Source organism: Bacteroides sp. AR20, assembly GCF_964250605.1.
In the GTDB taxonomy this organism is placed as follows: Bacteria; Bacteroidota; Bacteroidia; order Bacteroidales; family Bacteroidaceae; genus Bacteroides; species Bacteroides uniformis.
On sequence record NZ_CAXUGK010000016.1, the window covers coordinates 1 to 101,699 of the forward strand.

The following is a 101,699-nucleotide window of genomic DNA, read 5'->3' on the forward strand; positions in this document are numbered from 1 at the left end:
CTTTTCAGAAAGCGGATGCAAAGGTAAGAACTTTAAAGCATATCTTCCAAATATTTTCGGAAGTTTTTTTTATTTTTTCTTTTTCCTGTATTTTCAAATCCTTTAAACAAGGATAAGAAAAGCAAAACAAGAAAAGTTCTTTTTCTTTGCGAGTCGGACTGCAAAGATAAGGAGAATTATTAATAAGTTCCAAATGTTTTTCGAAAAATATTTTTATCTCTTTTTATTTCTCTGTGTCACCTTCCACACTTCTGTTTCAGTATTTCAATCTTACCACTTTCCTTCTCTTGGAAAGCGGGTGCAAAGGTATAGGATTTAACAATACAAGCCAAACATATCTATCATTTTTTTTAATAAAAATGAAACTTTTTTGTAACTTACTGATTCATAAATGCATTTCGCATGAACAATTTTGAAGAAAGGAAAAAGAGAGAAAATAACTATACATTATATATATACGTGCGCGCGAAGAGCACGAAGAAAGAGAATAAAAACATTTTATAAGCATGCCGGATTGGGTGGTGGCGGTTCTGTCAGTATAGTCGCCGCATCAAAGCAGGGACATTGTTTCACCCACTCTTCCGGCTCTATCTCCCCGTTATGGTTCAGGTCGGGGCTCAGGTCGCGGTGACCGCAAAGCCGGGAACCGGGATAATCCTTCAGCAGCAGCAACACAAGCACATGCAGGGAGTGCTTTTGGAAAAGGGTGCGTGTATCGGCAGGGCGACCGCACTCGTCAAGACCGCCTTCGTAACAGACACCGATGCTACCTGCATTCCAACCCCGGACATGGGCACCAGGCAGGGACAAGGGACGCAGGGACTTGATGTCACCGTTCTTGCGGATATAAAAATGATAACCTGCGCCGGAGAAGCCCCGGCGCAGGTGGTCTGTCGTCAAGTCGTGCTCCGTATAGCAGCGGTCGCAGCGGGTGGCGGAACAATGGACGACGATAAGATTGATGAATCTCATGAGAATTAAAAATTAGAAATTAAAAATTAAAAGTGAAGGAAACCCGCTACACTGTCATGGCATGGGCGCTCAGGGCACCAATAAGCGCGGAGGCTACAGCGATTATCACTTTCAGAATCTTATCCCAAACAGATGATTTTGTACTCATAAAATTAAGGATTAATAGTTAAGAATTAATGGTTAAGGATTAGTGATTAAGGATTAAGGGCTAATGATTAATGGTTAATCATTAGGGATTGATTAGCGATAAGCGATTTGCTTGTGTTCATTAACCATTAATCACTAACCCTTAATCATTCCTTCTTTATCCCAGCGGATTTTCGCCCTGGTCGCCGTCGTCGCCGGAGCCGCCTCCGGAACCACCGCCTTGATTGCCGCCGCCGGAGCCGCCCTCCTCGGGCTTGTCGAGCACAAAGCCCACATTCGCCGGGCTGCGGGTCACGGCGGTACTGCCGTTCACCAGCTTCAGCTCCTTGTCGGGGATAAAGCGGATATTCACCTTCGAGATATTGCGCACCGTACATTTGTCCGAGGCCTCCATGCCGGGACAGCGGAACGTCATGTGGAAAGTGCCCAGCTGGTTCAGCTTCACCTTGTCGCCATTGGCAAGGTTGCCTTGAATCTCCTCCACCAGGGCTTCGATGACGTGCTTCACGTCGCCCTTCGTCATGGCACAGTTTTTCTGAATGGAGGCGGCAAGGACATCGATGTCCACGGTGCCGCAGGTCTTGGGTTTCTGACGGAGATAGTACAACATGGGCGAAGCCGGGTTGCTCACGATTTTACGGCGCTGGAAGCGCTCTACAATTACATCCATAAATTTAAAAAGTTAAGGTTTAAGTTAAGAAAAATGAGTTATAAGAGAGAAGTGGGTAAGGGAAGGGATAGGGCGCCCGAATCAATGATTATTCCTTTTCTTAAGCACATTACAAAGATACAACATTAAGAAGCGGAAGTCAAGTGTTTTGCCATTTTTTTTACTACAAAAAACACGGAGACACAGAGTTTTTCAAGCAATAAGAAAAATCTCCGTGTCTTTGTGTCCCTGTATTCTATAAATTTCCATCCATCACTTTGCATTCCTCGTCAGCCACTCCAATGGTGGTATGTAGTCCACCAGTTTTGTCATGCTTTGGTTATGATGGAAATAGACTTCACCGGTTTTGCCATTACGGTGCTTGGCTATGATGACGATGCCCAGGCCATCGGTGGGATAAGTACTCTTCTTATCGACGGTCTTGCCGTAGAGGGCAGGGCGGCAAAGCAGCATTACCATATCCGCATCCTGCTCTATGGCGCCGCTCTCGCGCAGGTTGCTCAAGGTGGGGCGATGGTCTATGGTACCGTCGCTCGCCCGGTTCAGCTGGCTCAGCAGCAGTACGGGGATATCCAGCTCCTTGGCCAGCAGCTTTGCCTTGCGGCTTGCCTGCGCCACTTCCTGCTCGCGGTTACGGTTTTTCTGGTCACTCCTCATGTCACATAGTTGCAGATAGTCCACAATCACCATGTCACAGCGATTCTTGCTCTTCAGCAGGCGGGCGGAAGAACGCACGCGGTCCATGCTCGTCATCGGATGGTCGTCTATCAGTATGGGCAACCGCGACAACTCGGCAGACGCCTCATGCACCTGCCTCACCTCGCCGGGGGTGAGCTGGCCGCTGCGCAGGTGTTGCGGGTCTACCTCCTCCGTAGCTGCAAGCAGCCAGCGGTCGCCCAGGCGCTCGCCTTGCATTTCGAGGCTGAAGACCACCACATGACGCCCCGCCATGGCAGCGGCACGGGCCAGGTGGAGGGCAAAGGCGGTCTTCCCCACCGACGGACGGGCAGCAAGGATGTTCAAGTCGCCGCGCTGCCAGCCCGCCGTAACGTGGTCCAGAGCGTCAAAACCCGTAGGGATACCCGTAATACCGTTGCATCCGTGCTCCATACGCTGCTCCACCTCGGCCAGCGTGTCGTCCATCAGCCGGTCTATGGAGCGAAGGTGGTCGGCTACGCCGCTCTCGTCCTCCAGCCCCTCCAGCAGTCGATGGGCTTCCACCAGAATGTCGTCAATATCCATCGACTCGTCGGCACTGAACGCCAGCAGTTGCTGGAATCCCGTACGCATGATACGCCGCGTGTGCAATTGCCTAAGGATGAGCGCATGATACTCCAGATGAGCACTGGAGCTGACCTTCGAGCTGATGCGTAACAGTTCGTAAGGCCCGCCCACGGCATCGAGTTTGCCACGGGCTGCCAGTTCGTTCTTCAGCGTGATGGTATCTATGGACTTCGCGCTGCGATACATCGATTGCAGGGCGGCAAAAATTTCCAGATTCTTCTCCTCGTAGAACATCTCAGGACGAAGTTTGTCCGCCACCAGAGGCATGGCAGCGCGCTCTATCATGCAGGCACCGATGACAGCTTCTTCGAGGTCACTGTCGTGGGAAAAAGTAGTTTCAGTCATCATATTCATTTTCAAAAGATTTGTCCGCCAGATAGGTGGCGGCTTGTTTACAATATTTTTGGTTGTTCAGATGGTCGTAATATTCGTCGATGTTGTCCAGTGCCCGCTGTTTCTCGCCTGCCGTCAATTTTTTCCATTCGCGACGGGCCCGGCCGATGTTTACCTTGGGATGCTCGGTGATGTCATGAAACTTTTCCCAGAAGATGCAGAAGTCCTCTCCCACCCCAGCCACCGGCGCTGCCTTCTTCTTCCGCGGGGCTGCTTTAGGACGGGCATTGCCAGTAAGGAAATCATAATCGGGGATACGGATGTGCATCACGTAGGGGTTGGCCACCCGCTCCACGATGCCGGCGTCGAACATCTTGTTGAAGAAGTAGCGCGTACGGTTGCGAGGCCACCCCAATATCTCCATCCAGCGAGCCAGGGAAAGTACGGACTCGCCACGTACACAGTCGAAAAGGTGTCCCCTGACGTTGCAGGTCACCGTGCTGTAGTTGACGTGTGTCAGCACAAAGACAAAGGCTTCGAAGGCATCGGCGGCTTTCTCTCCGGTTTTCATATTCATTTGTTCCTCAAACAAGGCTTTGGGGAAGAGGAGATAGCCTTTCTTCAGCATCTCCGTTGTCATGGGTCTCATTTCTTTTTCCATTTTTGTCTATTCTTAATTCGATAATGCGACAAAGGTAAGGGACCAGCCAGGGGGATACAAATAAGCAGTTAGAATCGGCTAAAAATTAATGAAATACATAAGGTGGCGAGAGAGGGTTTCACCTCATCCTCCACCACCCTATATAATAATATACTAAAATAATCAGAATGTATTAGAAATACATTCTCTATTTCGCATATTTTTTAGAGACCAGAAGATACGGATTTTTCACGGCCATATCCTTCACGTGGTCGGGCATCCCCCAGTAGCTCAGGAGGATGCCTATCTGTACGGGGGTGAGGTGGGCAGTCCTGGCGGTATAGCCCTGGTCCGTCAGATCCTTCAGCAGGCAAGCGTGTTCCGCAATGGAACGGCGCAGGGCCTTTACGGCCGAGCAGGCATACGCGTAGTTTGGGTAATAGGCCACTGCCACATCTGCAATGCGATGGCATCCCTCGAGCAGCCATTCAAAACTTTGTTCTTTTATCATTTTGCATATATTTATTAATAAAACATGTTGCAAAGTTAGAATGGGAGGGAAAACTGGGAAAGTTCGAGTGGCAATAAGAAAACTTGCTCAAGAAAAATGAATGTGTCAAAACGGTTGATGACACACCCTCACTGTCTTATTGATAAAAGCAACACTTTCATACTATAATAGGGAAGCACACATTTTGCGTATTTCATGTAACTTATCGGTCAGCGATTTTTCTTTAAGAGAGACAGCCATATTATATCTCGCCTGCCTATTAACGAGGAGTTCCGCACTAATCCCTAAGGCTGCTTCTACCATAAGAGCGAAGTCACTGGTTACATCTCCCTCTCCCTCTTGAAGTACCCCAGCACCGTGGCCGGTGTGAGACAGCAGCGTTCTACGCTTTTCAGGCGGCTCTGAAAAGTATATCGGGAGCATAGCACAAGGCAGAACCAAGTATAGTTCAAGCTACGGTGCAAGCGGTGCTGAAGGTGGTCGAAAAAACGGGAAACACGGGCAAAGAAGCTAGCGATACGCTCGCGGGGGACAAAACGGGAAGGCTGTGCGGCAGCATTACGGGAGCGCTTGGCGGTACGTTCCATCTGTGCAAGGGTATACTCCAGTTGCTCGATGTCATTGCGGGTGTTCTCCATGGTTTGTTCCAATTTCTCGCGTCGTGCCTGCTGCTTGGTATATCGTTCTTTTCTGTCAGCGATTCGATTTTTGAGGTCTTCTGCGGTGAGGTTTATTCCTTTGTTCTGGATTGATTTCATTATAAACGTCTGTTTTATAGTTGTTTGTCTGTATATAAGTTCACGAAAACACATCATCCGTCTGCACCGAATGCATAATGCATAAAGGGCAAACGGATGATATATCAGGAGCAAATGTACGATGAATATTGCAGATAAAGTTCTTAATGACCATTAAGTCTTGTTATAAAACATGATATTATCTACTGCAAATTTGGAGATTATCAGAAAACACGTACCTTTGCAATGTGTTTTTCATAGTATTAGATTTAAGGTTAACAAAAGATTGGCTGTCTGGGATAGATAGCCTTTTTTTTATGCCCGCACCATTCGATTCATCCAATTAGTATCAATTCACTTTATACAACTTTTTAACCCACCAAAAGTGTTTTTAAACCCCAAAAGTTGTAGATTATAAATACTATGTTTATATTTGCAACATGAAAAAAGCGCTCGAGAAAATGTAGTATCTACAACTCGTCTGTGAAGTAGGTGGCGGTTGTGATATAGACAGCGTTCATAAGACAAACAAGCAAGCAATCTATAACAATAAAAATATGAAAGTTAGACTTATGACGAAAGTTAGTGCTGCAACCCTCATTTCAGCAATTGCCTGCAGCATATTCACGGGATGTACCGAAAAAGACCTATACAATCCCGAACGTGGAAAAACAGAACTAAAGCCGGAGAGCGAATACTTTGACTTTGCAACAACAGCCCAGGTAGCTTTTGACGTGAATTATGGAAAAATCGCAGGAGGCGCATTAATAGAGGTGTTTACAGAAGACCCCATCACCTATCAGACAAACAACCTCTACTCCATCAACGGCGAAGCGGTTTTTAAAATCTTTGCAGATGCAGACGGACGCTTCACCGGCAACGTAGAACTGCCCAAAGCGACAGAAAAGGTATATATCATCTCACAAAGTTGGGGAGCCCCCATGTATGTGGAAGCAGATGTGGAAAATGGCAAAGTGGTGGTAGATATGACCGAAAATAATGCCAACACCCGCTCAACTGCCATGACACGTGCAAAATCCAACCTGACTATCGACCTAAAGGATAGGAAGGAACGGGTATACTCCATCGTTGGATGGGGACAATCTCACGGTGAGATTATTGATAATAATGACATTGTAACTACGGGAAATTTCAATGACGGAACTTTAAAGCAGTTACAACACACACTGTGGAAAGGTTATGACAGCAAACCCAGCAATCTGGACAACAGAGCTTTGGTGAGCGATACAAAGCATGTGAACACCACCATTGCCCAAGCATATATCAACAACCAGGGACAACACGTAACGATTACCGATGCAGAACTGTATCTGACCTTCCTGACCGAACGTGCCGGTTACCTGACTTCCATCGGCTATTATTACTACAAGACCAATGAAATTCCCAACAGCCCTGACAAGGTAGACAAATTCATTATCATTCCCAATGCATCCATTGCAGGAGACGACCCGTATACCGGATGGTCTGGAAGTGGTAACAAATATTCCCGATATGACGCTCCCATACAGAAGAATACAAAAATACAACTTCTGTATCAGGACGAAAACGGTAATGTCTCCACCAAATTCCCGGCAGGATATACCATAGGATATTTCATCATCCCCAATGGATATACCCCCAATAAAGGTATCGACTACTCTATAAATTATATATATTCCAATAAAGAATGGAACAAGATATATGCAGGCCAACAAGCTCGCTTTATCTCCCTCTCCACCAGCAACGGCACGGTAGTCTACGGAGTAGAAGATGGCGATGATACCAGCTACGAAGACATACTGTTCTGTATCGATGCCAACCCCAATGAAGCCATTCAAGACCCGGACCGTCCGGTCATAGACCCGGAAGAGCCTACGGTGACGAGCTCCGAAACAACCTACCGCACGTATGCCTACGAAGACATCTGGCCCAATGGCGGTGACTATGACTTGAACGACGTGATTATCGAACACAAACGGGCCATTTCATTCAACAGCAACAATTATGTGCTGAAGGTGGAAGACACCTTTGTACCCGTACAGCAAAGTGGTGCCGCCACATACTCCAACGCATTTGCCGTGCAATATGTGGCCAGCCAGCGAGGCAGCATAGAACTGCCTGCCGGAGCAGTCGATGAAACAGAGACCTCTTCTGTCATCCTATTCCCCGATGCAAAGTCTGTGCAGGGCAACGAATTTACCGTAACCCGTACATTTGCAGACAACACATTGCCTAAGAAGAATCTGGAGAGCGACTTGAACCCGTTCATCATTGCCCAGTATACAGCCGGAGCCGACAACCGGACAGAAGTGCATCTGCCCAAGAAGAAAGCGACCGGTAAAGCCAACGCAAAGCAAATCGGAGCCGAAGACGATGCCTACTACATCAACAAGGACGGCAAATATCCATTCGCCATCATGCTGCCGGCCACAACCGGCACGGAAGGCCCCATCCGGTTCACTCCGGCAAAGGAAACCGTACGCATCGACCTGGAGTATCCCGATTTCGCCAAATGGGTAGAGTCCAATGGTGCCACCAATAATGACTGGTATCTCTACTACCAGTCGTCCAAAGAGTGAAATCCTACGACATTCCTTAAAGAAGAGCCGCGCAATAGTTGCATTTGCGCGGCTTTTTCATGCATGACCATTACCGTTATGAAATTATTTTTTCTACATTTGCATCCGCTAAAAGGAAACAAAACCGCATCAGGCTGAAAAAAACATGAGGAATACATCACCCGCCGCACCTACCATCCGCTTCCGCCGCTGGAGCAGAAAAGCCTACGCTGCATTTGCCAGCATAGGACGGTGTGTCACCATCGGTTGCCTGCGCAAAAGCGTGGCAGACAGCTCTCTGTCCAAACAGAAGACTGCGGGAACCGCCGGACATGCCGGATGCGGGGAAGAGAGTACCTGGAAAGGAGAAACGGAAGGAAGGGAAACCGACACCGGCATTCCGCTGGGTAGCAGCAGCGTCCTGACAAGTATCCTCACGGAGCCGGGAACGAACCGGCACATTCTTTTTGAAACACAATTCATCCGCCCCTGCGGGAATACGGGCGGACAAGACACATATAGCCTGAAACAAAAGAGAACAAGAGGTACGGATTACCGGAAGCCATGCAGCAGAATGACGAGCTGCACCGCCCCGGCAATCCGTACCTCTGTCTTTATCCATGAACATAACCCAAGAAAGATATGACCCTACAGAAATTAAAGGAACAAGTGCTGCGCGGCAGCCACATCAGTAAGGAAGAAGCCGAATGGCTGGCTGTGCAACCCGACAAGGAAGCGCTATACGAAGCTGCCCACGAGATAACCCGGGCCCGAGCCTCGGAGGAGTTCGACATGTGCTCCATCATTAATGCCAAGTCCGGACGATGCCCGGAAAACTGCAAGTGGTGTGCACAGTCGTCGCACTACAAAACCCAGGCAGACGTGTACGACCTGGTGGACAAAGAAGAATGCCTGCGGCATGCCCGGCATAATGAAGCCCAGGGCGTGGCACGTTTCTCGCTGGTGACCAGTGGACGGAAGCCCTCCTCCAGAAACATGGAGAAACTGTGCGAAGCCGCCCGGCACATGCGCCGGCACTCGTCCATCCAGTTGTGCGCATCACTGGGACTGCTCAACGAAGACGAAATGCGGGCACTGCACGACGCAGGCATCACCCGCTATCACTGCAACCTGGAGACAGCCCCCTCCTACTTTCCCCAACTGTGCAGCACGCACACGCAGGAAGAGAAGCTGCGCACCCTGCAAGCCGCCCGCAACGTAGGCATGGACATCTGCAGCGGCGGCATCATCGGTATGGGCGAGAGCATGGAGCAACGCATCGAATTCGCCTTCACACTGCGCGAGCTGGAAGTACAGTCCATCCCCATCAACCTCCTGAGCCCCATCCCCGGCACACCGCTGGAACGGCAGGCGCCACTCAGCGAGGAGGAAATACTGACCACCATCGCCCTCTTCCGCTTCATCAACCCGACAGCTTTCCTCCGCTTTGCCGGAGGACGCTCGCAACTGAGCAAGGAGGCCGTGAAGCAAGCGCTGCACATCGGCATCAACTCCGCCATCGTGGGCGACCTGCTGACAACGCTCGGCTCGAAAGTGTCGGAAGACAAGGTGCTGATAGAAGATGCCGGATACCGGTTCTGCGGCTCGCAGTTCGACAGAGAGCACCTATGGCACCCCTATACCTCCACCACCAACCCGCTACCGGTGTACAAGGTGAAGCATGCCGAAGGCGCCACCATCACCCTGGAAAGCGGAGAAACACTCGTAGAGGGAATGTCGTCGTGGTGGTGCGCCGTCCACGGGTACAACCACCCTACACTGAACCGGGCGGCAGAGGAACAGCTGGGCAAGATGTCGCATGTGATGTTCGGAGGGCTGACACACGACCCTGCCATTGAACTGGGCCAGTTGCTGCTACCGCTCGTCCCGCCGTCCATGCAGAAGATATTCTATGCCGACTCGGGCTCGGTGGCAGTAGAGGTGGCCTTGAAAATGGCCGTGCAGTACTGGTATGGCAAGGGAAAGGCGAAGAAGAACAATTTTGTGACTATCCGTTCGGGCTATCACGGGGATACATGGAATGCCATGTCTGTCTGCGACCCGGTGACGGGCATGCATTCGCTGTTCGGGGCATCATTGCCGATGCGCTATTTCGTGCCGCAGCCGCGCTCGCGCTTCCACGGCGAATGGGATGAACGGGATACGGTGGAACTGCGGAAACTGGTAGAGGAGCATCACGAGGAACTGGCAGCGCTTATCCTCGAACCTGTGGTGCAGGGCGCTGGCGGCATGTGGTTCTACCACCCCCAGTACCTGCGCGAAGCGGCACAGATATGCAAGGAACATGGCCTGCTGCTGATATTCGATGAGATAGCCACGGGCTTCGGACGGACGGGAAAACTCTTTGCCTGGGAGCATGCGGGTGTAGAACCGGACATCATGTGCATAGGAAAGGCCATAACGGGCGGATACATGACGCTGTCCGCCGTACTGACGACGAATGAAGTGGCGGATACCATCTCCAACCATACGCCGGAGGTGTTTATGCACGGACCCACCTTTATGGGAAACCCACTGGCATGCGCCGTAGCGTGCGCTTCGGTGAAGCTGCTGACCTCGCCCGAATACGACTGGCAAGGCAAGGTGACTCGCATCAGCCGGCAACTGCAAGAAGAGCTTGAACCGGCACGCCGATTACCGCAAGTGACGGATGTACGTGTGCTGGGAGCCATCGGGGTGATTGAGACAAAAGAACCCGTAGACATGGCGTGGATGCAAAAACGCTTCGTTGAGGAGGGAATCTGGGTACGCCCGTTCGGAAGATTGGTATACCTGATGCCTCCGTTCATTATAGAGCCGGAACAGCTGAGGAAGCTGACGGGGGGATTGATGAAAATTATAAGAATGTGCTAATATGCTAATGTGCCAATTGGCTGCGCAATGTTTACGCTGCGCTATCACGCCGCAGGTCATTGGCATATTAGCACATTGGCACATTAGCACATTAAAACCACATTGGCACATTTTAAAAGAATTATGAATGCAATAGAATATATGCAGCAAGAGCTGCAAACATTGAAAGAACACAGCAACCTGCGCCGCCTGCCGCAACTGACACACGAGGGACGCACGGTTATAGCCGATGGCCGGCATATGCTGAACCTTTCGTCCAACGACTACCTGGGCCTGGCTGCCGACCGCCAGCTAAAGGAAGAATTCCTGCAGACACTGACACCGGACACCTTCCTGCCGACTTCCTCCTCCTCCCGCCTGCTGACGGGGAACTTCGGGATTTACGAAGAACTGGAGACGGAACTCGCCACACTTTTCGGCACAGAGACAGCACTGGTGCTCAATAGCGGCTATCATGCCAATATGGGGATTCTGCCCGCCGTGAGCGATGCACAAACCCTAATACTGGCAGACAAGCTGGTGCATGCCAGCATCATCGACGGCATCCGCCTATCCACCGCACGCTGCATCCGCTTCCGCCACAACGACCTGGTGCAACTGGAACGCCTGCTGGAACAACACCATGCAACATTCCGGCAATTGATTATCGTCACAGAAAGCATCTTCAGCATGGACGGTGACCAAGCCGACCTCACGGCATTGGTGCGTTTGAAAAAAAGATACTCCAACGTACTGCTCTATGTGGACGAAGCCCATGCATTCGGCGTAAGGGGACTGCGCGGCCTGGGCTGCGCCGAAGAAACCGGATGTATCCGGGATATAGATTTCCTCGTGGGCACCTTCGGCAAGGCGGCTGTGTCTGCCGGCGCATACATCGCCTGTTGCCGGACGATACGCGAGTATCTCGTCAACCGGATGCGAACCCTCATCTTCACCACGGCATTGCCTCCGACAAGTATTGCCTGGACACTGTTTATCGTGCGGAAACTTGCCGGAATGCAGGACCGCCGCGAGCATCTGGCAAGAATCAGCCGGACGCTGCGCGAAGCATTACAAGCCAAGGGGTACGGATGCCCTAGCGCAAGCCATATCGTCCCCTTGATTATCGGCCCCAGTGCCGACACTGTGCTGTGCGCAGAGTTGCTGCAGAGGCATGGGTTCTATGCACTGCCGGTACGCCCGCCCACAGTGCCCGAAAGGACATCACGCATCCGCTTTTCGCTGACGGCAGACATACGGGAAGATGAGATTGGAGAACTGATACCCCTTATTCCCCTAAAGGAAGAGAGGAATACTAACGCTATACGATTCTAAAAACAGATGAAACAAAGTTACATTATACACGAGCATCATCCCCGGCTATTGCTGTTCTTTGCCGGCTGGGGAGCCGATGAGACGCCTTTCAAAATGTATCGTCCGGCAGCCAGCGACTTCATGGTGTGCTATGACTACCGCACACTGGATTTTGACGCCTCCGGACTGGAAGAATACCGCGAAATCAACCTCATCGGCTGGTCTATGGGGGTATGGGCGGCTTCGCAGACCGTGCCACAGCTCTCATCGCCAGGTACGTCCGGCGAAGGTATCCATATGGCAAACAGCATCGCCATCAACGGAACGCCCTACCCCATAGACCAGCATATGGGCATTCCACCCGCCATCTACCACGGGACATTGGACGGACTGACTGGGGCTTCACTGCACAAATTCCTCCGCCGCATGTGCGCCAACGGAGCAGCCTTCAAAGCTTTCCTGGAAATCACCCCCCGCCGTCCGCTGGAAGAGTTGAGAGATGAGTTGACGGAGATTGAGAAGATGTACCACACACTGCCTGCTGCCACCTTCCATTGGCAGCAGGCAGTAACGGGAGGCAACGACCGCATCATTCCACCAGCCAACCAGCTGCAAGCCTGGGAAATACTCGGCACCCCCGTACTGCAAACGGAGGATACCCACTACCAGGAAGAGTTATTCAGACATTACCTGCAAGACCTATGGACAAGCCACTGAACCCGATGGACAAACAACTGATAGCCGCCCGCTTTGCCAAAGCCCGGAATACCTATACCCGGGAGGCCCGCGTGCAGCAACAAGTCGCCGAGAAGATGATGCAGCTCATAAAGGAACCATACACACGTTTCCGCCGTGTCGTAGAGTTTGGCTGCGGAACGGGAAGCTACTCACGTATCCTCCTCCACACCTTGCAACCGGAAGCTCTGCTGCTGAACGACTTGTGCCGGGAAATGGAGGAGTGCGTCAAGGAACTTTGCGACGGCACTACCGTGCAGTTCGTCCCCGGTGATGCCGAAGCCATCGACTTCCCCGGAGAAACCGACCTGATAACCTCGTGCTCCACCCTGCAATGGTTCAACGACCCAGGTGCTTTCTTCACCCGCTGCCACCAAGCACTGGTGGCAGACGGCCTGCTTGCCTTCAGCACCTTCGGCGCCACAAACATGCACGAAATACGCCAACTGACTGGGCACGGGCTGGACTATCTCTCCGTTGAGGAGCTGCAAGCCCTGCTGTCTCCCGGTTTCGATATTCTTCATGCCGAAGAAGAGGTGATATCCTTGCCCTTCCCCACTCCCCAGGCAGTGCTGAAGCATCTGAAGCAAACCGGAGTCACGGGTACGGAAAAAAGGATGTGGACGCGTAGTCGCCTGCAATCCTTCTGCAAAGAATACACAACCCGGTTCAGTGATGCCGCAGGCAACGTAAGCCTGACCTATCACCCTATTTATATCATCGCACGAAAAAAAACAAAATAATGGAAACAAAAAACATCTACTTCATCAGCGGCATTGATACAGATGCCGGAAAAAGCTATTGCACCGCCTGGTACGCCCGTGAGCTTATGCAACGCGGCCTGCGCGTCATCACCCAAAAATTCATCCAGACCGGCAACACCGGTCATTCCGAGGACATCGACCTGCACCGCCGCCTCACCGGAACCGGCTACCTGCCGGAAGACAAAGAGGGGCTGACCATGCCCGAGATATTCTCCTATCCCTGCTCTCCCCACCTCGCCGCCCGCATAGACAAGCGCCCGATAGACTTCGGAAAAATAGAGCGTGCCACCAGGGAACTTTCCCATCGCTATGATACCGTGCTCGTAGAAGGCGCCGGCGGTCTGATGGTTCCCCTTACCGAAGATTTCCTGACGATAGACTACATTGCGGAGAAGCAGTACCCGCTTATCTTTGTCACCTCCGGAAAGCTGGGCAGCATCAACCACACCCTGCTGAGCTTCGAAGCCATCAAGAACCGGGACATCGCGCTCGATACGGTACTCTACAACCTCTATCCCACGGTAGAGGACAAGACTATCCAGGAAGACACGATGAAATACATCAAGCAGTATTTGTCCAAGCACTTTCCCGGAACAAAGTTTGAGGTAGTGCCGGAAATTGTGTAAATTTGCAGCACATAAACGTCCTACTGCACATGGAAGCATTTACATTAGATTCAACTGAAATTATCGTACTCGCTACGGCGGGTGGTCTGTTCCTTATTCAAATTATCTACTACCTCTGTCTCTACAACCGTATTCATGCGCGCAGCCGTGCCGTGAAGCAGGGAGACACGCACTTCACCCAGGAACTGCCCCCCATATCCGTCATCATCTGCGCCCGCGAGGAATCCGAGAATCTGCACCGCAACCTGGGCGCCGTGCTGGAGCAGGACTATCCCCAATTTGAAGTCATCGTCATTAACGACGGCAACACCGATGAGAGCGAGGATTACCTGACCATCCTCGAGGAGAAATATCCCCATCTCTACCACAGCTTCGTACCCGATTCCTCCCGTTACATCAGCCGCAAGAAGCTGGCCGTAACGCTTGGAATCAAGGCCAGCAAATATGACTGGCTGGTGTTCACCAATGCCAACTGCATGCCCCAAAGCAACCAATGGCTGCGACTGATGGCACGCAACTTCACATCACGTACCCAAGTGGTGCTGGGATACAGCGGCTACGAACGCGGCAAAGGCTGGCTGCACAAACGGGCGGCATTCGACAATCTGTTCACTTCCATGCGCTATCTGGGATTTGCCCTGGCAGGCAGCCCCTACATGGGCATCGGGCGTAACCTGGCCTACCGGAAGGAACTCTTCTACCAACAGAAAGGATTCTCCGCACACCTCAACCTGCAACGGGGAGACGACGATTTGTTCATCAACCACGTGGCTACCCCGGAGAACACGCGGGTAGAAACGGATGCCAATGCCATTGTGCGCATGCAGCCGCTTCTGCGTACCAAGGACTGGAAAGAAGAGAAAATAGGCTACGCCTCCACAGCACGGCTGTATCATGGAATGCAACGCTGGCTGGCCGGTTTTGAGACCCTGACCCGCCTGGCATTCCACGCATCCTGGATAGCCGCGATGGTCATCGGCATTCTGCACTTCCACTGGCTGGCAGCAGGCGTCGCTTTTCTTTTGTTCCTGTTCCGTTTCACCATGCAGGCAGTCATTGTCAACAAGACTGCCCACGACCTGGAAGAACAGCGCAGATATTACTTCACACTACCGGCTTTCGACCTATTGCAGCCGATACAGTCTTTACGTTGGAAATGGTACTGTCTGTTCCGCAAGAAAAGCGGTTTTCTGAGAAAGTGATTCTCTTATTCGTAACGGATGGAAGTTGCCGGATGGATGCGTGTAATCAGGAATGATGGGCCCAGCAACATCAGGACCGAAGCCAGCAATGTGCCGGCATTCAGCAGCAGGAACAGCCAGATATTGAAAGATACCGGAACAGTAGCCATGTAATAGGTTTCAGGGTCGAGCTTGAACAAGCCGGACCAGCGCTGCACGAAATAGAACGCAAGGCCGATTATGTTCCCCCAAAGCATGCCTTTCCCAATGAGGAAGACCGAAAACCAAAGGAAGACTTTACGGATGGTAAAGTTATTGGCTCCCAAAGACTTCAGCACGCCTATCATGGAGGTACGCTCTATGATGATAATCAGCAGGCCGGATACCATGGTGAACCCCGCCACTCCAATCATCAGAATGAGAATGACCCAGATGTTGACATCCAAGATGCCCAGCCAGGCAAAGATTTGGGGATTGAGCTGCTCTACATTGCGGACGCAATACTCGGCACCATAGCGGTCGGGATTCTCGTCCGTATCGACAGCTATCTCATAGGTGGTTTCTTCCAGCTTGTCATAATCGCGTATTTCCAGCTCCACACCGCTCACCTGGTCCGGCTCCCAGTTGTTCAGGCGATTCACCAAATAGAGGTCGGTAAGCAGGAATAGGTTGTCGTATTCGGAGAAGTTGGTTTGGTAGATACCTACAATCTTCAGGCGGCGGGCACGCACATCGTCCTGGATGAAGTAGGTGTCTATCTTGTCACCGAGTTTCAATTGCAGCTTGTTGGCAAGAGACTTTGAGATGACTACGCGGTTGGACGAAGCAGAATCGCTGAATTGCGGAAACTCCCCCTCCAGCAGATGGCGGTGGAAGAAGGTGCTATCATACTCCTGCCCCACACCTTTCAGCACCATTCCCTGAAAGGCATCGGCGGTCTTTATCATCCCCGGCTTGGTGGAGTAGCGTTGTACATGCTTCACTTCGGGATAATCGGAAAGCGCAGCCATCATGCTGTCGCCCACCACCACCGGGCGCGTCTCATAAGAGCGTGCAGCATCCAGGTTGCCTATCTGGATATGGGCACCGAAACCCACGATTTTATCCCTTACCTCGCTCTTGAAGCCAACAATGACGGACACGGCAATAATCATCACCGCCAGTCCGAGAGCAATACCCACCATGGCAATAAGGACAGCCGGACGGGAAACTTGCTTGCCCGGCTCCGAGTTGCGATAAATGCGCAACGCTATAAAGCGAGATAAGTTCATGGGCCATTATTTTTTAGGCGCAGATTACACGGAAGATTTGAAACAAACGTCTTTATCTTAAGTTTTCCGTGTAATCCGCGTAATCCGCGCCTAATGAATTATTTCATTTTATTCGGTTCGTCCCGGATAGGCTTCCAATGCTTTTTGCAATACAAACAAGGCGCGGTTCAAGTCATCTTTCTTCAGTACGTATGCGATACGCACTTCGTTGCGACCGGAACCCGGCGTAGTATAGAATCCGGAGGCAGGCGCCATGAACACCGTCTGTCCCTCGTACTCGAACTCCGACAGACACCAGGCACAGAACTTGTCCGAATCATCTACCGGAAGCTTTGCCACCGTATAGAAGGCTCCCATCGGGATGGGCGAATATACGCCCGGTATACGGTTCAATCCGTCAATCAAGCATTTACGGCGTTCTACATATTCATCGTATGTGTCGCGCAGATAATCCTCATCGGCATCCAGCGATGCTTCTGCGGCAATCTGGCCAATCAACGGAGGACTGAGACGCGCCTGGCAGAACTTCATGACAGCATCCCGGATTTCCTTGTTCTTCGTTATCAGGGCACCGATGCGGATGCCGCACTCCGAATAGCGCTTGGACACGGAATCAATCAGCACCACATTGTTCTCAATGCCCTCCAGATGGCAGGCAGAGATATAGGGAGAACCCGTATAAATAAATTCACGGTACACCTCGTCCGAGAAGAGGAACAAATCGTACTTCTTCACAAGGTCGCGAATCTGGTTCATTTCACGGCGTGTATAGAGGTAACCCGTAGGATTGTTGGGATTGCAAATCAAAATAGCACGCGTGCGCTCGTTAATCAACTCCTCGAACTTCTCTACCTTGGGCAACGAGAAACCCTCTTCGATGGTCGTGGCAATGGTGCGTATCTTGGCTCCGGCAGAGATGGCAAACGCCATATAATTGGCATAGGCCGGCTCGGGAACAATGATTTCATCCCCCGGATTGAGGCAAGCCAGGAAAGAGAACAACACCGCCTCCGAGCCGCCGGAAGTGATGATGATGTCGTCTGCAGTCAGATTGATATTGTACTTTGCATAGTAACCCACCAACTTCTCTCGGTAACTGCGATATCCCGCACTGGGACTGTATTCCAGAACTTTCCGGTCGATGTTCCGTATCGCTTCAATCGCGACTTCCGGAGTAGGCAGGTCGGGTTGACCGATGTTCAGGTGAAATACATGTATACCCCTCTGCTTGGCAGCATCTGCCAGAGGAGCCAGTTTTCTGATAGGAGATGCGGGCATCTCCATTCCGCGAATAGATATTGTTGGCATGAGGTTTATTTACTATTTGACGATTTATGATTTACTATTTAATAGAGTATTTATAGGTGATATTGCTATCACTTTATCATTAAAGTTGCAAATGTAGCGAATTATTTGAAACCAAAAGGAAGGCAAGACCATAAAAACTTTAAAAAACTTATCTATCGTAAAAACTCTATGATATGTAAACAGAAACTTGTATCTTTGAAAAAGCAAACGAGCCAAGTAGAATCAATTGTAAATAGTAAATAGTCAAATAGTAAATAACACCATGGTCATCAACCTTATAACTTTTGCTTCCATACTGCATAAACAAGCATCAGTCCGTAGCTCCCACGAAGTGATATTGACTGAATTGGAAAAATACTTTACCGTCAACTTCATTGATTACAAAGACATAGACAAGTTATCACCCGATGACTTCAGTATTATATTCATTGCCACCGGAGGTGTGGAACGGCTGGTAATCCAGCATTTCGAATCCCTTCCCCGCCCCGCCATCCTCTTGGCAGACGGCATGCAGAACTCACTGGCCGCCGCTCTCGAAATATCTTCCTGGCTGCGCGGCCGGGGAATGAAAAGCGAGATTCTTCACGGAGAGCTCCCCGAGACCATCAAGCGTATTTTTGTCCTGCACAGCAATTTCGTGGCACAACGCAGCCTTTTCGGCATGCGCATCGGCGTAATGGGCACTCCGTCCAGCTGGCTCGTTGCCAGCAATGTGGATTATCTGCTTGCCAAACGCCGCTGGGGTATCGAGTACACAGACGTCTCATTGGACCGCATTTATGAATACTACGGACAGATAACGGACGACGAGGTGGGCGAAGCATGCGCCGGACTGGCAGGAAAAGCGCTTGCCTGCCGAGAGGCAAGCCCCGAAGACATGATAAAAGCCATGCGGCTGTATCGAGCCATCAAGAGGATTGTAGAGGAAGAGCGACTGAGCGCCATTACCCTCAGCTGCTTCCGCCTGATAGACCAAACGGGAACCACCGGCTGCCTTGCCCTTGCCTTGCTGAACGACGAAGGAATCATTGCCGGATGTGAAGGCGATTTGCAATCCGTCTTCACCATGCTGGCCGTAAAAGTGCTGACGGGGAAAAACTCCTTCATGGCCAATCCTTCCATGATAAATGCCCGTACCAATGAAATCATATTGGCACACTGCACCATCGGCATCGCACAAACGGAGCAGTTCATCATACGCAACCATTTTGAGACGGAAAGCGGCATCGGTATTCAGGGAATCCTGCCGACGGGAGATGTAACCATCGTAAAATGCGGAAGCGAAAGCCTGGACGAATATTACTTGAGCACCGGCACGCTTGTTGAGAATACAAACTACATCAATATGTGCCGCACCCAAGTGCGGATAAAAATGAACTCCCCTGCCGACTATTTCCTCAAGACACCGCTGGGCAACCACCACATCATGCTGTATGGCAATTACGAGGATATATTGGAAGAGTTCCTGCAAGCCAATGCCTGCAAACGGATTGAATGATTACTCGTTCGCATCCGGTATCACCACCTCGAAACGCGTTCCTTTTCCCAACTCTGAGGAGACCGAGATAGAACCATGCAGGCGGTCTACGATGGTCTGGCAAATGCTCAGCCCCAAACCGGCGCCCTGCGTAAAGCTGTCTTCTTTGTAAAAGCGTTCGAAGATATGTTTCTGGGCGTCTTCAGAGATACCGCTTCCCGTGTCTTCGACAAAGATGGTGGTATATCCTTCCCGGTTCGTGACATAGCCGAAGGTGATGCTGCCCGTTACCGTGAATTTCTTGGCATTGTTTATCAAGTTGTTCACGACCTGCTTCAAGCGGACGGAATCGGTGATGACCAATTTGTCTTCCCCTTCCGGAATCTCTATACGCAGCTCTACATCCCGAGGCATACTCAGACGCTGGGATTCATGGACCTCCTGCATGATAAACGCCAGGTTGAATGCTCCGAACTTAAAGTCCATCGTGCCCGATTCTATGCGCGAGAGGTCCAGAATATCGTTTATCAACGCCAGCAGCAATGTACAGTTGATGTTGATTGTTTCGACGAACTGCTTTACCTCTTCCGGAGAAAAAGCGTCCAAATCCTTCAACAAATCCGAGAAGCCGACAATGGCATTCAAAGGGGTGCGTATCTCATGGCTCATATTGGCAAGAAACGCAGATTTGAGCTTGTCGGCCTGCAAGGCACGGTCACGTGCGGCAATCAAGGCCTCTTCCGTATCCTTGTAACGCTGGATGCTCTGGCATACTCCCAATACCATGTATGGGGTATCAACCGTCAGTCCGTCATAAGCGGTACTGCGGAACTCCCACCATTCATAGCTCCCATCCGCACTCTTCAACCGGAAACTCATCCGTGAATTGATTTCATTGCCCAACAGAATGGCATCAAAATTCCTGCGCGTATGCAGCAAGTCTTCCGGATGTATAAGGGTGTCCATCTCATCACGTGCCAGCAAGTCCGTATCATCGGTATACCCGAAACGGCGCAGCAATCCACCCGGGAAATGGAAACGGTTCATATGCATGTTGTACTGCCACGGATAAATGGAGCTTTCCTCCACCGCCATATTGAAGAAGCGTCTCTGCATCTCTTCTTCGGAGATATTGCGGCATACAATCGCCATTCCCGTCATCTTTTCATTGGCAAAGATAGGTACTACCTCGCCGGAAACGGGGAAATACGTTCCCTGATGGTTTTCCTGCATGAAGGCTTTCTCCGGAATAGAAATAGGTCTCTTTCCGGTACGTACTTTCTTCAACAAGTCCTGCAGGATGTTTTCTCCATTCATGTAAATCCTGAAAATGGAGCCGGCCATCTGCCCTTCATAGAAACGGGACGTATAGGTTTCGGAAGAAAGTCCCAACATCTGTAACAACGGACGGTTGACAAAATGGATGCGCAGGTCGGTATCATACGTAATCAAGCCGTCGCGAATGGAACAGAAGATATTGTCGAACTCGTCGCGCTGCTCCACCAGGCGGTGCTGTATCAACAAGCGGGTCTGGGCATGTATGCGCTTACGCGACTCCCTGCGGTTGGCACGGAAAAGCCAGGCAACCAGCAGCACCAATGCCCCGACAATCAGCGAATAGAACAGAATGAACCAGACACGGTAACGCTCCATCAACGGTATATTCAAAATGATGCCCTTGCTCTCCGCACGGTTCGTGTCCACACGGAAAAACTGCAACTGTTTGTAATCGAACAGCAACTTGCCCCCAAAGTCCTTTACTTCCAATGAGGCGGGTGACTTGCCCTTCAAAATACTTGCAGCCTGCCGGCCGGCAGCAAAAGCATCCTCTCCGGGAACGGCATCATACACACACAGAACACCGTTCGTCATAGCCAGGTTCTGGCTGGTAAACACGGGGGCCTTCAACTTCAAGGAAAGAAAGGGAATCCATTTGGGAGCAATGACAATATGCTTGTAGGCATTGTAGTCATAGCAAATGGAAGTGATGATAGAGTTCAAGGACTTGGCCTGCACATTCAGCACTTTCAACTCATGCTCCGGATAGTTGCTCTTTATGCGTTCCCAGGATTCCTCCACAGCCTTAACCCCTTTAAGGCTCAGGAAACTGCTGTCGGACAGACAGACCAACTCCCTGCGGGAAGGAAACATGCGGACAGCCGCATCCAGCAAGACATCGAAATCCGTTTTCGAAACATAGCCGGAGACGTTGGGCATTCTTTCAAAGACTCTCTCATCCGGGTATTTGATACCCGAAACCACTACCGGTATCTGATAAGGCAGGGAATCACCGCAATGGGTCAATGTGAAGAAAGCCTCATCGCTGGAGGTCACAATCAAGTCCGTTTTCCGTTGCCTGGCACGCTCGCAGATGCGGCGCATGATGAAGCACTCGGAAGCGAAAGACCAGTAATCGGCATTCAGATATTCAGTAGTGATATTGGCTTTAACTCCCCCCTTGTCCAGTCCGTTCTCCAAATTTTCTGTCAGAAGGCTGTGCCAAGGAGTATTTTTTGTATAGGACTGTATGAAAAGTACATTGTACGTACGTTCCGTAGCCGAAAGTGTTCCCGACATCAACCACAACAAGCCTGCAAACAATGGAAAGAAAAGGCGTTTCATCATAATATAGATTTTGTATACTCAACGCAAAACTCTTATTCGTCACGCAAATATACAAGTTATATTGAGAATGAGCACAGATTATTCAAAAAAAACTCACTCATCGTGCAATGCTTCGGCAGGCTGTACCTTCATGGCCCGTGAAGCCGGATACCAGATTCCTGCAATCACCATCAATGCCATCAATATCCAGACAATAGAAACGCATATGACAAATCTCCCCCAAGTGGCATCCGTGGCTTCCGTAAAAGTGACATCTGCCATAACCATATTGATACATATCATCAAAGCGGGGATGGAAGCAAGTGCCAACAGCAGCAACCCTTCACCCAGCAATTGCCAGCGTATTCTTCCGCGGCTGCTGCCCATGGCCATGCGCAAAGCAATCTCGCTGCGGCGATGGCGGGTACGGAACCAAAAAGTTCCCATCAGCCCGATGAATACATTGAAAACAAAGAATATCACAATGAGCCTTGCGCTGCGGATATACGGGGTGATTCCTTCGGCAGCATCCCGCTCTATCTTCTGGTCCTTATAGCTCTGTATGTCGAAAAGATAGAATGGAGCGACCTGCAGCTGCGACATCATATCCTGATAAAAACGAGCTGCAAAATTATCCGTATCCGCCTCCGGACGTATCCGTAGGGAGATGAACGGGAGGTACTGGTCCTCATAGAACCAACCGGGGAAAGGAGTCAGGACAAAAGGTCCGTAACGGGCATAGTCATCCGTCTTCTGCAAGGCACAGACTGCAGAGACACGGTAACGGAGACCTCCGCTGTAATAATCCAGAAACTCGCGGCCCACCGCCCCGGCACTTGTCTGAAAAAGACTGTCTGCCAAATCACGGGTCACCACGGCAGGCAGAGGACTGGCAGTGGAATTCCAATCCGAGACATTCCCCTGCAACAGCGGAATGCGCATGACGTCGAAATATTCGGGAGACACATAGCGCACTGTAGTCTCGACAACATGCACGCTGTCCGTCGTATACCCCTGGTAAACACGCCCGCGGGTATAAGTATCGGTACCCAGCCACGTGGCAGCACTTTCCACTGCAGGATATTGCCTGATACGCCGGAGCACTTCCTCCATCGGCTTGAACCAGAAGGTCTGCAGGCTGTCTTCCGACGTGCACGGCACTATCTGTGTGGGATTGCAGGAAATCCTTATCTTATAGACATGCTCCAAATCATACCCCTTAGGCTGCCGTTCTGCATGGGCAAAGCCATAGAGTACATCCACACAATACCACATCAATGTAAATACAATCAACAGCTCGGCAAACAGCCAGCCGTTACTGCGGCGCTGGTTCCATATCTGGTGTAAAATAGAATGTATCATACTCGTTACTGTTTTAATTGGGATTCGTTTATCCGCTCATTCTCCGCCAAGAACCTCGGCTATAGGGCGACGGGTGGCATGCCAGGCAGGAATAAACACAGAAAGCAGGTTGAACAACAGACACACCACCAATACAGCCACGAAAACCGCAGGACGGAGGAAGAGCCAGACGCTTACATCAAAATTCGTTCCGGGAGCACCATCGCCAAGCATCCAGTCCTTACCCAGCCATAGGAATATGCACGAAAAGAGAAAACCGAGCAATGCGCCGGCAAATGCCAAGGCCAGGTTCTCGCGGAGCAACTGCACCATCAAGGTAGAACGGCTGGCGCCGTATGCTTTCCTTACCGCAAGCTCAGCCATGCGACGGGACATTTGCGAAGATATAAGTCCGCTGACATTGATAGCGGGCACAATAAGCAATATCAAACCCAGGATGATGCAGGTTACGGCAGGACTCATCGTGTCATTACGGAAGAACTGCCGTTCCGTATAGGTGCTGAGGTCGGGAAGCTCCAGTTCATATTCGACCAGTATCTCGTTGAAGCGGGCAAGCGACTGTTCTATCTGCCGCTTGAGTTCCTCTCTGCCGACACCGGGCTTGACAAGGGCCACAGCCTCGAAATCTCCCCGTAGCCCTTCACTGCCCAGACCGGAATCCCGGGTGGAATAAGGCATCCACAACTCTCCATAGGCAAATGTGAACAGAGAGCTCACATCCTTGGTGACCCCGACAATGCGCTTAGGGCGAAAGTTGACAAAATAATTTTTGCCAATGGCTGCTTCGGCAGACCCGAAAGCTTCGCGAGCAAGCTGTTCGCCTATAACCACGACATCCCGGCAAGCATCGAACTCTTCGGTACTGAAAAGACGGCCCGCCACAAGAGGGATATCGTAGACACGCCAATAGTTCAAATCCACCTGACGAACCGTACGGCGCATTCCCCGCACGGGCGAATCCCCACAGTATCTAAGATAGGTAGGTCCCAGATAGGTGACAAGTTCCGCACCCGGAAGTTCTGCGAAAATAGCGTTGACAGCCCGATAAGACATGCCCGTATTGGAATTGCTGTGGTCGGACTTGCGGTAAGAGTATCCATAAGAGGAATATACCATACTACTGCGGCGCGACTCGGGAGCTAAGTCAGCCGTCTGGATGTCATACACCATGTAAATGACCATGACAAAGGTGATGCTCACTGCCGTACCGATGACGGAAACAGCACTGAAAAAGGGATTCTGGCGGATAAGAGCTAAAATTTGTTTCATAGCTTTCTATTCATCGTGCAATGCTTCGGCAGGCTGCACCTTCATCGCCTTGCGGGCGGGAATACCTATACCGATGACAATCATTAGGGCAATCAGCACAAAGCTGATGGCGGCACATAGCAGCAGGCGGTCCCACTCCAACGTCGTACCGTTCCTCCAGGAGTTCAACTCCAGGTGTGCAAGATTATAATCGATGAGCAATGCAACGGGGGTGACAATTGCCAACAACAATATCCCTTCACTAAGCAGCCGGCTGAAGATGGCACGGTCTGTCGCTCCATGCGCTTTGTGCAGTGCTATCTCCGAACGGCGTTGCTGCGTACGGAACCAGAATGTTCCGAGCAAGCCGAGGAAAATGTTCAGCAGCAGGAATCCCATACCCATCACATAGTTACGGATGTCATTGGTCCATGCCTGCTGGTAGTTGCGACGAATATCCTTGAAAGAACGTATCTCCGAAATGAAGATATTGCCTATGCGGAACTGGCTCTCACTGTCTGCCTTCAGCCTCTCAATGAAGTCATTGTCCTGCCCTTCACGGACGCGGACACAAAGTTCGAGACCGATATAGTAGAAACTCTGCTTCACCATCATGGAATATGAGCTTCGCGCCTGGTCATAATCGTGATAGCGTACATTTTGCAGTGCAGCACCCAGCCGGTAGGTCTTCGTAGTATCACCAAAAAGATAGAACCGCTGGCCTACGAGATCTGTCATCCGGCAGTCGTATTTCCGGTAGAGGTTATCCGAAGCCATAAACTCCCCGCGCTCCAACATTTCAGCCAATTGTTCGGGTGTCTCGCCACGCGTGCCCCGATAGCGGAATACACGGGGAAAGTCCGGTGTCACTAACCTGCGGATGGTCCAACCGGGAGAACGCAAAGTGTCATAGCTTACTTCAGCGCCTGAATTGCTTCCGTTGTAAGGATACGAATTCTGCGAAAGGCTGACCGCTTCTATCTCCGGCCGACGACGCAGACGCTCCAACAACTCGGCTATGTCATCGTGGGTCTGCTGAGAGGTATGCCCGGCTATGTAGTCGGGACTTTTGGGTGTCAGTTCCCCCAACTCTATAAGGTAGCAGTGCTCTATATTAAAGCCTCTCGGCTCCAGATAGGTGGCGGCGCGCGTGTAGAGATAGTCTACCACGTACCACATCACTACACTCACTACCAATAACTCCAACACCAACCATAGGTTTGAGAGCCATTCATTCTTTATCTGTGTAAGAAGTTTCTTAGTCATTTTCTTCAATGATTAATGTTTTGTGATGGAGTTATTTATGCAAACGTCCGCCCAATGCATTTACAATCCCTATTCTTGATGCACGCCATGCGGGAATACCGGAACTTAGTAAGTTCAGCACAAAGCAGAACAACAACGCCCAGCCAAAGGTGGAGCCATGCAGCAATATGCTTGCATCCACTGCCGGAGGACTCAGCGTCTGGCTGAATTCCTGCGCAAACAGCAGTGTATTTCCCAAATAAGCGAATGCTACACTCAGCAACAATCCCATCACCCCTGCCAGCAATGTCACCACCAGATTTTCTGCAATGATTTGCCCCATCAGTTCCAGTCTCGTTGAACCGAATGCCCGGCGCACACCAATCTCTGCCACACGCTGGCGCAGACGGCTCTGCGTCATCGAGCTGAGGTTGATGGCAGGAACAATCAGTAGAATGATGAAGATAATGAGACGCTGCCTGCGTGCCTGGTCCACGTCCGGTTCGATGTTGGCAGCCATTCCTGCGGCATTTTTCTCCTGGTCATAAGGACGGTTACGGTAAATCAACGAATAACCATTCTCGCCAATTACAGTGTCGTACTCCTGACGGCGGCGTTCCGTCTCCTCACGAATAGCGGGAAAATCATCACGGCTTTTCGCCAGAATGGTAACGCTCATCATCCCCATATGCTCATCACTCCATGTGCTTTTCGTTATCTCAGTAGAAGTATAGGGCACCCATACCTGCGCATAGGCAGTGTTGGCCAAAGTAGAAACATCCTTCACTACACCGGACACTGTATAAGGAGCATGGTTCAAAAGGAATTCGCGACCAACAGCCTCCGTTGTCTGGAATAACCTGCGCGCTACACTTTCCGTAATTACCGCTACGGGTAGTCCGGCATCGAATGTAGCCTGGTCATAAGGTTTCCCGGCAACAAAAGAGAAATCAAACACACGCCAGAAAGTATCATCTGTCTGCAACAGGTCGATACCCGTTGCAGGTTGTCCCGGCAGATTCACGGGGGTAGAAATGACCATACAGGTATAAATCGTTACTGCTTCGGGGGTCTTCAGCGATTTGAAGCACTCAAGCGCAGTCTTTATCCCCATCGGTCCGTTGGAACTGTTTCCCTCTCCCCAGCTTTTGTTGGTGATGCTCATATAATGCACATGTAGAAAGCGGTCGCGGTTGCTCTCCGGAGCAAACGGAGCTACCTTCACCTGCTGCATCATCACCACCAGCATGATGAGGAAGATGGCAAGTGCCGTACCGGCTATGCTGACGGCACTAATCATCGGTTGCTGCCGCAACTGTGCCCAGGCTTGTGTGAAGTATTGCTTTATCATATTGATATTTACGATTAGACGATTTACTATTTACGATTGGTGTTACCGCTACTCAACGGCCCACCTTCAGGTTACATGTATTCACTCCGCCTATGCCTCCTTTAGAAATGTCAGCATGCCCGGCAGTTCCGCTCAAAGTGACGTCACCCACACCACTCATTCTGGCAGTCAAATAATCGCAGACTACATGAATATCGGCGCTACCTACTCCGCGTAAAGTAACTTTCAGCTCGTCACACGTCAAATCGGATACATTCACTTCACCCACTCCCTTTACCTCAAATGACACTTCATCCAGTTTCAAGGGCTTCTCACAATTGAATTCCCCTACACCGGTAAACTCCACCTTCTTCAAATCAGGAGCCGAAATCCAAATGGTCACGCCATCTTTCTGATTTCTCATGCTCTTGTTTTTCCTATCCTTGAAGCCTATCAGCAGACAGCCGTCCTTCACTGTGGTTTCTGTATTCTTCACGTGCTTCTCCTTACCTTCAATCTTGAAAGAATAAGTGTCACTCTGTGTAAAATAAATTGTTCCCACAGACGTTATCTCAATGGACGAAAAGGCATCCACTTTGCGCACTTCACTCACTTTGGTATCTTGTGCATAAACACTCAGCATACCTACAAATGTCAATATCAATGCAATGATAATACCTACTATATTAGTTTTCATTTTTCTTCTTTTTTATTGTTAATCCTCTATTGTTTTTCATACTACTCTTCATGCAACGCCTCTGCCGGCTCAATCTTCATAGCCTGCCGTGCCGGAAACCATATTCCAATCACTACCATCAGAGCTATCAGTAACCAAGCCCCTAGAGAACCTGCAAGGAAGCGTATCACACTCCACTCTATCGGCCAAGTGGATATGAGAGAGGTACGTCCTATAGTAAATTCCGCCATCCCCACATTGTAGCATACAACCATGGCAGGCAATGTCACTAACGCCAATAACAGTAACCCCTCACCTATCAGTAAACGAAACACACCGCCACGCGTACTGCCCATCGCCATCCGTAGAGCTATCTCCGAACGGCGGCGGCGAGTACGGAACCAGAAGGTGCCTATTAACCCCAAAAATACATTCACCAGCAGGAAGAGCACCACCACAGCCTGACTGTTCACCTTATCCGTATCGCCATTCATCACCTCGAACTGCAACTGTTGTTCAGTATAGGGAGCGGCATCTGCCACAAACGCATTGTCCGTGTCCAGTTTAGGCGCTATTTCGCGCAGAAACTTCTCCCGATAATCCGGTCCGTCGGCAGCAGGCTTCACGCGGAAAACAATCTGCGACCAATTGTCGGCAAACTCTGCCTTAATCATATTCTCTCCCAAATGATAAAAGAACCAAGGTTCCTCAACTCCATAACGATAGGAACGGAAAGCACCGGTCTTCCCCATCTGCTTGATGATTGTAACAGAATCACCATTACCTAACGGCGTAGTCTGCGAAAACTCCGGCATTTTCTTACGAAAACGTTCAAAAGCGGCATTACTCAGTGTCACATTGTTCCATCCTGCGGGAGTGTCCCGGAACGGGTGACGCGGGTCCTCACTTATCCGGAAAACATCCATATATCCTCCAGTCGTATAAATACAGCGTCCTTGCACCCAGGAAGTATCTTGCACAACCAACGCATTGTAACTATTACTGCCACTCATCGGAAGGCTCCAATAACAAAGGGCAGCTGCCTCTACGGAAGGCTCTTGTTCCAATTTCGCCAATATACCCAGATATTTATCGGCATCAGTCAGACTCGTATCCCGACTTTCTCCACCTACAACGGTGGATAATTTATAGACATGTTCAATATTATAACCCAGCGGACGGTAGAAAGTATATTTCATGCATCCCAGTGAGTCACAGAGGAACCACATCACGATGAATACCAAGAACAATTCAGCCAATACCCAGCCGTTACTGCTGAAGCGTGCCTTTATCATACGTAAGTTATGTATCGTAAATTTCATATCAAGTACCTCCTTCTATTTATCATTCAAAGAATCTACAATAGTGCGCCGTGCCGCTATCCATGCAGGCAGTGCCGCACTCAACAGATTGATGACCACACAGAAAACAAATGCCAGCAGGAATACCCACGGACTAAACAGCGCCTCCATGTTCAAGCTGAACTCGCCCGACGTACCCACATTCTGATTATTGGTGAACAGCCACATACGCATGGCATATACTGCCAAATAACTGAAAAGCAGTCCCACTACTCCACCCAGTAATGTCAACATCAGATTTTCGTTCAGTATCTGCCGCACAAGCACACTTTTCGTTCCTCCAAAAGCCTTACGTACACCTAATTCAGTAATACGTTGCTGCATGCGGCTGTTACTCAAGCCACACAGATTGAGTGACGGTACCAACAAAATGATAAATAAAGCTACGGCATATTGAAGATAAAGCATTGTCAAGTCTGGCCCTACATTAGCCCATACGTGGTTGACGTGCGCCACGATATTGTCCGGCTGTTCCATGATGTCTATCTGTTTATTACCCAATCCGGCATTAACACGTTCCACCTGCTTGGCAATGCCCTCCCGGATGGCAGGAAAGTCATCGGATGTACGTGCCAATACAGCAATCTGCATGCCTCCCAAATAACTGTGGACTCCGGTAATTTTCAGTTCGTCGGCACTGTACATACCCCATACTTGTGCATATGCATCCTTAGCAGTGACGGAAACATCTTTCACCACTCCCACGATACGCGCAAGTTCCCGGTTCAGCAGGAATTCCTGTCCCACTACATCTGTACTTCCATACAGTTTCCGCGCTACAGACGCACAAACTACTACAGCCTTGCTTTCTCCAGCACGGTCGGCTTCGCTGAAGCCGCGTCCGGCAAGAAACTGCATGCTGAACACTTTCCAGAAGTCGGGATCTGTCCGCATAGCATCCACTTTCACCCGATTGTTACCGTCAGTCAACGAAGCCAACGACAAACCGGCTGGGGAAAATGCCGTACAGTATTCCACTTCGGGCACCGGCTGCACGCATTCTTTCATAAATGCCGCCGAAGGATTACTCCAATTATTATTGCCGTCCTTTTCCTTGTCGTATACGTGCATAGCGGAAAAGTAAAGACACCGACTGCGGTTCACTTCCGGTTCCAAGTCAGCATATTTCGTCTGCCAAGTAATCACAATAGCCATAATCATGGTGATAGCAAAGGCCGTACCCAATATGGAAATCGTACTTAGCAGCGGATTCTGCTTCAAGATTGTAAAAGCTTGTCTTACGGTTTGCATTTCATTTATTGATAGTTGATAATTAATAGTTGACAGTTGGCTGTTAAGCAGTAATTATTCCACCTGACGTCCGTCGAAGAAGCGGACGGTACGTGAGGTCTGTTTGGCCTGCTCTTCATTGTGGGTCACCATCACGATGGTACGTCCGTCTTCCTTGTTCAGTTGATGCAACAGTTCCATGACTTCGGCACCCATCTTGGAGTCCAGGTTACCGGTGGGCTCATCGGCGAGGATTATCTCCGGGTTGCCGATAATGGCACGGGCAATGGCTACACGCTGGCACTGACCGCCGGAAAGCTGTGTAGGCATGTGACGCATGCGGTGGCTCAAACCGACCTTCTTCAATACCTCTTCCGCCAGATGACGGCGTTCCTTGGCAGACACCTTTCTATACAGCAAAGGCAGCTCCACATTATCCAGCACATTCAGCGAATTAATCAGATGGAAAGACTGGAACACAAAACCCAGCTTCTGGTTACGGAAAGCAGCCAGCTCCTTGTCCTTCATGCCGTCCACTTTCGTACCGGCTATTTCGATGGTACCGCTGGTGGGTGCATCCAATAAACCCATAATGTTCAGCAACGTAGATTTTCCGCAACCGGAAGGTCCCATGATACTGAGAAATTCTCCCTTGTTCACTTCGAGGTTTACATTTTCCAATGCCACGGTTTCAATCTCGTTTGTACGATAAATCTTGTTGATGCCAGTTAACTTAATCATAATGGTAAGTATTTAATTGTTATTATTCTGTTCCGTTTCTATTCCGCACAATTTCTGTTTCAAGAGGTCAAAAGTTGTGCCAAAACCGTTTATTATTGATTATCTGCTATTTATACATGCAGTAAGGTGTCCGAAAATGAACACCTTGTCCGTTTTCATCTATTCGTCACGCAGAGCTTCCGTAGGTGGAATGCGGCTGATGTTGCGCGCTGGGATATAGATTCCCACCAACACTACCACCAGCAGTATCAGAAAGATGACGAGCGACACGAGCAGATAATGCGAGGTGAAATCCGACACCCAATAGCTCTCTGTACTCTCCACCCAATTCTGTCCTTTGGCCAGCCCTTCTTTCAGTGCATATTGCAAATAAAGCAGAAAACCAGTCAGTGAAGCGACCACGGTCAATACCGTGCCTTCGCCCATCAGCAGGCGGACAATGTCACTACGTGTAGCTCCGAACGACAGCATCACTCCCACTTCCTCGCGCCTCGTACGTGTCTGCAACCAGAAGGTACCGATGACACCCAGGCAAAGATTCACCAGGAAGAAAGCCGCCATCGCCAGATTACGGCGGTAAATCGGTGTGGAATTGCTGGCTTCGCTCTCCGTTATAATCTGCTCATAGGAACGGACACTGCGAGCAAACAGATTGCCCCGCCTCATCTCCTTCACCATCCAAGGACGGAAATCGTGCAGAAAACGCTCCATGCTGACACCCTCTTTGAGACGTACCAGGATATGGGCACTTTCAGGGATATAACTTGTATCGATGGTAAGCATCGGCATAAATGCAACGGGGACGGGACGCCACTCGCTATACATCTTCATGGCTCCTATCGTACCGACAACCGGCATGTACAAGGTATCTCCATGGTCTCTGCTTATACAGCGTTTGCCATGCGCGTCTTTGGTATGGAACAACTGTTCGGCAGCATTCTCCGTCAGTACAATGTCATTCGGGGCATAGGCGTAGTCGGACAGCTGTCCGGGTGTCCGCCCCTTACCGGAACGGAAACCATACGTATCGAAAAAGTTCGTATGAGGCAAAAATTGTATCATCATAATAGATAAGGGAATCGTATCCCCTTCGGCAAACAATTGACTATTCGAACTTCCCGAAGAATTGGGATAACAGAATCCCAGCACGGGAGTGGCCGATTCCACACCGTCAAAGTCCTTGACATAACGCACCAAATTATAATAGTTGTCCACCAACGTAGCAGAGTCCTGCGCTTCGGCATCGTATCCCGGTGCCTGGGGCTGCAATGCGCCCAATGAAATGAGGCAAAGCCGCTCCGCATCATAGCCCAACGGGATATTACGATCGTGCGTGACCACAATCACCGGGTCCAATACAACCCAACTGATGATACTCACCAATATCAATTCGGCCAACAACCATCCGTTCTTGCGGCGGCGCGCCCAAAGATTCTTCCATATTAACTTAAACATACCAACCTCCCGTGTCTTATCGTTTTTCATTCAGTGAGTTCACAATCGGTTTCCGCAAGGAATACCACGCCGGTATAAGGGCCGACAACAGATTCAGCACGACGCACAGCGCCAATGCGGCGAGAAAAACCAGCGGAGCAAACAGCATTTCACCCGATACGCGGACATCCACCCCTTCGGGTACCATATTCGGCCAACTGTCGAATACCGTAAATATCCACTCGCGTCCCACGTAAAGTGCCAGCCATGCCAGCAGCAAGCCCAATGCTCCGCCCAGTGCGGTCAGCAGCAGGTTTTCCCACATCACTTGTGAAAGCAGTATCTTACGTCCGGCTCCAAACGATTTCCGCACGCCCATCTCTGCCAGACGTCCCTCCATACGGCTCGATATCATGCCGCTCAGATTCAGGGCAGGCACCAACAGCAATACGAGCAGGACAAGCAGAAAGTGGCGCACTGTGGCCCAAAGGTCAAACTCCATACTTGCATAAGTCTTGAAGACACTCAACAGATGGAAGGTGGGCTGCTCCCAGAAATCTACTTTCCATTCATCGGGATGCATAAGATTCTCCTTGCGGCAGATTTCCTTTATCTCAGCCCGCAGAGCATCTCCCTGCTTACTGTCCTGCACCAGAAAGGTAGCACTGAAAGCTCCCAGATAGGGAAGGTCGTACTTGGGAGTGCTGTAATCGGGCGACACCGTATAAGGTATATAAAGCTGTGCATAGGATTTAGAGGTGAGGTAACTGGCACTGCGCACCACCCCACAAACCCGATAGTCGATATAGTTCAGGCTGAACGAGCGTCCTACTACCTCTTCCGTCGTACCGAACAAGCGGCGTGCCAAATCATCGGTAATGACAGCAGTGGAAATGCCACTTGCCAGGTCGGATGCCGTGAATGGACTACCTTCCAGGAATTGGAAAGAATATATCTTGAAAAAAGCAGGGTCTGTCAACTTTACCATAACCGGAAAATCACCGCTGCGGTCGGCAGGCTGTATATAACTGTTTTCCGACAAATCATTATGCAGCTCGGCCGAAACGACAAGGGCATTCTCTACGGGATAGAACCAGTCTTGCAGTGCCTTGTAGGAAACAGCCCATTGCATGGTCCTGGTATTGTTGCCGCTTCCCTGCGTGAATTTTGAATTGCTGAGGTAAAGCGTATTCATGCGGTTTGCCTCTGGATAGACGGGCGCAATCTTCACATAATACACCACCGCCATAATCATTGTCATGGCAATGGCCAGCCCCGTACCCACAATGTAGAGCATGCTGAACAGTTTATTCTGCTTCAACAGCTCCCAGGCTTGTTTCAAGTAAACCTTTATCATTTTAGCTTCAACTTATTCTTGTTCTTATAGTTACTCATATCGCTCACCACCACTTCATCACCCGGTTGCAAGCCACTGACCACTTCTACAAACTCAAAGTTGGAATCGCCCAGCTGCACCTTGCGCTTTACAATTTCCTTGTCGGAATTGCGTACAAAAAGTTCATACTCCCCACGTCCCACATAATAGCTGGCATTGGCTATGCGCATCACGTCTTCCTTCACTGCATTCATCACATAGACGTCGGTTTTCAGACCGGAACGCAGTCGGCGGTTGTTGTCCTCATTCAACTGCACGGTAAAGGAGATGACGCCATTCTTTGAAAGCGGAGTAACACTGCTTACGGAACCTTCCAGCTTTTCGCTGCCAATCTTCACAATGGCCTTGCCGCCGGCAGCCACACGGTCACCGTAAGTATCGGCAATCTCGCCTTCCACCTTGAAGTGACTCAAGTCGGAGATGACGGCAATCTGTGAGCCTTCGGGAACCTGGGCACCAATCTGATTGTTGATATAAGTAAGGATGGCCTTCCGGGGCGAACGCACCTGCGCATCGTCGAGCGTACGTTTGGTTTCGGCCAGTGTCTTCTGGAACATGCTGAAATCCAGTTCCTGCACTTGGTATTCTGCAGCCAGCACTTCCTTCTCGTTGGCATACTGCTGCTGTAATTGCTCGTATTCCAGTTGTGCTACGTTGTAGCTCAGTTCGGCTTGGCGCACTTTGTCGGTGGTGCCGGAACCGAGGCTATCGAGGTACTGCTCGTTACGCAGTTCCACCTTCATGCGGTCCAGCTTCATGGCGGAGACTTTGATTTTCATCTGAAGGTCGGTCAGCTTGGTCTGGTTGTCGAGTTTCAGCTGTTTCAGCTTGTAGCTGCGCATCTGCTCTTCATCCAGCATCTTTTTGTAGTCGGTTTCGGCGCTCTGCAAGTCCAGTTTCAGGATGGGGGTACCTACATCCACGCTGTCGCCACCTTTTCTGTACACTTCCAAAATGCGGGTATTGATGGGCGAGTTAATGATTTCCTCGAATGCCGGGACCACCTTGCCGGAGGCGCTGACGCTGACTTCAATCGTACCTTTGCCCACTTGGGAGAAAACAAGGTCTTTCTCCTTCACTCCCGTACGCATCAATGAAATGAGTACACTGACCACTACGATACCTGCCACGCCGATAGTACCGTAGCGGATGATTTTCTTATTGCGTTCTTTATTACGCACTTCTTTCGGAATTTCTCTATCCATATCTTTAAATTTTATCGTTTGCGAACATAACGCTTAATATATACTAAATCCATGCCAAAATCATAAACCCCTGAAAGTAAGCGAAAAAAGAAAAAAGAAGGGTGTCCGTTTTCGGACACCCTGTACATTTTCGGATAGCTTCTTTATCTTAATCTCAATCTGTCGCCAATCTCCGGCACGTATTCCGCATCCTTGCGATTCATCTTATAAAGGTTCTTCAGACGAATGCCGTACTTTTGGGAAATGGAGTGCATGGAATCGCCATCCTTCACTATGTAAACGGTATGGGGTTTGGCGGCCTTCTTGCGCTTTTCTTTCAAGTAAATAATGTCTCCCGCCTCCAGTGTATATTCTTTATGGAGGTCGTTGTATTTCACCAGCTTCTTCCAGCTGATGTCAAACTCCTTGCCCAACACCTGGAAGGTGTCTCCGTCGCGTGCCACTACATAAGCTATATCGTTGGCAATGTACACCTGATGCGGATTGGCCAGCCAAGGCTTCTTTTTCAGTTCCTTCTCCCAGCTGCGGGCATCGCGCTTGCTCATGCCACGGCTGTCGTACTTATACAGTTCATAATCCTCGATAATGGTTATCAGTCGGTTGGCATACGACGGGTCGGTAGCATAGCCAGCCTTCTTCAAGCCGCGCGCCCAACCCTTATAGTCCGTAATCTTCAGTTTGAAAAGAAAAGCATAACGTGCTCCCCTTTTCAAGAAATCGGAATGGTCTTCATAAGAGTCTTTCGGATTGCGATAAGCGCGGAAACATTCATTGCGGGCATCGTCATCATGCCTCACTGTCCGTCCGCGCCAGTTGCCTCCGCACTTGATGCCGAAGTGGTTGTTGCTCTTGCGCGCCAGCGCGCTGTATCCGGCACCGCTCTCCAACAGCCCTTGGGCCAGCGTGATGCTGGCAGGTATCTTATGACGCTGCATCTGCTCCACGGCAAGGGGGGCATACTGTTTGATATACTCATTGTAGCGGGCATTCCGGCGTTGTGCCTGCACTGTTGTAATGGAAATAAAAAGAAATGCTATGATAGCAGTCAGTCTGAAAATCCGTTTCATGCTTAAAATGTTGAGTTCTGCACAAAAGTCCGTAAAAGAATTGAAATAACCAATCTCTTTTCTATCTTTGTAACATTAATTACAATATAACCCTTTGCCTTATGAAAGAATTAAATATCGAAATCGCCGTCAAGATATACGACTATGAAGAACTGGATGCCGCCGACCGCGAACTGATGGATGCCGCCCGCGAGGCTACCAACCGCAGCTATGCCCCTTACTCCCACTTCTCGGTAGGAGCTGCGGCCAGACTGGCAAACGGTATTGTAGTGACCGGCACCAACCAGGAAAACGCCGCCTATCCTTCCGGGCTGTGTGCAGAACGTACCACCCTATTCTATGCCAACTCCCAACATCCCGACCAGGCGGTAACCACCCTCGCCATTGCCGCACGCAACGAGCACAACGAATTCCTGGAGTCTCCCATCCCTCCCTGCGGCGCCTGCCGGCAAGTGATGCTCGAAACGGAGAAGCGCTTCAAGCATCCCATGAGGGTGTTGCTATATGGCAAAAAGGGAATCTACGAGCTGAAGAATGTGGGAGAATTACTGCCACTCTCGTTCGATGCTTCGGCCATGAAGTAACAGTACCAATAAAGTATTAACATCGTGTCTGCAGGAAGTTAATTTCTTGCAAACACGATATTAACTTCTTGACGACACGATATTAATATCGCAAAAAACCTTTGTTATTCAGTGGAAATCATTACCTTTGCACCCACTAACCAATTAATTCCACCGATGAGAATATCCGACTAAAGACAACACGTTTCGGTAAACATCACTATCAACATGCTTTTTCAGACTGAACGCTGAGCATCACCTATATAGATGTTTAGCCAATGCTGTGTTTGTCCGTACCCCTCCCCTTCGAGAATTTCAATTTCGGGGAATGCTTGCATCTCCCCTATCATTCTTACTTCTAAAAACACAGTAGAAACTTATGAGCTTTATCATTAAAGACCTTAGCTATATCCATGCAGATAAGGAAATCTTGTTTTCACACCTCCACTTGAGTATCAACTCCGAAGATAAAATAGCCCTGACCGGAAATAACGGTTGCGGCAAGTCTACCCTCATGCGCATTTTGGCAGGAGACTTGTCACCAAGTTCGGGAACGGTGCTACGCCCCGAACATCTGTACTACGTGCCCCAGCACTTCGGACAATACGACCGGCAGACAATAGCACAAGCTTTGGGAATCAGCCACAAGCTATCTGCCCTGCATGCCATCCTAAGCGGTGACGCTACCGAAAAGCACTTCAATACGCTCAATGATGACTGGAACGTGGAAGAACGCGCCCAGGCTTCTCTCGACAGCTGGGGACTGGACGGTATCACACTCTCCCGTCCGATGGAAGGACTTAGCGGCGGCGAAAAGACCCGCATCTTCCTGGCAGGCATGGAGTTGCACAACCCAACAGCCATCCTGCTGGACGAACCGACCAACTATCTGGACGCGGATGGACGGGAACGTCTGTATAACTTGATACGACGGACATCGGCTACCGTGCTCGTCATCAGTCACGACCGCACGCTACTGAATCAGTTGCCTGCCATCTGCGAACTCTCCTCCCAGGGATTGACGTATTACAGCGGAAACTACGACTTCTACAAAAAACAGAAGACCCTGCAACAAAACGCCCTCACCCAACAACTAGAAGAGAAGCAGAAAGCCCTGCGCCTTGTACGCAAAGTGGCACGCGAAGTAGAAGAACGGAAGGCCAAACAGAATGTGCGGGGAGAAAAAAACTCCATTAAAAAGGGGATTCCCCGCATCATGATGGGAGCACTGAAAAACAATGCGGAAAACAGCAGTAGCAGACTCAGCAGCATACATGCGGAGAAAGCGGAAAAGCTGCAGACGGAAATGGCAGGCATCAAAAGTTTACTGTCGCAGACGGACAAGCTGAAAACAGACTTCAACACCTCCCATCTGCATACGGGCAAGATTCTGATTACGGCAAGGAACGTCAACTTCCATTATCCCGACCATACAGCCTCCCCCGCAGAAACACCCCACACGGAGACGGCTGCAAAGAGTCTCTGGGCTTCTCCCCTCACCTTCCAGCTAAGAAGCGGCGACCGCCTCAGCCTGAAAGGAAAAAACGGCAGTGGAAAAACAACCCTGCTGAAACTCATCATGGGCGAATTGCACCCCACCGACGGAGTGATGGAGCGTGCCGGCTTCACCTCCGTCTATCTGGACCAAGAATACTCCCTCGTCCGTAATGAGCGCAGCGTACTCCAACAAGCAGAAGCTTTCAACCACCGCCACCTGCCGGAACATGAAGTGAAAACCATCCTCAACCGTTACCTCTTTCCCCGCGACGTGTGGAACAAGCCGTGCGGCAAACTGAGTGGCGGCGAAAAGATGCGCCTCTCCTTCTGCTGCCTGATGATTGCCGACAATACCCCGGATATGTTCATTCTGGACGAACCCACCAACAATCTGGACATCGAGAGTATAGAAATAATAACGGCAACGATACGCGACTACGCCGGCACCGTAATTGCCATCAGCCACGACCGGGAGTTTCTGAAAGACACCGGCATCGAACGGGAGATACTTTTGGAATGAATCAGTAATTTAGGTAACAACAACCGTAATTTGTATACTGCCATTCTCATAAAACCTGCCTATTTTTGCAGCACGTAATCATTTACTAACTAACGAACAACGAATATGAGCAAAAAAGTATTAATCCTCTCCTCCAGTCCCCGCAGGAATGGAAACTCCGACCTCTTGTGCAACGAATTCATGCGCGGTGCCGCAGAAGCCGGACATCAAGTAGAAAAGATTTTCCTGAAAGACAAGCACATCAACTACTGCACGGGATGTAGCGTATGCAGCATGTACGGCAAACCCTGCCCACAAAAGGACGATGCCGCCGAAGTGGTGGAAAAGATGATTGCCGCCGACGTCATCGTCATGGCAACCCCCGTCTACTTCTACACCATGAGCGCGCAGATGAAGACACTGATTGACCGTTGTTGCGCACGCTACCTTGAAATAAAGGACAAGGAGTTCTACTTCATCATCGCCGCCGCCGAAGAAAGTGTCCCCATGATGGAGCGTACCATCGATGGTTTCCGTGGCTTCCTCGACTGCCTGGAAGAGCCCAAAGAATGCGGCACCATTTATGGCGTGGGTGCCTGGAAGGTGGGCGAGATAAACGACAAGCCTTCCATGCACGAAGCCTACGAGATGGGAAAAAAGGTATAAAGAACGAATACTAACCGCTATACAATACATTTATGCTACGTACCATCAGACTGACCCTTGCCGTCATCTTCTTCGCACTCATCACGCTGTTGTTCCTCGACTTCACGGGAACACTGCATGCCTGGTTCGGATGGATGGCGAAAATACAATTCCTGCCGGCCGTGCTGGCACTGAACATCGGTGTAGTGCTGTTTCTTGCAGTGCTGACCTTGGTATTCGGACGCATCTACTGCTCCGTCATCTGCCCGTTGGGAGTATTCCAGGACATTGTTTCCTGGCTCTCCGCCAAACGGAAGAAGAACCGTTTCCGCTACTCGCCTGCACTGAAATGGCTACGCTATGGTGTGCTGGGAGTATTCGTACTTGCCATTATCGGCGGACTGAACTCTTTTGTCGTGCTGCTGGCCCCTTACAGCTCATACGGGCGCATCGTTTCCAGCCTTTTCTCCCCACTCTACCAGTGGGCAAACAACGGACTGGCCTACCTGGCCGAACGTGCTGACAGCTATGCCTTCTATGAAACGGATGTATGGATGAAGAGTCTCCCTACCCTGCTGATTGCCACGGTCACTCTGGTGGTCCTCATCGTGCTGGCATGGCGAGGTGGACGTACCTATTGCAACACCATCTGTCCGGTAGGTACAGTGCTTGGCTTCCTCTCGAAGTATTCCTTGCTGAAACCGGTGATTGACACAAAGAAGTGCAACAGTTGCGGACTTTGTGCCCGCAACTGCAAGGCATCGTGCATCAACATCAAGGCACACGAAATAGATTACAGTCGTTGCGTGGCATGTATGGACTGTATCAACAAGTGCAGGAAAGGTGCCATCACTTACACACGCCGCAAGCCGGCCTCCGCTGCTGTCTCCCAGGAAACCTCCGTGGCACCGGAGCAGGTAAACGACGCCCGCCGCGCATTTCTCTCTACAACTGCCGTGTTTGCTGCTACGGCAGCCCTCAAGGCGCAGGAGAAGAAAGTGGACGGTGGACTGGCTGTCATCGAGGACAAAAAAATCCCCGAGCGCGCCACTCCCATCACTCCTCCGGGCTCACTGAGCGCCCGCCACTTTGCACAACACTGCACAGCCTGCCAGCTCTGCGTATCGGTATGCCCCAACCAAGTGCTCCGTCCTTCTTCGGACTTGACAAAACTGATGCAGCCGGAAATGTCCTACGAACGCGGTTACTGCCGCCCCGAATGCGCCAAGTGTGCGGAGGTGTGTCCTACCGATGCCATCCATCTGACAAGCCTCGCCGAGAAATCGGCCGTCCAAATCGGTCATGCCGTATGGATTAAGGAGAATTGCATCTGCATCACAGACAAGATGGAATGCGGGAACTGTGCCCGCCATTGTCCGGCCGGTGCCATACAGATGGTTCCTTCAGACCCGGAAGACGAAGCCTCCATCAAGATACCGGTAGTCAACGCCGAACGCTGTATCGGATGCGGAGCATGCGAGAACCTTTGTCCGTCGCGTCCGTTCAGTGCCATTTATGTGGAAGGCCATGTGATGCACAGAACTGTCTGAAGCAGCTTTATCACCCTAATATCCATTTATAATTTCAGTCCTATCACAATGAAAGAAGACAATAAGAACAAGATAAACCGCCGCGATTTCTTCAAACTCGCCGGTGCAGGAACGCTTGCCTCGGCAGCAGCCCTATACGGCTGTTCGGGCAACAAGAACAACGGGGAAAGCGAATCGGCCGCACTGGGCGAGATACCAACCGGCAAGATGACCTATCGTACCAACCCCAACACGGGCGACCGGGTTTCTCTGCTGGGATACGGATGCATGCGATGGCCCACCCGGAAACGTGCCGATGGGAATGGAGACGAAATAGACCAGGAAGCCGTGAACGACCTGATAGACTATGCCATTGCTCACGGAGTGAACTATTTCGACACCTCTCCCGCCTATGTGCAAGGTCTGTCGGAGCGCGCCACGGGCATTGCCTTGAAACGCCACCCACGGGAGAAATTCTTCCTTGCCACAAAGCTGTCCAACTTCAGTCCCAGCACGCACAGCCGCGAAGAGTCCCTTGCCATGTATCACCGCTCCTTCCGTGACCTGCAAGTGGACTACATCGACTACCTCCTGCTGCACGGCATCGGCATGGGCGGCATGGAAGCCCTCCGTTCCCGCTATCTGGACAATGGCATGCTGGACTTCCTGCTGAAAGAGCGCGAAGCCGGACGTATTCGCAACCTCGGATTCTCCTATCATGGAGATATCGAAGTCTTTGACTACCTGCTCTCTCGCCATGACGAACTGAAATGGAACTTCGTACAAATCCAACTGAACTACGTAGACTGGCGGCATGCCAAAGAAGTGAATACCCGCAACACGGATGCCGAATACCTATATGCCGAGCTGGTGAAGCGCAACATTCCCGCCGTTATCATGGAGCCGTTGCTGGGCGGACGCCTATCCCGCCTAAACGACCACTTGATGGCACGTCTGAAACAACGCCGCCCGCAGGAGAGCGTGGCTTCCTGGGCCTTCCGATTTGCAGGTACTTTCCCCGATGTGCTGACCGTACTGAGCGGAATGACGTACATGGAGCATCTGCAAGACAACCTGCGTACCTTCTCCCCGCTTGTTCCATGTACGGAAGAGGAGTTTACCCTACTGGAAGATACCGCCCAGCGAATGCTGCAATACCCCACCGTGCCGTGCAACGACTGCAAATACTGTATGCCGTGCCCCTATGGGCTGGATATTCCAGCCATCCTGCTGCACTACAACCGCTGCATCAACGAGGGCAACGTGCCGCAGAACAGCCAAGACGAGAATTACCGCGAGGCACGCCGCGCCTTCCTGATAGGCTATGACCGCAGTGTTCCCCGTCTCCGCCAAGCCAACCGCTGCACCGGTTGCGGCCAATGCAACCCGCACTGTCCGCAAGGCATCGACATCCCGGCGAAACTGCAGGAGATAGACCGATTTGTGGAAACGCTGAAGCAGGAAACCCTTTAACGGACTTATCTTCAACCCTGGTTGTCCATTTTAAGGATTACCAATCATATACAGATTCTTCTTTTTGTATAACTTTGCAAAAAGAACCATAAATAAACGATGAATAAAAAGATTTTAACCGCAATTTTAATAAGTATCGCCCTTCCGGGTAGTATGCTGTCCGCACCTGCCGACAGCCTCCGGCTGAAAAGCTACAAGCTTGATGAAGTCGTGGTGACCGGGACAAGAAATGAAACAGACATCCGCCACCTGCCAATGACCATCTCCGTAGTGGGCCGCCAGCAACTGGAACAGACCTACCAGCCCTCCATCCTGCCTGCACTGACCGAGCAGGTGCCCGGACTTTTCACCACAAGCCGCGGCATCATGGGCTACGGCGTATCCACGGGAGCCGCAGGAGGCATGAGCCTGCGCGGTATAGGCGCCGGAGTAAACGCAGCCGGAGGACCTACGACCAGCCTGCTGGTGCTGATAGACGGACATCCGCAATACATGGGCCTGATGGGGCATCCCATCGCCGACGCCTACCAGAACATGATGGCCGAACGGGTGGAAGTGCTGCGCGGTCCCGCCTCCGTCCTCTATGGGTCCAATGCAATGGGCGGGGTTATCAACATCGTCACCCGCAAGATGCAGGAGGACGGGGTGAAAACCAATGCGCAGATAGGATACGGTTCCTACAATACCCTGCAGACGGAAGTCTCCAACCGCGTGAGGAAAGGGCGTTTCAGCAGCGTGGTGACCGGCTCGTACAACCGTACCGACGGACACCGTGACGACATGGAGTTTGAGCAGTATGGCGGCTATGCCAAACTGGGATACGACTTCAGCGACACCTGGAAGCTGTGGGGCGACGTGAACATCACCCGCTTCAACGCCTCCAATCCCGGCGAAGCCGACAATCCGTATATAGACAACGACTCGCGCATCACACGCGGCATGACCTCCTTCGCACTGGAAAATCGTTACGACTGTACTTCCGGCGCCGTGAGCTTCTTCTATAACTGGGGCCGGCACAGGATTAATGACGGCTACCATCCCGGAGGAGAGCCCCAGAAGTCGCACTTCAACTCCAAGGACCGGATGCTGGGCATATCGTGGTATCAAAGCGCCACGCTCTTCACCAGCAACCGCCTGACCGTAGGTTTCGATTACCAGCACTTCGGCGGAGAGTCCTGGAACAAGGTTGTCGCCATCGACGAGGCAAAACCCGGACAGCAGATTGGCGACCATATCCCCGGTGTGGACAAGCAGATGGATGAATTTGCAGGCTATGTGGATTTCAGGCAGGACATCAACAGCTGGCTTTCACTGGACACCGGTGTCCGCATAGACCACCATTCGCACGTAGGCACGGAATGGATTCCCCAAGGGGGACTGGCTTTCCATCTGCCGCGACAGGCAGAACTGAAAGCAATGGTGAGCAAAGGATTCCGTAACCCCACCATCCGGGAGATGTACATGTTCCCTCCACAGAACCCCGATTTGAAAGCGGAGAGCCTGATGAACTATGAACTCTCCTTTACGGGGCAGCTTTTGGGAGGGCCCATGTCCTATGGGGTGAACCTCTACTACATCAACGGGGACAACATCATCATGACGGACCCTGCCCTGCGCAAGAACGTCAACTCCGGCGAGATAGAGAACTGGGGTGTGGAAACCAACCTCGGATACCGCATCAACCGCCACTGGCAGATGAATGCCAATTATAGCTGGCTGCACATGGAGAATCCGGTACTGGCGGCTCCCGAGCACAAACTCTATGCCGGTGCGGACTTTACGCAAGGACGTTGGGGCCTATCTACCGGTATACAATACGTGAAGGGTCTCCATACCTCGGTCACCCCGGGTAAGGAGAAGCAGGAAAGCTTCGTACTCTGGAACCTGCGTGCCAACTACCGTCTGTGCAGTTTTGCCGACGTCTTCGTCAAGGGTGAAAACCTGCTGGCACAACGCTATGAAATCAATGCAGGCTTCCCCATGCCGAAAGCCACGGTGATGGGAGGCGTAAATATCAACTTTTAATACTGTTGCGAAGGAGTATATTCTACTCGATAGATATGGTCGAAGAATGGTGCCCACTCATTGTCCGTGATGCCAATCTGCAGACCGTAGAAGTGTGTACCAGCTTCCCGACAACGGCGAATCTCCTCCATAAAGGCAGGTGAAGAGTGAGGAATCTTGAAATCGCTGACCCAAAGCACATCGGCATTCATATACTCCTTGCCTTCTTTGAGAAGGTGGAACGTGGCTTCCAGCATGCGGGTGGCATCTGTATCCCCGCAAGCTGTCTTTGAGAAGAATTCGAGCAGCCTTGCCCGCTCTTTCCTTACGTCAATCGGATGGATGGAGACGGAAAAGGCTATCAGAAAGCAGTTCCGCCGTTGACGGTCGGCTATCTCCAGGAGCTTTATCAGCAGGGAGTGGGTAATCTTCTCCGGCTTGCCAGCCATGCTTCCCGAGGTGTCCAGACAGACAATCATCGGACCTTTGGGACGGGCGGGCTTGGTTTCGATGCGCCGGGCAGGCTGCATGATTTCCGATTTATAACGGAAGGTCTGGAGCTTGCGAGTAAGGTATTTGTAGACGAACAAATCTTCCAGTTCACTGTCGGCGGAATGGGCAAGCTCAATGGGAAGCAGAGCATTGAGGTCGTTGCCGGTACTGATGCCCAGGATGTCACATTTAGAGGAGTGCTCCATTTTGTAGACGTTTCCCTCGGCAACGCGGATTTGCTCACGTCCTTCGTCGTCTGCCATACGCCCCATCTTGCGGGCCACTTTCACTATCTCGGGGCAAGAGCGCTGGATGCGCACGATTTTCCGTATACGCTCAAAGTCGACAGTATTCCACAAGCCGCTCATCATGCCCCAGGTCTGGAAGAATTCGTCCTTATCCACCCGGTTCTGGCGGATGTACTCGGGGATGTCTTTCAGATTGGAACGGAGCCTGCGCTCGAGGGCATCTTTGCGGAAAGCAATCTCTTTCTCCTTTTCTTCGTGCATCTTCAGTTGGAAGGCGTCTTCCCAGTCGTCCACCATTTTCTCCCAGACTTCATCGTCCGCATATCCTCCTTCTGTACCGAAGTGGCTGCGGTAGAAACGGGAGTCGAAGCCGTACTCCCGGTATTTGTCGGAAATCTGCTGGAGCAAGGCTTGCCAGCCGTCTTTCCGCTTTGCCATGGACCATTCCAGCACGAGTTTCATCCCGGTCCGTTCCGACTGGCTTTTCCGGAGGTGGTACCTCTCCTTCTCCAAGTTCAATTGGATGAACTGAATCATGGTGTCGTAAAAGATACGTGCACAGACCTCATCGCCCAGCACCTGCACCTTGACCATGGAGTCGTTCATCACAGAGAGTAGATAGGCATACAAGGGCTCGGTATCCGTCTCTGCGCACTCTCCGGTGGCAACGAAACGGTCCAGTGCCTGCACATAGAAGGCGGTGTCATATCGGGTGACGGTGGTGTTCATCTTCTTCTTGGTTACTGGAGGATTATTCGTCTCCATATCTCAGTTTGCGCATGTCCACACGCGCCCAGGCTATTTCCTTGCGGACGATGGAGACGTATTGAGCTACGCTCTTTTTGTCTTCTTCGGAGACGAAAAGGTTGTCGGACAAATCTCTTACCAGGCGGTCTATGCTGGTGGCGGCGGCGTCCAGTTCCGTCTCGTAGTCACGGTCGGTGACGGAGAGGTTTCCCAGCCAGAGTTGTTGCTCCTCACCTCGTTGCAGACGCCGCATGGGGAAGCGCACACCGTTGATGTAGAGATGCTTGTCGTCGCGGTAGAGGGTGACGCGTTCGGTGCCTTCCTCTTTCACGGCGCCGGTGTCGGCAAAGGCGCGGATGATGGTACGCTTGGGATTGATGGGGTCGGCATACATTACGCCCAAGGTGGGGGCATCTTTGGCGCTGTACTCCTTCAGATTTCTGTAGTCCACGATAAAGATGTAGGTGTTGCCCGTACCATGTTTCTCCACCTGGTAGTAGAAATGTTCCGTTATCAGCAGGTCATCGTCCCTACGGTCGCCGGCAAGGCGGGCTTTGTCGAGGGCTTCGCGCACACGGCTGACTTTCAAATCGGATTTCAGCGAGGAGGCGATACCGGCAATCTGTTTTGTGTGGGACACGAATAAGGCACGGATAACGATGTCACGGATGGCAACGCTCTCATCAGGCTCACTCCATAGACAGTGGTAGACGGGAAGCAGGTCGGTCATGGAGACTTCCGTGCGGCCGTGGACGAAGGCGGAGGTCTTGAGCAGCTTCACGATGTTCTTCCAGCGGCGGTCGCTGACGTAGACATTGCGGCGCAGGTCGGAGTCTTGCATCTCTACGCTTGTCAGTCCGTGGCGAATGGCTGTGATGCAGGAAAGAACATCGAGAGGCAAGGTTACGCGGCGTATCTCAGCTTGCCATTCGGCATACTCGCGGTCGGAGATTTGCCATTCGCAAGCAGTCGTTTCCGGATGGTCGGCAGAATCGTCCAGCAGCATTTTGTAGAAAGATTCTTCCTGCTTGACGCAGGTGCAGAGAATGCGGATAAGGAAACGGTCCCATAGGGCTTCTAGTCCCTCGCCTTGAGCGGGCAGTTCGTTGCTGGCGGCTACGAGCAGTTTGAGGGGGAGATGCAGTTCCTTGTCGCCGTTGCGGAAAAGTTTCTCGTTGATGACGGTTAGCAGAGTGTTCTGTATGGCAGGGCCTGCTTTCCATATTTCGTCCAGAAACACGACATCGGCTGTGGGCAGATAGCCGTCGATGGCACGTTCGTACTTGTCGGATTCTTTCAGTCGGCTAATGCTGACAGGACCGAAAATCTCGTCGGACGTAGAGAAGCGGGACATCAGGTATTCAAAGGCACGGGCATCTGTAAAAGCCGACTTTAGCCGCCTGGCTACCATTGACTTGGCTACTCCCGGAGGTCCCAGGAGCAGGATGCTCTCGCCTGCCAGAGCTGCCAGCAGGGAGAGGTTTATTTCAGTTTCTTTTTCGTATACTCCCCGGTTCATTTCGGAAAGGAGGAGACGAATGCGTTGGGTTATTTCCACAATATGATTTATTTATAGTCAGTACTCATGTATAAAGAAAAGCGTGTAAAGATACCAAATAGTAGGGAAATCAGAGAGATTCTTATTAAGATTCACTATCTTTGGAAAACAAATACACACAGACACGCACACACACGTTGTGATTTGCTTTCATTTCCTATATCTATTACCATTTCTACCTGGAGACAAATTGTCCCCAGGTAAGTGACCAGTCCTTCATCGGGTCAGTCCCTATTATTGGGGATTTAACAATCCCCCCTCTTTTGCCGAAAACTAAAACTTTCCTCCCCAAACACTACCCTTCGTATCACAATATTTTATACCTTTGTTCACTAAGAAATAATCGTCCCATACCCATTTCTGTTTCGTCCGACAGCTGTCGGACGATAATTAAACAACTGTTGGACGATAATGCAACAGTTGTCGGACGATTAGTTTTTAGGAAGAAGAAAATTAATCTGCTTAGCGACAAAAATAATTCCCCGAAGCGACGAGAACTGTTTATCGCTATAAACAAAAATAAATATCTTATGAGCGCGTATTACGACCTTTACGAAACGCCTTCGCCCGACGGGAAAGAAGACAAGAAATCACTCCATGCACGTATCTGCCCGAAAAGGACTTATACCCAAAAGGAGTTTGTGGAACATATCGCAACTTTCCAACATCTGCCCAAGAATGTGATAGGGGCAGCATTGGATGCCTGCATTGACGAGCTGTGCGATTTGCTGGCCAACGGAAACATCGTGGAGCTAGGAGAACTCGGATTCTTCAGCACTTCACTGAAATGCTTGCGCGAGACCGACGACGAGAAAAAGAAAATCCGCTCCGAATCCGTCCAATTCCAAAACGTACACCTGCGCATCAGCAGCACGTTCCGCAACAACATCAAGAAGAAAATGACGTTGGAACGTGTACACTCCACTACCAAGAAATCGAAAAAAGTAGTAGAGACCACCGAAGAAACAAGAAAAGCCGAACTGGAACTGTTCCTCAAGCAGAATGTATGTATCAACAAGAACGAATACATCCAGCTAAGCGGACTAACCAGACATGCCGCCATAGACGAACTGAACAACTTCATCCGGCAAGGGTTCCTGCGCCGCCGCGGAATGGGAAGGTCAACGGTCTATGTACGACAAGAAAAAGACACAGCAAACGAAATTTAGGGGGGAGGCGAACACAGAGATACAAAGACATAGAAATTAATGCTTTATCTCTTTGAAAAGAATCTCTATGCCTTTGTATTTTCGTGTTCATCCCCCCCAAATAATAAAACAACAAACAATGGAAAAATCAACAGAACCCCAACCCTCCACGCAGTGGTTCGTCTTCTTCAAAGACCAACTGCTGCTGAAAAAAGGATATACAGACAAAGGAGAAATAAAATACAGCGTACCCGTCAGTATAGAGCCTCCTCTGACACCGGAAGCCGGAAGTAATATACACGAAGTGTTCCCCCCCAACGGCAAGCAAGTACGCGCATTTGCCTTGGAACAGCCCGTGGCCGAAACCGACGAATGGGTCATGATAGGCCTGCGCGCATCGTACGATTACATCTCGTCGGACGAGTACCGTTCTGCAGGAAAGGCCTTCCAGATACTCTATTGGGACGAGCACAGCCGCTTCTGCCCCGTGTGTGGCACCGCCATGGAGCACCAGACCCCCATCATGAAGAAGTGTCCCAACTGCGGCAATGAGATGTACCCTCCCGTTTCCACCGCCATCATCGTACTGATACGCAAAGGAGACGAAATCCTGCTGGTGCATGCCCGGAACTTCCGAGGAACCTTCTACGGACTGGTGGCAGGCTTCCTCGAAGCCGGCGAGACACTGGAAGAATGTGTGGAACGGGAAGTTTTTGAGGAAACGGGGCTGAAGGTAAAGAACATCACCTACTTCAGCAACCAGCCCTGGCCCTACCCCAGCGGATTGATGGTGGGTTTCATTGCCGACTACGAAAGCGGAGAGATAAAACTGCAGGAAGATGAGCTGACCGCTGCCGCCTTCTATTCCAAAGACAACCTGCCCGAAATACCACGAAAGCTGAGTATAGCAAGAAGGCTGATAGACTGGTGGATGGAGAACAATTAAAAATTAAAGAATAAAAAAGAGGGGGGGAAGAAATTTAAAAAAGCAAATTGCGGAAAACACACACTCACAAACGAACAACTACGAATGAAACGACTCTCATTCACATCAACCAATCGGTGTGTAACCGCAATCTGCATATACTAAACTTCCCTGCAAACGTTTTGTTCATCAACCATCGGGTTTAAGTCTTTATTTAAGTTTTCTTTCAACACAGAAGCAAAAAGAAAAGGCGCAGCCCTCACGGGTTACGCCTCTCCAAACACTATATACACATTTTTTCCTCTTTCCTATCAAATGCCGAGTGACTTGCGCACTGCCTCCACTTTCTTTTCAGCTTCGGCATCAGCGCCGGCATAGCATTTCGGACAACCCATCTCGCCCTTCACCTCGATATAGAACTTAATCTTCGGTTCCGTACCGGAAGGACGGACAGAAATCTTCGTGCCGTCTACAGTGAAATATTGAAGTACATTGGAAGTCTCGGGCATATCCAGCTTGCTTACATTACCCCGGACATCGGTAGCCTCCAATGTCTTGTAATCCTTAATCAAGCTGACAGCCGAACCGCCGATTTCCTTCGGAGGATTGGCACGGAAGTTATCCATCATCGCCTTGATTTCCTCGGCACCGCTCTTACCCGGTTTCACCACATTCACGGTGGTTTCCTTTGAGAATCCATATTCTACATAGATTTCCATCAATACGTCATAGAGCGTCTTACCCTGGTCTTTGGCCCAAGCACAGATTTCGGCCAGCAAGGAGCAGGCAGAAACAGCATCTTTATCACGGACAAAGTCTTCGGCCAGGAAGCCATAGCTTTCTTCACCACCACCGATATACTGCTGCTTGCCTTCGCTCAGACGGATTTCGCGGGCAATCCACTTGAAGCCGGTATAGCAGTCGCGCATTTCAATCTTGTTCTTGTCTGCCACAGCCTTGATGAGTTCAGTGGTCACGATGGTCTTCACGATGAAGTCGTTCGGCTGCATCTTGCCCATTGCAATACGGTTCTTGATGATGTAGTACAAGAAAATGAGACAAGTCTGGTTACCATTGATAAGCACCCACTCGCCCTTATCGTCCTTGCAGGCCATACCGACACGGTCGGCATCCGGGTCACTTGCCATCACGATGTCAGCGTCAATCTTCTTGGCGAGCGCAATGGCCATGGAAAGGGCTTCGGCATTTTCGGGATTCGGAGAAACCACCGTCGGGAAATTGCCGTCCTTCACCATCTGTTCGGGCACGCAGTTGATATTCTCAAATCCCCACTCCTTCAATGAATCCGGAATGAGCACGCGGCCTGCGCCATGAAGCGGAGTATACACAATGCTGAGGTCTTTCTGGCGACGGATGACTTCGGGGTCGATGGAGATGGAATGAACCATGTCCAGATAAACCTTATCCACTTCCTTGCCAATAATCTGAATCAAGTCCTTGTTGCCGTTGAACTTGATGTCGTCCACAGTCACCTTGTTCACCTCTTCGATAATGGCAGTATCGTGCGGAGCGAGCACCTGCGCACCGTCATCCCAATAAGCCTTGTAGCCGTTGTATTCTCTGGGGTTGTGGCTGGCTGTAATGTTGATACCGCTCTGGCAGCCGAAGTGGCGAATGGCAAATGAAACTTCGGGCGTAGGACGAAGGTCATCAAAAAGATATACCTTGATGCCGTTTGCAGAGAAGATGTCGGCAGAAATCTTTGCGAACTTGTCGCTATTGTTGCGGCAGTCGTGCCCCACAACAACGGAAATATCCTTCTTTCCGGCAAAACATTTGTTCAGATAGTTGGACAAGCCCTGTGTTGCGGCACCTACGGTGTAGATGTTCATGCGGTTTGTACCGGCACCCATGATGCCACGCAGACCACCCGTTCCAAACTCCAGGTCTTTGTAAAAACTGTCTATCAATTCGGTTTTATCTGGATTTTCCAACATGCGTTTCACTTCTGCCTGAGTTTCGGCATCATATGCCGGGGTAAGCCATTTTTCGGCTTTCTCAGTCACCTGCTTAATCAGTTCCTGATTTTCCATAAGACTGTTATTGTTTTAAGGGTTAATATAAACTTTTTTGTAAGACACAAATGTAGAAGAATAAGTTCAAATATCCTAATTTTATTCAGGCATTTTATATCTGTCTCCCGTCTGCTTAACATACTCTTCAAGGAACTCCTTCGGGTATCCCGGGCGGATTACGCCTGCCGGCTGGCCGATGGAATTACGTTCGAATTGACCGTTTTTCATACGTTTGACAACGCCGTCATTATACTTTACGACAAGAAACTCGCCAAGACGTTTCCAAGTATCGAAAGTGCTTTGGGCAGTCATGTTCGTATAGTTGGTAAGGAATGCCTTTGCTTTGGCAGGGTCTTTTTCCAGCAGTTTGGCAGCAGCAGCCTCAACGCCTTCCTGCGCTTCGTTGAAGGTTGTCTCCAACTCTGTCTGAGTGGCACGCACGTCGCCCATCATCAAGTCATAACGGGGATAAACCATATTGGCCACCCAGTTGAAAATCCAGAAAGCGGAGTTCCAGGAGAAAGTAATGTAATCGGCGCCGTCCACACGGGTGTAGCATACGGGAACCTTGTCCGTACAGCAGTATACGGGCGTAAATACCGTCATGTTGGCATCATCTGTGCCGAACCACAATACTCCACCGATAGGATCGGGCAACTCGGAGCGCATCTGTGCCACGAATACGAAACCGCTCTGCTGGGTGGAGATGGGACGCTCATTGAAGTATTCCTGGTCATCCACCTTGAAAGAGAGTGGAGAAAGGCGGTACGGGGTATGATACGGGCCTGCGCCGAAATCTTTGCTGATGTCGAGAGGAGTACCTTCATAATGGTCGCGCATGGCGTTCTTCACATCCTGCACGGAAACCTTGCGGTTGGGCTTCACAAACAGAGGCATCGGAGTGTCCGTCTCACCCAATATATAAGGCAGGAACTCGTTGCCGCGGTCGGTAAACATATTGAAATAGCTCCATACGCGTGCCTCGCAATAGCGACGGGCACCGAAATCGAGCGGAGCGTAGGCATCGGCAAAGCTGAAATCCTTGTTCACACCGTCAAAATAGCCCTTCTCGCGTGCAAAAGAGATGACGTCGGGGGAGTACATACAGTTCTCCTTGTCGTTCATGTTGAACTGATGAATGCGGCTCTGGTTGGCATGAGCGGAGATACAATCATCGGGCACGCGGACAGCTACCCATACGGCACCGCGCACACCGGGTCCCTTGCCAATCATCTCCATAATCCATATTTCGTTGGGGTCGGCGATGGTGAAGGACTCGCCACTGCTGTAATAGCCATATTCCTGCACCAGTTCCGTCATCACCTTGATGGCCTCGCGGGCGGTGCGTGAGCGTTGCAGACCGAGGTAAATCAAACTGCCGTAGTCGATGATGCCGGTGGTATCCACCAGCTCGGGACGTCCACCGAATGTCGTCTCACCGATAGTGAGCTGGAACTCGTTCATATTGCCGATGACATTGTACGTCTGGCGAGCCTGCTCTATCTGCCCGAGGTATTTGCCGGTGTCCCACTCGTGTATGTCAATCAGCGTGCCTTTCTTGTGCATACCGGCAGGATAATGATACAACTCGCCGAACAAACCATAAGAATCGGCAGAATAGGAAACAATGGTAGAACCGTCCGCAGAAGCGTTCTTGCCCACGATAAGATTGGTGCAGGCCAGCGCATTCGCCATGGCTGCCACAACAAACAAGACGGAAAGAGTCAGTCTTTTACTTTTCATACTTCTAAATTATAATGTTACTAAATATTTCAGTCTTTACCATACAAATTCAAACTGTTCGGTGGTACGGTTGCCACAGCCATCCGTCACCGTCATCTCCACCACATGCTTGCCGCCTTTCTCCACATGTTTCGGGTCAAGCTCGCACACCAGGTTACCGCTGATGGAATTGGGCTTTCCAAACAAGGCATACTTCCCGTCAATCGTACCCCGATAGGTATTGATGCCGGTTTCCTTGTCCTTGGCCTTGAAGATGATTTTTCCCGTACGTCCCCATTGGGCTTGGTTCACGGGAGTTATCACCGGCGGAACCGTATCCACCGCCACGGTATAAGTCCCCAAATCCCGTATACGCACTTTCATGACACCATCCTCATACTTACCGCCGATACGGTATTTTCCACCGCGCGCCGTTACGCCCGCCACATAATATTTGGTCACATCCTCTACCGGACGCCGGCGCAAGCCGATACGCAAATCGCAGGCACCGTGCATAGGAATACGGGTATCGTTCAATTGATAGGTGAAAGCGATGTCGCCACTATCAGCCCGCACGGAGTAGTTCAGCAAGACGTCATCGTAGAGCATTCCTTTCGGGATAACCAACTCCAGCCCCGGCTCCTGCAGATAGTTCACCTTGTCCCATTTGAGGGCGTATTTCTCACGATGTTCCACCGGAGCAATTATCGTCTTCTGTCCCTGCACTGTGAAGCGGACCTTGGAGATATTTCCCAGCGCATCTCTCAGCGTATAGACAAACCGGTAAGGGCGTTCTTCGTTGATGTCCACCAGTCCGCGATTGCCGTTGGATGCCTGCAGCATGCGAAGGCGGTTGCCCGGCTCTATGAAAGACTTCATGTACTGACCGTGTGTCCACGAATTGATATAGCGGTTCTCCTCATAGGCAAAGCGGTCTACCGTACTGCGGAAGACTTCCTCGCCGTCCACTTCGAGAATCACCGCCTTCACGCCATATTTATTCTGCACTCCGTCCATATAATCGTAGGCACGGATGCCAGCACCAATCAGTCCCCAGGCGATAATGGGTTTCGTAGGATGTGCCGGAAAAGCCCGTCGCGTCTGCTTGCCTTCCACCACTCCTTTTCCCGGCTGAGGAAACAGCATGATACCTTCGGCACGCGGGGCAGTCTTGTCCTTCACCTTGTCCATGAAGAAAGGCAGCGGGTCTATATATTCGTCCGTAGCCGTCTCTATCATATCCAGATGCAGGTGCGGACCGAAAGAGTATCCGGTGTTTCCGCTCAAAGCTATTATCTGACCGGCCTTCACGGGATATTCGTCGGGGTCGGGAGTAATTTCCACCTCCCAACTTTCTTTCTCGTACTGCAAGTCTTCAACCCGGCGGGCCACATCGCCCACAAAGGCACTCAAATGGCGGTTTATCGTCGAATAACCATTGTCATAAGCCACATCGAGAACATAGCCCGAACCGTGGGTAACGCGGATACGCGAAATATATCCGTCGGCCAGAGCGCGTACCGGCTTGCCTATGGTTCCACCGGTCTTGAAATCCAGTCCGCCATGAAAATGGTTGGCACGTATCTCGCCGAAGTTACCGGAGAAGGTGATGGGGAAATCAAAAGGCGGGGTGAAGGAGGTCTTGTCTGTATCGGTTTCTTGGGCATAGCCGCTTTGCACACTACCAATAAAGAACAAAAGAGAGAAAAATATAGGATATTTCATATTTTGTACAGTCAATATTATTTTAAATGCATGCAAATATAAAAAGAATAGTTCTCTCTACCTACAGAAAGGTGCAATTATCATTGATTAAAACATGCATAAAAATTCTGTTGAAGAACATAGATGCACCGATAACACCCAAGCCGGGAAATCGCTATATTGCGCCATGTTTAACCCCCCAATTAAAACTTTAAGGTTATGATTATCGGAGTACCTAAAGAAATCAAGAACAACGAGAACCGCGTGGGCATGACCCCTGCCGGAGTAGCCGAATTGGTGAAAAAAGGTCATACGGTGTATGTGCAGGCCACAGCAGGCGTAAACAGCGGTTTCTCCGACGATGACTACATCGCCGTAGGTGCAAAGACTTTACCGACCATTGAAGACACGTATGCCGCAGCCGACATGATTGTCAAGGTAAAGGAACCTATTGCACCGGAGTACAAACTGATTAAAAAGGAACAAGTGGTATTTACCTATTTCCACTTTGCAGCCGATAAATTGCTGACCGAAGCCATGATTGAAAGTGGTGCCGTCTGCATCGCCTACGAAACCGTGGAAAAAGAAGACCGTTCACTTCCGCTGCTTACCCCCATGAGCGAGGTGGCAGGACGTATGGCTACCCAAGTAGGAGCCCGCTTCCTTGAAAAGCCACAAGGCGGCAAGGGAAAACTGATGGGCGGAGTAACGGGCGTACGTCCCGCACGCGTACTTATCCTTGGAGGTGGTATCGTGGGCACCAATGCCGCACAGATAGCTGCCGGAATGGGTGCCGAGGTACTGATTGCCGACATCAACCTTCCCCGCCTGCGCTACCTGAGTGAAGTGATGCCGAAAAACGTAAAGACACTCTATTCTTCCACCCATAACATCAAGATGGAATTGCCGAACATCGACTTGGTAATCGGTTCCGTCCTCATCCCCGGTGACAAGGCCCCACACCTCATCACCAGCGAAATGCTGAAGATGATGAAACCCGGTACGGTACTCGTAGACGTAGCCATCGACCAGGGCGGTTGTTTCGAAACCTCCCACCCCACCACGCACAGCGACCCTACCTACATTGTGGACGGAATTGTACACTACGCCGTTGCCAATATCCCCGGCGCCGTACCCTTCACCTCCACCATGGCACTGACAAATGCCACCCTGCCCTACACTGTTTCCCTGGCATGTAAAGGCTGGAGACAAGCCTGCAAGGACGACTCGGCTCTGGCGCAAGGATTGAACGTAGTGGAAGGCAAAGTAACATACAAAGCTGTAGCCGACGTCTTCGGGCTGAAATATGAGGCGATTGAGTTATAAGTTATAAGTTATAAGTTATAAGTTATAAGTGATGAGTGATTTGTTGGTATTTTCCTTTCAGCATGGTAGCGCAGCACAATTACCAACAAATCACTCATCACTCATAACTCCCCCCCAACAAAGAATCCTTCTTCCTCGCATACTCCCACCACATAGCGAGCAGTGTGATGCAGAGGTTGAAAATAAACGGAAATTCCTTGGAATTAGTGTGGAACAAGGTCTGAAAGAAGTCTGTAATGAACGGGGACAATAGAATCGCCAGATAATTCATTACCATTACAAAGGCCAGTGCCAAAGTTGTTTTTTCTGGTATAGCCGTATCTACTGTCTCGTCATAAATCAGCGGTTGAATGACACCATATCCCAAACCAACCAACATACATCCCGGTATTATCAGCCATTCTTTAGGCGAAATCCATATCAAAAGCAAACCCGCTGCAATGGACAAAAGGCTGTAAAACTTTGTGTGTTTCCCCATCCACTTCACGATATGCCCCAGGAAGAAACCCGGAGCCATAATGGCAAGGAAGAATAAGGAGATCATCAATCCGGAATTTCCGCTGGAGAAGTGATGGGCCTCCATCAAAAAAGGCAAGTCAAAAGTAACCGCCAGCACTACATACGTAGTGACGCCATAAAACAGCATCAACTGTAGCAGATGGCGGACATGGATGCCGTATTTACCGGGAATCGCACGCTTGGATTCCTCCGGAACAACGGTAGCCGTATCTTCTGTTTTCTGCGGCTGACCGGTATCTCCCTTCAAATACCCGACAAGCAGCAGAGAAACCAACGGAAGCAGATATATCACGAAAGGCAAGTGCCAGTTTACCTCTGCCAGATACCCAGTCACCGCCGTTGCCACAACCAGCGTCACATTGGTGATGGCAGAACTGTAACCAAACTGCTTTACCCTATACTCCCCCGTGAAATAACGTGAAACCAAACCGGTAGACAACGGGATTATCAGTCCCGAGCCAATGCCGAGCAAAGCACTGACCACCATCAACTGCCACATTTTGTCCGAAAAAAGATAAAGTACCCCACTGGCGGCAAACATCCAAAGCCCCGCTTTCAGCAGACGCACAAAGTCACGTTTCTCGGCCAGCTTGCCCGCCAACAGCACAAAAGGAATTATCAGCAGCGAAGGCAGGGAGGTAAGCATCTGTATATCCAGTTCTGTGGCATGTGGAAAAATGGTAGTAAGTTGTCCCAAAATAGGTGATACGGCCAATCCCGGCAAGGAAGTCAATGCAGAGACTGACCAAATGCCGACAAGCGTGATAAGGGGGATTGTACCCCTTCCGGTATTGATTTTCATATAGTAGTATATTAATTAAATGAATAATGTGGGAACAACAAACCTACCTTCAGAATGTTCGTTTTTTAAGATTTTACTACGCTGCCCTTTAATAAACGCCAAATAATGCAAAACCCCGGAACTTTCATCCGCAAACCCCGTTGTTGTGGGAAATTCGACGGGGAAAAGCCCCGCCGCCTAAACCTTTAAAAAACTTATTAATATGGAAGATTTGAATTTCAGAAAAGGAGATGCAAAAACTGAAGTATTCGGTTCAAACCGTATGTTACAACCCTCACCCGTAGAAAAGATTCCCGACGGACCTACTACCCCGGAAATCGCCTATCAGATGGTGAAAGACGAGACCTTCGCCCAAACGCAGCCTCGCTTGAATCTGGCTACATTCGTCACTACCTATATGGACGAATATGCAACCAAGCTGATGAACGAAGCCATCAACATCAACTACATTGACGAGACCGAATATCCGCGCATCGCCGTAATGAACGGTAAATGTATCAACATCGTGGCCAACCTCTGGAACTCTCCTGAAAAAGAAACCTGGAAAACCGGCGCACTTGCCATCGGTTCCTCGGAGGCATGTATGCTGGGTGGTGTGGCAGCCTGGTTGCGCTGGCGCAAGAAACGTCAGGCACAAGGCAAACCGTTCGACAAACCCAACTTCGTTATTTCAACCGGTTTCCAGGTGGTATGGGAAAAATTCGCCCAATTGTGGCAGATTGAAATGCGTGAAGTGCCTTTGACACTGGACAAGACCACGCTCGACCCCGAAGAAGCCTTGAAGATGTGTGATGAGAACACCATCTGTATCGTGCCTATCCAAGGCGTTACATGGACAGGACTGAACGATGACGTCGAAGCCCTCGACAAAGCCCTCGATGCCTACAATGCGAAGACCGGCTACGACATTCCTATCCACGTAGATGCCGCCAGCGGCGGTTTCATCCTCCCGTTCCTCTATCCCGAAAAGAAATGGGACTTCCGTCTGAAGTGGGTACTCTCCATCAGCGTCAGCGGACACAAATTCGGTCTGGTTTATCCGGGTCTGGGCTGGGTTTGCTGGAAAGGCAAGGAATATCTGCCCGAAGAAATGTCATTCAGCGTAAACTACCTCGGTGCCAACATTACTCAGGTAGGCCTGAACTTCTCCCGTCCTGCCGCACAGATTCTGGGTCAATATTACCAGTTCATCCGTTTGGGATTCCAGGGTTACAAGGAAGTACAGTACAACTCTCTGACCATCGCCAAGTATATCCATGACGAAATCGGCAAGATGGCTCCGTTCGTAAACTATTCCGACGAGGTTGTGAACCCGCTGTTTATCTGGTATTTGAAACCGGAATATGCAAGAGCTGCCAAATGGACTCTGTATGACCTGCAGGACAAGCTGTCACAACACGGTTGGATGGTACCCGCCTATACACTGCCTTCAAAGCTGGAAGACTACGTCGTAATGCGCGTCGTTGTTCGCCAAGGATTCAGCCGCGACATGGCAGACATGCTGCTGGGTGACATCAAGAATGCCATCACGGAGCTGGAGAAACTGGATTACCCGACTCCTACCCGTATGGCACAGGAAAAGAACCTGCCGGTGGAAACCAAAATATTCAACCACGGATGCCGTACACATAAAAAATAAATTAATTTACGATTAAACGATTTACGATGTACGATTAGAGTTTCTCTTGATACGGACTACGTTTAAAGGAGTAATTTCAATCGTAAATCGTACATCGTCTAATCGTACATCACAACGTGTTTATGGAAAAGAAAATATCAATTTCACAAATAAAGGAGGTTGCCCAAGAAGCCTACAATGAGGTGAAGGGCAGCACAGGAGGCAAGAATGCGGATTATATTCCCTACCTTGCCAACATAGACTCCAAACTATTCGGACTCAGCATCTGCCTGATGAACGGGCAGACCATCAATATAGGTGACACAGACTATCGTTTCGGTATAGAGTCCGTCTCGAAGGTACACACAGCCATCCTTATCCTGCGCCAATACGGTGCGCAGAAAGTGCTGGACATGATAGGTGCCGATGCCACGGGACTACCGTTCAACTCCATCATCGCCATCTTGCTGGAAAACGACCACCCTTCCACTCCATTGGTAAATGCCGGTACCATTTCCGCCTGTTCCATGGTACAGCCAGTGGGAAACTCCGACAAGAAATGGGATGCCATTGTACAGAATGTCACTGAGCTGTGCGGCTCCGCCCCACAACTCATCGACGAACTGTACAAATCGGAAACGGCTACCAACTTCAACAACCGCTCCATTGCCTGGCTGCTGAAAAACTACAACCGCATCTACGATAATCCGGACATGGCTCTCGACCTCTATACTCGCCAGTGTTCTCTCGGCATCACGGCCCAGCAACTGGGCATTGCCGCAGGAACCATCGCCAATAACGGTGTGAACCCCGTCACCAAACAAACGGTGTTCGAAGCCAGCCTGGCACCGAAAATCACGTCGATGATTTCTACCGTAGGCTTCTACGAGCATTCGGGCGACTGGATGTACACCGCCGGCATACCGGCCAAAAGCGGTGTAGGCGGTGGTGTAATGGCCGTATTGCCCGGTGTCATGGGAGTATCGGCCTTCGCTCCTCCCCTAGACGAAGCGGGAAACTCCGTAAAGGCCCAATCGGCAATCAAGTTCATCATGAACAAGCTCGGCCTGGGTGTATTCAACGGTGATAACGTAACGATTACAGAATAAGTTTCTCTTTTTAGTTATGAGTTATAGGTTATGAGTTATTTGTTGGTAGGCACCGTAATCAGCAAATGACTTATAACTTATGACTTTATAATGGACTTCATCATGAAAATGGCTCTATCAGAATTTGTATTGCGGGAAAAAGGTATCTATGGCATACTGCATGTCATTATATTGATACTGTCGCTATTTTTAGTTATCAGCATCTCTGTCGACACGTTCAAGGGGATCCCCTTTTACGAACAGTCGGTCTACATGAAAGTACAGTTGTGGATATGCGCCCTGTTCCTGGCAGATTTTGTATTGGAATGGTTCCTGGCAGAGAAGAAGGGTCACTACGTGGCCACGCATTTCATTTTCCTGCTGGTAGCTATACCCTATCAAAACATCATTGCCTATATGGGATGGACTTTCTCACCCGAGATAACCTATATGCTGCGTTTCATCCCATTGGTGCGGGGTGGTTACGCCATGGCTATCGTGGTGGGTTGGCTGACGTACAACCGCGCATCGGGACTGTTCGTTTCCTACCTTACCATGTTGCTGGCCACTGTCTATTTTTCCAGTTTGGCCTTTTATGTCATGGAGCATGGTCCCAATCCTTTAGTTAAAGGATATGGAGACGCCTTATGGTGGGCATTTATGGATGTGACGACGGTGGGTTCCAATATCATAGCAGTCACTCCCACCGGACGGGTACTGTCCGTACTGCTGGCTGCGCTGGGCATGATGATGTTCCCTATCTTTACAGTGTATGTAACGAGCCTGGTCGAACGGCGCAATAAGGAAAAAGAAGAGTTCTACAAGAAAGTTGCACAGAAGCCCGCGCCCAAAGCCGACGCTTCCTGAATAGTTAAAACCGGAACTTTCACTTATCCGTTGGGAACAACTCTCCCCAAGTGTTGTTATAGACGCTGATTTTGAATATATTTTTCATCTAAAACCTTAACTTATGGCAAATATTAAACAAACAGTGAAGCTGGGTGTATTTACCCTGGCAATCATGAATGTGACGGCAGTAGTATCCCTACGTGGACTTCCTGCCGAGGCCGTGTACGGAATGAGTTCGGCCTTCTACTACTTATTTGCAGCCATTGTTTTTCTGATTCCGACGTCACTTGTCGCCGCGGAACTGGCTGCCATGTTTCAAGACAAGCAAGGCGGTGTGTTCCGCTGGGTGGGCGAAGCCTACGGAAAAAAACTGGGCTTCCTTGCCATCTGGGTACAATGGATTGAAAGTACAATCTGGTATCCTACCGTATTGACATTCGGTGCCGTATCCATTGCTTTCATCGGCATGAACGACGTACACGACATGTCACTGGCCAATAACAAGTATTACTCGCTCGTTGTTGTCCTCATCATCTACTGGCTGGCTACGTTCATCTCCATGAAGGGCATGAGCTGGGTAGGTAAAGTGGCAAAGGTCGGCGGCCTGGTCGGGACTATTATCCCTGCCGCACTGCTGATTATCCTGGGTATTATCTACCTTGCCACCGGCGGACACTCCAACCTGGATTTCCACAGCAGCTTCTTCCCCGACTTGACGAACTTCGACAACGTGGTGCTTGCTGCCAGTATCTTCCTCTTCTATGCCGGTATGGAAATGGGCGGTATCCACGTAAAAGACGTGAACAATCCCTCCAAGAATTATCCGAAGGCAGTGTTCATCGGTGCGGCCATTACGGTTATCATCTTCGTGCTCGGTACTTTCTCACTGGGCATCATCATCCCGGCCAAAGACATCAGTCTGACACAGAGTCTGCTTGTAGGCTTCGATAACTATTTCCATTACATCCGCGCCTCCTGGCTGTCACCCATCATCGCCATTGCTCTGGCATTCGGGGTGCTGGCAGGTGTATTGACATGGGTTGCCGGTCCGTCCAAAGGTATCTTTGCCGTAGGAAAAGCAGGCTACATGCCTCCGTTCTTCCAGAAGACAAACAAACTGGGTGTACAGAAGAACATCCTTTATGTACAAGGCGGTGCAGTAACCGTACTGAGCCTTCTGTTCGTAGTCATGCCTTCCGTACAGAGTTTCTACCAGATTCTGTCACAGTTGACCGTAGTCCTCTATCTTATCATGTATATGCTGATGTTCTCCGGAGCCATCGTGCTGCGTTATAAGATGAAGAAGCTGAACCGTCCGTTCCGTATCGGCAAGAATGGCAACGGATTGATGTGGCTCATCGGTGGTCTTGGTTTCTGCGGGTCATTGCTGGCATTCGTATTGAGCTTTATCCCACCCAGCCAGATTTCAACAGGCAGCAACACTGTATGGTTCTCCGTGCTCATCATCGGTGCGCTGATTGTAGTCATTGCCCCATTCATTATTTATGCTTCCAAGAAACCGTCCTGGGTTGACCCGAACAGTAGCTTTGAACCGTTCCATTGGGAAGAGCAACCTGCTGTGCAGACAGCCGGTAAAAGTGCAACAAATATGGCTACCGGTAGCGCCACTGCCAGCAGCAATGGCACAAGTAATTCCGCCACAAGTGGAAATACGGCAAAAGACACAACCAATATCCCCAAAGGATAAAAGGTTATAAGTTGAAACTAAAAAAGGAATATCCCCGAAATCACCGGGAATATTCCTTTTTTATTGTTATATGATACCAGAAGAGGGAATATTCAGAAATCCAATTCCTGCATTCTCTCCCACGCCCTTCTGCTCTCCTCCACCAACTCTTGCATGACCGACGCCACAGACTGCACTCCCTTTCCATGCAGCAAGGCAGATACCTGCCCTATTTCCAGTTCCCCTTCTTCCAAGTCACCTTCAAAAATACCACGTTTGGCACGGCCACGCCCTAAAAGGATACGAAGTTCTTCCTCTGAAGCTCCCACAGCCTCAGCAGCCTCTACGGCGCTGCGAAAGTTATTGCGCACCAGACGCACCGGAGCCAATTTCTTCAAAAGCAGACGGGTATCCCCTTCTTCCAAATGCAAGCAGTAATCCTTAAATACCTCGTTTGCAGAACTCTCTGCCGTCAAGGCAAAGCGTGTACCAATCTGCACACCTTCCGCACCCAGCACCCGGGCAGCCAGCATGGCCTCACCCGTTGCAATGCCACCGGCGGCAATCAGCGGAAGTGTAGTAACTGCACGTACAGCTGGTATCAGGCACAGGGTGGTAGTCTCCTCCCTCCCATTGTGCCCACCGGCTTCGAAGCCTTCGGCAACTATTGCATCAACACCCGCCTCTTCTGCCTTCACGGCAAAACGCGAGGACGAAACAACATGCACCACCGTGATGCCACGCTCGTGCAACCAACCAGTCCATTTCTTCGGGCTGCCGGCAGATGTAAATACAATCTTCACTCCCTCGTCGGCCACAATCTGCATTATCTCTTCTATCTGGGGATACATCAAGGGAATATTCACACCAAAAGCATGATGCGTAGCCTCACGGCATTTCCTGATATGCTCCCGCAACGTTTCGGGATGCATCGAACCTGCGCCGAGCAAGCCCAGCCCTCCCGCATTGCTTACAGCAGCAGCAAGTCTCCAGCCGCTACACCACACCATACCACCTTGAATTATCGGATATCTTATTCCAAATAGAGAAGTCACTCTGTTCATTATTACTTTTTTTAAAGGTTTACTAATGAAAACAAGAAGAGGAGAAAGAAAGTTCAAAATTTGACAAAAAGTGATAAATTACTGTTGTTCCAAAACAGTTATCGAATCTCCATACGCCTTCAATACTTCCAGCGTACGGGCACGGCGCTTGCGGCCTTTGAAATTCCAAAACTCACGGGTAAAAGGTGTCATCAGGTCTAAACCGGAAATTCCACCGCCACTGGCACCCTGCCAACCGCCCACAGCCATATTATTGGCCCGCTCCGTCACCCGGTAACGCAAACCGGTTGCTTCAATCTGCTCCACCGTCTCACGCGGACCGGCATCAAACGGATGTTTAGCCCAGTTCGTAGGAATCATCAGAATCTTAAGTGCATAGAATTCATCTCCTCGCCAAGTATCCTTGTCTACCTTGATTTTTTTCTGATAAATGGGGTCCCAATTATATTTGGTATTGGCTGTATAAGGACGTAAGGTAAGCACCACTTTTTTCTCGGGCGCCTTCGGCATGACGGGCAATGAATTATCAAAATCCATCCACGACTTGTCCATCACCGCTTTCGGAGTACTCAGGGAATTGTTCATTTCCAATTCCTGCAATACCTCCGGATTCAGTTTTACCTCCCTCTCGCCCTTCAGTAACCGGTTCAGCCTCAACGAGTCCTGAGGGGTCCAGTTTTGGGCATAGCAAGGGAAGGCTACTGCACAGAGCAGCCCCATTACAAGTATAAATCTCTTCACCTGACAGTTTGATTACTTAATACCTAATCCTTAATCCCTAAAAACAGGTCACCACCACATATATCCGCTGCCACAAAGCGGTTCGTCATAGCAGGGATCAATCGTCCACATAGTCCGTGGATACTTACGGGTTTCCCACCAACGGCGGTAGCGCGAGGCGGCATCCAGCACCTCTTCGTCCGAAAGGAAATAGATACCTTCATAATTCTCCGCATCCGTATGCACCATCTTGCATCCCATCGAAGCATTGTTCCCGAGGCGGATAGTCTCTACCGTCCACAAGATGCATTCGCCCAAACGCAGCTTGCCACCTGCCGAATAGGATACCGGAGCCAGGGGGAAAGAGGGAATGACCGTCAAGTCCTCGGCATACTTCAGCAATTCCTCTATATCTTCGGAAGCGAACTTGGGCATGTTACTCAATCCATCCGGACTTTGGGTAGAATATTTGCCAGCCTTCAACTGCTTGACAAACAGGTCTACATCCGGATGGTTGTAGTCCAACGTTTCTTTGCTGCAAGAGCTCAAAGAGAGAACAGAAAGAGTAAAGAATACGAACAGCATGGTCTGCCCGAATATATGTAATTTATTGTATAGAGTCTTCATATTTGTATGGTATTTAAGATTAATAAGTCATGCGCACGCCGCACAACAGATTCAGATTGGTGGGCCGTTCCGTACGCAAGGTTCTTGTCTGCGAGTCCGTATCGAAATGATGGGATACAGACGGCTCTGCAAACAAGGCAAAACGGTTGTTCATTTTATAGCGTACCCCTACTCCGGCAGCAACCGACAACTGTACCGGCTCTGCACCGAAACCATTGTCCGGAGCACCTGCAATGCATTTCTCGGCTGCTCCACCTACCATAGCATAGAAATCCACTTTCGGCGTACTGGCCAGCATCATGTTCAGCCTTACCGGAATTCCCAGCGTATGCAACGTATGGTCACCATCCAAGCAATTATACTGAAGACCGGCTTCCAAGGAGAAATGCTTGTTCAAACAACGTTCCACGCTTACCCCGGCCGTGAACGGCATATGGAAATTCCCTTTCGGCAGGGAAGTGCCGATGCCTGCTTTCAATGCCCAATTACGGGGCTTAGATGGCGATACAGCCACAGACTTTGCCGGTTCTTCCTCAGAAGATGGCAGCATTCTATCTATATCAGCATCCTTATGGCCAGGATTTGAATGGTAGTTCCCGTTTCCGGCCGGAGTTCCGTTACTGTAATAACCGTTTCCCGGCTGCTGCTGGTTTCCGTACACCCGTTGGGTAATCCGGATGGAAACATGGACAGACACGGATTCATCCTCATCGGCCTGCGCCGTCAATCCTGCCGGAATGCCGTTGGCGGGATGCTGTGTACCGGGCTTTTGTGCCATGGGGTTGGCCTGATGGATAGAGGGAAAACTTTCCTGCACCACATCCCCGTTCAAGTTACCTTCCGGCGTCATGGCCGCCACTTGTGTAAAGGCCTCCTTGATTTCCTCTTTCGGAGAGAAATACCAGAAAGCGGCAGAAGCAGCTCCCAGTACAAATACAACAGAGGCGGCTGCGGCTACGCGGTGAAACCTCGGAGAAAGAAAAAGCGGCCTCCTGCCTTTTGCGGCAACCGGTGACGGCAAGTCACGTTGCAACCCTTCCCAGAAGTCCTCCCGCACTGTCATCTCTGCGCCGGCAAGACGACTGCGGAACAAACCGGTTATTTCATCATTTTCTCTCATATTCAGTATATTCTTTAATTCTTTTTATCAACAAACACTTAGCACGATGCAACTGCGAGGTAGACGAATGCTCTTTGATGTGGAGGATTTCGGCTATTTCCTTGTGCGATTTCTCCTCAAAGACGTATAAGTTGAATACAGTACGGCATCCATCGGGAAGTTCCGCCACGAACGCCATCAGCATTTCTTCGGAAATACGGCCTCCGGTTTCGGCAATGCCTGCTTCATCCGGAATGTCGGGCAATTGTTCCTCATTCACCACCAGTTGGCTGAAACGTTGCTGTTTCCGCAGGTAGTCTATCGCCTGCGTCACCATTACCCTTGTCACCCAGGTACTCAATGCACATTCGCCACGGAAGGTGAAGTGGGTGAAAATTTTGATGAAGCCATCGTGCAATACGTCATGGGCCGCATCGACATCGCCCGTATAGCGGTAACATACCGCCAGCATCTGCTTGGAGTAGAGGGTGTATAATTCCTTTCGGGCGGAATCCTTTCCTGCCCGGCAGCCCTCAATCAGTTCTATCTCATTTTCCAATGTCAGTGCTCGTTTTACGGACGCCTCTTTGCGTCGTTTGTTAGTTAGACGCAGCATTGCGGAAAATGCTGCTGAATTAATTCTAAAAAGAAGTTAAAGAACGGAGATTATTTATATTTGGATTTCAAAGCCTGTATTTGCTTGTCCAGCATCTCATCCAGTTTATCAAATTCATGCCAATACAGAAAACCGGGAACCATGTTGACGTAATTGATAAATTTCTTATACTGCACAAGAAACAAGGCCTGGTCCCGAAGACCGTCGCCACCGTCAAAAACATTCGCCCACTCCCTGGACATGGCAGCACTCATAAGAGCATCTGTTTTCGTTGCATAGTAATCACTGACATCCTTTTGTTTCCTGCCCAACTCAAAATAAGTCTGCAATACATCCTGCAACATACGTTTGTCCGGTATATACTGCATCAATGAAGAACCTTTCAGCACATCCAGCGCATCTGTCCTATAAGAGAATTCATCCATATTATTGAAAAGCTTGCCATACTTCCACAGAGTATCTGTCGGTATCTTGGATACATCCATATCATGTTCCCTCAACAACAGACTCATGTGTATGTCAATATCCAACAAGTGCTTTATATTACGGAGCTCCTGCCTATTATATTCCAACTCTTCCGTTACCAACTGCATCGTAGCACGCACTTCCTTTTGGCGGGCATTCTCGGTAATCCGGTCATTTCCCCAGAAAGTGACAATGATGCCCGCAGCCACAATACTGAACTGACGGAAATAATCACCTATGCGCCAGCTTTTTATCTTATGGTTCAACCTGTTAAAGCTTGTCTTTCCCATATCTTTTCATTCTAAATGATACTTTTTCTCAAGCGCTTGTATTGCCTCGTCTATACGTTTTCCCACACGTTCTACATAGTCCGGCGTAAAATAGTTCCGCGCTACCCTGACAAAGTTCCGTACCGACCTGTCCGACAAGTAAATATCCCACGCCTCATATCCTCCACGATTTATCTGGTCCGTCTGTTCGTCAGTCAATGCCAAATGGAAAGGAACCATAATTTCGTCCTTCATATCGTAATAGCCATTCATAGTCGCCCTAAATCCATCCAATACCTCATAGATTCCGGTCAACTGCAACAGTAGCTCTTTATCTGAAATCTTCTGCATCAACATGGAGTTTTTAAGTATATCCAATGCATTCTGACTATAATAAAAACTGCGGATATGCCCCATAAGAAAGCGGAACTGTATCAATGAATCTTCCGGTATCGTCCGATGCTTTAAGTCATGCTCCACCAATAAGCTGGAAAGACGTTCATCCTCTCTAAACTCTGAAACGATACTCTTATAATTTTCCCGGTTACTTTTCAGTTCATCCCTAATCAGCGACATGGTGGCTTGAATATCCTTTTTCTCGGAGTTTTGAGTAACCAACTCACTACCGACAAAAGTAATCAGTACGCCAATCACCACAATGGAAGTCTGCCGGATGTAGTCTCCCACTTGCCAATCTTTGACAGTTGTTTTTACTTTATTCCATGTTATGTTTTTCATATCTTCCTACGCTATTATCCATTACTCTGAAACACATCATCCGTTATAGCCAAACGCATCATCTATCCGTCCCCAACAGACCATCTGTTTCACCCCAATACACCATCTGTTTTTTCAGGAGTCATTACTCTGCTGGTTATCAAGAGAAAGCCTCTCATAAGCCTGCCGTAATGCAGCATTCTTTATGAGAGGCTTTCCTTATTATTCTGCAATAATGCTTTCCGCCTTTGTCAACATGCTTTAAAGCTCATGTCCAATCCTTTCACAGAGTGCGTCAAAGCTCCTACGGAAATAAAATCCACACCGCATTCGGCATAGTCGCGGAGCGTATCAAACGTGATGCCGCCGGAAGATTCCGTTTCATAGCGGCCGCCTACCATCTCTACGGCCTTCTTTGTCATTGCCGGCGTAAAGTTGTCGAACATGATACGGTCTACACCGCCCAGGTCGAGCACCTGCTGCAATTCGTCGAAGTTGCGCACTTCTATTTCTATCTTGAGGTCCTTGCCTTTTTCCTTGCAATATTCCTTCGCACGGTTGATAGCCTTGTCGATTCCTCCGGCAAAGTCCACATGGTTGTCTTTCAGCAAAATCATATCGAACAAGCCGATACGGTGGTTTACACCGCCACCGATTTTCACTGCCATTTTCTCGAGGATACGCATGCCCGGAGTAGTCTTGCGGGTATCGAGTACACGGGTATTCGTACCTTTCAGTTGCTCGGCATACCTATGTGTCATGGTGGCAATGCCACTCATGCGCTGCATGATGTTCAGCATCAGACGCTCCGTTTGCAACAAAGACTGTATCTTGCCTTCCACAATCATGGCCACATCACCCGGCTTTACGGCTGTACCGTCATTAATGAACACTTCCACCTTCATGGTAGGATCGAAACGGCGGAACACCTCCTTTGCTATCTCGATACCGGCCAGGATGCCCGGTTCTTTTATCAACAGTTTGGATTTGCCCATTGCCGTAGCAGGAATGCACGAAAGGGTTGTATGGTCTCCATCGCCTATATCTTCGGCGAAAGCCAGGTCTATCAGCCTGTCAATCAATTCTTCTTCCTTATTCATCTGTTTTATCTATCCTTATTTGATGTATGACATATTTGTTCTGTACTTTTCTGAAGAAACAATTCACCCGAAAGTTTCCATTTGCGGTCATCAAGGTACCGATGACGAAACCGGACTCATCGCGCTTCCCCTGATGGTTCACATTAAAACTGCCGACCTTGTGGTTGGAGAAGAAAGCAGCCATTGTGCCCTCTGCCGTCCGCTTGTCGGCGTGGGTCGACTTATTCTGAATGATTAAATCGACCTTGTCACCCAGATACTTGTTGAGCTCCTGAGAGTTTCCTTCCTTGAAGGCTCCAATCACTCCCTCGGGAACATTCTGGGCCAGCAGCACAGACGTCCAAATGAAGAGACCGGTCAACAAAAAGATTACCCGTTTTTTCATTTTCACAAGTATTTATGATAGGCAAAGGTAAGCATTTGTCTCAAAATACAATAAAAAAATGCTAAATTTGTGCGCTAATCAAAACAGAACCAGTATGAAAACTACTCTGCTCGTTGTAGGACGAACTGTAGAACAACACTTTATAACAGCCATCAACGACTATGTGCAACGTACCAAGCGTTATCTCTCATTCGAGATGGAAGTCATCCCCGAACTGAAAAACACCAAGAGTCTCTCCATGGAAGTGCAGAAGGAAAAGGAAGGGGAACTGATATTGAAAGCTCTCCAGCCGAGAGATGTGGTCGTACTGCTGGACGAAGGTGGAAAAGAAATGCGCTCCATAGAGTTTGCAGACTATATGAAGCGCAAGATGAATACCGTGAACAAACGGCTGGTATTTATTATCGGAGGCCCTTACGGATTCTCCCCCAAAGTGTACGAAGCGGCACACGAGAAGATGTCCCTCTCACGCATGACCTTTTCCCATCAGATGGTGCGCCTCATCTTTGTGGAGCAACTCTACCGGGCGATGACCATACTGAACGGGGGGCCGTATCATCATGAATGATGAATTTCAGCTCCGCGACACCTGGAATCCCTTATCCGAGAGTGACATTTCTACGAACCTGGCTCTCGGATTCGGTACATTCAGCGTCAAGGTCTCACGGATGCGCAGGGCTGCCTGCGCATCCTTAGCCACCATATACAGATAACCTCCCCCACCGGCTCCCGGCAGTTTATATCCTAAGGTATAGTCTTTTATCTGACGGATGATGTCCTCTACGGCAGGAGGATTTGTTCCACTGTCCAGTGCCTTCTTCTGCATCCATGTCTTGCCTACCAGTGTTCCGAAACTCTTGAAGTCATTCCGTTGAATGGCTTCGGCCATATCCAAGGCATGTGCTTTCATCTCTTCTAATAACCCCAGGTGCAGGGAAGAGTTGAGGAACATGGAGCGTACTATTTCTGCAAGGATGCCCTTGGCTGTACGCGTAATGCCCGTATAATACAGCAGATGGCAATCGCGGTATTCCGGATGGGTAAACAAATGCTCGGGCAACCAGCGTACCAATGGCTGCTGGGCAAATCCAGCCTCCGTCTGCAACAGTTTGATACCTTGCAATACCCCACCGTATTGGTCTTGCCAACCGCCACCGGTCGTCAGCAACTGTTCCAGGGCAAGCGTACGGCGGCATATTTCGTTCTTATCCCACATCAGTCCGCAAAAGTCACTCAATGAACCCAAGACAGTAGAAGCCAAAATGGAGCTTGTGCCCAGACCGGAACCTGCAGGTATGGCAGAAAGCAATGTAATCTCTATACCTGTGCCGAAGGCTTCCAGTTGTTTTTCCAGCGAAGGATAAGCCGTTTCTGAAAAAGCCGGAACAAACCCGGCCAGCGCCAATGCTGCTTTGGGAATGGAAAAGGGGGAACCTATCATGCAATAGGATTGCAATTCCTCAAAAGTATTCACCACCTCCATGGCTCCCATATCAATGGAGCGCAACACGATGCGATGCTCCGCGCAAGGTTTGATGTACACTTGTAAAGGCGGCTGCCCGTTCAGTTCAATGGCAATATTCACCACACTCCCACCGGCAAACAAGGAGTAAGGCGGAGTGTCCGTCCATCCTCCCGCCATATCTATGCGTACGGGGCTACGCCCCCATACAATCTGGTCACTATACACATTTAGGCGAGGACTGCTCTTGCGTTCATACAAATCAGTCAGCAATCCTTCGCGCAACAAGTTGAATGCGGCCTGCTCGTCTGCCTTGAAGTCCCTTCCGTCCAGCTTCTCAATCTGTGCACGCAGCATCCGGTTATGGATACGCTGCATCAGCGAGGCATCTGTCGGCAACACTTCCGGCTTGTCAATGCCGAATTTATGGAATTCACCGGCCACATCCATCAAGTCGAGTTGATAGAATACACTCTTTGCATGGTTGCGTGCCAGCACTTCCCAGTTTCCTTTGCAGAAGCTCTCCCGCTGTGCATACAGCAGACGCAAGTCGGCTTGTGCTGAAATTTCGTCGGCGGACAACCGACGACTTTCCAGCCAGACAGCCTTTCCTTCCGTCAAGCCCGGTTCGGAAACCATCCATCGAAGCACTGTCCCCATCTGCTCTTTATCTTCCACAACCGGGAAGATGGCAGCAGCCTGCAGGTCCTCTTTTCTGCCGGTGATGTCTTCCACCGACAATTCCCGTTCGACCAGCCATTCCGAAAACGACATTCCAAGGAACAGTGTCTTTTCATCCCGAATATCCCCCTTAAAAGTATCGTCAAAACCATAGGGGCGTACTGCCCAGCGCTGGTCGGCAAGCGGAACTATATCAATGCAGATACCGTCTGGAATGGTCAGCCTCCAGTCATTCTTGGGAACACCCGTGATAATCTGCCGTGCCCCCAGCCGCCAAGAAGCTCCAACAAAGCTATTTTCAATCCAAAGACTGTCGTTCTTCGGAGTAAGGGGGAGATGCACTTCTGCATTCTGCACAAAGATGGCCGGATTGGGCTTCAACTTCCGGTGCATAATCTGGCGCTGGTCGTAGACCTTATTCTGTAAGGTGACGGTTGAAGACAACAGTTCGCGGCTTGTTCCATAATGGTAGAATTCGCCTCCGGGCAAAGGCAATATGGCGACGGAGAGGCTATTCAGCTCTTCATCCTCAATACGGGGATGATTTCCTAAGGACAAGCCAAAGTCAGCATACAAGTCATAGTATTTCAAGTCGGAATATGGCGTATCCACGTCCAAAGCCCCATCTGCCTTCTGCGAACGTTTCATCAGCAAGTCAACGGCCCGGTCGCTCAATAGCCAGATGCCGATATCCATTAAAAAGAGATGTGTCTTGGAGAGGTTTTCCAATTCTTCCAGAGAGGGTTTCTGAAGCATGAAATCCAAGGATTCCGGTTGATTCCGGTCCGAGATAAACACACCATGATGTGTGGCGAGCAACGGGTCTACCCACAGTCCATAGCACACCACATCTGCATCGGGAATCTCTTGAAGCGGCTTTTCCGCACGGATATATACGTCACCACTGGCAATCAGCGTACGCAGTCTTTCGGGAGCCCGCTCCATTATCTTTTCGTAAAGTGGGAGTTGAAGGGATAATAAATTCTGTCCCAGTTTTTGTCCACGCGCCCAGCGAAACACCGGAATCGGGGTCAATATCTTGCCCGCCGGTGCATATCCCGGTAAACGACGGCTTTGTCCTCCGGCATGCAGCAGAATACGCTTCTCTATTGGAATGCTTTTCTCTGTTGGAATGCACTTTTCTGTTGGAATACGCTCCTCCGCCCAATACTTCCTATCCCGTTCCTTCTGCCATTCTCTCAAGAGCCAGGTAGTTCCCCCACCCGAGCCAAGTTTCATTCCCACCGGGTCGGAAGTACAAAACCATTCCGTACGGTCTACATTTTCCAGTTCATAGAATGCCGACACCAGATTAGGCGGCAAAGACAATAATTTCTGCATATCAATCGCTGTATTGCTTACTATTTGACAGCAAAGTAAAATAATATTAGGCAATTGACATAGAAAGTTTCAATTTATTTCTTTGGTATCAAGCTTGTGTTCCTTTACGGAAATACGACTGAGTATATAGGCGATTCATAAAGAATGGCTTTTCCAATCAAGTTCATTTTTAAAACAGAGAAAAGAATTGATTAAGAGTTAAGAAATTGTCGAAAGAGACATTATTAAAGATTCTTAGTAAATTTCTCAGTAATAAAAGATAGAAATACACACGAACAGATACAAACAATTTATAGCATGCAATACACGATACTAACAACATGTCGTGCAAGAAGTTAATAACGTGTCCTACAAAAAACAAATATCGTGTCCGCAGGATATTAACTTCCTGCAAACACGATATTAATTCGCTTTTACACAAAACTATACGAGGCTAACTACCTGCTGCAACAACTCCGACAATTCGAAAGTAGCATTCTTAATATCCGAAATCCGGTTCTTGCCTTCTGTCGTAAGAGAAAAACGCATCTGACGCTTATCTTCCTTACCTATCAGACGGGTAATGAGCTTCTTTCCCTCGACAGAGCGAATGACCTTTGAAGTGTTGGAGGCAGACAAACCCAGTGCCTCGGCTATCTCACTGGAGGTAAGCTTAGGAGTATTGAGCAGCGTGCACAACAGCATTCCTTCATTCAGCGATAAATCATACATCTGCGTAAACTGCACCTCGAACTCGGCAATAGCCCGATAAACATCACGGATTTTACATAAAGTCTCCATATCTTGTCCTCCTATATAAATAAGTTCACATTTGCCTTGTCCGCACGTTCCATATAGGTAGCCACGCCGCCGATGGTTACTTCATCCAGAAGTTCTTCGTGCTGGATGCCCATCATATCCATAGACATCTGGCAAGCAATGAATTCCACTCCCTGCGCCAATGCCTGCGAGCGCAACGACTCCAAAGAATCCACTCCCTTGCGCTTCATCAAGAAGCGCATCATGCGGCTGCCCATGCCAAACATATTCATCTGCGACAACTTCAGTTTCAAAGAGCTGGACGGCAGCATCATGCCGAACATCTTGCCGAAGAAGTCCTTCTGCACACTGGGTTTCTGCACTTTCTTCAAGACGTTCAGTCCCCAGAAGGTGAAGAAAATGGTTACTTTCTGTCCCGTTGCCGCTGCTCCGTTTGCTAGTACGAAGGTTGCCAGCGCTTTGTCCAGGTCGTCACTGAACAGAATCAGCGTCTTTCCCCTCCCCCCGGCTGCGGAAACATTGGAAGCAGATGTACAAGCCGGAGCACCTTTCTCGATGACTACCGTATAGCGTCCTTTCTCGTCATGCTTCTCTATCAATTTATTTCCCGTCGTATCACACCAGGCAGAAGCATCGCGTGCAAAACCGGCATCGGTTGCCACAATCTCCACACGCTCGCCCACAGCAATGCTATCCATCGCCTTTTTCACCTGCATGATAGGTCCCGGACATTGCAAACCGCAAGCATTTATCTTCAACGTTTCCTTCTTGGACACTGATGCATCCGCAGGAACATCATCAGTAGCAGCCTCTACCGAAGAAGAAGAAGAGCCGCCGCCTGCCGGAGCAGATAGAGACGGCAGAGGTGCTGTTGCCGTGGAGTAGGTCTTATAACCACCTATCAGATTGCGCACATTGCGATAGCCGCACCCCATCAGGATGCGCAGGGACAGATAACCGCGCAGACCCACAGCACAGAAAAGCACTACCGGCTTGTCTGTAGGTATCTCTGCCAAATGCTCGCGCATTTCGTCCAACGGAATATTGACGGCTCCCGGAATGGTGCCGAAAGAGAATTCCTCGGGCGTACGGGTATCTATCAGCATCACTTTATCCTTCTCTTCTACCAGCTCGCGCCAAGAGATGACAGGCATAGCACCGCTGATAATGTTCGATGCTACATAGCCGCCAATAGCGATGGGGTCTTTGGCCGAGGAGAAAGGAGGCGCATACGTGTGCTCCGTCTCCATCAAATCGTAGACTGTGCCACCCCGCTTGATGAGTCCGGCTATCTGGTCGATTCGCTTGTCCACTCCCTCGTAACCGATACATTGCGCACCATAGAGTTTACCGGTTTTGGGATGGAAAGTCAGTTTCAAGGTCAAAGGTAGGGCATCCGGATAGTAACCGGCATGAGATGCCGAGTGAGTCACCGAGCTTTGATATTCCATGCCCCACTGCTTCAAGCGTTTGGCTGCAAGGCCCGTAGAGGCTACCGTCATGTCGAATACTTTGGCAATGGAGGTGCCGATAGCTCCTTCGTAGGAAACAGTATTGCCAAACACCATATTATCAGCAACGATACGTCCCTGGCGGTTGGCAGGATTTGCCAGATAATTGAGCCAGGGCTTTCCGGTCAGCGGATGAGGATATTCGATGGCATCGCCCACAGCATAGATGTCTTTTTCGGAAGTCTCCAAGTGTTCGTCTACCCAGATACCGCCCATCTCGCCCAGTTTCAAGCCGGCTTGTTGCGCCAATGCAGTGGCAGGACGCACACCGATGGAGAGTAACACCATATCGGCAGGAATGGCCTTTCCGCTTTTCAGGAATACGGTGATTCCGTTGTCCGTACGCTTGAAATGGGTTACTCCTTCTTCCAGATAGAGAGAGACGCCTTTCTGCAACAGATGCTGATGAATAGGTGCCGCCATAGAGAAGTCGATAGGTGCCATCACCTGATTACCCATTTCGACTACAGACACATGAACACCGGCATGATGCAGGTTCTCCGCCATTTCCAATCCGATGAAACCGGCACCTACCACCACGGCGCGTTTCACCTGCTTGTCCGAGATATAAGCCTTGATATGGTCGGTATCTTCTACATTGCGCAACGTGAAGATGCCTTCGGAATTAATGCCTTCCAAGGGGGGCTTCACGGGGTTGGCAACGGGAGAAAGCAAAAGTTTGTCATAGCTTTCGTCGTACTCCTTGCCTTCCACATTGCGTATGGTAACGGTCTTGTTTTTGGGATGGATGGCGATTACTTCATTCTGCACACGCACATCAATGCGGAAGCGCTTGCCGAAAGATTCGGGTGTCTGCACCAGCAGCTTCTCGCGCTCTGCTATCACTCCGCCTATATAATAAGGTAAACCACAATTAGCGTACGAGATGTAAGGGCCTTTCTCCAATAAGAGAATTTCAGCCATTTCGTCCACTCTTCTTAGTCGGGCGGCTGCCGTGGCTCCACCTGCTACACCGCCAATGATTACATATTTCATAATTCTTTGTTTTTTTAAGTTTGACGATGCAAAGAAAAGAATTATTTTCAATAAAACATAATTTCCATAAGAAAATATTGTTAAATAACTAATTTTCAACAAGAATAGGCATAAAAAGAAGGGGTAAAAGTACTCTTAATAGATATATTTTAGGCGCGGATTACGCGAAGTTCACGGATTCGATTAACTAATCCGCGTAATTCGCGTAATCCGCGCCTAAAAATAGATTATGAGAAAGCACTCATATACTTTTTCCGGACACAGCCTTATACAATATGTAACTTTGAATAGCCTTACCAACCCAGCTTGGAAAGACCGGCAGACTTATACCAATCCGTGGAACGAAACGCTGCGGCAGCCGCCTGTTTAGACAAAGACGGTATATAATGGGAAACACCGCTTGAACCTTCCATAGAAAACATGCCGGTATAACCAGAATAGTTCTTGGAAGTAGTCTCCCAATAGGGTACTGCCATATCATAAACCTGCTTCCAAGTAGCAAAGCCAGAAGCATCAGTTAACTGTTGCATCAGCTGGACAAAATCATAATAACCAATATTACTACTTTCACGACGTTGGTCGTAATTAAAAACAAGAGAACGCAATTCCTCACTATCAGCATTCTCTGACAAGACTTGCTTGGTAATACTTGCCAAAGACTCTAACACTGAACTCTGTAGCGCACAAACGGAAACACCGCCTGTCCAATTCGTATTGGATATTCCACTCCCTCCATTATAAATTTTCTTGTAAGGCTCGTAATAAGCGGCAGCTACCTTCAACGCCACTTCACCGTCCGAAAACAACGCAGGAACAAGTACATCATAGCGTGCCCCCGGTCCAGGTATTTCTGTAGGTGAACCAATATAATAATCAGTAAAGTTGCGCAAGGCATAAGCCACTTCAATGGACTGCATAAAGCAGGCATCGAACAAGACAAAATCAAAATGAGGAACAGCATCAGCAGACAATATTGTAACCAAATCTTCAATATTCATGTAATGAGTGCCCGAACCTGTGTCTTGCCCTACCCATCTGGTAGAAGGAAGTGGATTAGGAATCCAACCATCTCCATGCGACCAATAAATCAAACCATAGCTTTCAGCTCTGTATTCACTGTTTTTAAAGACATCATTAAAGACTTCCAAAGTCTCAGCCACACCCACAGAATTACGATTTTCATAGGTCTTTACCGTTGTTTCCTGCAATTTACCACCTTCATTTTTCAACTCAATGAGACGTGGAGAAGAATCAGTATCAATATAAACTAATAGGCGCATATTACTACTATTGTTCACTTTTGCCATACCCAATCTCATTTCCTCCAAATCTAATAAGGCTAAAGAAGACAAATTATTAAGTGTACCACGATGATCTGCCGCAAGATATGCCAGTACCGTGCGGCTACCAGCAACGGGAGGTTCCGGTATGGGATCCTCGTTTTCGCATGCTGTCAGTAAAACCGAGCAGCACATCCACAATAGTAGAAAGAGTCTGGATTTCATCATATGTATATTCCCTAAATTATTCCTGCGGTTTTGTAAATGTGAAAGCTTCAGGCTTCACCACCTGCAAAACCATATTCTTACTCTTCTTATACTTACCTTTTACCTTTACAGCCTCTTTTTCCAACTTTTTCCTGTTTTCAGAGAAATAAATCATACAAGTATAGTCCGGCTTCTTCAGATTGTACTCCAGATAGTTCTTGAGCTGGTAAGTGTATAAATCACGCTTGGGCAAGAATCCATTCTTATCCAGCTCTACGCTGTCCAATACCTGGATGTCTGTATAATATACGATGGAGTCATTGAAAGAAGCCGCCACACCAAAAGCATATACAGCCTTTTCCTTATCTTTCATTGTAAAAGCCGAGCACAATGCAAAAACCAAAGCTACGTCACAAAGTATACGAACGTATTTCATTGAGTTATGAGTTATAAGTTATGAATTATCAATGGGGGCAAAGATATAAAAAAAACCGCACGCCTACTAAAGACGTACGGTTTTTTAATTCCTTCTATTTGTCGGAAACTGATATTTCTTATTTATCCCAAATAAGATTTGAGCAATTTACTACGATTACTTTGTCTTAATCTTCTGATTGCTTTTTCCTTAATCTGACGCACACGCTCACGGGTCAAGCCGAATTTGTCGCCGATTTCCTCTAATGTCATTTCCTGCTGTCCGATACCGAAAAACATCTGTATGATTTCTTTTTCCCTATCGGTTAACGTAGAAAGAGCTCTATCAATTTCCCTCGCAAGAGACTCGTTCACCAAAGAGCGGTCGGCCATAGGGGAGTCGTCGTTGACCAGCACATCGAGCAAGCTGTTGTCCTCTCCTTCTACAAAAGGTGCGTCCACCGAAATGTGACGGCCGGACACCTTCAGCGTATCAGAGATTTTGTCAACAGGGATTTCCAGTTCATCGGCAAGCTCTTCAGGAGACGGACGACGTTCGTTTTCCTGCTCGAACTTGGAGAAGGCCTTGCTGATTTTATTCAGCGAGCCTACCTGGTTCAACGGAAGACGTACAATACGCGACTGCTCTGCCAAAGCCTGCAGAATGGACTGACGTATCCACCATACTGCATAACTGATGAACTTGAAACCACGTGTTTCATCGAACTTTTCGGCAGCCTTGATCAGTCCTAAATTACCCTCGTTAATCAAGTCGGGCAAACTCAAACCTTGGTTTTGGTACTGCTTGGCCACAGATACAACGAAACGCAGATTGGCACGTGTCAATTTCTCCAGTGCAACACGGTCACCCTTGCGGATGCGCTGAGCGAGCTCCACTTCCTCTTCAACAGTAATGAGGTCTTCGCGACCGATTTCCTGCAAATACTTGTCAAGAGAAGCGCTCTCTCTGTTAGTGATACTTTTTGTAATTTTAAGTTGTCTCATTCTTATAATACAGATTTGGGTTGCAAAGGTACGACAAATTATTTTGTTACAATAATTTCATCCCAACTTTTTCACCTTATTTATATCTTATCCTATATAACAAAAAGGATGCCGGTATGTATTGTACCGACACCCCCTTTTTCGCTATTGTTAGCTAATATTACAATCTTCTTACCTAACTATCCCTATTTTTTATTCTTGAGTCAAATCAACGGCATACATTGCACGTTTTCCTGACGGGAACATACCGGTGATGAACAAACCTTGCTCAGGAGACTTTCTTGCCTCTTTCATCGCCTTTTCCAAATCGTCCACCGTCTTCATCGGCACTCCGTTGGCTTTCAGAATGATGAAGCCCTTGCGGATACCTGCATCGGCCATCTTGCCATTGGTAACCCCGGTAACTTCCAGACCGTAACCCAGGTTCAACTGCTTCTTCAGCTCGGAAGATACGGGCTTGAAGGCTGCACCCAAGATTTCCATTCCGGCATCCTTCACTACCTTCGTAGTGCCTTGCTCATTCTTCAGCGTGATTTCGAATTCCTTTTCCTTCTTGTCACGAACCACTGTTACCTTCACTTTGTCGCCCGGACGGTGTTTTGCCAGCATTTCCTGCAAATCCGAGAACTTGTGAATCTTCTTGCCGTTCAATGCTATGATTACATCATTTTCCTTCAAGATGCCGGCAGCGGAACCACCTTCAACAACTTCGGCCACATAGATACCCTCTTTCACACCAAGTTCGTCGGCCTTCTTCTTCAGTTCTTCGGTCCAGCGTTCGTCCATCTGCAGGTCTGTGCTCAAATCACTACCCTTGATGCCAAGGAGCGCGCGCTGCACGGTACCAAACTGTTTCAAGTCGGCTACCACCTTTGTCATAATGCTGGTAGGAATGGCAAAACCATAGCCGGAATAAGCACCCGTGGGTGAGTAAAGCATGGCATTGATACCAACCAGCTCGCCTTTGGCATTCACCAACGCACCACCACTATTACCTTGGTTGATGGCAGCATCCGTCTGAATGAAAGACTGGATGTTTGCAGCTTGTCCATTGGAGGCAGAAGAGCCAATGGAACGGGCTTTTGCACTGACGATACCAGCTGTTACGGTAGAGTTCAGGTTGAACGGATTACCTACTGCCAATACCCATTCTCCCACCTTCAACTGGTCGGAGTCACCAACCGGAATTGTCGGGAAGTCATCCCCTTCAATCTTAATCAATGCCAAGTCCGTGCTGGGGTCAGTACCGATGATGCGTCCTTTCAGCTCACGGTCGTCATTCAGTTTCACAGTGATTTCATCAGCACCTTCCACCACGTGATTGTTCGTCACAATATATCCGTCTTTGGAGATGATGACACCCGAACCGAAACCTACACGCGGCTGGGTCTGTATCTGGCGCTGGCGTCCACGACCGTCTCCAAAGAAGAAGTCAAAAATATCCGGCTGTTCTTGTACCGTCTGGGTCTTACTCAACTGAGTGGCACGTATATGCACTACAGCATGGAGCGAACTCTCCGCTGCTTGTGTCAAATCCACAGGCTGGGCATCCGTTGCATGGAAAGCCGCCGGTAGCAGATTATTGGGGTTCTGTTGGAACAACTCGCTGAATGCGGCAGGCTTTTCCTTATTCAGCATCTTATAAGTGGTCAATCCAGCCACTCCAGAGCTCAGGAGCACGATAGCCGCAACTCCAAGGATGTTTTTTGTTGTCTGTTTCATACTATTCTTCCTATTCTTTAAATTGTTAATATTCAAGTTTCGTTTAACATTACGACGTTAAAATAACGACAAAAAACGTTCAGTTATTCCGCTTGTCACTCTTTTTTGTTCTCTTTTAACAGAGGATATTTAGGGCTTAACAGCGGTTAACGGCAAAGACTGACAAATTAGCATTTATGTACGATTGCTGACTGTTAAAGAACTGACAGATAGGGCATAAAAAGACGCATCACCCGTTGCGGCCGAAACGGATGATGCATTTGGGGTAAACAGATGATGCGTTTATACCAAACAGATGATGTGTTCGGGCTGAACGCATCATCTGTTTTTAGAGAGCAGATAGCACCTTAATAATTCAAGTAATCAATGTCCATGTGGTAGTCCCACTGCGGGAAGTAGAGGTTACCTCCCTCCCACTCCACCTCGCCACGCTGGAAGTCGACGGTCTCGCTGCGGGGATACTGCTTTTCGGGCTGTAGCGGCATGCCGTAATCAGTGTTCACAATCATGCGCCAAGAGTCTATACCACCCAGGAAGAAATATTCTTCGTCGGCATTGCGGGCAAAGGCAGGAATGCCGAATGACTGGTCGACAGGCACCCAACCCACACCCTCGAAGTAGACTTCTGCCCAATCGTGCAGATTCCATGCACGGGGATGCATCATAAAGCCGCTCTGGAAATGTGCGGGAATACCACTGATGCGGCAAAGCGTAATGAACAGCAGGCTGACTTGGCCACAGTCTCCGTGACGGTTATCCAACACATATTCCGGGATATTCTCAATGGTGGAATATTCGCGTGCAGAAGCCCACGGGAAGTTGTCATTCACCCAACGGAAGATACGTTTGGCTTTCAGGTAGGGGTTGGTTTCACCTGCTGTCAATTTGGCAGCAAGTTCGCGCAAGCGCGGGGAAAAGACGATATGCTTCTCACGCTCGGCAGTATATTCCTTATAAAGGGCGGTCGTCGTATCATAGGGCTGCACGTCTTCCGGCTTCAGATTATGCCATTCGCCGTTGGCGGTAAACTCAAAGGTTTCGGAGAATACGGTCGGTTCGCCTTCGACAGCACGTTTCTCCATGTACAATGTACTGTGACGGCACTCGGGCGACGAAAAGGTGTATTGCGGTTCGCTGGCCGAAATGAACTTGACATCCTGCTGCCGGGCCTGGTCCTGACGGGGATAGGGTAACCAGCAACGGATGATTTTCCCGGCAGGCACGGCATTGGTATCTACGGTCAACGTGTAGGTGACGCGCATGCGCTTCGGCGCAACAATGGCCTTGCCCTCTTTCTTCACAGCAGAAATGATTTCGGGCAGGTTCTCCATATTCACTTTCTCGCTGCCACTCGGCGAAGTGCCTTCCTTGGCTATCTTGATGTCATAGCAAGTGGAGTCCACACGAAACAGATTAGGTCCGGCATTGCGGAAATAGCGTTTCTCTCCATCCAGCATCATGCACTCCAAAGCTTTGGAGGCTTCCCACTGGCGCATCTGCTCATCGGTCACGTCGGGAATATACTTGCGGATATAGTCCTTCACCTGGGATTCCGTCATACAGAAATCCGTAAGCAGACGTTGGTACAGGTCGTCCTCCCAATTATAGGGCTTGCTCTCGGGCTTCGTGCTGCATGCAGAAGCCATCACAAACAGAGCGACGGTATACAATAGCTTTCTCATAACTTCACCACTCCAATACCCGGCAAATCGGGCAACGTTATCTTACCTTTCACAACCTCCATACCCTTGAAACGGTCGTTCGCAATCAGCAGACTACCGTCCAAGTCGGCAAAGTCCACTGCCGGAGAGAATTGGGAGGCAGCGGTAATGGCACAAGAGGTCTCGGTCATACATCCTACCATCACTTTCATGTCCAATGCACGTGCCAAAGTCACCATCTTCCAGGCTTCGCGCATGCCGGTACACTTCATCAGCTTGATGTTGATGCCCGTAAAGGCACCCTTCAAGCCTGCCACATCCTTCAGACGCTGAATGGACTCATCGGCAAATATGGGCAACGGGCTTTGCTGGGTGACCCATGCAATATCGTCCAGTTGTTCCTTGGGCATCGGTTGCTCTATCATGACAATTCCTTTTTCGTGCAGCCAATGTATCATATCGAGCGCATGATGTTTGTCCTTCCAACCCTGGTTGGCATCAATGGCAATCGGAAGGTCCGTCACCGAACGGATGGTCTCTATCATTTCCTTGTCGTTCTCCCGCCCCAGCTTCACTTTAAGGATATTGAACCGGTCGGCACACTCTTTCGTCTTTTCACGCACCACGTCGGCCGTATCAATACCGATGGTGAAAGTTGTAGAGGGAGTCTTTTCCTTGTCCAAACCCCATATCTTATACCAAGGGGCTTGCAACAGTTTGCCCACAAGGTCGTGCAAGGCGATGTCCACAGCAGTTTTAGCAGCGGAATCCCCTGCCGAGAGGCTGTCTATATAAGCCAGTATATCTTCCAGCTGAAAGGGGTCTGAGAATTGGCCGATAACATCCTGCACCTTCTTCAGAAAAGCCAGTACACTGTCCATCGTGCCTAATTCGTGTTGCAGGTACGGGGGCATGGAGGCTTCACCATAACCGATAATGCCATCATATTCTATCTCGACTTGAACGTCGGGAGTGGTAGTACGCGAGTAGGTGGCCACTGTAAAGACATGGCGCAATTTCAGTTCATAGGGGAAGAAACGCAGTTTCATTTTGGGGGTTACACCTGCCCTACTGTTCACGTTGAACAAGGAAGGAGCGTCATTTCCTCCGGCAAATACATGATTGATTGCCATGCCTGAGCCGAGTGCGGCAAAAGCGGCGGTTTTCAGGAAATCTCTTCTGTTTGACATAATTGTGTGTGTATTAAATGTGCCAATATGCTAATGGGCTAATGTGCCAATGGACTGCGCTATGTATATGCTACGTTATGTTTGCACCGTCACGCCGCAGGTCATTGGCATATTGGCACATTAGCACATTATTACATTGAATAAAATGGATTCGTTTCCGTTGTATTGAGCGACGCCTCCTTATTTATATAAGGTAACACGCGCGTAGCGAACAACAGTCTACCGAGGTTGTATTCATCGAACAGCTCGTCGTCGAGGCTGAAGCTATTGACGCGCACATCGCCTTGCGAATGGATGAAACGCTTGTTGCCGATATACATGCCGACATGTACCACACGTTCCTTGCGTTCCGGCGTCGCCTTGCGCCCGAAGAAAATCAAATCGCCCGGCTGGAGGTTACTGAAATCAGGAGCGATATCGATATGCTCGCCCACGTATGCCTGCTGGGAAGCATCCCGCGGAATGATGATGTCGTGCATGAAAAGAACGGTGCGCATGAAGCCGCTACAATCCACCCCTTTGGAGGAAGTGCCAGCCCAAAGATAAGGGATGCCCATCATGCTATGCGCCGTGGCTATAATGCTGGCGGCATCCTGCTTCAAGGTGGCACGCCATTTCTTCTCAGGCATGGAGATGGATTTGGAGATATATCCCTGACGGCCGTCGGGATAAGCCACCTTATAAAAGGCACCTTTTGTCCCCTCCCACTTCAGGCGGTTTCCTGCAGCAACATCAGAGACGGTCTGCGATGCCTGGCTGGGCTGTGAGTAGACAAAGCCATAATGCGAAGTCACCACTATTTTCTCTGCATTGTTCCAAGCGGTCAGCTCTTCCCGCGTGACGGGATGTATGCCTACTCGGTGTACCCATGCAATGTAGTTGTCCGGTGTCTGGATACGGTACCAGCCGTCGCGCTGCAACACCCGCACCGGCATACCCATCAAGCCTTGCGTCATCATTTCTGAAGAGAAATCCGGGGCTACCCGAAGATTGCACACAGACACATTGACAATGCCATACGTCTTGCCTTCAAGTCCGGCCTCATCCGGAAGCACTTGCAGACAATCCATCACCGCATATCCTTTCTTTGCCAAACCATCCAGCAAAGCCGTCTTTGCCTCTGCCGAAGTGGTGACACCACGCAACATCACATTCTTTCCGGAGAAAGAGTAATCCACATCGAACAAAGCCACGCGCTTGTCCGGTGCAAACTTTTGTTTCAAACTGTCAGCGAGTTGCGCCACTTCTGCAGGTATTGTACGGTCACCCACTTCCGAAGCGACAGCAAAAAGCGGGATTAACAGAAATAAAGAAAAAAGAGAGGATAACTTTTTCATTGGCCAAAACGATTTGGGGGTTATTACTAATAGCAAAGCTACGAATTTATTCCGAAATAGATACATGTTTTTAAGATAATTAAGGGTAAAGAATGAAGAATGAAGGATTCATCCGTACTGCATCCGCACACTGCACAACAAATTCTTCATCCTTCATTCTTCATTCTTCATTAATATTCCGTATCTTTGTACCCTATAAAGCAGTTGGTCGGTCTGTCGCTTGCGCCTCGTGCGTATGAGGAAAGTCCGGGCAACACAGAGCGTCCCACTTCCTAACAGAAAGCTGTCCGTGAGGGTAGAGTAACGTAGAAGAAAATAACCGCCGTCGCCCTTGGGCTACGGTAAGGGTGAGAAGGTGGGGTAAGAGCCTACCAGTCTTGTGGCGACACAAGGGCTGTGCGTCTTGGGAGTTGTAAGGTCATGTAAACCGACGTTATGAGAGTTGCTCGCTCCATGTCGGAGGGTAGACCGCTAAAGCTTGTATGGTGACATGCGGCTCAGATAAATGACAGACACTTCTTTAATGGAGAATGGATAATGAAGAATGGATAATTCCTAATTAGGCTTTTTCAGAAACAGAAGAACAGAACCCGGCTTACAGACTGACTGCTTTTTTATTGACAATGGATAATCGAGATAATAGCATGAACAAGCGTATTGCTGCCCTTTGGAAATTCCTCACCTACGACATCTGGCGTATTACGGAAGATGAAGTCACGCGAACGACCTTTTCCGTATACAATATCATCAAGACGATTTATCTTTGCATCAACCGCTTCACCAAAGACCGGATAGTAAACAAAGCCTCGGCGCTGACTTACAGTACGTTGCTTGCCATCGTGCCTATTCTTGCCATTTTGTTTGCCATAGCCCGCGGTTTCGGATTCGATAATCTGATGGAAAGCCAGATTGTCAACGGTTTCGGCGGTCCTACGGAAACCACGGAAGTCATCCTGCAATTCGTGAATTCGTATTTGTCTCAGACCAAGAGTGGAATATTCATCGGAGTGGGTCTGATTATGTTGCTGTGGACAGTCCTGAATCTAATCAACAATATGGAAATCACCTTCAACCGCATCTGGCAGGTGAAAAAGGCGCGCAGCATGTACCGCAAAATAACGGATTACTTCTCTATGCTTCTGCTGATGCCCATTCTGCTGGTGGTGTCCGGTGGTCTTTCCATCTTCATGAGTACGATGGTGAAGAACCTCGAAGACTTTACCCTGCTGGCTCCCGTCGGCAAGTTTATGGTGCGCCTCATCCCCTTCGTGCTGACCTGGTTCATGTTTACAGCACTGTACGTCTTTATGCCGAATACAAAGGTCAAGCTGAAACACGCACTCATATCCGGTATTCTGGCAGGTACGGCACACCAGGCATTCCAATTCCTTTACATCAGCAGCCAGTTGTGGGTTTCCCGTTACAATGCCATCTATGGTAGTTTTGCCGCCCTTCCGATGTTTCTGCTATGGTTGCAGGTATCCTGGACCATCTGCCTATTCGGTGCCGAACTGACCTACGCCGGACAGAATATCCGGAACTTCAGCTTCGACAAGGATGCGCGCAATATCAGCCGGCGCTACCGCGATTTTATCTCCATCCTGATAATGTCTCTCATAGCCAAGCGCTTTGAACAAGACGCCCAGCCCTATACAGCCGAAGAGATATCCGAAGAGTGCCAGATTCCCATCCGGCTGACACACGAAACCCTTTATGAATTGCAGGAAATCAACCTCCTACATGAAGTGGTGACCGATGAAAAGAGTGAAGACATCGCTTACCAGCCTTCCATGGATATCAACAAAATGAATGTGGCCCTCCTACTGGACAAACTGGACACGCACGGCTCAGAAGATTTCAAAATTGATAAGGAAAATGAATTCAACAACCAATGGGGAGCATTGCTGAAGGCACGGGAGGAATACTACAAGAATGCAAGCAAGGTGCTGCTAAAGGATTTGTAAGCACGCGGAAGTCTTTCCAGAAACTCCGTATCTGCTTTCTTTTTGATTATTTTTTAGACGCGGATGACGCGGATGGGAATATTAAAAAAATCCGCGTCATCTGCGTCATCTGTGTCTAAAAAGTAAATCACCGATATTTCTCAGGCTCCACGGCACAAGTCATATCATAGGCACGGTCACTCTGACGGGATGCCACTAATTGCAGGAAATCGTCCATAGTGCCGTTACCTTATTTATATTGTATCATGCGGCTGATGTACTTACCAATGATATCGAACTCCAGATTCACCACACTGCCCACTTTGAAAGCATGGAAATTGGTATGCTCAAAGGTGTAAGGAATAATGGCCACCTGGAAAGTATCGTCGGTGGGATTGCACACGGTCAGGCTGACACCATTGACCGTTACCGAGCCTTTGTCTACCGTGATGTAGCCGCGCTTTGCCATCTCCTTGTCAAAAGCATACCGGAAAGTAAAGTAATAGCTTCCTTCCGCATCCTTTATATCGATGCAAGTGGCAGTCTGGTCCACATGTCCTTGAACGATATGGCCATCCAGCCGGCCGTTCATCATCATACTACGCTCCACATTCACTTCATCTCCCACCTGCAACAAGCCAAGATTGGAACGGTCCAGCGTTTCCTTCATGGCCGTCACGGTATAGGTATCATCTGTCAGACTGACTACTGTAAGGCAAACACCGTTGTGAGACACACTTTGGTCTATTTTTAATTCACTGACGAATGAACACTTGAAAGTAAAATGTACATTCTCCTGGTCTTTGACCATCGCCACCAATGTGGCACATTCTTCTACTATTCCGGAAAACATGGTTCTATATACTTTTAGGTTATACACGATTTATTATTAATATGCGCAAAGATACAAAAAGCCCTTCGTATAGGTACAAAAAAAAGGAAGCTTTTCACAAAGCCTCCTTTTTCAGTTTTCAATAGGTATTAGTTTTTTTTTAAGGTAAAAAGATTGTTTTCAGGATAACGATGCAAATATAGGCGCTTTTCGTGATACTAACCAAATTAAAAAACATGTCTTATAACATCTTTTTGAAAAATCATTTAAGTTTATTATCATTTCAAAGCATTTTTCTACACCTGCAATCGTTTTCAATGGACAAATATAAGGCTATTTTCCATGAAACACTGAAATTATCCTAAAATTTTGTTTATTTCTTATCATTTAAGTAGTGTTCGTCTGTCCGCCCGCTATGTTTTAACACTTTTGCGTCGATAAAGAACACTATTTCTTCGACAATATTCGTGATGTGGTCGCCGGAACGCTCCAACTTGCGGAACACGCTCACCAGGTTCAGACAAGAGAGTGCACTCTCCGGATGCCGGCTGATGTAGTCGGCAAGAATGGCAGTGGCCTCAGCATTGATTTCATCCAGCATATTGTCCTTGGCAAACACGGCGGTAGCCAGTTCCTGGCTCTCCTCCTGAAGCGCCTGTTTTGCCTGTTCGAGCATGGAGAGTACCTGGGCTATCATCTCTTCGAGACGGAGTTGCTTGACCAGCTCAGTATCCAAAGCAGGTTCATGGCAGTTGAGGGCAAAGCGGGCAATGCCCTCTGCAAAGTCGCCCAGACGTTCCAGGTTCGTATTGATTTTGAGCATGGCAAGCACAAAGCGCAGGTCGATGGCAACGGGGTTGTAAAGGGCAATGATGTCCTCCACGTCGCTGTCTATTTTCAGTTCGAAAGCATTGACGCGACGTTCGCGCACCAATACCTGCTGGGCCAGTTCCCGGTCCAGCGTAAGCACGGCATCACCTGCACGGTCGAGCTGATTATATACCAGGGTCCACATTTCGTCTATTTCCTTTTTCAGCAAGACGAGTTCAGATTCGATAAACTTCACCATAATGTTTCTATTTTAAGATTACTTTTGTACAACTTATTTTGACCTGCATGGAACAATCCGCTACCCGAAACGTCCCGTGATGTAGTTCTGCGTCTCCACCTTGTCGGGATTCGTAAATATCTTCCGGGTATCTCCAAACTCCACCATCTCACCCATATAGAAGAAAGCCGTATTATCACTGACACGCGCAGCCTGCTGCATGTTGTGGGTGACGATGACGATAGTGTACTGCTTCTTCAACTCGTGGATAAGCTCTTCCACTTTGGCGGTGGAGATGGGGTCGAGGGCGGATGCCGGCTCGTCCATCAGCAGGACCGAAGGAGACACCGCCATGGCACGGGCTATGCAGAGACGTTGCTGCTGACCGCCGGAGAGGGCGTAGGCAGAGACTTTCAGCTTGTCCTTCACCTCATCCCAAAGGGCGGCGCCTTTCAGGGTTTCTTCCACCCGTTGACGGATGAAGGCGTTATCGGTGATGCCATTCACGCGGAGTCCGTAGGCAACGTTCTCGAAGATGCTTTTGGGGAAAGGATTGGGACGCTGGAACACCATGCCCACGTTCTTGCGGAGTTCGTCCACTTGCACTCCTCTTCCATAGATATTTTGTCCGTCAATGCGTATCTCGCCGGTCAGACGGGTGTCGGGAATCAAATCGTTCATGCGGTTCAGCAGGCGCAGGAAGGTAGACTTTCCACAGCCCGAGGGACCGATGAAGGCTATCACAGACTTCTCCTCAATCTCCATGCTGATGCCTTTCAGGGCATGGAAATCGCCATACCAGAAGTTCACGTCACGGGTTTCTATCTTGTTCTTCATACCTATTGTATATGTTTTCAATTCGTCTTAATCTTCTTCTCAAAGTATTTCCGTAGGGCGTTTGCCAACAGATTCACCAGGAGGATAATCAGTATCAGCACCAATGCTGTGCCATAAGCGATGGGAAGCTGCGCTTCCATATCCGTACCGCTGGTAGAGATGACATAGAGGTGATAAGGAAGCGCCATGCACTGGTCGAAGATACTTGTAGGCAGCTGTGGCAGGAAGTAGGCGGCACAGGTGAAAAGGATGGGTGCCGTCTCGCCCGAAACACGCCCCAGCGCCAGAATCAGTCCAGTAATGATATTGGGCATCCCCATCGGCAGGATGACATGCCAGATGGTCTGAAGCTTGGTAGCTCCCAACGCGCGGCTTCCCTCACGCATGCTGTCGGGGATGGCTTTCAGCGCTTCTTCCGTGGTGCGGATAACCAAAGGCAGACTTAGCAGACCCAGCGTCAACGAACCTGCCAGGATGCTGTCTCCAAAATCCATATAGTTGACAAACAGCGCCATGCCAAACAGACCGAACACGATAGAAGGGATGCCGCTCAGATTATTCGTCATCATCCGTATGAAGCGTACCACCCAGCCTTTCGGCACATACTCATTCATATAAATACCGCTCATCACTCCCACCGGAAAGGCAAATAAAGCACTGCCCGCCATCAAGCAGAACGTACCTACAATGGCAGGAAGGATTCCACCGGCAGTCATACCGTTGGTAGGAGCCGTAGTGAGGAACTCCCAATCGATAACTCCTATACCTTTATATATAATGAAGCCGAGGATTGCAAAAAGAATCCCCACCACACTCAGGCTCAACAGACGGAACAAGCCGAATGCCATGTTTTGCGAAAGATGCTTTCTATTGACCATATCTACCTTCTTTTATTTTCGTCTTGGCGAAACTGCTTCCACCGTGAAATTTATCAATAAACTGATGAAGAACAGCACGACACCCAGTAGGAACAATGCTTCGTAGTGAGGTCCGCCGGCAGGTGCCTCGCCCAGCTCCGCGGCAATCGTTGCCGGAATGGTGCGCAGCGGTTCCAGGATGGTATGGGGAATGACGGCGGCGTTGCCCGTCACCATCAGCACAGCCATCGTCTCGCCCACCGCACGGCCGATGCCCAACACCACTCCGGAGGTGATGCCCGAAATGGAGTAAGGAATCACTACCTTATATATAGTCTGCCATTGCGACGCTCCCAGTGCCAGACTGGCTTCACGCATGGCACGAGGGCAGTTTCTCATCGCATCTTCCGTCACCGTAATGATGGTGGGCAGTGCCATAATGGCAAGCACAATACTGCCCGCCAGCCCGCTCTCGCCGACCGGCAAGTCGAAGACCTGCTGCAAAAAAGGCACAATGACAATCAAACCGAAAAAGCCGTAAACCACCGACGGTATGCCACTCAGCAACTCAATGATAGGTTTCAGCAGATTCCTTACCCGGGAATTGGCTACCTCCGACATATAGATTGCCACCGACAGACCAAACGGCAGTGCAAAAAGGATGGCAAACAGACTGACCCACAACGTCCCCGTAATGAGCGGCAAAAAGCCGAACTGTGCAGCAGGTGTTGCCGTGGGAAACCATTCGGCACCGGCAAAGACGTCTTTCACCGAAATGGTGTTGTCTTTCAGCAAATGCACTGAGTCTGGACGAACGATGAACTGCTGCGGTACAAAGGCTATAATGCCAGGCGTACGCTCCACCAGCTCCGTAATGCAAGCACCTGCATTTTCATAGGAAGCGCCCAACTGCTCTTCCGTATAATACTGTGTGATGTCCTCCAAACGGAAAAGGCGGATAGGAAGGTCCTCCCCTCCCACTTCGTTCCAGTTTGTCAGCTCTTCATCAAAGACATCCTTTATCTGTGCCGGAGTCAGTTCGCCCACCCGATTCTCCTTATTCAAAGCCAATACATACCCTTCTTCTATCACCTTGCTGCTGAACAAGCCTAGCGCTTCGGAAAAGAGGAACACGACGATAAGTACGATGGTAAGGCTCGTCACAAAGCCGCTACAAGCCAGTATACCTTCTACAATCTTCTCAAAAATCTTTTTCATGTTGCCTATTGATTTCTGTATGCAAAGGAACGGACCGGATGTTAAGGTAGTGTGACTAACGTTTGAAAGAAATGTTTCAAACGTGTTACAAAACCATTACAACGACTTAAAGTACACCCCATGTAACACACTTGTAATATCCATTGCCTTAATTTGCATCATGCGTTGAGCCAGATTACATGATGCATACCATCGGTTTACATCATGTGTTTGCCCCAATTGCATTATCTGTTTACCCAATTTGCATCATGTGTTTTATGAAGACAAGAGAATTACTTCTACTCCTCGCACTGACAGCCACCACCGGCATGCAGGCGCAACGCATCAAAGGCAGCGACACCGTGCTCCCCATAGCGCAGCAGACCGCCGAACGCTTTATGACCCTAAACCCCTCTGCCCGTGTCACCGTGACCGGCGGCGGAACCGGTGTCGGTATTTCAGCCCTGCTGGACCAGACCACGGACATCGCCATGGCTTCCCGCGCCATCAAGTTCAGCGAAAAGATGAAGGCCAAAGCCGCCGGAGAAGACTTGGCAGAAGTTCCCATCGCCTACGATGCCCTTGCCGTAGTGGTCCACCCCTCCAACCCAGTGAAACAACTGACCCGCCAACAACTGGAAGATATCTTCCGGGGCAAAGTCACCAACTGGCAGCAAGTGGGCGGAGACGACCGCAAAATCGTAGTCTACTCCCGCGAGACTTCCTCCGGTACCTACGAGTTCTTCAAGGAAAGCGTACTGAAAAACAAGAACTACATGAGCAGCAGTCTCTCCATGCCTGCCACGGGAGCCATTATCCAATCCGTCAGCCAAACTCGCGGAGCCATCGGATATGTGGGTCTAGCCTATGTATCACCGCGTATCAAGACACTCGCCGTTTCATACGACGGGCAGCATTATGCCGCTCCCACGCTGGAGAATGCCATCAATAAGACTTATCCGATAGTACGCCCGCTATACTATTATTATAACCGAAAAAACGCCTCGGTCGTAGCCCCTCTGCTCGATTTCATCTTGTCTGCCGCAGGACAGAAAATCATCAAAGAGAGCGGATATATCCCGGTACATAAAGAATAAATCTTCATTCTTCATTCTTCATTCTTCATTTTTTTACCCTATCTTTGTCCCCACGATACGAAAATAGTAACATTATGGCAGAAATAAAGAGCGAAGAAACAAGCGAAAAAAAGAGCTTGAACTTCATTGAGCAAATAGTAGAAAACGATTTGAAAGAGGGTAAAAACGGGGGAAAAGTACAGACGCGCTTCCCGCCCGAACCAAACGGTTACCTCCACATCGGACACGCCAAGGCCATCTGCCTTGATTTCGGTATTGCCGCCGCACACGGCGGTGTCTGCAACCTGCGTTTCGATGACACCAATCCCACCAAAGAAGATGTGGAATATGTAGAAGCCATCAAGGAAGACATCCAGTGGCTGGGCTACAAATGGGGTAACGAATATTACGCTTCCGACTATTTCCAGCAATTGTGGGACTTCGCTATCCGCCTCATCAAAGAGGGCAAGGCATACATCGACGAACAGACTTCCGAGCAGATTGCCGCCCAGAAAGGAACTCCCACCCAGCCCGGTGTGGAAAGTCCCTACCGCAACCGTCCTATCGAAGAAACACTGGATTTGTTCCAGAAGATGAACAGCGGCGAGATTGAGGAAGGTGCCATGGTGCTCCGTGCCAAGATAGACATGGCAAGCCCCAACATGCACTTCCGCGACCCTATCATCTACCGCGTAGTGAAGCATCCACACCATCGCACGGGCACCACTTGGAAGGCTTATCCGATGTACGATTTCGCCCACGGGCAAAGCGACTTCTTTGAAGGCGTGACACACTCGCTCTGCACACTGGAGTTTGTGCCCCACCGTCCACTCTACGATCTCTTCGTGGACTGGGTGAAGGAAGGCAAAGACCTCGACGATAACCGCCCCCATCAGTATGAGTTCAACAAACTGAACCTCAGCTATACGCTGATGAGCAAGCGCAACCTGCTGACTCTAGTCAAGGAAGGCTTGGTAAACGGTTGGGACGACCCCCGTATGCCGACTATCTGCGGTTTCCGCCGTAGGGGATACTCTCCGGAGTCCATTCATAAGTTCATCGACAAAATAGGATATACAACCTACGATGCGCTCAATGAATTCGCCCTGCTGGAAAGCGCCGTGCGCGAGGACTTGAACGACCGCGCCACCCGCGTATCTGCCGTACTGAATCCGGTGAAGCTTATCATCACCAACTATCCCGAAGGGCAAGTGGAAGAGATGGAAGCCGTCAACAACCCCGAGCATCCCGAAGAAGGCAACCACGTCATCGAATTCAGCCGCGAACTCTGGATGGAGCGCGACGATTTCATGGAAGATGCCCCAAAGAAATACTTCCGCATGACACCGGGACAAGAGGTACGTCTGAAGAACGCGTACATCGTGAAGTGTACCGGCTGCAAGAAGAACGACGCCGGTGAAATCACCGAAGTATATTGCGAATATGACCCTGATACCAAGAGCGGTCTGCCCGGAGCCAACCGTAAGGTGAAAGGCACCATCCATTGGGTAAGTTGTGCCCACTGCCTCGAAGCAGAAGTACGTCTCTACGACCGTCTGTGGAAAGTGGAGAACCCGCGCGATGAGCTTGCCGCCATCCGCGAAGCGAAGAACTGCGACGCACTGACAGCCATGAAAGAAATGATCAACCCCGACTCCCTGAATGTGCTGCCCTGCTGCTACATCGAGAAGTACGCTGCCGGCATGCAGCCCCTCTCCTACCTGCAGTTCCAACGTATCGGTTATTTTAATGTTGACAAAGATTCTACGCCAGAAAAAATGGTATTCAACCGTACTGTAGGTCTGAAAGACGTTTGGGGTAAAATCAATAAATAAGAATATGAGTAAAAAAAACCTGCTGTCCGGAAGAGACAAAGAACTGCAAGAAATGGCAGAACAATATGAAGCAGCCAAAGCAGAGAACAGAACCATCTATCTGGACGCAGACGACTTAGCCGACCTCGCAGACTGGTATGCCGTGCATCATAAATATGCCATGGCTACCGAGGTCGTAGAGTATGGCTTGGGAATACATCCGGATAATACGGCTCTGCTGGTGGAACAGGCATACTTGTTCCTCGACACCCAGCATAAAGAGCAAGCCAAAGATATATTGGAACGGATTGCCGAAGAATCTTCCGAAGTGAAAGTGCTGAAAGCCAACCTACTGTTGGGCGAAGGCAAAGAAGAAGAAGCGGAAGCGATACTCGACAGCATAGACGATAAGGACGACCTGGCCAATATCGTTGATGTATCCTATATGTACATCGACATGGGATTCCCGGAAAAAGCATTGACATGGCTGACGCGCGGACTCGAAAAATATGCCGAAGAAGAAGCCTACCTTGCCGTCACCGGCGATTGTTACTATGCCCAGGGACTGTTTGAAAAAGCCACCTTCTTCTTCAATAAGCTGATTGACAAGAATCCGTATTCGGCTCCTTACTGGTTTGGACTGGCCCGTTGCTACTTTGACCAGCAGATGTTCGACAAAGCAATCGAAGCATGCGACTATGCCACGGTGGCCGATGACGAGTTTGCCGATGCCTACCTGATGAAAGGACATTCCTTCTTCCAATTGGGAAATGAGGAAAGTGCCATGGAGAACTACCTGCAAGCCGAAAAGTTCCATCTCGTCTCCCACGGTTTCATCAACACCTTCATCGGCCTGAACAAAACCTCCAAAGGAGAGTGGAAAGAAGGATACGACTATCTGGAAAAAGCCATAACGGCCGAAGACAGCCATGACTTCGCCTTGCCCTCCCTTTATGCCAATGCGGCCCTATGCCTGCACAAGATGGGAAAAAAGCGCAAAGCCCACCAATATTGTAAAAAAGCATACGACTTGGCACCCGAAGAGATAGACCCGTATCTGATTGAGGGGCGCATCTACATGGAAGAAGGTGAGTATGAGAAAGGTGTGAAAAAATGGGCCAAAGCCTTAGAGTATGCCCCCTATGCAGATACCTGGCACGAAATAGGCATGTGTAGCATGGAGATAGGACAACTAAGCTATGCCAAGCTGGCCTTTGAACATGTCAAAGAGATGGAACCGGACTTTGAAGGTATCAACGAAAGGCTGACCTCTCTGTATATGCTGCTCAAAGACAAAGAGAACTTCATGAAGTACAACCAGCTGTGCGAACATCCGTTCAGGCTGGAAGAGCTGGACAAATTGCAACAGATACTACAAGAAGATAATCAGGAAGAGCTGGCCCTAGTGATGAAGAATATTTTCAATGCATTACAATAACAGTAATTATATACCACTAATCTAGCAAATGGAATCAGTAGCCTTTATCCAATGGTGTCTCGACCACCTCAATTACTGGACCATCACTTTATTGATGGCCATTGAAAGTTCGTTTATTCCCTTCCCCTCGGAAGTTGTAGTCCCTCCTGCCGCTTGGAAAGCCGCCAACAATGACAACATGAATATATATCTGGTGGTATTGTTTGCAACCATAGGGGCAAATATCGGAGCATTGATAAACTACTATCTGGCAAAATGGCTGGGACGCCCCATCATTTACAAGTTTGCCAACAGCCGTTTCGGGCACATGTGCCTCATCGACGAAGCCAAAGTGCAGCATGCGGAGGAATACTTCGATAAGCATGGAGCCGTATCAACCTTTGTCGGCCGCCTGATACCTGCTGTTCGCCAGTTGATATCCATCCCTGCCGGTCTGGCACGCATGAAGCTGGGAACTTTCTTGCTGTACACCACCTTGGGTGCAGGCCTTTGGAATTCCATCCTGGCTTTTATCGGCTATTACTTGTCCACAGTACCCGGCATTGAGAACGAGGAACAGCTGCTTGCCAAAGTAACGGAATACAGCCATGAGATAGGTTATGTATTTATCGGCATCGGCGTACTCATCGTGGCATTCTTCATCTATAAAGGCATGAAGAAGAAATAAAAAAGAAAACGGTATGATAATAAAAAAGCGGTGGACAGCATGATAAATTCTGTCCACCGCTTTTTATTGCTTATCCCAAATCCAAACTTTCTACTTTACAGCTGCAATAGCTTTATCATAGTCAGGTTCTTGCGTAATTTCAGGTACCAATTCCGTATAGGCAATCTTACCATCTTTGCCGATAACCACTACCGAACGCGCCAGTAGACCTGCAAGCGGTCCGTCGGCCATGCGTACCCCGTAGTTTTCATCAAAATCGGAAAAACGGAAATCAGACAAAGGAATCACATTCTCAATACCCTCCGTTGTACAGAAACGTGCATGTGCAAAAGGCAAATCCTTGGAGATTGCCAACACTACCGTATCGGGCAGGCCGGCAGCCAGTTTGTTGAACTTACGTACAGAAGTAGCGCACACACCAGTGTCAAGGCTGGGGAAAATATTCAAAATAACATTCTTCCCGTTCAGTTCCTTCAAAGAGAATGAAGACAAATCTGTTTTTACCAATTCGAAATCGGGGGCAACAGAGCCCACCTTTATAAATTCACCGATAACCTTTACCGGTTGTCCTTTAAATTTTGTTGTAGCCATAGTTTTATCAAATTATATGTATACATAACAAATTACATACAGAAAAAGTTCACCCGAAACTTTTTTCCAGATAAACTGTTATTCTACGGACGAATTAATGATAATCACTTAAAAAATTAAATTCACATGAAAACTATTTTTGACGAACTTCAGCAGGAAGTAAAGAATTGGTGGATTTCACTCATTCTTGGTATTCTTTATGTAATAGTGGCTATAAGCCTGATGTTCTCCCCTCTCAGCGGGTATGCGGTATTGAGCATTCTGTTCAGCGTCTCCATGTTGTTCAGCGGTCTGCTGGAAATATCCTTTGCAGTAAGTAACCGTAGAAGGGTATCCAGTTGGGGATGGTATCTGGCTGGAGGCATCATCGACATGATTCTGGGATTCTACCTGATAGCCTACCCGATGCTCAGCATGGAAGTCATTCCATTCATCATCGCCTTCTGGCTGATGTTCCGCGGCTTCTCATCCGTAGGCTATGCCATGGACCTCAAAAGATACGGGACAAGAGACTGGGGATGGTATGTTGCTTTCGGTATTCTTGCCGTCATCTGCTCGCTCATCATCTTGTGGCAACCGGCAGTAGGCGCCCTTTACGCCGTGTACATGATTTCGTTTGCATTCCTGATTATAGGCTTCTTCCGTATCATGCTGTCATTTGAGCTGAAAAACCTGCACAAGCGCGGGAAAGAGTGGAAGGAAAAGAAAGAAGTATCAGCCGAATAAGTAGCCCACACGAAGCGTGTCAAAAGGAATCCCACCTTTGACACCTTCGTTTAGCCGAATTGCTCAATAACGTCTCAGAAAACGGAACATCGTGGTCCGTGACACTCCCATCTGCCGGGCAAGTTCAGCACACGACTCTCCTCTTTGGTGCTCCCTCACAAGTTTCCTCTTGTTCGCATAGAGTATCTTCATTTTGGGTGTGTCCCCTTTCTTCCTGCCCAGATGTTTTCCCTCCTGCCTCCGTCGTTCCAGTGCTTCTTTGGTGCGCATGGAAATCAGATTACGCTCTATCTCGGCCATCAGTCCAAAAGCAAAACCCAGCACTTTGCTGTTGATGTCATTCTGGAACACATACCCCTCTTTGGTACTGTACAGCACCACTCCCCTTTTGATGCAGGAGTTAAGAATGGTCATTATCTCCAGCAGTGTCCGGCTAAGCCGCGAAATTTCCGTTATAATCAAGGAGTCTCCCGGTTTCATCCGGTCCAACAAGCCCGCCAGTTTACGCTCTTTGCTACTCACTTTTCCGCTGACCGTCTCCATGTACCATCTGTCGATGCTCAACCCATTCTTTTCCGCGAAGCGTATAATTTCCTCGCGCTGATTCTCTAAAAACTGTTTTTCTGTACTTACTCTTAAATAAGCTACTACTGCCATAATTGATAAACGTTTATTGGTTATTATTCACCACCAAAGAACGGTTATTCAAGTAAGAGTGGCAACACACAACTATGACTCTCTATCACAGAGGATCACATTATGGACGTAAGCACTCAATTTAGGGCATCTCCCTTTGAAAGGGCACTTTTCAGTGCCCTAAACCGAGTTTTGTTAATTAATTAGTCTTGAATTTAACATTGGCTGGCAGCCAAAGTGATTTTGTCAGGAACCATGTTAACATAATCCCTGCACCCGTTAAAGATATTTTTGAAAAAAGTTCCGATGAAGTTCCAGATAGAACTGCCATGAAGCTTTACCGTTCCTATCACACTGTGATAAGTTGCTGCCATCTCTGCACCGGCATCACTACCATAATGAAGTGAATTGTTGCGTTGAGTGGTCAGCTTTCGAATGGTTCGCTCAGCCAGGTTGTTGTCTATCGGTAATTCACCATCATCCAAGTAAGCAAAGAGCTCTTTCCAGAACCGGTTCAGATAATTGAGAGCTTCTTTATAATACCGGCTTCTAAATTCTGAATCCTTTGTCAGTTCACTGTCCAACAAGCTGCGTAACTCTATCAGAAGTTCCTTCGTTGCCAGGCTTTGCCTTTCTCGGAACCTTTCCTTGGGAGTTAATCCGGCATCATCGTATTTACGCTCCCTCATAAAGAACTCCTTTAAAATTTCGGAAAAGCGTTCTGCATTCGGTTCACCACCCTGATTGGAAGCCTTGACAAACTTGTTCTTGGCATGTGACATACAAACCTGGTGTACAGTATCTTTAAACCGGGCTGATTTCAGCTCATTGCCGATAAATACATAAGCATTGTATCCGTCGGACATAATACTCTTCAACTCTGCATCGCCCAAAAAGTCTGTAAGTACATCACGACCGCGCGAGCCATTCTCATAGAAGAAAATGGCTGTTTTCTGAGCCTTGTTGACCAGAACCCAAATGTAGCACTTCTTATAGTGATCGTATTTGCGCACTTTACACCAGGTCTCATCGCAGTTCACAATCGAATCTTTTTCCAAAGCTATAGACTTCAATACACAAACCAGTTCGTCCAGGTATGTCTTACCTTTCTTAAGCCAGTTGCGCAACGTGTTTTTAGAAATGGTCATGCCCATATCTGTCAGCCATTGGTGAAGAAGACCAAAAGTCACATTCTTTACATAAACTTCATAGGCAATAGCCTGCAGAAATTCAGGAGTGGCCCTAGTGCCTTCAAAACTGGTTACTACCTCCGGATGGCCTTCAGAAGGGAAATAGCCCCACTTCGGCTTTTTACCAGGCTCTGCATAATGAACCATCTCAAAACATTCTTCCGTAAGGAAAGTACGAAAACTGAATACCCGTACCATTCTTCTTTCAATAAGGCGACCGGGAACCTTTGTCAAATCGGAAGGATGCTCTGTCGCCTCTCCAACTACTCCCATCCTTTTATAACCGTCAGGGCGATTGGATAAATCACGCTCTTTCCTGGAAGACTCTTTTACCTCTTGAGATGGAGCATGATCAACCGAATCCGTACGAAGCGTATCATCGGTTCCATCATAATCATCTTTCTCCTTCCGGCGGTCTGAATCACTTGTTTTAGCTTTAGATTGTATCTTTTGACGTCTATCACCAAAACGTTCCTGATGGGCATAATCAAGTTTTTCTTGAAGTGATTTTATCTTACGCTCAGCCGATTTGCGAAGTTTATGCTCTTCCGATAACCGATTCTCAAGGTCAGCATGTTTCGATTCCATAGAGGACACCTGAGCCTTCAGATCCTTCATCTGAGCCATAAAATCCTCCAAAACAAGCTTCATGGCATCACTTGTCAACCGAAGATCCTGATTCTGTTCGGCAAGGTATTGTATGTATCGCTCTTTCTGATCCTCTGCCATACCTGCACTATAATTTATAGGGTTGCGTGAGTAGGTTTCCCTACTCAACAACTCTCGTTTTGTTGTAATTATATCTTGCAGATCGATCATACTTAAACCTTTGATTTACAGCATTAAAGGTAATAAAATAATCACAAAACCGCAAGTGGATAAATAGATTGATTATCTGATTTTTAATGTTTTAACTATAGGATTCTCAAGAATCAAAACCACGTCCTTCCAGGCAATCCGATAAACAGTATCTGCCCCGTTCCGCTCTACTTTCATGAACTGATAGCCTGCTACAAACTTCTTTTCGAACAGACTATATGAACGATTATCAAATGAAAACATACGGACTATTCTGCGATTGCGAGACATGACTATAAAGACGTCTCCATCATTGGGCTCACGGTGAAGCCGTTCACGAATGACAGACAGCACACGGCTGTGTTTACAACGCATATCGGTAAAATCACGGACATAATAAAAATGATTCAGACCGGTAACACTCAACATAACCCCTCCAACTGCTCTACCATACGAACCAAA

85 protein-coding genes, 1 other RNA gene and 1 pseudogene are annotated in these 101,699 nt (G+C 49.3%); 30 read left to right on the top strand and 57 right to left on the bottom strand.

Translation table 11 applies throughout. The features are described from left to right. Positions 1–498: 498 nt before the first annotated feature. From ACESTD_RS09700 to ACESTD_RS09730, 7 genes are all read right to left on the bottom strand, one after another. On the bottom strand, positions 499–972 hold the full coding sequence (locus tag ACESTD_RS09700; protein ID WP_005831100.1) for an N-acetylmuramoyl-L-alanine amidase: 474 nt from the start codon (positions 970–972) through the stop codon (positions 499–501). A gap of 46 nt (positions 973–1,018) precedes the next feature. Beyond that, positions 1,019–1,120, bottom strand: coding sequence for a smalltalk protein (locus ACESTD_RS09705; protein ID WP_005837396.1), 102 nt, complete (start codon positions 1,118–1,120; stop codon positions 1,019–1,021). A 156-nt stretch (positions 1,121–1,276) separates the two neighbouring features. After that, positions 1,277–1,789, bottom strand: coding sequence for an HU family DNA-binding protein (locus ACESTD_RS09710; RefSeq protein ID WP_005837397.1), 513 nt, complete (start codon positions 1,787–1,789; stop codon positions 1,277–1,279). Between the two features lie 252 nt (positions 1,790–2,041). Beyond that, positions 2,042–3,421 carry a replicative DNA helicase gene (gene dnaB, locus ACESTD_RS09715; protein ID WP_057097972.1) on the bottom strand — a complete coding sequence of 460 codons (1,380 nt, stop codon included), beginning with the start codon at positions 3,419–3,421 and terminating at the stop codon, positions 2,042–2,044. Continuing rightward, positions 3,411–4,067 (bottom strand): hypothetical protein, encoded by a 657-nt coding sequence (locus ACESTD_RS09720; protein WP_005831106.1) that lies wholly within the window; start codon positions 4,065–4,067, stop codon positions 3,411–3,413. Before ACESTD_RS09720 ends, dnaB begins: the two co-directional genes overlap by 11 nt. 187 nt (positions 4,068–4,254) lie before the next feature. Next, positions 4,255–4,557 (bottom strand): DUF4248 domain-containing protein, encoded by a 303-nt coding sequence (locus ACESTD_RS09725; RefSeq protein WP_022400565.1) that lies wholly within the window; start codon positions 4,555–4,557, stop codon positions 4,255–4,257. Positions 4,558–4,877: 320 nt separating this feature from the next. Then, positions 4,878–5,315 (bottom strand): hypothetical protein, encoded by a 438-nt coding sequence (locus tag ACESTD_RS09730; protein ID WP_057097918.1) that lies wholly within the window; start codon positions 5,313–5,315, stop codon positions 4,878–4,880. 536 nt (positions 5,316–5,851) lie between these two features. On the opposite strand from ACESTD_RS09730, the gene ACESTD_RS09735 reads away from it, so the two are divergent. The 8 genes from ACESTD_RS09735 (at position 5,852) to ACESTD_RS09770 (ending at position 15,346) form a co-directional block, all read left to right on the top strand. Beyond that, positions 5,852–7,873 carry an LruC domain-containing protein gene (locus ACESTD_RS09735; RefSeq protein ID WP_057097919.1) on the top strand — a complete coding sequence of 674 codons (2,022 nt, stop codon included), beginning with the start codon at positions 5,852–5,854 and terminating at the stop codon, positions 7,871–7,873. Positions 7,874–8,018: 145 nt separating this feature from the next. After that, a complete protein-coding gene (locus ACESTD_RS09740; protein WP_005837403.1) occupies positions 8,019–8,498 on the top strand; it encodes a hypothetical protein in 480 nt (159 codons plus the stop codon). Then, entirely contained in the window at positions 8,495–10,726 is a 2,232-nt protein-coding gene (gene bioA / locus ACESTD_RS09745; protein WP_195326061.1) for an adenosylmethionine--8-amino-7-oxononanoate transaminase, read from the top strand. Before ACESTD_RS09740 ends, bioA begins: the two co-directional genes overlap by 4 nt. A gap of 123 nt (positions 10,727–10,849) precedes the next feature. Further along, on the top strand, positions 10,850–12,040 hold the full coding sequence (locus ACESTD_RS09750; protein WP_373158829.1) for an 8-amino-7-oxononanoate synthase: 1,191 nt from the start codon (positions 10,850–10,852) through the stop codon (positions 12,038–12,040). 6 nt (positions 12,041–12,046) lie between these two features. After that, on the top strand, positions 12,047–12,736 hold the full coding sequence (locus tag ACESTD_RS09755) for a pimeloyl-ACP methyl esterase BioG family protein (protein ID WP_057097921.1): 690 nt from the start codon (positions 12,047–12,049) through the stop codon (positions 12,734–12,736). Next, a complete protein-coding gene (gene bioC, locus ACESTD_RS09760) occupies positions 12,721–13,497 on the top strand; it encodes a malonyl-ACP O-methyltransferase BioC (RefSeq protein WP_005831129.1) in 777 nt (258 codons plus the stop codon). The genes ACESTD_RS09755 and bioC overlap by 16 nt, the downstream gene beginning before the upstream one ends. After that, positions 13,497–14,144 carry a dethiobiotin synthase gene (gene bioD / locus ACESTD_RS09765; RefSeq protein WP_005831133.1) on the top strand — a complete coding sequence of 216 codons (648 nt, stop codon included), beginning with the start codon at positions 13,497–13,499 and terminating at the stop codon, positions 14,142–14,144. Before bioC ends, bioD begins: the two co-directional genes overlap by 1 nt. 29 nt (positions 14,145–14,173) lie before the next feature. Beyond that, positions 14,174–15,346: a glycosyltransferase gene (locus ACESTD_RS09770; RefSeq protein WP_373158830.1), complete on the top strand. Its 1,173-nt coding sequence runs from the start codon at positions 14,174–14,176 to the stop codon at positions 15,344–15,346. 5 nt (positions 15,347–15,351) lie between these two features. On the opposite strand, the gene ACESTD_RS09775 is transcribed toward ACESTD_RS09770, so the two are convergent. Together ACESTD_RS09775 and ACESTD_RS09780 are read right to left on the bottom strand one after the other, a co-directional pair. Continuing rightward, a complete protein-coding gene (locus ACESTD_RS09775) occupies positions 15,352–16,596 on the bottom strand; it encodes an ABC transporter permease (protein ID WP_055288607.1) in 1,245 nt (414 codons plus the stop codon). 108 nt (positions 16,597–16,704) lie between these two features. Beyond that, positions 16,705–17,904 (bottom strand): pyridoxal phosphate-dependent aminotransferase, encoded by a 1,200-nt coding sequence (locus ACESTD_RS09780; protein ID WP_008664735.1) that lies wholly within the window; start codon positions 17,902–17,904, stop codon positions 16,705–16,707. A gap of 262 nt (positions 17,905–18,166) precedes the next feature. On the opposite strand from ACESTD_RS09780, the gene ACESTD_RS09785 reads away from it, so the two are divergent. Beyond that, positions 18,167–19,402: a fucose isomerase gene (locus ACESTD_RS09785; protein ID WP_005831144.1), complete on the top strand. Its 1,236-nt coding sequence runs from the start codon at positions 18,167–18,169 to the stop codon at positions 19,400–19,402. On the opposite strand, the gene ACESTD_RS09790 is transcribed toward ACESTD_RS09785, so the two are convergent. The 13 genes from ACESTD_RS09790 to ACESTD_RS09850 form a co-directional block, all read right to left on the bottom strand. Then, positions 19,403–22,006 (bottom strand): PAS domain-containing sensor histidine kinase, encoded by a 2,604-nt coding sequence (locus ACESTD_RS09790; RefSeq protein WP_008664738.1) that lies wholly within the window; start codon positions 22,004–22,006, stop codon positions 19,403–19,405. A gap of 93 nt (positions 22,007–22,099) precedes the next feature. Further along, positions 22,100–23,347 (bottom strand): ABC transporter permease, encoded by a 1,248-nt coding sequence (locus ACESTD_RS09795; RefSeq protein WP_005831148.1) that lies wholly within the window; start codon positions 23,345–23,347, stop codon positions 22,100–22,102. Between the two features lie 36 nt (positions 23,348–23,383). Then, positions 23,384–24,616, bottom strand: a complete 1,233-nt coding sequence (locus ACESTD_RS09800; RefSeq protein ID WP_055288606.1) for an ABC transporter permease — start codon at positions 24,614–24,616, stop codon at positions 23,384–23,386. Between the two features lie 6 nt (positions 24,617–24,622). Then, positions 24,623–25,861 (bottom strand): ABC transporter permease, encoded by a 1,239-nt coding sequence (locus ACESTD_RS09805; protein WP_008664742.1) that lies wholly within the window; start codon positions 25,859–25,861, stop codon positions 24,623–24,625. 31 nt (positions 25,862–25,892) lie between these two features. Further along, complete coding sequence (locus ACESTD_RS09810; RefSeq protein WP_005831154.1) at positions 25,893–27,191, bottom strand: ABC transporter permease; 1,299 nt, start codon at positions 27,189–27,191, stop codon at positions 25,893–25,895. Positions 27,192–27,243: 52 nt separating this feature from the next. Beyond that, positions 27,244–27,867, bottom strand: coding sequence for a GIN domain-containing protein (locus ACESTD_RS09815; protein ID WP_005831156.1), 624 nt, complete (start codon positions 27,865–27,867; stop codon positions 27,244–27,246). 41 nt (positions 27,868–27,908) lie between these two features. Further along, a complete protein-coding gene (locus tag ACESTD_RS09820; RefSeq protein ID WP_005831158.1) occupies positions 27,909–29,168 on the bottom strand; it encodes an FtsX-like permease family protein in 1,260 nt (419 codons plus the stop codon). Positions 29,169–29,183: 15 nt separating this feature from the next. Continuing rightward, a complete protein-coding gene (locus ACESTD_RS09825; RefSeq protein WP_005831160.1) occupies positions 29,184–30,458 on the bottom strand; it encodes an ABC transporter permease in 1,275 nt (424 codons plus the stop codon). Between the two features lie 54 nt (positions 30,459–30,512). Then, entirely contained in the window at positions 30,513–31,178 is a 666-nt protein-coding gene (locus tag ACESTD_RS09830) for an ABC transporter ATP-binding protein (RefSeq protein ID WP_005831162.1), read from the bottom strand. 159 nt (positions 31,179–31,337) lie between these two features. Beyond that, complete coding sequence (locus ACESTD_RS09835; RefSeq protein WP_008664747.1) at positions 31,338–32,633, bottom strand: ABC transporter permease; 1,296 nt, start codon at positions 32,631–32,633, stop codon at positions 31,338–31,340. A gap of 16 nt (positions 32,634–32,649) precedes the next feature. Then, on the bottom strand, positions 32,650–33,969 hold the full coding sequence (locus tag ACESTD_RS09840; protein WP_329779401.1) for an ABC transporter permease: 1,320 nt from the start codon (positions 33,967–33,969) through the stop codon (positions 32,650–32,652). After that, positions 33,966–35,213 carry an efflux RND transporter periplasmic adaptor subunit gene (locus ACESTD_RS09845; RefSeq protein WP_281220489.1) on the bottom strand — a complete coding sequence of 416 codons (1,248 nt, stop codon included), beginning with the start codon at positions 35,211–35,213 and terminating at the stop codon, positions 33,966–33,968. Before ACESTD_RS09845 ends, ACESTD_RS09840 begins: the two co-directional genes overlap by 4 nt. A 143-nt stretch (positions 35,214–35,356) precedes the next feature. Beyond that, complete coding sequence (locus ACESTD_RS09850; RefSeq protein ID WP_016274394.1) at positions 35,357–36,280, bottom strand: glucosaminidase domain-containing protein; 924 nt, start codon at positions 36,278–36,280, stop codon at positions 35,357–35,359. 101 nt (positions 36,281–36,381) lie between these two features. On the opposite strand from ACESTD_RS09850, the gene cdd reads away from it, so the two are divergent. The 6 genes from cdd to ACESTD_RS09880 all read left to right on the top strand — a co-directional run bounded on the left by cdd (position 36,382) and on the right by ACESTD_RS09880 (position 44,511). Then, the gene (cdd, locus tag ACESTD_RS09855) at positions 36,382–36,864 is read left to right on the top strand and encodes a cytidine deaminase (RefSeq protein ID WP_005831168.1); all 483 of its coding nucleotides are present in this window, start codon (positions 36,382–36,384) and stop codon (positions 36,862–36,864) included. Positions 36,865–37,222: 358 nt separating this feature from the next. Beyond that, complete coding sequence (locus tag ACESTD_RS09860) at positions 37,223–38,860, top strand: ABC-F family ATP-binding cassette domain-containing protein (RefSeq protein ID WP_217291472.1); 1,638 nt, start codon at positions 37,223–37,225, stop codon at positions 38,858–38,860. Between the two features lie 105 nt (positions 38,861–38,965). Next, positions 38,966–39,505 carry a flavodoxin family protein gene (locus tag ACESTD_RS09865; protein WP_022400806.1) on the top strand — a complete coding sequence of 180 codons (540 nt, stop codon included), beginning with the start codon at positions 38,966–38,968 and terminating at the stop codon, positions 39,503–39,505. Positions 39,506–39,537: 32 nt separating this feature from the next. After that, a complete protein-coding gene (locus tag ACESTD_RS09870) occupies positions 39,538–41,034 on the top strand; it encodes a 4Fe-4S binding protein (RefSeq protein WP_217291473.1) in 1,497 nt (498 codons plus the stop codon). 48 nt (positions 41,035–41,082) lie between these two features. Next, positions 41,083–42,486, top strand: a complete 1,404-nt coding sequence (locus tag ACESTD_RS09875; RefSeq protein ID WP_329779400.1) for an aldo/keto reductase — start codon at positions 41,083–41,085, stop codon at positions 42,484–42,486. Between the two features lie 153 nt (positions 42,487–42,639). Beyond that, complete coding sequence (locus ACESTD_RS09880) at positions 42,640–44,511, top strand: TonB-dependent receptor (RefSeq protein WP_373158841.1); 1,872 nt, start codon at positions 42,640–42,642, stop codon at positions 44,509–44,511. On the opposite strand, the gene ACESTD_RS09885 is transcribed toward ACESTD_RS09880, so the two are convergent. Both ACESTD_RS09885 and ACESTD_RS09890 read right to left on the bottom strand, forming a co-directional pair. Next, complete coding sequence (locus ACESTD_RS09885) at positions 44,508–45,959, bottom strand: hypothetical protein (RefSeq protein WP_195207828.1); 1,452 nt, start codon at positions 45,957–45,959, stop codon at positions 44,508–44,510. The two genes, ACESTD_RS09880 and ACESTD_RS09885, sit on opposite strands and share 4 nt — an antisense overlap. A 22-nt stretch (positions 45,960–45,981) precedes the next feature. After that, complete coding sequence (locus ACESTD_RS09890) at positions 45,982–47,535, bottom strand: AAA family ATPase (RefSeq protein WP_373158831.1); 1,554 nt, start codon at positions 47,533–47,535, stop codon at positions 45,982–45,984. A 530-nt stretch (positions 47,536–48,065) separates the two neighbouring features. On the opposite strand from ACESTD_RS09890, the gene ACESTD_RS09895 reads away from it, so the two are divergent. Continuing rightward, on the top strand, positions 48,066–48,704 hold the full coding sequence (locus ACESTD_RS09895; protein ID WP_005832241.1) for an HU family DNA-binding protein: 639 nt from the start codon (positions 48,066–48,068) through the stop codon (positions 48,702–48,704). Between the two features lie 118 nt (positions 48,705–48,822). After that, positions 48,823–49,629: an NAD(+) diphosphatase gene (nudC, locus tag ACESTD_RS09900; RefSeq protein ID WP_005832242.1), complete on the top strand. Its 807-nt coding sequence runs from the start codon at positions 48,823–48,825 to the stop codon at positions 49,627–49,629. A gap of 290 nt (positions 49,630–49,919) precedes the next feature. On the opposite strand, the gene ACESTD_RS09905 is transcribed toward nudC, so the two are convergent. From ACESTD_RS09905 to ACESTD_RS09915, 3 genes are all read right to left on the bottom strand, one after another. Beyond that, positions 49,920–51,662: a phospho-sugar mutase gene (locus ACESTD_RS09905; protein WP_005832243.1), complete on the bottom strand. Its 1,743-nt coding sequence runs from the start codon at positions 51,660–51,662 to the stop codon at positions 49,920–49,922. A gap of 81 nt (positions 51,663–51,743) precedes the next feature. Beyond that, a complete protein-coding gene (locus tag ACESTD_RS09910) occupies positions 51,744–53,387 on the bottom strand; it encodes a C69 family dipeptidase (RefSeq protein WP_005832244.1) in 1,644 nt (547 codons plus the stop codon). A gap of 36 nt (positions 53,388–53,423) precedes the next feature. Further along, positions 53,424–55,091: a M23 family metallopeptidase gene (locus tag ACESTD_RS09915; RefSeq protein ID WP_034522610.1), complete on the bottom strand. Its 1,668-nt coding sequence runs from the start codon at positions 55,089–55,091 to the stop codon at positions 53,424–53,426. A 198-nt stretch (positions 55,092–55,289) separates the two neighbouring features. Between ACESTD_RS09915 and ald the strand changes: the two genes are divergently transcribed. Continuing rightward, positions 55,290–56,396, top strand: coding sequence for an alanine dehydrogenase (gene ald, locus ACESTD_RS09920; protein WP_005832248.1), 1,107 nt, complete (start codon positions 55,290–55,292; stop codon positions 56,394–56,396). Positions 56,397–56,493: 97 nt separating this feature from the next. On the opposite strand, the gene ACESTD_RS09925 is transcribed toward ald, so the two are convergent. Continuing rightward, entirely contained in the window at positions 56,494–57,717 is a 1,224-nt protein-coding gene (locus ACESTD_RS09925) for an MFS transporter (protein ID WP_373158832.1), read from the bottom strand. 202 nt (positions 57,718–57,919) lie between these two features. Here ACESTD_RS09925 and ACESTD_RS09930 point away from each other — a divergent pair, with 202 nt between their 5' ends. The 4 genes from ACESTD_RS09930 (at position 57,920) to gadC (ending at position 62,980) form a co-directional block, all read left to right on the top strand. After that, positions 57,920–59,356, top strand: coding sequence for a glutamate decarboxylase (locus ACESTD_RS09930; protein ID WP_005831197.1), 1,437 nt, complete (start codon positions 57,920–57,922; stop codon positions 59,354–59,356). A gap of 122 nt (positions 59,357–59,478) precedes the next feature. Then, the gene (gene glsA, locus ACESTD_RS09935; protein ID WP_373158833.1) at positions 59,479–60,444 is read left to right on the top strand and encodes a glutaminase A; all 966 of its coding nucleotides are present in this window, start codon (positions 59,479–59,481) and stop codon (positions 60,442–60,444) included. 102 nt (positions 60,445–60,546) lie between these two features. Then, complete coding sequence (locus ACESTD_RS09940; protein WP_005832258.1) at positions 60,547–61,290, top strand: potassium channel family protein; 744 nt, start codon at positions 60,547–60,549, stop codon at positions 61,288–61,290. Positions 61,291–61,393: 103 nt separating this feature from the next. After that, a complete protein-coding gene (gene gadC / locus ACESTD_RS09945) occupies positions 61,394–62,980 on the top strand; it encodes a putative glutamine/gamma-aminobutyrate antiporter GadC (protein WP_005832260.1) in 1,587 nt (528 codons plus the stop codon). A 92-nt stretch (positions 62,981–63,072) separates the two neighbouring features. Here gadC and ACESTD_RS09950 read toward each other — a convergent pair whose 3' ends face one another. The 9 genes from ACESTD_RS09950 to ACESTD_RS09990 form a co-directional block, all read right to left on the bottom strand. Next, on the bottom strand, positions 63,073–64,023 hold the full coding sequence (locus ACESTD_RS09950) for a nitronate monooxygenase family protein (protein ID WP_005831206.1): 951 nt from the start codon (positions 64,021–64,023) through the stop codon (positions 63,073–63,075). A gap of 78 nt (positions 64,024–64,101) precedes the next feature. Next, on the bottom strand, positions 64,102–64,764 hold the full coding sequence (locus ACESTD_RS09955) for a DUF4858 domain-containing protein (protein ID WP_005832262.1): 663 nt from the start codon (positions 64,762–64,764) through the stop codon (positions 64,102–64,104). Between the two features lie 48 nt (positions 64,765–64,812). Next, positions 64,813–65,370: a DUF4943 family protein gene (locus ACESTD_RS09960; RefSeq protein WP_005832264.1), complete on the bottom strand. Its 558-nt coding sequence runs from the start codon at positions 65,368–65,370 to the stop codon at positions 64,813–64,815. 19 nt (positions 65,371–65,389) lie between these two features. Next, entirely contained in the window at positions 65,390–66,490 is a 1,101-nt protein-coding gene (locus tag ACESTD_RS09965; protein WP_005832266.1) for an outer membrane beta-barrel protein, read from the bottom strand. Next, positions 66,477–67,085, bottom strand: coding sequence for an RNA polymerase sigma factor (locus ACESTD_RS09970; protein WP_005832268.1), 609 nt, complete (start codon positions 67,083–67,085; stop codon positions 66,477–66,479). The genes ACESTD_RS09965 and ACESTD_RS09970 overlap by 14 nt, the downstream gene beginning before the upstream one ends. A 50-nt stretch (positions 67,086–67,135) precedes the next feature. Then, a complete protein-coding gene (locus ACESTD_RS09975; protein ID WP_373158834.1) occupies positions 67,136–67,840 on the bottom strand; it encodes a hypothetical protein in 705 nt (234 codons plus the stop codon). A 6-nt stretch (positions 67,841–67,846) separates the two neighbouring features. Continuing rightward, entirely contained in the window at positions 67,847–68,557 is a 711-nt protein-coding gene (locus ACESTD_RS09980) for a hypothetical protein (protein ID WP_005832272.1), read from the bottom strand. A 230-nt stretch (positions 68,558–68,787) separates the two neighbouring features. Beyond that, positions 68,788–69,636: a carboxylating nicotinate-nucleotide diphosphorylase gene (gene nadC / locus ACESTD_RS09985; RefSeq protein WP_005832274.1), complete on the bottom strand. Its 849-nt coding sequence runs from the start codon at positions 69,634–69,636 to the stop codon at positions 68,788–68,790. Then, the gene (locus tag ACESTD_RS09990; protein ID WP_005832276.1) at positions 69,629–70,021 is read right to left on the bottom strand and encodes a DUF4783 domain-containing protein; all 393 of its coding nucleotides are present in this window, start codon (positions 70,019–70,021) and stop codon (positions 69,629–69,631) included. The genes nadC and ACESTD_RS09990 overlap by 8 nt, the downstream gene beginning before the upstream one ends. Positions 70,022–70,115: 94 nt before the next feature. On the opposite strand from ACESTD_RS09990, the gene rlmH reads away from it, so the two are divergent. Continuing rightward, entirely contained in the window at positions 70,116–70,589 is a 474-nt protein-coding gene (gene rlmH, locus ACESTD_RS09995) for a 23S rRNA (pseudouridine(1915)-N(3))-methyltransferase RlmH (protein WP_373158835.1), read from the top strand. Positions 70,590–70,595: 6 nt separating this feature from the next. Here the strand turns inward: rlmH and ACESTD_RS10000 are convergent, their stop codons facing one another. From ACESTD_RS10000 to ACESTD_RS10045, 10 genes are all read right to left on the bottom strand, one after another. Continuing rightward, on the bottom strand, positions 70,596–73,505 hold the full coding sequence (locus tag ACESTD_RS10000; protein WP_034522624.1) for a bifunctional fucokinase/fucose-1-phosphate guanylyltransferase: 2,910 nt from the start codon (positions 73,503–73,505) through the stop codon (positions 70,596–70,598). 423 nt (positions 73,506–73,928) lie between these two features. After that, on the bottom strand, positions 73,929–74,285 hold the full coding sequence (locus tag ACESTD_RS10005) for a MarR family transcriptional regulator (protein ID WP_005832281.1): 357 nt from the start codon (positions 74,283–74,285) through the stop codon (positions 73,929–73,931). An 11-nt stretch (positions 74,286–74,296) separates the two neighbouring features. Beyond that, positions 74,297–76,771, bottom strand: a complete 2,475-nt coding sequence (locus ACESTD_RS10010; RefSeq protein WP_373158837.1) for an FAD-dependent oxidoreductase — start codon at positions 76,769–76,771, stop codon at positions 74,297–74,299. A gap of 293 nt (positions 76,772–77,064) precedes the next feature. Further along, entirely contained in the window at positions 77,065–78,276 is a 1,212-nt protein-coding gene (locus ACESTD_RS10015; RefSeq protein ID WP_034523208.1) for a clostripain-related cysteine peptidase, read from the bottom strand. A gap of 19 nt (positions 78,277–78,295) precedes the next feature. Then, positions 78,296–78,694, bottom strand: coding sequence for a hypothetical protein (locus tag ACESTD_RS10020; protein WP_373158838.1), 399 nt, complete (start codon positions 78,692–78,694; stop codon positions 78,296–78,298). Between the two features lie 122 nt (positions 78,695–78,816). Next, entirely contained in the window at positions 78,817–79,677 is an 861-nt protein-coding gene (locus tag ACESTD_RS10025; protein WP_002561589.1) for an RNA polymerase sigma factor RpoD/SigA, read from the bottom strand. Between the two features lie 192 nt (positions 79,678–79,869). After that, the gene (locus tag ACESTD_RS10030; RefSeq protein ID WP_005831283.1) at positions 79,870–81,399 is read right to left on the bottom strand and encodes a Do family serine endopeptidase; all 1,530 of its coding nucleotides are present in this window, start codon (positions 81,397–81,399) and stop codon (positions 79,870–79,872) included. Positions 81,400–81,746: 347 nt separating this feature from the next. Then, positions 81,747–83,081: a transglutaminase family protein gene (locus ACESTD_RS10035; RefSeq protein WP_005832285.1), complete on the bottom strand. Its 1,335-nt coding sequence runs from the start codon at positions 83,079–83,081 to the stop codon at positions 81,747–81,749. Then, positions 83,078–84,250: a dipeptide epimerase gene (locus tag ACESTD_RS10040; RefSeq protein ID WP_005831287.1), complete on the bottom strand. Its 1,173-nt coding sequence runs from the start codon at positions 84,248–84,250 to the stop codon at positions 83,078–83,080. The genes ACESTD_RS10035 and ACESTD_RS10040 overlap by 4 nt, the downstream gene beginning before the upstream one ends. Before the next feature lie 131 nt (positions 84,251–84,381). Continuing rightward, positions 84,382–85,587 carry an NlpC/P60 family protein gene (locus ACESTD_RS10045; RefSeq protein WP_034522629.1) on the bottom strand — a complete coding sequence of 402 codons (1,206 nt, stop codon included), beginning with the start codon at positions 85,585–85,587 and terminating at the stop codon, positions 84,382–84,384. Positions 85,588–85,787: 200 nt separating this feature from the next. Here ACESTD_RS10045 and rnpB point away from each other — a divergent pair. Both rnpB and ACESTD_RS10055 read left to right on the top strand, forming a co-directional pair. Beyond that, positions 85,788–86,201: RNase P RNA component class A (gene rnpB, locus ACESTD_RS10050), an RNA gene on the top strand. Positions 86,202–86,231: 30 nt separating this feature from the next. Continuing rightward, the gene (locus ACESTD_RS10055; RefSeq protein ID WP_005832288.1) at positions 86,232–87,551 is read left to right on the top strand and encodes a YihY/virulence factor BrkB family protein; all 1,320 of its coding nucleotides are present in this window, start codon (positions 86,232–86,234) and stop codon (positions 87,549–87,551) included. Positions 87,552–87,687: 136 nt separating this feature from the next. Here ACESTD_RS10055 and ACESTD_RS10060 read toward each other — a convergent pair. From ACESTD_RS10060 to pstC, 6 genes and pseudogenes are all read right to left on the bottom strand, one after another. Further along, positions 87,688–87,768 (bottom strand): annotated as a pseudogene (locus tag ACESTD_RS10060) (NAD(P)H nitroreductase); the annotation flags it as partial. A gap of 12 nt (positions 87,769–87,780) precedes the next feature. After that, complete coding sequence (locus tag ACESTD_RS10065) at positions 87,781–88,383, bottom strand: riboflavin synthase (protein ID WP_005832292.1); 603 nt, start codon at positions 88,381–88,383, stop codon at positions 87,781–87,783. Positions 88,384–88,735: 352 nt separating this feature from the next. Further along, positions 88,736–89,431, bottom strand: a complete 696-nt coding sequence (gene phoU / locus ACESTD_RS10070; RefSeq protein ID WP_373158839.1) for a phosphate signaling complex protein PhoU — start codon at positions 89,429–89,431, stop codon at positions 88,736–88,738. Between the two features lie 60 nt (positions 89,432–89,491). Further along, on the bottom strand, positions 89,492–90,247 hold the full coding sequence (pstB, locus tag ACESTD_RS10075) for a phosphate ABC transporter ATP-binding protein PstB (RefSeq protein WP_005832296.1): 756 nt from the start codon (positions 90,245–90,247) through the stop codon (positions 89,492–89,494). A gap of 17 nt (positions 90,248–90,264) precedes the next feature. Then, entirely contained in the window at positions 90,265–91,125 is an 861-nt protein-coding gene (pstA, locus tag ACESTD_RS10080; protein ID WP_005832298.1) for a phosphate ABC transporter permease PstA, read from the bottom strand. A 12-nt stretch (positions 91,126–91,137) separates the two neighbouring features. Beyond that, positions 91,138–92,322 (bottom strand): phosphate ABC transporter permease subunit PstC, encoded by a 1,185-nt coding sequence (gene pstC, locus ACESTD_RS10085; protein ID WP_005832300.1) that lies wholly within the window; start codon positions 92,320–92,322, stop codon positions 91,138–91,140. 257 nt (positions 92,323–92,579) lie between these two features. Here pstC and ACESTD_RS10090 point away from each other — a divergent pair, with 257 nt between their 5' ends. From ACESTD_RS10090 to ACESTD_RS10105, 4 genes are all read left to right on the top strand, one after another. Continuing rightward, a complete protein-coding gene (locus tag ACESTD_RS10090) occupies positions 92,580–93,398 on the top strand; it encodes a PstS family phosphate ABC transporter substrate-binding protein (protein ID WP_005832302.1) in 819 nt (272 codons plus the stop codon). A 74-nt stretch (positions 93,399–93,472) separates the two neighbouring features. Then, on the top strand, positions 93,473–95,212 hold the full coding sequence (locus ACESTD_RS10095) for a glutamine--tRNA ligase/YqeY domain fusion protein (RefSeq protein ID WP_005832304.1): 1,740 nt from the start codon (positions 93,473–93,475) through the stop codon (positions 95,210–95,212). A gap of 4 nt (positions 95,213–95,216) precedes the next feature. Continuing rightward, positions 95,217–96,629 carry a tetratricopeptide repeat protein gene (locus tag ACESTD_RS10100; RefSeq protein ID WP_005832306.1) on the top strand — a complete coding sequence of 471 codons (1,413 nt, stop codon included), beginning with the start codon at positions 95,217–95,219 and terminating at the stop codon, positions 96,627–96,629. Positions 96,630–96,657: 28 nt separating this feature from the next. Continuing rightward, the gene (locus ACESTD_RS10105; RefSeq protein ID WP_005831315.1) at positions 96,658–97,296 is read left to right on the top strand and encodes a DedA family protein; all 639 of its coding nucleotides are present in this window, start codon (positions 96,658–96,660) and stop codon (positions 97,294–97,296) included. Between the two features lie 90 nt (positions 97,297–97,386). On the opposite strand, the gene tpx is transcribed toward ACESTD_RS10105, so the two are convergent. Further along, a complete protein-coding gene (gene tpx / locus ACESTD_RS10110) occupies positions 97,387–97,887 on the bottom strand; it encodes a thiol peroxidase (protein WP_005831317.1) in 501 nt (166 codons plus the stop codon). A gap of 126 nt (positions 97,888–98,013) precedes the next feature. Between tpx and ACESTD_RS10115 the strand changes: the two genes are divergently transcribed. Beyond that, positions 98,014–98,613, top strand: coding sequence for an HdeD family acid-resistance protein (locus ACESTD_RS10115; protein WP_005831320.1), 600 nt, complete (start codon positions 98,014–98,016; stop codon positions 98,611–98,613). Positions 98,614–98,676: 63 nt separating this feature from the next. Here ACESTD_RS10115 and ACESTD_RS10120 read toward each other — a convergent pair whose 3' ends face one another. The 3 genes from ACESTD_RS10120 to tnpB form a co-directional block, all read right to left on the bottom strand. After that, positions 98,677–99,270, bottom strand: a complete 594-nt coding sequence (locus ACESTD_RS10120) for a master DNA invertase Mpi family serine-type recombinase (RefSeq protein WP_005832309.1) — start codon at positions 99,268–99,270, stop codon at positions 98,677–98,679. A 194-nt stretch (positions 99,271–99,464) separates the two neighbouring features. Further along, entirely contained in the window at positions 99,465–101,258 is a 1,794-nt protein-coding gene (locus ACESTD_RS10125; RefSeq protein WP_373170067.1) for an IS66 family transposase, read from the bottom strand. 72 nt (positions 101,259–101,330) lie between these two features. After that, the coding region (gene tnpB / locus ACESTD_RS10130; protein ID WP_373170069.1) for an IS66 family insertion sequence element accessory protein TnpB at positions 101,331–101,699 on the bottom strand (369 nt) is incomplete at its 5' end.

What these genes read in the sequence shown, in the direction of transcription:
- ACESTD_RS09700 (WP_005831100.1), bottom strand. Translation starts at nt 972, where the DNA reads ATGAGATTCATCAATCTTATCGTCGTCCATTGTTCCGCCACCCGCTGC.
- ACESTD_RS09705 (WP_005837396.1), bottom strand. Translation starts at nt 1,120, where the DNA reads ATGAGTACAAAATCATCTGTTTGGGATAAGATTCTGAAAGTGATAATC.
- ACESTD_RS09710 (WP_005837397.1), bottom strand. Translation starts at nt 1,789, where the DNA reads ATGGATGTAATTGTAGAGCGCTTCCAGCGCCGTAAAATCGTGAGCAAC.
- dnaB (WP_057097972.1), bottom strand. Translation starts at nt 3,421, where the DNA reads ATGATGACTGAAACTACTTTTTCCCACGACAGTGACCTCGAAGAAGCT.
- ACESTD_RS09720 (WP_005831106.1), bottom strand. Translation starts at nt 4,067, where the DNA reads ATGGAAAAAGAAATGAGACCCATGACAACGGAGATGCTGAAGAAAGGC.
- ACESTD_RS09725 (WP_022400565.1), bottom strand. Translation starts at nt 4,557, where the DNA reads ATGATAAAAGAACAAAGTTTTGAATGGCTGCTCGAGGGATGCCATCGC.
- ACESTD_RS09730 (WP_057097918.1), bottom strand. Translation starts at nt 5,315, where the DNA reads ATGAAATCAATCCAGAACAAAGGAATAAACCTCACCGCAGAAGACCTC.
- ACESTD_RS09735 (WP_057097919.1), top strand. Translation starts at nt 5,852, where the DNA reads ATGAAAGTTAGACTTATGACGAAAGTTAGTGCTGCAACCCTCATTTCA.
- ACESTD_RS09740 (WP_005837403.1), top strand. Translation starts at nt 8,019, where the DNA reads ATGAGGAATACATCACCCGCCGCACCTACCATCCGCTTCCGCCGCTGG.
- bioA (WP_195326061.1), top strand. Translation starts at nt 8,495, where the DNA reads ATGACCCTACAGAAATTAAAGGAACAAGTGCTGCGCGGCAGCCACATC.
- ACESTD_RS09750 (WP_373158829.1), top strand. Translation starts at nt 10,850, where the DNA reads ATGAATGCAATAGAATATATGCAGCAAGAGCTGCAAACATTGAAAGAA.
- ACESTD_RS09755 (WP_057097921.1), top strand. Translation starts at nt 12,047, where the DNA reads ATGAAACAAAGTTACATTATACACGAGCATCATCCCCGGCTATTGCTG.
- bioC (WP_005831129.1), top strand. Translation starts at nt 12,721, where the DNA reads ATGGACAAGCCACTGAACCCGATGGACAAACAACTGATAGCCGCCCGC.
- bioD (WP_005831133.1), top strand. Translation starts at nt 13,497, where the DNA reads ATGGAAACAAAAAACATCTACTTCATCAGCGGCATTGATACAGATGCC.
- ACESTD_RS09770 (WP_373158830.1), top strand. Translation starts at nt 14,174, where the DNA reads ATGGAAGCATTTACATTAGATTCAACTGAAATTATCGTACTCGCTACG.
- ACESTD_RS09775 (WP_055288607.1), bottom strand. Translation starts at nt 16,596, where the DNA reads ATGAACTTATCTCGCTTTATAGCGTTGCGCATTTATCGCAACTCGGAG.
- ACESTD_RS09780 (WP_008664735.1), bottom strand. Translation starts at nt 17,904, where the DNA reads ATGCCAACAATATCTATTCGCGGAATGGAGATGCCCGCATCTCCTATC.
- ACESTD_RS09785 (WP_005831144.1), top strand. Translation starts at nt 18,167, where the DNA reads ATGGTCATCAACCTTATAACTTTTGCTTCCATACTGCATAAACAAGCA.
- ACESTD_RS09790 (WP_008664738.1), bottom strand. Translation starts at nt 22,006, where the DNA reads ATGATGAAACGCCTTTTCTTTCCATTGTTTGCAGGCTTGTTGTGGTTG.
- ACESTD_RS09795 (WP_005831148.1), bottom strand. Translation starts at nt 23,347, where the DNA reads ATGATACATTCTATTTTACACCAGATATGGAACCAGCGCCGCAGTAAC.
- ACESTD_RS09800 (WP_055288606.1), bottom strand. Translation starts at nt 24,616, where the DNA reads ATGAAACAAATTTTAGCTCTTATCCGCCAGAATCCCTTTTTCAGTGCT.
- ACESTD_RS09805 (WP_008664742.1), bottom strand. Translation starts at nt 25,861, where the DNA reads ATGACTAAGAAACTTCTTACACAGATAAAGAATGAATGGCTCTCAAAC.
- ACESTD_RS09810 (WP_005831154.1), bottom strand. Translation starts at nt 27,191, where the DNA reads ATGATAAAGCAATACTTCACACAAGCCTGGGCACAGTTGCGGCAGCAA.
- ACESTD_RS09815 (WP_005831156.1), bottom strand. Translation starts at nt 27,867, where the DNA reads ATGAAAACTAATATAGTAGGTATTATCATTGCATTGATATTGACATTT.
- ACESTD_RS09820 (WP_005831158.1), bottom strand. Translation starts at nt 29,168, where the DNA reads ATGAAATTTACGATACATAACTTACGTATGATAAAGGCACGCTTCAGC.
- ACESTD_RS09825 (WP_005831160.1), bottom strand. Translation starts at nt 30,458, where the DNA reads ATGCAAACCGTAAGACAAGCTTTTACAATCTTGAAGCAGAATCCGCTG.
- ACESTD_RS09830 (WP_005831162.1), bottom strand. Translation starts at nt 31,178, where the DNA reads ATGATTAAGTTAACTGGCATCAACAAGATTTATCGTACAAACGAGATT.
- ACESTD_RS09835 (WP_008664747.1), bottom strand. Translation starts at nt 32,633, where the DNA reads ATGTTTAAGTTAATATGGAAGAATCTTTGGGCGCGCCGCCGCAAGAAC.
- ACESTD_RS09840 (WP_329779401.1), bottom strand. Translation starts at nt 33,969, where the DNA reads ATGATAAAGGTTTACTTGAAACAAGCCTGGGAGCTGTTGAAGCAGAAT.
- ACESTD_RS09845 (WP_281220489.1), bottom strand. Translation starts at nt 35,213, where the DNA reads ATGGATAGAGAAATTCCGAAAGAAGTGCGTAATAAAGAACGCAATAAG.
- ACESTD_RS09850 (WP_016274394.1), bottom strand. Translation starts at nt 36,280, where the DNA reads ATGAAACGGATTTTCAGACTGACTGCTATCATAGCATTTCTTTTTATT.
- cdd (WP_005831168.1), top strand. Translation starts at nt 36,382, where the DNA reads ATGAAAGAATTAAATATCGAAATCGCCGTCAAGATATACGACTATGAA.
- ACESTD_RS09860 (WP_217291472.1), top strand. Translation starts at nt 37,223, where the DNA reads ATGAGCTTTATCATTAAAGACCTTAGCTATATCCATGCAGATAAGGAA.
- ACESTD_RS09865 (WP_022400806.1), top strand. Translation starts at nt 38,966, where the DNA reads ATGAGCAAAAAAGTATTAATCCTCTCCTCCAGTCCCCGCAGGAATGGA.
- ACESTD_RS09870 (WP_217291473.1), top strand. Translation starts at nt 39,538, where the DNA reads ATGCTACGTACCATCAGACTGACCCTTGCCGTCATCTTCTTCGCACTC.
- ACESTD_RS09875 (WP_329779400.1), top strand. Translation starts at nt 41,083, where the DNA reads ATGAAAGAAGACAATAAGAACAAGATAAACCGCCGCGATTTCTTCAAA.
- ACESTD_RS09880 (WP_373158841.1), top strand. Translation starts at nt 42,640, where the DNA reads ATGCTGTCCGCACCTGCCGACAGCCTCCGGCTGAAAAGCTACAAGCTT.
- ACESTD_RS09885 (WP_195207828.1), bottom strand. Translation starts at nt 45,959, where the DNA reads ATGAACACCACCGTCACCCGATATGACACCGCCTTCTATGTGCAGGCA.
- ACESTD_RS09895 (WP_005832241.1), top strand. Translation starts at nt 48,066, where the DNA reads ATGAGCGCGTATTACGACCTTTACGAAACGCCTTCGCCCGACGGGAAA.
- nudC (WP_005832242.1), top strand. Translation starts at nt 48,823, where the DNA reads ATGGAAAAATCAACAGAACCCCAACCCTCCACGCAGTGGTTCGTCTTC.
- ACESTD_RS09905 (WP_005832243.1), bottom strand. Translation starts at nt 51,662, where the DNA reads ATGGAAAATCAGGAACTGATTAAGCAGGTGACTGAGAAAGCCGAAAAA.
- ACESTD_RS09910 (WP_005832244.1), bottom strand. Translation starts at nt 53,387, where the DNA reads ATGAAAAGTAAAAGACTGACTCTTTCCGTCTTGTTTGTTGTGGCAGCC.
- ACESTD_RS09915 (WP_034522610.1), bottom strand. Translation starts at nt 55,091, where the DNA reads ATGAAATATCCTATATTTTTCTCTCTTTTGTTCTTTATTGGTAGTGTG.
- ald (WP_005832248.1), top strand. Translation starts at nt 55,290, where the DNA reads ATGATTATCGGAGTACCTAAAGAAATCAAGAACAACGAGAACCGCGTG.
- ACESTD_RS09925 (WP_373158832.1), bottom strand. Translation starts at nt 57,717, where the DNA reads ATGAAAATCAATACCGGAAGGGGTACAATCCCCCTTATCACGCTTGTC.
- ACESTD_RS09930 (WP_005831197.1), top strand. Translation starts at nt 57,920, where the DNA reads ATGGAAGATTTGAATTTCAGAAAAGGAGATGCAAAAACTGAAGTATTC.
- glsA (WP_373158833.1), top strand. Translation starts at nt 59,479, where the DNA reads ATGGAAAAGAAAATATCAATTTCACAAATAAAGGAGGTTGCCCAAGAA.
- ACESTD_RS09940 (WP_005832258.1), top strand. Translation starts at nt 60,547, where the DNA reads ATGAAAATGGCTCTATCAGAATTTGTATTGCGGGAAAAAGGTATCTAT.
- gadC (WP_005832260.1), top strand. Translation starts at nt 61,394, where the DNA reads ATGGCAAATATTAAACAAACAGTGAAGCTGGGTGTATTTACCCTGGCA.
- ACESTD_RS09950 (WP_005831206.1), bottom strand. Translation starts at nt 64,023, where the DNA reads ATGAACAGAGTGACTTCTCTATTTGGAATAAGATATCCGATAATTCAA.
- ACESTD_RS09960 (WP_005832264.1), bottom strand. Translation starts at nt 65,370, where the DNA reads ATGAAGACTCTATACAATAAATTACATATATTCGGGCAGACCATGCTG.
- ACESTD_RS09965 (WP_005832266.1), bottom strand. Translation starts at nt 66,490, where the DNA reads ATGAGAGAAAATGATGAAATAACCGGTTTGTTCCGCAGTCGTCTTGCC.
- ACESTD_RS09970 (WP_005832268.1), bottom strand. Translation starts at nt 67,085, where the DNA reads ATGCTGCGTCTAACTAACAAACGACGCAAAGAGGCGTCCGTAAAACGA.
- ACESTD_RS09975 (WP_373158834.1), bottom strand. Translation starts at nt 67,840, where the DNA reads ATGGGAAAGACAAGCTTTAACAGGTTGAACCATAAGATAAAAAGCTGG.
- ACESTD_RS09980 (WP_005832272.1), bottom strand. Translation starts at nt 68,557, where the DNA reads ATGAAAAACATAACATGGAATAAAGTAAAAACAACTGTCAAAGATTGG.
- nadC (WP_005832274.1), bottom strand. Translation starts at nt 69,636, where the DNA reads ATGAATAAGGAAGAAGAATTGATTGACAGGCTGATAGACCTGGCTTTC.
- ACESTD_RS09990 (WP_005832276.1), bottom strand. Translation starts at nt 70,021, where the DNA reads ATGAAAAAACGGGTAATCTTTTTGTTGACCGGTCTCTTCATTTGGACG.
- rlmH (WP_373158835.1), top strand. Translation starts at nt 70,116, where the DNA reads ATGAAAACTACTCTGCTCGTTGTAGGACGAACTGTAGAACAACACTTT.
- ACESTD_RS10000 (WP_034522624.1), bottom strand. Translation starts at nt 73,505, where the DNA reads ATGCAGAAATTATTGTCTTTGCCGCCTAATCTGGTGTCGGCATTCTAT.
- ACESTD_RS10005 (WP_005832281.1), bottom strand. Translation starts at nt 74,285, where the DNA reads ATGGAGACTTTATGTAAAATCCGTGATGTTTATCGGGCTATTGCCGAG.
- ACESTD_RS10010 (WP_373158837.1), bottom strand. Translation starts at nt 76,771, where the DNA reads ATGAAATATGTAATCATTGGCGGTGTAGCAGGTGGAGCCACGGCAGCC.
- ACESTD_RS10015 (WP_034523208.1), bottom strand. Translation starts at nt 78,276, where the DNA reads ATGAAATCCAGACTCTTTCTACTATTGTGGATGTGCTGCTCGGTTTTA.
- ACESTD_RS10020 (WP_373158838.1), bottom strand. Translation starts at nt 78,694, where the DNA reads ATGAAATACGTTCGTATACTTTGTGACGTAGCTTTGGTTTTTGCATTG.
- ACESTD_RS10025 (WP_002561589.1), bottom strand. Translation starts at nt 79,677, where the DNA reads ATGAGACAACTTAAAATTACAAAAAGTATCACTAACAGAGAGAGCGCT.
- ACESTD_RS10030 (WP_005831283.1), bottom strand. Translation starts at nt 81,399, where the DNA reads ATGAAACAGACAACAAAAAACATCCTTGGAGTTGCGGCTATCGTGCTC.
- ACESTD_RS10035 (WP_005832285.1), bottom strand. Translation starts at nt 83,081, where the DNA reads ATGAGAAAGCTATTGTATACCGTCGCTCTGTTTGTGATGGCTTCTGCA.
- ACESTD_RS10040 (WP_005831287.1), bottom strand. Translation starts at nt 84,250, where the DNA reads ATGTCAAACAGAAGAGATTTCCTGAAAACCGCCGCTTTTGCCGCACTC.
- ACESTD_RS10045 (WP_034522629.1), bottom strand. Translation starts at nt 85,587, where the DNA reads ATGAAAAAGTTATCCTCTCTTTTTTCTTTATTTCTGTTAATCCCGCTT.
- ACESTD_RS10055 (WP_005832288.1), top strand. Translation starts at nt 86,232, where the DNA reads ATGAACAAGCGTATTGCTGCCCTTTGGAAATTCCTCACCTACGACATC.
- ACESTD_RS10065 (WP_005832292.1), bottom strand. Translation starts at nt 88,383, where the DNA reads ATGTTTTCCGGAATAGTAGAAGAATGTGCCACATTGGTGGCGATGGTC.
- phoU (WP_373158839.1), bottom strand. Translation starts at nt 89,431, where the DNA reads ATGGTGAAGTTTATCGAATCTGAACTCGTCTTGCTGAAAAAGGAAATA.
- pstB (WP_005832296.1), bottom strand. Translation starts at nt 90,247, where the DNA reads ATGAAGAACAAGATAGAAACCCGTGACGTGAACTTCTGGTATGGCGAT.
- pstA (WP_005832298.1), bottom strand. Translation starts at nt 91,125, where the DNA reads ATGGTCAATAGAAAGCATCTTTCGCAAAACATGGCATTCGGCTTGTTC.
- pstC (WP_005832300.1), bottom strand. Translation starts at nt 92,322, where the DNA reads ATGAAAAAGATTTTTGAGAAGATTGTAGAAGGTATACTGGCTTGTAGC.
- ACESTD_RS10090 (WP_005832302.1), top strand. Translation starts at nt 92,580, where the DNA reads ATGAAGACAAGAGAATTACTTCTACTCCTCGCACTGACAGCCACCACC.
- ACESTD_RS10095 (WP_005832304.1), top strand. Translation starts at nt 93,473, where the DNA reads ATGGCAGAAATAAAGAGCGAAGAAACAAGCGAAAAAAAGAGCTTGAAC.
- ACESTD_RS10100 (WP_005832306.1), top strand. Translation starts at nt 95,217, where the DNA reads ATGAGTAAAAAAAACCTGCTGTCCGGAAGAGACAAAGAACTGCAAGAA.
- ACESTD_RS10105 (WP_005831315.1), top strand. Translation starts at nt 96,658, where the DNA reads ATGGAATCAGTAGCCTTTATCCAATGGTGTCTCGACCACCTCAATTAC.
- tpx (WP_005831317.1), bottom strand. Translation starts at nt 97,887, where the DNA reads ATGGCTACAACAAAATTTAAAGGACAACCGGTAAAGGTTATCGGTGAA.
- ACESTD_RS10115 (WP_005831320.1), top strand. Translation starts at nt 98,014, where the DNA reads ATGAAAACTATTTTTGACGAACTTCAGCAGGAAGTAAAGAATTGGTGG.
- ACESTD_RS10120 (WP_005832309.1), bottom strand. Translation starts at nt 99,270, where the DNA reads ATGGCAGTAGTAGCTTATTTAAGAGTAAGTACAGAAAAACAGTTTTTA.
- ACESTD_RS10125 (WP_373170067.1), bottom strand. Translation starts at nt 101,258, where the DNA reads ATGATCGATCTGCAAGATATAATTACAACAAAACGAGAGTTGTTGAGT.